The 83,511-nt window shown below is 49.7% G+C and carries 58 protein-coding genes, 1 tRNA gene and 1 pseudogene; 38 read left to right on the top strand and 22 right to left on the bottom strand.

The features are described from left to right. Window positions 1–34: 34 nt before the first annotated feature. Both M975_RS22995 and M975_RS15015 read left to right on the top strand, forming a co-directional pair. The gene (locus M975_RS22995; RefSeq protein ID WP_209438135.1) at window positions 35–8,791 is read left to right on the top strand and encodes an Ig-like domain-containing protein; all 8,757 of its coding nucleotides are present in this window, start codon (window positions 35–37) and stop codon (window positions 8,789–8,791) included. A gap of 71 nt (window positions 8,792–8,862) precedes the next feature. Further along, window positions 8,863–9,213: a hypothetical protein gene (locus M975_RS15015; RefSeq protein ID WP_064513526.1), complete on the top strand. Its 351-nt coding sequence runs from the start codon at window positions 8,863–8,865 to the stop codon at window positions 9,211–9,213. Between the two features lie 233 nt (window positions 9,214–9,446). Here the strand turns inward: M975_RS15015 and lapD are convergent, their stop codons facing one another. The 5 genes from lapD to M975_RS14990 are packed head-to-tail and all read right to left on the bottom strand — an operon-like array spanning window position 9,447 to window position 16,089. Then, a complete protein-coding gene (lapD, locus tag M975_RS15010) occupies window positions 9,447–11,387 on the bottom strand; it encodes a cyclic di-GMP receptor LapD (protein ID WP_064560741.1) in 1,941 nt (646 codons plus the stop codon). Between the two features lie 9 nt (window positions 11,388–11,396). Then, window positions 11,397–12,095, bottom strand: coding sequence for a cysteine protease LapG (lapG, locus tag M975_RS15005; protein ID WP_425339019.1), 699 nt, complete (start codon window positions 12,093–12,095; stop codon window positions 11,397–11,399). A gap of 29 nt (window positions 12,096–12,124) precedes the next feature. Continuing rightward, the gene (locus M975_RS15000) at window positions 12,125–12,985 is read right to left on the bottom strand and encodes a transporter substrate-binding domain-containing protein (protein ID WP_064560745.1); all 861 of its coding nucleotides are present in this window, start codon (window positions 12,983–12,985) and stop codon (window positions 12,125–12,127) included. Between the two features lies 1 nt (window position 12,986). Then, window positions 12,987–13,904, bottom strand: coding sequence for an amino acid ABC transporter substrate-binding protein (locus M975_RS14995; RefSeq protein ID WP_064560740.1), 918 nt, complete (start codon window positions 13,902–13,904; stop codon window positions 12,987–12,989). Next, entirely contained in the window at window positions 13,894–16,089 is a 2,196-nt protein-coding gene (locus tag M975_RS14990) for a putative bifunctional diguanylate cyclase/phosphodiesterase (RefSeq protein WP_064560739.1), read from the bottom strand. The genes M975_RS14995 and M975_RS14990 overlap by 11 nt, the downstream gene beginning before the upstream one ends. A gap of 756 nt (window positions 16,090–16,845) precedes the next feature. Between M975_RS14990 and M975_RS14985 the strand changes: the two genes are divergently transcribed. The 12 genes from M975_RS14985 to M975_RS14930 all read left to right on the top strand — a co-directional run bounded on the left by M975_RS14985 (window position 16,846) and on the right by M975_RS14930 (window position 32,486). Further along, window positions 16,846–19,038, top strand: a complete 2,193-nt coding sequence (locus tag M975_RS14985; RefSeq protein WP_064560738.1) for a sensor domain-containing phosphodiesterase — start codon at window positions 16,846–16,848, stop codon at window positions 19,036–19,038. A 130-nt stretch (window positions 19,039–19,168) separates the two neighbouring features. Further along, window positions 19,169–21,268, top strand: a complete 2,100-nt coding sequence (locus M975_RS14980; RefSeq protein WP_083967902.1) for a methyl-accepting chemotaxis protein — start codon at window positions 19,169–19,171, stop codon at window positions 21,266–21,268. Further along, window positions 21,255–22,322 (top strand): chemotaxis protein CheB, encoded by a 1,068-nt coding sequence (locus M975_RS14975; protein WP_064560737.1) that lies wholly within the window; start codon window positions 21,255–21,257, stop codon window positions 22,320–22,322. The genes M975_RS14980 and M975_RS14975 overlap by 14 nt, the downstream gene beginning before the upstream one ends. Continuing rightward, the gene (locus M975_RS14970; protein WP_064560736.1) at window positions 22,319–23,743 is read left to right on the top strand and encodes a CheR family methyltransferase; all 1,425 of its coding nucleotides are present in this window, start codon (window positions 22,319–22,321) and stop codon (window positions 23,741–23,743) included. Before M975_RS14975 ends, M975_RS14970 begins: the two co-directional genes overlap by 4 nt. A gap of 8 nt (window positions 23,744–23,751) precedes the next feature. After that, on the top strand, window positions 23,752–25,896 hold the full coding sequence (locus tag M975_RS14965) for a hybrid sensor histidine kinase/response regulator (RefSeq protein ID WP_064560735.1): 2,145 nt from the start codon (window positions 23,752–23,754) through the stop codon (window positions 25,894–25,896). A gap of 23 nt (window positions 25,897–25,919) precedes the next feature. Next, entirely contained in the window at window positions 25,920–26,288 is a 369-nt protein-coding gene (locus M975_RS14960; RefSeq protein WP_064560734.1) for a response regulator, read from the top strand. A 33-nt stretch (window positions 26,289–26,321) separates the two neighbouring features. Further along, window positions 26,322–27,980: a diguanylate cyclase gene (locus M975_RS14955; RefSeq protein ID WP_245164445.1), complete on the top strand. Its 1,659-nt coding sequence runs from the start codon at window positions 26,322–26,324 to the stop codon at window positions 27,978–27,980. Further along, complete coding sequence (locus M975_RS14950) at window positions 27,977–28,495, top strand: chemotaxis protein CheW (RefSeq protein ID WP_064560732.1); 519 nt, start codon at window positions 27,977–27,979, stop codon at window positions 28,493–28,495. Before M975_RS14955 ends, M975_RS14950 begins: the two co-directional genes overlap by 4 nt. Continuing rightward, window positions 28,485–28,835 (top strand): hypothetical protein, encoded by a 351-nt coding sequence (locus M975_RS14945; protein WP_064560730.1) that lies wholly within the window; start codon window positions 28,485–28,487, stop codon window positions 28,833–28,835. Before M975_RS14950 ends, M975_RS14945 begins: the two co-directional genes overlap by 11 nt. Window positions 28,836–29,056: 221 nt before the next feature. Beyond that, a complete protein-coding gene (locus M975_RS14940) occupies window positions 29,057–30,076 on the top strand; it encodes a sensor domain-containing diguanylate cyclase (RefSeq protein ID WP_064560729.1) in 1,020 nt (339 codons plus the stop codon). Window positions 30,077–30,213: 137 nt separating this feature from the next. Continuing rightward, window positions 30,214–31,395: an acetyl-CoA C-acetyltransferase gene (locus M975_RS14935; protein ID WP_064560727.1), complete on the top strand. Its 1,182-nt coding sequence runs from the start codon at window positions 30,214–30,216 to the stop codon at window positions 31,393–31,395. A 404-nt stretch (window positions 31,396–31,799) separates the two neighbouring features. After that, window positions 31,800–32,486 carry a porin gene (locus tag M975_RS14930; protein ID WP_064560725.1) on the top strand — a complete coding sequence of 229 codons (687 nt, stop codon included), beginning with the start codon at window positions 31,800–31,802 and terminating at the stop codon, window positions 32,484–32,486. Between the two features lie 163 nt (window positions 32,487–32,649). On the opposite strand, the gene M975_RS14925 is transcribed toward M975_RS14930, so the two are convergent. Beyond that, window positions 32,650–33,825 carry an oligogalacturonate lyase family protein gene (locus M975_RS14925; protein WP_064560723.1) on the bottom strand — a complete coding sequence of 392 codons (1,176 nt, stop codon included), beginning with the start codon at window positions 33,823–33,825 and terminating at the stop codon, window positions 32,650–32,652. A 393-nt stretch (window positions 33,826–34,218) separates the two neighbouring features. Between M975_RS14925 and kduD the strand changes: the two genes are divergently transcribed. Continuing rightward, window positions 34,219–34,980 carry a 2-dehydro-3-deoxy-D-gluconate 5-dehydrogenase KduD gene (gene kduD, locus M975_RS14920; RefSeq protein ID WP_064560722.1) on the top strand — a complete coding sequence of 254 codons (762 nt, stop codon included), beginning with the start codon at window positions 34,219–34,221 and terminating at the stop codon, window positions 34,978–34,980. Between the two features lie 51 nt (window positions 34,981–35,031). Here kduD and M975_RS14915 read toward each other — a convergent pair whose 3' ends face one another. The 5 genes from M975_RS14915 to M975_RS14895 form a co-directional block, all read right to left on the bottom strand. Further along, window positions 35,032–36,162, bottom strand: coding sequence for an oligogalacturonate lyase family protein (locus M975_RS14915; RefSeq protein ID WP_064560720.1), 1,131 nt, complete (start codon window positions 36,160–36,162; stop codon window positions 35,032–35,034). Between the two features lie 83 nt (window positions 36,163–36,245). After that, the gene (locus tag M975_RS14910; protein ID WP_064560718.1) at window positions 36,246–37,535 is read right to left on the bottom strand and encodes an ABC transporter substrate-binding protein; all 1,290 of its coding nucleotides are present in this window, start codon (window positions 37,533–37,535) and stop codon (window positions 36,246–36,248) included. 15 nt (window positions 37,536–37,550) lie between these two features. Further along, window positions 37,551–38,678 (bottom strand): ABC transporter ATP-binding protein, encoded by a 1,128-nt coding sequence (locus M975_RS14905; RefSeq protein ID WP_064560715.1) that lies wholly within the window; start codon window positions 38,676–38,678, stop codon window positions 37,551–37,553. Window positions 38,679–38,691: 13 nt separating this feature from the next. Further along, entirely contained in the window at window positions 38,692–39,606 is a 915-nt protein-coding gene (locus M975_RS14900; protein WP_064560712.1) for a carbohydrate ABC transporter permease, read from the bottom strand. Continuing rightward, window positions 39,599–40,489 (bottom strand): carbohydrate ABC transporter permease, encoded by an 891-nt coding sequence (locus M975_RS14895; RefSeq protein WP_064560709.1) that lies wholly within the window; start codon window positions 40,487–40,489, stop codon window positions 39,599–39,601. The genes M975_RS14900 and M975_RS14895 overlap by 8 nt, the downstream gene beginning before the upstream one ends. A 689-nt stretch (window positions 40,490–41,178) precedes the next feature. On the opposite strand from M975_RS14895, the gene wzz(fepE) reads away from it, so the two are divergent. Then, window positions 41,179–42,294, top strand: a complete 1,116-nt coding sequence (gene wzz(fepE) / locus M975_RS14890; RefSeq protein WP_064560707.1) for an LPS O-antigen length regulator Wzz(fepE) — start codon at window positions 41,179–41,181, stop codon at window positions 42,292–42,294. Window positions 42,295–42,352: 58 nt separating this feature from the next. Here wzz(fepE) and M975_RS14885 read toward each other — a convergent pair whose 3' ends face one another. Further along, window positions 42,353–42,676, bottom strand: coding sequence for a cupin domain-containing protein (locus M975_RS14885; RefSeq protein ID WP_064560704.1), 324 nt, complete (start codon window positions 42,674–42,676; stop codon window positions 42,353–42,355). Between the two features lie 164 nt (window positions 42,677–42,840). Between M975_RS14885 and M975_RS14880 the strand changes: the two genes are divergently transcribed. Both M975_RS14880 and M975_RS14875 read left to right on the top strand, forming a co-directional pair. Then, window positions 42,841–43,536, top strand: coding sequence for an aspartate/glutamate racemase (locus tag M975_RS14880; RefSeq protein WP_064560701.1), 696 nt, complete (start codon window positions 42,841–42,843; stop codon window positions 43,534–43,536). 205 nt (window positions 43,537–43,741) lie between these two features. Beyond that, a complete protein-coding gene (locus M975_RS14875; protein WP_064560698.1) occupies window positions 43,742–44,908 on the top strand; it encodes an MFS transporter in 1,167 nt (388 codons plus the stop codon). A gap of 1 nt (window position 44,909) precedes the next feature. On the opposite strand, the gene M975_RS14870 is transcribed toward M975_RS14875, so the two are convergent. Then, window positions 44,910–45,833, bottom strand: a complete 924-nt coding sequence (locus M975_RS14870) for a LysR family transcriptional regulator (protein ID WP_064560695.1) — start codon at window positions 45,831–45,833, stop codon at window positions 44,910–44,912. 187 nt (window positions 45,834–46,020) lie between these two features. Here M975_RS14870 and lysA point away from each other — a divergent pair, with 187 nt between their 5' ends. Next, window positions 46,021–47,283 (top strand): diaminopimelate decarboxylase, encoded by a 1,263-nt coding sequence (lysA, locus tag M975_RS14865; protein ID WP_064560692.1) that lies wholly within the window; start codon window positions 46,021–46,023, stop codon window positions 47,281–47,283. A gap of 1 nt (window position 47,284) precedes the next feature. On the opposite strand, the gene M975_RS14860 is transcribed toward lysA, so the two are convergent. Beyond that, entirely contained in the window at window positions 47,285–48,298 is a 1,014-nt protein-coding gene (locus tag M975_RS14860; protein WP_064560690.1) for a LacI family DNA-binding transcriptional regulator, read from the bottom strand. A gap of 303 nt (window positions 48,299–48,601) precedes the next feature. Here M975_RS14860 and M975_RS14855 point away from each other — a divergent pair, with 303 nt between their 5' ends. From M975_RS14855 to M975_RS14840, 4 genes are all read left to right on the top strand, one after another. Beyond that, the gene (locus tag M975_RS14855; protein ID WP_064560688.1) at window positions 48,602–49,939 is read left to right on the top strand and encodes a PTS sugar transporter subunit IIC; all 1,338 of its coding nucleotides are present in this window, start codon (window positions 48,602–48,604) and stop codon (window positions 49,937–49,939) included. Window positions 49,940–49,946: 7 nt separating this feature from the next. Continuing rightward, window positions 49,947–51,374, top strand: coding sequence for a glycoside hydrolase family 1 protein (locus tag M975_RS14850; protein WP_064560685.1), 1,428 nt, complete (start codon window positions 49,947–49,949; stop codon window positions 51,372–51,374). Window positions 51,375–51,462: 88 nt separating this feature from the next. Beyond that, window positions 51,463–52,236 (top strand): GntR family transcriptional regulator, encoded by a 774-nt coding sequence (locus tag M975_RS14845; RefSeq protein WP_064560742.1) that lies wholly within the window; start codon window positions 51,463–51,465, stop codon window positions 52,234–52,236. Beyond that, complete coding sequence (locus M975_RS14840) at window positions 52,233–52,682, top strand: GNAT family N-acetyltransferase (protein ID WP_064560682.1); 450 nt, start codon at window positions 52,233–52,235, stop codon at window positions 52,680–52,682. Before M975_RS14845 ends, M975_RS14840 begins: the two co-directional genes overlap by 4 nt. Before the next feature lie 3 nt (window positions 52,683–52,685). Here the strand turns inward: M975_RS14840 and galR are convergent, their stop codons facing one another. Beyond that, entirely contained in the window at window positions 52,686–53,693 is a 1,008-nt protein-coding gene (gene galR, locus M975_RS14835) for an HTH-type transcriptional regulator GalR (protein ID WP_064560679.1), read from the bottom strand. Between the two features lie 691 nt (window positions 53,694–54,384). On the opposite strand from galR, the gene aas reads away from it, so the two are divergent. Then, complete coding sequence (gene aas, locus M975_RS14830; RefSeq protein WP_064560675.1) at window positions 54,385–56,544, top strand: bifunctional acyl-ACP--phospholipid O-acyltransferase/long-chain-fatty-acid--ACP ligase; 2,160 nt, start codon at window positions 54,385–54,387, stop codon at window positions 56,542–56,544. After that, window positions 56,537–57,733, top strand: coding sequence for a lysophospholipid transporter LplT (gene lplT / locus M975_RS14825; protein ID WP_064560672.1), 1,197 nt, complete (start codon window positions 56,537–56,539; stop codon window positions 57,731–57,733). Before aas ends, lplT begins: the two co-directional genes overlap by 8 nt. A 36-nt stretch (window positions 57,734–57,769) precedes the next feature. Here lplT and M975_RS14820 read toward each other — a convergent pair whose 3' ends face one another. The 5 genes and pseudogenes from M975_RS14820 to M975_RS23425 form a co-directional block, all read right to left on the bottom strand. Continuing rightward, window positions 57,770–58,810, bottom strand: a complete 1,041-nt coding sequence (locus M975_RS14820) for an NADP(H)-dependent aldo-keto reductase (protein WP_064560669.1) — start codon at window positions 58,808–58,810, stop codon at window positions 57,770–57,772. Between the two features lie 394 nt (window positions 58,811–59,204). Next, the gene (locus M975_RS14815) at window positions 59,205–59,423 is read right to left on the bottom strand and encodes a YgdI/YgdR family lipoprotein (protein ID WP_064543789.1); all 219 of its coding nucleotides are present in this window, start codon (window positions 59,421–59,423) and stop codon (window positions 59,205–59,207) included. 125 nt (window positions 59,424–59,548) lie between these two features. Then, on the bottom strand, window positions 59,549–60,262 hold the full coding sequence (locus tag M975_RS14810; RefSeq protein WP_064560666.1) for a TerC family protein: 714 nt from the start codon (window positions 60,260–60,262) through the stop codon (window positions 59,549–59,551). Window positions 60,263–60,336: 74 nt separating this feature from the next. Further along, window positions 60,337–61,023 carry a DNA mismatch repair endonuclease MutH gene (mutH, locus tag M975_RS14805; RefSeq protein ID WP_064560663.1) on the bottom strand — a complete coding sequence of 229 codons (687 nt, stop codon included), beginning with the start codon at window positions 61,021–61,023 and terminating at the stop codon, window positions 60,337–60,339. Between the two features lie 158 nt (window positions 61,024–61,181). Then, window positions 61,182–61,268, bottom strand: a pseudogene (locus M975_RS23425) (hypothetical protein); the annotation flags it as partial. A 440-nt stretch (window positions 61,269–61,708) separates the two neighbouring features. Between M975_RS23425 and rppH the strand changes: the two are divergent. The 12 genes from rppH to recD all read left to right on the top strand — a co-directional run bounded on the left by rppH (window position 61,709) and on the right by recD (window position 80,426). Then, the gene (gene rppH / locus M975_RS14800; RefSeq protein WP_064560659.1) at window positions 61,709–62,239 is read left to right on the top strand and encodes an RNA pyrophosphohydrolase; all 531 of its coding nucleotides are present in this window, start codon (window positions 61,709–61,711) and stop codon (window positions 62,237–62,239) included. Window positions 62,240–62,251: 12 nt separating this feature from the next. After that, the gene (gene ptsP / locus M975_RS14795) at window positions 62,252–64,498 is read left to right on the top strand and encodes a phosphoenolpyruvate--protein phosphotransferase (RefSeq protein WP_064560656.1); all 2,247 of its coding nucleotides are present in this window, start codon (window positions 62,252–62,254) and stop codon (window positions 64,496–64,498) included. Between the two features lie 243 nt (window positions 64,499–64,741). Beyond that, on the top strand, window positions 64,742–65,617 hold the full coding sequence (gene lgt, locus M975_RS14790; RefSeq protein ID WP_064560653.1) for a prolipoprotein diacylglyceryl transferase: 876 nt from the start codon (window positions 64,742–64,744) through the stop codon (window positions 65,615–65,617). Window positions 65,618–65,623: 6 nt separating this feature from the next. After that, window positions 65,624–66,418 (top strand): thymidylate synthase, encoded by a 795-nt coding sequence (gene thyA, locus M975_RS14785; protein ID WP_064560649.1) that lies wholly within the window; start codon window positions 65,624–65,626, stop codon window positions 66,416–66,418. Between the two features lie 184 nt (window positions 66,419–66,602). After that, window positions 66,603–67,076, top strand: coding sequence for a prepilin peptidase-dependent protein (locus M975_RS14780; protein ID WP_064560647.1), 474 nt, complete (start codon window positions 66,603–66,605; stop codon window positions 67,074–67,076). Then, complete coding sequence (locus M975_RS14775) at window positions 67,067–67,627, top strand: prepilin peptidase-dependent protein (RefSeq protein WP_064560643.1); 561 nt, start codon at window positions 67,067–67,069, stop codon at window positions 67,625–67,627. Before M975_RS14780 ends, M975_RS14775 begins: the two co-directional genes overlap by 10 nt. Next, window positions 67,624–68,058 (top strand): DUF2509 family protein, encoded by a 435-nt coding sequence (locus M975_RS14770; RefSeq protein WP_064560641.1) that lies wholly within the window; start codon window positions 67,624–67,626, stop codon window positions 68,056–68,058. The genes M975_RS14775 and M975_RS14770 overlap by 4 nt, the downstream gene beginning before the upstream one ends. Further along, entirely contained in the window at window positions 68,040–68,381 is a 342-nt protein-coding gene (locus M975_RS14765; protein WP_064560639.1) for a prepilin-type N-terminal cleavage/methylation domain-containing protein, read from the top strand. Before M975_RS14770 ends, M975_RS14765 begins: the two co-directional genes overlap by 19 nt. 7 nt (window positions 68,382–68,388) lie before the next feature. Beyond that, complete coding sequence (gene recC, locus M975_RS14760; RefSeq protein ID WP_064560637.1) at window positions 68,389–71,763, top strand: exodeoxyribonuclease V subunit gamma; 3,375 nt, start codon at window positions 68,389–68,391, stop codon at window positions 71,761–71,763. 280 nt (window positions 71,764–72,043) lie between these two features. Beyond that, the gene (gene ptrA, locus M975_RS14755; protein ID WP_064560635.1) at window positions 72,044–74,929 is read left to right on the top strand and encodes a pitrilysin; all 2,886 of its coding nucleotides are present in this window, start codon (window positions 72,044–72,046) and stop codon (window positions 74,927–74,929) included. Between the two features lie 122 nt (window positions 74,930–75,051). Further along, window positions 75,052–78,594, top strand: coding sequence for an exodeoxyribonuclease V subunit beta (gene recB, locus M975_RS14750; protein WP_064560633.1), 3,543 nt, complete (start codon window positions 75,052–75,054; stop codon window positions 78,592–78,594). Further along, window positions 78,591–80,426, top strand: a complete 1,836-nt coding sequence (recD, locus tag M975_RS14745) for an exodeoxyribonuclease V subunit alpha (protein WP_064560631.1) — start codon at window positions 78,591–78,593, stop codon at window positions 80,424–80,426. The genes recB and recD overlap by 4 nt, the downstream gene beginning before the upstream one ends. Window positions 80,427–80,448: 22 nt before the next feature. Here recD and argA read toward each other — a convergent pair whose 3' ends face one another. Beyond that, on the bottom strand, window positions 80,449–81,780 hold the full coding sequence (argA, locus tag M975_RS14740; protein WP_064560629.1) for an amino-acid N-acetyltransferase: 1,332 nt from the start codon (window positions 81,778–81,780) through the stop codon (window positions 80,449–80,451). A gap of 234 nt (window positions 81,781–82,014) precedes the next feature. Here argA and amiC point away from each other — a divergent pair, with 234 nt between their 5' ends. Further along, entirely contained in the window at window positions 82,015–83,271 is a 1,257-nt protein-coding gene (gene amiC, locus M975_RS14735; RefSeq protein ID WP_064560626.1) for an N-acetylmuramoyl-L-alanine amidase AmiC, read from the top strand. 119 nt (window positions 83,272–83,390) lie between these two features. Here the strand turns inward: amiC and M975_RS14730 are convergent. Then, window positions 83,391–83,467 (bottom strand) — tRNA-Met (locus M975_RS14730). Between the last annotated feature and the right edge of the window lie 44 nt (window positions 83,468–83,511).

Here is an 83,511-nt window from a genome sequence, read left to right as displayed (position 1 = left end):
GGATGCCAACGGCCAGCTGCGCTATGAAGTGCCGGTGCCGACGGCAGTGCTGAATGAAGGCAACAATGATGTACAGGTGATGGTCACCGGCGTGGATGCGTCCGGTAACACCGCGATTGCGGTTGAGCACCAAAATGTGGTGCTGGATACGCAGGCGCATAACGTTGTCGCTATCGACACAGTGGCAGGTGATAACACCGTCAACGCCAGCGAATCCCGTATGCCAACGTTCATCAGCGGTAATGTGACCGGTGATGCTCAGGCGGGTGACCACGTGGTGGTCAGCGTTAACGGTCATGATTACAACGGCGTGGTGATGGATAATAACGGCCATCTCACCTACGAAGTTCCGCTACCGGACGGTGTGCTGCATGAAGGCAGCAATGACGTGCAGGTGATGGTGACCGGCACGGACAACGCTGGAAATACTGCGATCTCCACAGCTCATCAGATTGTAATGGTGGACACCCAAGCGCAGAACTCTATCACTATTGATACCGTTGCCACCGACAATGTGGTGAATGCCAGCGAATCCCGTATGCCAACGCTCATCAGCGGAGAGGTATCCGGTGATGCGCAGGTGGGTGACCATGTGGTGGTCAGCGTTAACGGGCATGATTTCAACGGCCAGGTTGTGGTCGATGCCAACGGCCAGTTGCGCTATGAAGTGCCGGTGCCGACGGCAGCACTGAATGAAGGCAACAATGACGTACAGGTGATGGTCACCGGTGTGGATGCCTCCGGTAACACCGCGATTGCGGTCGAGCACAAAACCGTGGTGCTGGACACCCAGGCGCATAACGTCGTCACTATCGACACCGTGGCGGGTGACAACACCGTTAACGCCAGCGAATCCCGTATGCCAACGATGATTTCTGGTGTTGTGAGCGGTGATGCGCAGGCGGGCGATCATGTGGTGGTCAGCGTTAATGGCCATGAATATCACGGTGACGTGGTGGCGGATGCCAACGGCCAGCTGCGCTATGAAGTGCCGGTGCCGACGGCAGTGCTGAATGAAGGCAGTAATAATGTACAGGTGATGGTCACCGGCGTGGATGCGTCCGGTAACACCGCGATTGCGGTTGAACACAAAACGGTAGTGCTGGATACGCAGGCGCATAACGCCGTCACTATCGATACCGTGGCGGGTGATAACATTGTCAACGCACATGAAGGTCGCATGCCGACCTTTATCAGCGGTAATGTGAGCGGTGATGCGCAGGCGGGTGACCACGTGGTGGTCAGCGTTAACGGTCATGATTACAACGGCGTGGTGATGGATAATAACGGCCATCTCACCTACGCAGTTCCGCTACCGGACGGTGTGCTGCATGAAGGTAGCAATGACGTGCAGGTGATGGTCACCGGCGTAGATGCGTCTGGTAACACTGCAATCGCAGTGGATCATAAAACCGTCACCGTTGACACCCAGGCAAATAACACCGTCACCATTAATGACGCCACCAGTGACAACATTCTCAACCACACTGAGTTAGGTCACCGTAATCAAACCATCACTGGCGTTGTCGGTGGTGATGCGAAGATTGGCGATGAAGTCACACTCGAGATTAACGGGCACGATTATCGGGGCCGCGTTGTCGATATGGGCGACGGTAAACATACTCTGGGCTATAAAATCCCGGTTCCTTCGACAGAATTCGGTGATAACAACACCATTCTGAATAAAGATGTTTCTGTTAAGGCCACCCTTGTATCTCATGACGCTGCGGGCAATGAAGCTATTGCTGTCAGTGAGCACACCATTCACGTTGATAACCATGCCTACAACGGAGTGACGATTAACACCGTGGCGGGCGACAACGTCGTTAACGCTGGTGAGTCAAAACATGAAACGCTGGTAACAGGAAGAATCACCGGTAAAGACGCGCACATCGGCGATGCGGTGGACGTGACCATTGGCACGACAACCGTCCACGGGACTATTTTTTCTGACCCGCAAGGTCACCTGTATTACGAAGCGAAAATCCCGACCGGTGTACTGAAAGAAGGCAACAATGACGTGACGGTGAAAGTGACCAGTCACGATGCGGCCCATAATGAGGCGGTGGCGACCGAGCACACGACAATCACGCTTGATACTCATGCCGATGCAACAATAGCCATTGATAGTGTCACTAAAGATAACATCCTGAACCACGATGAGCTGAATGCGGCAAAACAGTTCGTTAATGGTGAAGTCGGGGGGGACGCGCGCATTGGCGACAAAGTCTCAATCGAAATTGGTGTGCAGCATTTCGGTGGGCAGGTCATTGATCTGGGTAACGGAAAACTTGGCTACCATATTGCTGTTCCACCATCGGCGTTCAGTGATAATCAAGGCTCGATCCACAAAGATGTCACTTTCACCGCCACCGTGACTTCTCACGATGCAGCCGGTAATGAAGTCAATCAGACGGCGAACGGTCTTGTCCATATTGATAACTTTGCCGAAGCGGGTATCACCATGGATCTGGTGTCCGGTGATAACACCATCAACCAGATGGAATACAAACATCAGCAAACCACTAAAGTGACCGGCACTGTTACCGGTGTTGATGTCCATCAGGGCGATAAAGTTATCGTCACGGTGAATGGTCATCAGTACGAAACGACTGTAGAACCGCAACCACAGTTGAATGGTGCTCTGGGTTATAGCTTAGAGGTTAAAAACAACGATCTGGGTGCCGACGGGACGAAGAGTAACCTGACTGCTCATGTGGTTGGGCATGATAGCGTCGGTAACGAACAGCTCGCCGAAGTGACAACTGTTATAACCGTTGACCGCCATGCTGAAGCGACCATCACAATTGATAAAGTGACGGGCGACAACTGGATCAATGGCAAGGAATCCCAGGGAGAATTTACCAAGGTTACCGGGACCGTAGGCGGTGATGCAAAACAAGGCGATCTGGTTACGCTGCATGTAAACGGCCTTGAATTAACTGGCCGGGTCGATGCTAACCACCATTACAGCATTGATGTCAGCACCTATGACTTGATGAAAGATCCAAATTTAAAGGCAACCATTACCGTTACGGATCAGGCCAATAACGTGGCAAAAGCCGAAGCCGACCAGCATGTCAATGTGGATACTCAGGTTGAGGCAACCATCTCTGTCGATTCAGTCACGCCGGATAACACACTTAACGGTGAAGAACTTAACCATCATTACACCCTCGTAAGCGGTAAAGTCACGGGTGAGATGAATGTAGGTGATCCACTGACGCTGAAGGTTAACGGTCATGAATACCATGGCACAGTTGAAACTCAGGCTGATGGCAGCATGGGTTACAACATTCTGGTAGAAACGACGGATATTCATCAGGATCCGAATATCCATGCCAGCATTGATGTAACTGACACCGCGCTTAACCACACAGTTGCAACCGCTGACCATCATGTACATATTGACGACCATGCAGCAGCTTCACTGACAATCAATATTGTGTCAGGTGACGATATTCTGAATGGGCTGGATCAAACCTCACCTACCACGACGATCAATGGCCGTGTTGGGGGAGAAGTTGAAGCGGGCGATACTGTTGATATTACTGTCGATGGGAAGGTTTACCACGCCACTGTAGGGCCGCAGTCATTCCTCGGTGGTGGCTTGGGTTATAGCCAAGAAGTGCCAACGCAAGGGTTGCTCAATAACCCACATATTACCGCAACTGTCTCTATCGAAGATGGCGCGCATAACACTGTGACAGCAGGTACGACACATGACGTATCAAGCGATGATCATGCAACTGCCACCATCACAATTGATCGCGTTACTGACGACAACACAATTAATAATGCTGAAGCTCACAATCCTCATACAACCATTACCGGCCATGTGACCGGGGATGTGCATGCTGGTGACCAAGTTGATCTCACGGTAAACGGTCAGCATTACTACGGTAGCGTGAGCGATAAAGGGCGCTACAGCATTGATGTCAGCACCAACGATTTGCTTTCTGGCGACAATAAACCCGTCATTCATGCATCGGTAACGGGTTCAGATGCGGCAGGTAATACTGTACTGGCTGAGGGCAATCGTATTGTAAATATTGATACGCGTGCGGAAGCTGGTATCGATATTCATCATTTGGGACTGGATGCTGGAAATGATTTCTGGGTTATAGATGGACATGTCACCGGTGATGCAAAAGAAGGTGACGTGGTGACCATTCATGCCGGAACTAAAACCTTTACGACGAATGTCATAGTCCTTGCGGATGGCAAGTTAGGTTTTAGCAGCCATGATGAGATTAATGGTCACGATTTAGATATTAACGCAAAAGTCACTGTAGAAATCACCTCCACTGACCCGCATGGTAATACCTATACAGCCAGAGCGGATAGCGTCGGACAAGGTGCTCCATGGCCTATTAATACGGGTGACCATACTGGCGGTACCACCACCCCACCACAGGTCAACCCGCCTCACGTCGACATCACTATCAGCCCGATTGCGGGTAATGACGTCATCAATAAAGTCGAGTTAGAAGCGGGCCATACGGTCATTCGCGGTACGGTTCACGGTGATGTTCATCCTGGTGATGAAGTAACGCTGCATATTGGTAAAGATACCTATACCGGTCACGTTGTTGAACTACCGAATCTACCTGGTGAATTTGGCTATGAAATCCCTGTTGATACCACAAGCCTGCTCAACAGTCCGGATATCACGGCACTGGTAACGGGGCATAACGGCGGCGGTAGCCAGGAGTTTACGGTATCTAAAGATCTGACGATTGATACCGATGTTAAGGCCACGATTCAACTTGATAATATTGCCGGCGACAACGTTATCAATATTGCTGAATCGAAAACTGGCACCACTACGGTTACTGGAACAGTGACCGGCGACGGTATTAAAGACGGTAGCAATGTGACAATCATGGTTAACGGTCACGCGGTTACTACGCAGGTACATACAGACTCGAATGGTGACTTGAGATTCAGTAAAGAGGTGAGTATTGACGATCTGCGTCAGTCTCACGATATTACCGTTAGCGTCACCGGTCATGATGACCAGGGGAACTCAATTACGGTTAGCGATGGTAAAACCGTTGCGGTTGATACTGAGATTAAAGCGACGGTCAGTATTGATAAAGTTACCGACGATAACATCCTGAACTTTGATGAGAGCAAGCAGGGAAAAACCGCAATCACAGGTCATGTTACCGGTGATGTAAACCCTGGTGAGCATGTCACTTTGCATGTCAATGGTGTGGAATATAAAGATGTCGAGATTGATAAAAACCTGAATTATACGGTTGATGTTAATACCAGCGACTTGCGGAAAGGCGACACGATTACTGCGGAAGTTACCGGGCATGATGATGCGGGAAACAGCATCGTAGGTACTGCGACTCATCACTATTCAATCGACACCAACGCTGAAGCTTCTATCACCATACACACTGTTTCTGGTGACAATATCCTCTCCGCTAAGGATCTCAGTGCAACGCAAACGGAGATAAGCGGCACCGTAGGTAAAGATGCTGCTCCTGGAGATCAGGTGACGGTTATCCTTAACGGTGTTCCGACCAGCACGACTGTCATTCCTCTACCCGGTATGAATGGTCAGTTGGGCTATTCCTTGAAGGTGCAAACGGCCGATTTAAAAGCCGAATTAGAAGCTGAATCAAAGGCAAACCCAGGTACCGATCCGGCGATTACCGTGACAGTCACCGGGACTGATGATGCGGGTAATGCTTTTAGTCAAAGCGAGAACAAAACTGTCACTATCGACGATCATGCTGATGTGACTTTGACGTTCGATAATGTCACAGCAGATAACGTTATTAACCTGGCCGAAAGCCATAATCCAACCACAGAGATTAGCGGCAGGGTCACAGGTGATGTCAAAGAAAATGACATCGTAACGGTGACAGTTAACGGCAACGACTTGCCTGCAACGCTCCATAAAGATAGTAGTGGTGGATTCACTTTCAAAGTGAACGTCAGTACGTCTGAGCTCCAGCTCCATCATGAAATCACCTATAAAGTGACGGGTACTGATGATGTGGGCAATACCGTGACACGGGTTGAAACCAACACCATCACCGTGGATAAGGATGCGTCAAACACCATTCACCTCGATGCCGTCGCGGGTGACGATAAAGTCAACATCGTGGAATCTCACAGCACCAACACTATTCTGCATGGTGTTGTGACAGGTGATGTCATCGACGGCAAGATTACTGTTGAATTGAACGGTGCTAAGGTCAGTGTTGATGTTGATCTTAAGGACGTTGTAATTTCTGAAAACGCCAACGGTGAGAAGACCTTCGAAATTCCGGTTGCGACAAATCTTCTTCATGAAGGTGCTAACAATGTCGTCATTACCGTAACCGGCCACGATCTGGCAGGTAACCCTGCAACGTCGACCGATACTCACAACATTACCCTCGATACTACGATTGGTGCCCATATCACCCTCAATTCTGTGGCAACGGACGATGTCATCAATGCCGCAGAGTCTGACCATGTTTCTGTCACCGGCACGGTTACTCCTGATGGGGATGCAAAACTGGGTGATGAAGTCTCGGTAATGGTTAATGGCAAGACACCATTCGTCGGAAAAGTGGTAGATCTGGATGGCCAGGGTCATCTGGGGTATGACATTCATGTGGATAAAGGGTTACTGCATGAAGGGAAAAACACCTTTGATGTGAGTATCAAAGTGACGGACGATGCGGGTAACGAAATCACTGTTCACGATGGACACGAAGTGCAGATGGACACCCAGTTGGCTGCCACCATTACCCTTGATCCTGTGGCAACGAACAATGTGGTCAATGCAGCCGCGATAGACCATGTTTCGGTAACCGGCATGGTTGGTACGGATGCAGACGCACATGTCGGCGATAAAGTGACGGTGACGGTTAACGGCACTGAATTCAAAGGTGATGTTGTTGATGTGGATGGTAAGGGCCATCTGGGCTACGACATTCATGTGGATAAAGCGTTACTGCATGAAAATGACAACACCATAAAAGTGAGTGTCGATGCAAAGGATGCAGCCGGTAACACTATCACCGTCGATGAGGAACATATTGTACATGTGGACACTCAGCTCGATGCCACCATCACCCTTGATCCTGTTGCAGCGAACAATGTGGTCAATGCAGCCGCGATAGACCATGTTTCTGTCACCGGCACGGTTGGTACGGATGCAGACGCACATGTAGGCGATAAAGTGACGGTGACGGTTAACGGCACGGAATTCAAAGGTGATGTTATTGATGTGGATGGTAAGGGCCATCTGGGCTACGACATTCATGTGGATAAAGCGTTATTGCATGAAAATGACAACACCATAAAAGTGAGTGTCGATGCGAAGGATGCTGCCGGTAACACTGTCACCGTTCATGAAGAACACATTGTACATGTGGATACTCAGCTCGATGCCACCATCACCCTTGAGCCTGTTGCAGCGAACAATGTTGTCAATGCAGCCGCGATAGACCATGTTTCGGTAACCGGCATGGTTGGTACGGATGCAGACGCACATGTCGGCGATAAAGTGACGGTGACGGTTAACGGCACTGATTTCAAAGGTGATGTTGTTGATGTGGATGGTAAAGGCCAGCTGGGCTACAACATTCATGTGGATAAAGCGTTATTGCATGAAAATGACAACACCATAAAAGTGAGTGTCGATGCGAAGGATGCAGCTGGTAACACTGTCACCGTTCATGAAGAACACCATGTGCTGGTGGATACCCAGGTTCGTGCCGCCATCCATCTCGACAATGTGGCGGGTAACAATGTTATCAATGCCAAAGAAGTTGACCATGTTTCTGTCACCGGCACGGTTGACAGAGATTCGGATGCACAGCTGGGCGATCATGTGACGGTGACGATTAACCACCAGTCGTTTACAGGTGTGGTTAGTGTTATTAACGGCCACCTGGGTTACGACATTCCTGTTGATAAAGGATACCTGCAAGACGGGAAAAACACCTTCGATGTGAGTATTAATGCGACGGATAAAGCGGGTAACGCCATCACCGTTCATGACTCACATGATGTGCTGGTGGATACCCATGCAGATGCCAAAATCACTATCGATAAAGTGACAGGTGATAACCACATCGACTCGCAGGAAGCGCGTCACCATGTGACACATATTACCGGTCAGATCGACAGCGCCGATGTGCATAACAACGAACATATCAATGTCACCGTCAATGACAAACATTATGACGTGGTACTGCACGAAGATAACGGCCATTTGACCTATGATCTTCCGGTTAATACGCATGAGCTTAATGTCGGTAAAAACCATGTGGATGTGTCAGTTACCGCTAATGACGATCATGGCAACACCAACGTTATCCATCAAAATGCTGATTTCACGATGGATGATCCGGCTCATCGCGGTAAGCATGACGTCGACACCGGGGGCAAAGAGCACCATGGGGCACATGGCCACGATAATGGCTTAAGCAACCTGTTTGGCGATAGCCATGACACGCTGTCGTTCGATCTTCGTCCAGATAGCAAAGGCCATCATGGTGATGCGGATCCAAAAGTCTTTACCGGAAAAGATGATAGTCAGCATGAGAAAATTGACCTGACCTCTCTGGCGAAAGAGCTGCACGAGAACCCGGACATTACTCACTACATCAAAGGTGGTGATGAGCACGGGCACGGGAAAGGTCTGGCATCTGCTGCGACACACACGCCAGGTGTTTCGCATCCTGGCGATGCTACAGCGATGCATGACTCAGGTGGTTCTTCGCACTATTCAGTGGATCACTTAATCGCGAAACCAGAACATTACTCACACTAATTGAGCGTCACCGCCCTTAACCGGGCGGTGATTCCCATGCACTCCTGGCAATAAAAGAAAAGGTATCGAAAATGTATTACGTTCAACGTAATGAAGAAGGCCAGCTAACGCGGGTTGAGAACGAGCCGTTTAGCGGTATGACCGGTGAAGTCTTCTCGCAGACACCTGAAATCATCGCCTGGAACAGTGCCCGGGACGTGGTTGACGAGAGTCTGCAACATAAAGAATTGCTGCAACGAAGCGACCTGGAAATGGTCCGTGTTCTGGACGATTTGATTTTCTTGCTGATTCAAAAGGGCGTGATAACGATTACTGACTTGCCGCCAATGGCGCAAGTTAAGCTGATGAATCGTGCGCAGGCGCGCCAGGGATTGGGTGGTCTGGAAGATCTATTAAATAGTGATGATCAGGGCATCTTCTGATCCCCTGATTTTTGTTTTTTAAATTAACGATATACCCTAAATAGTTCGAGTTGCATCAAGGCGGCAAGAGAGCAACAAATTTGTCTGGAACAAATTTGAACGCTGCTTGCAGCGTCCCCAAAGGGGTAAGGCCCATGGATGGGCCGCATAATCCCCAGGAGCTTACTGAAGTAAGTGACTGGGGTTTGTGATTGCAGCCAACGCAGAGGCAGCTTGAAATATGATGGGTATAATTAGAATGGTGCGGGTTCGCCCAACAACTGCCCCATCGCCCCATAAATCCCCACCTCTTGCAGCACTCGCAGTTCACCTTCGGTTTCTACGCGCTCGGCAATCAATGGCAAATCAATGTTGTGGGTTGCGCTGTGCAACACATCAATAAACAAGCGTTTATCGTTTTCAATATCAATATGGCGGATATAGCTGGAGTCGATTTTCAGATAAGCCAGGCCCCATTGTGACAGGTGGCCAATCATATCGAAGCGACTACCGAAGTGTTGCAGACCCAGGCCACAGCCAAACTGGTTGAGCGATTTGATAAACACTTCCATCTGCTCTGGTTCCGGCAACTGGTTTTCATCCAGCTCCACAATTAAACGGTTGGCAAGCTGTGGGCTTTGCTTCAGTGGGCTGAGAAGCTGTTTGATGCTCGTATCATTCGCCAGTGAATTCCCGGACAAGCTGAGCGCCAGATAGCCTGGGTAGCTTTTCAACTGTTTCAGCGTCAGGCTCAACATCACCTGGTCAAGACGTTGGCTCCATCCAAAGCGGTGAATCCATGGCAGGAAGCGGCCGGCGGTAATGCTGTTGCCGTTTTCATCCACGATGCGCGACAACACTTTGTAATGAATAACATTCTGCGTATTTTTACAATCGACAACCGGCTGGAAGAATAACTGGAACTGCTCTTTACTCAACGCGTTTTCAAGGCGAGTAAACCACAGGTGTTGGTCTTCCAGGGCGGCTTCAGTTTGTACCACTGGCAGGAAATTAGTCTGATGCGTGGTATGCGTTTCTGATTCCGTCAGCGCGCGGTCAGCCTGAACAATCAGCGACTGCGCTGAATCGCCGTAGCTAAACGGCACCATTCCGGTATGTGCGACAGGGTTCATGTCAGACATACCGGTGGCATAGAATGCGGCAAGCTGCTGATTGAGCGAGTTCTGCAAATTCAGCATTTCATTATGTGTCACGCCAGGGCAGAGCAGGGCGAATTCACCACCACGGATACGCGCAAGAATACTGTCTGAGCCGGCGTATTGGTTTCTCACCACATTCATCATATCGGCAACATGTTTGAGCAAGTTGTCAGTATGCGGGCCGCCAAAACGTTGGTTCAAGCCGCCCAGATCCTGAATACGCAGTAACAGTAAATATCCTGGTGCGGTTTCTTCGTCGCTTAAACGTGTTTGCATCTGCATATCGAAAGCACGGCGGTTAGCAATACCTGTCTGGCTGTCGATATAGGCTTCATTGTGCAGGCGTTCACTGTGTTCAGCCTGGTCTTCAAACAATGATTTAAGTTTGGTGACCATCAGGTTCATGGCTTCAACCACACGGCGCAGTTCCGGCGTCTTCGGTAAGTCGAGTTGCGTCAGGTATTCGCGGCGTGTAATGGCTTGTGATTGCTTCACCATGTAATTGAGCGGGCGTAACTGGCGGCGTAACAGTGCGGCACCGGCGAGAATACACACCACGCTACACGCAAACATCCACAGCAGGTTTGCCAGAGTGCTTTGCCACAAACGCGTAATCGCAAACACCGGGTTGCTGACCACTTCCACACGTGCGGCCTGTTGCCAGCCACGCATAATGGTGGCTTCTGCGGCTTGCGGGGAGACATTCACCAGCGCGACAAACCAGCGTGGCACATCAGGAATCGTCGTTGACGCAGTGCGTTCGAGAATGATCTTACCGTTGTTCTGGTCAATCACGCGGATTGCATCGTAGTAACCACTATCGAAAATCGAGCTGACCATAAGCTCAATCATCGCCGGATCGTCAACGTGTGGCGTCAGCGACAGGCCCAGGGCCGTTGCGGCATCCTGTGCGTGCGAAAGTAACTGGTTATTGTATTGCTCTCGTGAACTTTCGAGATTAACAATAAAACTGCCGCTGAAGATAATCAGCATAAAAAGAAAGATAGCTATAAGAAGCTGTTTGAAAAGAGACACAGGCTTATCCTATTCATCAATCGGGAAACCCTCTTCCCGCATTTTTTTCAACACATCTTGCCAGCGAGAAAGGTGCTTACTATCCCCGACACGTTTATTATTCTGACTGCCTGGTAACCAAAGCCCGTTATCATTAAAGGAATAAACCGGTAATAAATCGGAGCGTTGTGTTGCGGGCTGAATATTATCCGTCAGACTATCGAGTACGACGGGAATAGCATCGGGTGTTTCATACCAGGTTAATACCATATGGGCTCGATTGAGCCGTATGGCTTTAACGTAGGTAATCCGGAGTTTTTCTCCTGAAACACCTAAATGACGTAATGTGAAATATTTAGCGATTGCGTAATCTTCACAATCCGCTTCCCCTTTTCGCAATGACTCCATTGGTGTTGCCCAGTAATCAATCGAATTCCAGATATCCGTATCTTCGCGATAATGCAGCTTTTGGTTAAAAAAGTGATTTACTACATTTAATTGTTCACGTTCGTTTTTTGTACGCTGCTCGATCAGCAACTGCTGCCAGTCTGCAATGCGTTGTACTGCTTCGGGACTTGCGGGGCCATACAGTTGATCCGTTCGCTGCACAATGGTGGCAAAATCCCATGCTGCGTGTAACGAACTGACCGCCAATAATAACAACAGCACACCAGCAAATATGAGCGGCGTATATAATCTGATGCGTAAAAAGTGCCTGACTGGTTTCAATTACACGTCCGCATAGAGGCGTTTAATGTTTAGTTTTTATGGGTGTTTTTAGCGACCACTTTCTGTGTCAGCCACTTATTGCTCAACTGATCATTAAGTGGTGACTCAAAGATACGGGTTAGCGTTTTATTGACAAAAGCAACAAACACCGGGTCCTGCTTGCGCATCATAATGGCATATTTCATCTTTTCACCCACAACATCCTTCGAAACCGTGAAGTCTTCTGGGTGCTCGCTTTGGTTGATGTAAGGATAAGCCAGAATATCGTCGATAATGAACGCGGCGGTACGGCGCTGAGCCATCATATTGAACGCATCTTCCACAGTATCAGAAGTCACAATGGAGATGCTCAGATGTTTCTCACGGTTCACTCTATTAAATTCTAACAAATCTTTAGAACCCCGTGGAATGCTCACGGTACGCCCTCGTAAATCTTCAAGAGTCTTAATATTATTATTGCGCAGTGAAATGATGCGCATGTTGGCCGTGAAATAGTCTTTTGAAAAAGAGACGCTGCCTTTTCGTTCCGGTGCGTCAGTGTTGACGCTACAGTCCAGGTCTATTTTTCCGCTGTTTAACGAAGCAACACGCTCGGTAAAAATAGTCGGGATATAGTGAATGGACAGGTTCTTTAAACTCAGCATATGGCGCAACTCATCAGCAACCATATTGCATAATGTAATGGTATAGCCGCTGACTTTTCCGTCTTCGCCCTGGAAGGAAAACGGTGCCAGTTGGCGATAACCCATGTTTAGCGTGCCGCTTGATTTGATATGTTCAAGCGTTGCCGACGCGGGTTCTGCTGAAATAAAGTGGGATACCAAAATTAAGGGTAGCAAGGTCAATATTCTGAGCACGCGTAGGTGCTTGTGGATAAATGACTTTTTCATTTTAGTACGCATAAGTAGTAGATGTTGAATTGATGAGCGCTTTGAGCTCCGCCGACATCGGAATATTGAGATTAATTGCTTTCGGAGGGATCGGCATCTCGAACCAACGCTGATACAGCGTCAGGAAGTCTTTGCTCGAGAAGAATGTCAGCATTGTCACATCAAGGAAGTTTTTGAACTCCGGGTCTTCAAGCGAAATTAATAGCCCGGCAGGGACCGGTGGGCTTAACGCTTCATCCGATATTTCAAACTCTTCAGGTTGTGGCGATAAGGCGACCATGCCTTTCAGAATAACGGAGCTTGAAACTAAAGCAGGTAGTTCACCACTGCGAACTTCTTCAAAAGCAGCCCGGTTATTGTTATCCAGTTCTATATTTAAATTCAGGTCGTTTGCTTTGTTAATATTATGGAGCTGATCAACATAGATTGTCCCGCTCTTAACTAACACGCTGTGCCCGGCTAAATCTTCGATGGTATCGGTATGATTATTTCTGCGCGTGATGAAGCGCGTTCTCGAGAAGAAGTAGGGAAGGGAGAATTCAGCTTTCTGGTGCCGTGCTTCGGAATAAAAAGCGGGAATGCACATGATATCGGTGACATGGTTTTTAATAAAAACAAACTGTGATGCCGTGCTGCTTCTTACCCAGCGTACTTTGAGATCTTTTATCTTCAATTTAACTTTAATCGCATCAACGACTTTATTGCAAATGTCGATGGAATATCCGACGGGTTGCGGCCCGTCGGTATATGAAAATGGAAACGCATCGTCCTGGTAGCCCAGGGTAATGGTCTTTGTTTCAGCTATCTTTTCAAGGGTCTTCTTACTGTGTAACCCGTGTGCATGGCACAGCGGGTTGCTCAGTAAGAAAAGCGAGATGGTTATCAATGCTGCCCTTAAAAACATAGGTTTACTCGGCATTACACACTACCCCATCAATGACTTTATTGCCAAAGGTCGGCTCAAGATCTTTCTCTGGTAATGGGCGGCTGTAATAAAAACCTTGCACATTCTGGCAGGAGATACGCCGTAAAATCGTGCGCTGTTGTTTGGTTTCAACACCTTCTGCTGTGACACTCATGCCATATTTCTGAGCAAACTGAATCAGCATCACCACCAGGTATTGGCTGGCGCTCTCTTGTTCCAGTTTCATAATCAGCGTGCGGGCAATCTTAATGCGTGTGAACGGATAAATAAGCAGGTAATCCAATGCCGCATACCCTGTGCCAAGGTCATCCATGGCAATGGAGATCCCCATTTTGCGAATGCTTTGGAATACCGGTAGTGCAATAGACTGATCCAGTTTTTCAGATTCAGTGACTTCAATTTCCAGGCGGTTAGCCGCCAGCCCACTTTGTTTGAGCGCATCAATAATGATATCGATAAGCCCAGGGCTGTGTAATTGGTAGGCTGAGATATTCACCGCAACTTTTATGTAATCCGGCCATTTGGCTGCCGCCATACAGGACTGGCGAATAATCCATTCGCCAAGGCGGATAATCAGGCCAGACTCTTCAGCAATATTGATAAAGTAATCAGGGTATATCAGGCCTTTCGTTGGATGGTTCCAGCGAATCAGCGACTCATAGCCACAAACCGTTTCATCATCCAAATCGATAATCGGCTGGTAGTGCAGCACGAACTCATCGTTATCAATACCGTTGATGATTTCCTGGTTCACAAACACACTGTTGGTGTGCTTCATCATCATGCCATCTTCAAAGAAGTGGTAGCAGCCACGGCCGCTGTGTTTCGAGGCATACAATGCGAGGTCGGCATTTATCATAAGCGTAGTTGCGCTATTGCCCTGCGAAGGTGCCGTGACAATACCCACGCTACAACTGATGGCGAATGAATTTGTCCCGTAGGTAAACGGAATGCTCAGCGCACGGACAATTTTTTGCGACATTGCTGCCGCTTCCTGGCAATTATCTGACTTCACGCTTTGCAGGATCGCGAACTCATCTCCGCCTAAACGTGCGGCAAAATCCATTGGCCCTAACAGTAAAGACAAGCGCTGTGCCACGCCGATAAGCACTTCATCCCCAGCCGAGTGGCCGAAGGTATCATTCACAGGCTTAAAGTTATCGAGGTCAATGAGCAACAGGTTGAACAGCTGGCCATTCTGATTCATTTCCCGGATGCATTTATCCAGCGCCTGGCTGAAGGATGCACGGTTCGGGAAACCGGTCAGTGAATCGTGGTGGGCCATGTATTCCATCTTTTGCGACATGTCCTGCATGCGTTGCAGGTAATCGCGTTCCACCATGGCGACACGGAGTTTTTCAATCGCGGATGCCAGCTTGCCGATTTCATCGTCCTGATCTAAGTACGGTGTGATGAGGTCGGTTTGTTCGTGTGCGATACGGGTCAAAGAGTTGATCAGCAGTGGGACCGGGCGGAACAGGCGGCGCATAAAGAGCGTCACCAGCGCGAGAGTGGCCAGTAAAACCAACGCCAGAATCACGAGGGTTTTCTTCAACATGGCATCATAAGCCGCATACAGCTGGCTTTTGTCACCAATACTACTGATTAAGCTGCCAAGAATTTCGCCGGATGGCGAAAGGATAGGAACCGCACTAACAAAACATTCTTTGCCATTAATCGATGCAAAGCCGATGTAATAGTTAACCAGAACGTCTGTGGCTCGCTGCCCTTTGAAATTGATCTTTGCTTCGGGCGCTTCTGAATTATTGCTAATCCCCTGGAAGCCTTTCTCTGGCGTATAAAGGAAAAGCCATGTTGGATTACGGGTTTGCACTGACGCCAGTGCCAGAACGTCAACAGGGTTGTAGCCAGTCTGGATGACGGAGTCCGGGTCACCCAGTTTGTGTTCGGAGACAATGCGCGTAATTTGCCCGGTTGAACTGGTTCCTACGGCGACATTGGTATAAACGTTACGGACGATATAAGTCATTATCTGCGCATTCGCTTCAGCCTGGTGTACCCATTGCTGGTACGAAAAGCTGTCTATCAGGCCCCAACCCGCACATGCACCTGCACCAAACGCGATAAGAATACCCGCCAGCAAAAACTGGGTGATTTTCCCTGCGATAGAATGGTGCCAACCTTTTACGCGTTTAAGCGAGAAAAAATTTTTAGCCACAGATTGTTTGTTTCCTAAAGAATTCGAATGACTCATGAATTAAAGAGTTGATATTAATTCATTACTATATATTGTCTGGCTGTTGCTTTTATGTGAGTTTTTTATGAAGTGTGTCAGACGTTGCGTCAACAATAATGAACTATTATGTAACATCATTGATGAGAATATATATAAAGGTAAATTGACGCGCCGGGACTATAGATAACACTTGTAGTCAAGTCAATCATAATAAATGTAGATTAAACGATAACGATGATTCGGATTGATTCTCTTTAAGGTTCACACTAAATAAAGACCTTGAAAGTAATAAGGCAACGCCCTCGAATCAACATTATAAAGCATGTTTTTATTAGTACTTTATTATATTAAATTCATTAATTTCAGCTATTTAGGTGTGTTTGTTGTTGTTTTGATGGATATTAAATAACGCCATTAAATGTCCATTTTTACCTATAAATGGCTGTTCTTTTCTGGTCGAAAAATGAATACAATTAAAAATGTTTTGAAAGTGGTCACGAAATTTCGCTTCATTTTTCCACCAAAAATATTAAAAGAATTGTGAGTGCTTGTTAATTACTTGTTTGTGTCCCTGCCGGCTTAAAAAAGTGTCTCTATTCCTTTGTTATCGGCTCAAATGTTAATTAATTGCAGCGTTTGTTTTATTTTATTCGATTTGCTGCAATGTTTTCCCATTTAACAACACGTTCACCACACCACATAAATAGCATCCTGAAGCATACAACACGGGTTAAATACTTGGACTCTATAGCGAGCAATAGCACTGCGTATACCAATAAACGGTGGGGTTTTCCATTAATACTCCCCTGCCTGCTTTATTTACTGGCGCAATTGCTAAGCAGTCATCGTGTGTTTGATGGCCACATACTGGTTATCTACGATCTCAAACTCGCTTCGCTGACCGCATTGCTGGTGTTATTTGGTTACCGGGTCCTGCCCGGTTTTACGCTTCTCGCCGCTTACATTCTGGTATTCCATCCGGAATCTGAAGCGATTGAACTGTTTGGTTATCTGGCTGCAGCCCTTTTCAGCTATTACCTCTACTACCGCAGCACCGGCTGGCGCAGTGCGGCAAGTTTTGGCCGTATACAGCTCACCACCAAAAGAATTATGTGGCTGTGCGCGTGTAATACATTGATAAACAGTGTGTTTAGCGAAGCACTTTGCATCCTGACGAACAGTCACTCCGGTTGGGGGAGTGTCGCCGGGCATGTCTTCAATGCTGAGTCACTGGTCCGAGTGCAGGGTGTAATGAACGGTTGTGTCACCGGCATACCTTTGTTTTATACGGTATTAAGGGTGCTTTGCCGCCCGAAGTATTGGCTCACTTGCGTCAGGGCGATGAAATCGCAGTTTTCAGCAAATGCTCGTTTGTCCCATTTTGCTGTCTGGGCGGGGTTGCTGGTTGGCCTGATGGTCTGCCTGAACATTCCTTATCAGAACAATATCTTGTTCACTTTTTATAGCCTGATTTTGATTTTCCCGCTCATGCTCTGGAGCGCTGTTCGTATTGGGTATGTTTTTACGGCCCCGGTCTGGACAGTCATGATGATTGTCCTGGCGAAGAACAACGCCAACTATATCACTCTGAATGATGATTTCATTCTTCATCAAGTTTTTGTTTCCACAGCCATTTTCATCTTTACGCTCACCATCGTTTTTATGGGCGTTCTGGCCCGATTCAATACGTTACGTTTTGAGCAGTTGCTGCATATTGGTCTGACTGACCCGATGACAAATATGCCTAACCTGCGGGCATTAAAGGCGGATGTAAACGCCTCACCCAATTCTACAATTTGCCTGATTCAGGTCCCGGATCTTGACTTGTTCTCGCGCCGTTACGGTCTGCACTTCCGTGCCCGCTACCAGAAAAAGCTCGCAGAACAGCTGCGTACAAAACTGAATGCCAATGAAAAAATTTACTACCATGCGGGATATGGCCTGTTGCTTAAGCTTGAGCAACCGACCTGGGGACGACTCAGTATCCTGTACCGGTCAGCAAATACCTTCCGTTATTCTCACGATAATCAGCTGCTTGGCTTTAGAAGCGGACTGGGATATAGCCGGGCAACCCAGTTCTCTAACGATGTTTATAGCCTGACAGGCAAACTAGGGATCGTGTCCGGTCTGTCGCTTGTTAACGGTAAACCTGAAAACCTCGAAGCACAGTCCAGCCGCGTAATGGAAAACTACATCGTTGGGCGTACTGAAATTCGCACGGTGTTGCAGAAAACCCTGGATAACGATGCATTCATTTTAATGGCGCAGCCGATTGTCAGCACCCGTGGCGAAGAGCGTTATCACGAAATACTGCTGCGCATGCAGGATGGTGAAGGGCGATTTATTCCCCCGGACAGTTTCCTGCCTGTGGCGACTGAAGCAGGTCTGGCACCTGATATCGATCTGTGGGTGATTAAAAACACTTTAAAAACAATGCAGTTACATCCTGAGCACTGTTTTTCGATAAACCTCGCGCCGGTCACGGTGTGCCGTGCAAGTTTTGTGAATAGCGTTCAGTTGTTGCTTACGCAGTTCGGGGTCGACCCACATCGCATCATCTTTGAAATTACCGAAGCTGATGCGCTTTCGGATACCGAACAATCTCAGAATACCGTTCGTTCGCTGAAAAGCCTGGGTTGCCGGGTGGCTATTGATGACTTCGGTACAGGTTTCTCGAGCCACGCGCGCTTAAGAGATGTTAATGCAGATATTTTGAAAATCGACGGCTCTTTTATCCGTGAAATTGCGGAGAACGAGCTTAGCCACTACATCGTTGAGTCGTTCTGCCATGTGGCAAGAATGAAGAATATGCAGGTCGTCGCTGAATATGTTGAAAACGAAAAGATTCAACGGACCCTTGAAAGAATGAACGTGGACTGGTTGCAGGGATACCACATCGGTAAGCCTGTGCCTTTACTGACGTTGGTATGAAATGTCGGTGAAAAATCACGTCCTTTAGAATGATTTTTCTGGCCCTCACGCTCGCGTGTCCAGTGATTACTGCACGTAGCAAGATATTAATTCGGCATTAATTTCACATTATCTAGATCACTGGAATCTCATGCATAAATTTATAAACATGCAGCAACCTGCGGAAGCTGAAGCCTTAGATACGACGGAAAAATTTCTGACATCATGGCTGCATAAGTTGCAAATCGGTGTCGCCATGAAACTGGGCCTGATGCTGGTTTCATGCATTGCCGTATTGTTGATTGGTGCATCCTTCCTGCTTTCGTCGTATCTGGCGACTCAGTTGCAAAGTAATGCACTGGAAGTTCTGCGTTCTAATACGCGAATTTTCCATAATAACATTACGACTGAATACAAAAGGGTATTGCGGGACGCTGAGCGTTATAGCAACGTTTATATTAACAATTACCAGAATATGTCCCCGGCACCGCTGCGTTCGCTGGATGAAAAATCGCTTAAAGCGTTATTAAGTGATACCAGCATCAATGCTCATTTCACTGAGTTAACCAGCGTATTCGCTTCCACCTTAGTGCGTGAAGGCGATCAGTTTGTACGCGTTTCTTCTACCTTGCAGGGTAAAGAAGGCAAAATTGCCACTTCTACCGTTCTGAGCCATGACAGTCCTGCCTATGCAGCATTACTCAAAAACAAACCATTCTCCGGCGTGGTGGTGATTTACGGAAAACAATTCATTAGTCACTACGAACCGATCGCCGATAAATTCGGCCAGGTTGTCGGTGCGGTGGCAATTGGTTTTGATGTCAAACTTGCCTTGCAGCCGGTGATTAAAGAATTGTTAGCTGTGCATATCGGCGAGGGGGGTTATGCATACGTGCTGGATGCGGGCTTTAGTCCAGGAATGATGGTTGCGCACCCAACTTTAGTGAATCAGCATGTTGAAAACCTGACCGACGCCCATGGTTACAAGCGCTACTCCGATATTCTGGCGCTCAAAAACGGCACAATTTATTACGAAACCGTGAGTGGATATGGCGCAGCACCTCGCAAAAGAGTGGCGGTGTTCGAATATATCGATGGGATTAACTGGATCATTGCCACCACCAGTTATGTTGATGATGTTGCCCGCAGCAGCAACCTGGTACGCAATAGCTTGCTGCTTTTCAGTCTGCTGCTGATGCCGGTGATTTTACTGTTGATTGCCGGAACCAGCCGAATTCTGATTTCCAAGCGCTTGAAGAACGTATTGAAGATTTCACAATCGATTGCTCAAGGCGATCTGACTGTGGATGTTCATATCGATCATAAAGACGAAATTGGTGAGTTACTGGGCGCCAATGAAAAGATGAGAGCATCGTTACATGCGTTGGTCGGTGGGGTTGTTTCTCATGCTCAACATGTACATGAAGCGGCACTAAAAATCACTGAGGCCGTTGATGGCCAGGCTTCGACTAGCGTTCAAACTTCGTCATCTGTTGCAGAAATCACCTCGACGATGGAAGAGTTATCGGCTTCCTCTACGCAGATTGCAGAACATTCTCGCGCAGTGGTAGACATTGCCAATGTGACTCTTGATGACTGTAACAAGGGGTCCGATTCGATGGGTGAGTTGCTGACTCGTATGTCTGATATCGACAGCGACAACCAGCAAAGCATGCGCGAAATTATGATGCTGGGTAACAAGTCTAAAGAGATCAGCCGCGTGATGGTGATCATCAATAACGTTGCCGATCAGACCAAGCTCATCGCCTTCAATGCTGCACTGGAAGCCTCAAGTGCGGGCGAGTCAGGTAAACGTTTCTCGGTGGTTGCGGCAGAAATTCGCCGCCTGGCAGACTCCGTTACCGAGTCGACCTTTGAGATTGAGAACAAAATCAGCGAAATTCAAAACTCGATTAATCGACTGGTTCTCAACGCAGAAAAAGGCAGCAGCAGCATTAAAGCGGGTACCAAAGCCTGCAAAGTCAGCGCCGATCGTTTACACGATCTTGTGGCTACGGCTGAGCAAACCTCCACTGCGGCTATGCAGATTTCTCTGTCAACTCAACAGCAGAAAACGGCCAGCAATCAGGTTGTTATGGCTTTACGTGAAATTGTGGTTGCCAGCAATTATACCTCGCAATCAATTAAAGACATTTTGTCTATCAGCCAGGATATGACTCAGTTATCCGAAGAGTTGAACCAGGCTTCTCAGTCGTTCAAGTTGACGGATAGACCTGATGACCAGGCCTAAAATCCGGGTGCTAATCGTCGATCATGGCAGTGTGTCGCGCAATGATCTGATTAGACAACTTGAGATCGATAAAAACATCGTGGTGGTGGGCCAGGCTGTGCATCGCGAACAAGCGGCGAGCCTGGTTCAAAAGATGACGCCGCAACTTCTGTTGCTGACGTTAGGTGCGCCAGGTCCGGAAAACGTAGAAACCGTTGAAACGATCATGGCGACCTGCGCAATTCCTATCATGGTGATGCGCTATTATTCCGACGCGCAATGGGATGCAGAGTTCATCACGCGTGGTGCGCTGGCAGTGGTGAGCAATCAAGGGGACTCCTTGTCTGCGACCAAAGCCCTGCACCGCCAGGTCGAAATGCTGGTCGGTGTTAAAGTGATTCGCCATATCCAGGGGTTGCGCCACAATCCTGAATTTCAGTCAGATAGCCCCCAGATGCCCGTCTTTGACGAGGTGTATCAACGCAAGTGGCCTTATGTGCTGGCAATTGCCTGCTCAACCGGTGGGCCACAGGCGCTGAGCAAATTACTGCAGGCACTGCCTGCAGATTTTCCGTGTCCGATTATTATCGCTCAGCATATTGCCGATGGTTTTGCCAAAAGCATGGTTGAGTGGCTCGATAGCGTCACCGGACTTAATGTGCAGCTCGCTCAGGAAAATGACGTTTTGTGTGCCGGTCATGTCTATATCCTGCCTCCCGAACACCATCTGGTGGTGAAGAAATACCATCGCTTAGTCGCCATTCCTCGTAAAACGAGTGATGTCTATCATCCGAGTTGTAATTTGCTGCTGGAGTCTGTGGCAGAAGTTTATGGTGACAAAGCCGTCGGACTCATCATGACCGGCATGGGTAGTGATGGGTGCCATGGAATTGAAGCTATCTATAAAAAGGGCGGCAAAACGCTGGCTCAGGATGAAGTCACATCGGTCGTGTTCGGTATGAATAAATTCGCCATCGATAAAAATATCGTCCATAAAATTCTGCCACTGGAAAAGCTTGCCGCGACTTTGCTGTCGATGGCGCGTCTTGGCTCGTCTGAGGGCAAACAGCCATGATCCCAAATATTGCGGCCTTTAAAACACTTATCAAGGATAGAGTGGGTCTGCATTTTTTTAATGGTATGGAAGGATTGCTCAATGCAGCATTGCATCAGCGTATGTCTGAGCGCGGCAAAGAGAGCTTCGAAGAATACTATGACAAACTGAGTGTCTCAACGACCGAGTTCGACAAACTCTTAAGTTTGCTGACTATCAACGAAACGTACTTTTTCCGTGAACAAGACGTGCTGGATATCGTTTGCGACAAGCTGGTGCCGCGTATCCTTGAGCAGCGCAGCGGGCCGGTACGCATCTTAAGTGCAGGCTGTTCATCCGGTGAAGAAGCCTATTCTCTGGCGATTAAACTCCATCAGAAATACCAGGAGAATTTTGCCAGCCGTGTGGAAATTCATGGCTGCGACATTGATACCAAAATTCTTGAGAAGGCGCGTGCAGCAAACTATTCGAGCTACTCCTTTCGTGGCGTTGACCCGTTACTGCAACAAACCTATTTCACGCGCAATGGTAACCAATTCCAGCTACATGATGTGATTCGCAATAAAGTGCAGTTCCAGCGGGCAAATATTGTCAAAGAACAGCTCCAGCCTAATTTCGACATCATTCTGCTGCGCAACGTGTCGATTTACTTTGACGTCGAAACGCGGCGTCTGCTGCATTTTAACTTGCTCACCATGCTGCAACCGGAAGGGGCGTTGTTCTTTGGTAATGCAGAAACGCTGGCCAATAACTTTGGCATCCTGAAACTGAAGCAGGAGTTCGGGCATTTTTACTTCTGCCAGCCTAAATCTGCGCGAGCACCGCAGCCAACCCCGAGCGCACAGCCACGCATTATTACTCCGGTCATTCCCGCTGAAGCACCGTTTGTTGCGGCTCCAGTTCCTTCTTCACAGCAATGTGACCGCTGGATTAAGAAGGCACTCGCGTGTGTGGCCGATAAACGCTTTAACGAGGCGGAAGAGCTGATAGCTCAGGTGCTGGATAGCGATATCCACCATCAGGAAGCTCTGGTTATCAAAGGCGCAATTGCGCTGGAAAAATGTGAGTTCGAGGAAACCGCTCTCAGTGCGAAACATGTGCTGGAACTGGATGAATGGTCTGCGGAAGCGAAAATGTTGCTCGGACTTGCCATGATGTGGCAGCAACATACCCAACAAGCTATAGCCTGGTTTAAAGAGGTTGTTTATCAACAACCGGGTTACTGGCCTGCCCATTACTACCTGGCGGAAATGTACCGACAAAGTGAGTTATACCGCCCGGCCCAGCGGACTTACCGCATTACACTGCAATTACTCAACGCTGAAATGAACAATACCGGCAACGCCACCGCACTGCGGTTGCCACTGTCATTTCCGAGTAATTCGTTTCGTTTTCTTTGTGAACATCAGCTGGCGCAGTTCACCACTCAGGATGGGCAATAGAGAACCGTATGGCTATCGATCTTAAAAAATTTGTGCTGCGCTTTATTGATGAAGCAAACGGCCATTTACATACCGTAAAAGAGGGGGCATTCCTGCTCTCATCCGGTCAAAATACCGACGCACAAATCGGAGAGATGTTCCGTGCGGCACACACCCTGAAAGGGGGCGCGCGTATGCTGAAATTGCAAAGCATCGCCGATGTCACCCATCAGCTTGAAGAGATATTAAGCGAGCTACGAGATAAAAAGCTCGAGCCTAACCAAAACCTTGGAACCTTAGTTCTTCAGGCTTGCGACTACATTTCAAACCAACTGGCGCAACTGTCGGCAAGTGAAGGTAATAATCAGTTACCTCCGGCTGATGTTACCTTATGTGAGCAATTAGCCCGTGCCAGCCGTGGAGAAATGGACACCGCCGCAGATGAAGTCGTCAGCGCCCCGGTAGAAAAACCAGCCACTTTACCCTCGCTTGAGGTCTTAGACGGTGGGCTAAAACAGGCAGGTTCGGTTCGCGTTAAGCTCGAAAAACTCGATGACCTGATTAACATTCTCGGTGAAGTTGTCGCCAGTCATGACCGCCTTGAACAGCAGGTACAGAGTTTAGTTAATCTGGGGCCGCGCATCTCTCACATGGATGTAGAGCAACTGCGCAAGCAGGTCCTGCAATTTAGCCGCAAACTAAAAGAAGATTTCCAGGTTCAGCATCTTCAGATGTACGAACTGTATGACGTTGCCACCACCATTCGTATGCTGCCGGTATCGATGCTGTTTGAGCCGGTTTCTATGCAGGTGCGTGAACTTGCCGCCTCTCTGAATAAGCAGGTGGACTGCCGTATTTTGGGTGGCGAAGTCGAGATCGACAGACAATTAATCGACAGACTCTCTGAGCCATTAAACCACTTGCTGCGAAATGCCGTCGATCATGGTCTTTGCGAGCCCTCCGAGCGCATCGCTGCCGGGAAATCGGCTCGTGGCACCATCACCCTGACGACCCAACAGGATGGGCGCGGTATTTTGCTGCGCGTAGAAGATGATGGCCGTGGCTTAGATTACCCGGCGATTCGCGCCAAAGCGGTTGCGCGTGGATTAGTCGAGGCTGATGTCGTTGATCAGCTTTCAGAGCTTGAGTGCAACGAGCTTATTTTCCATCCGGGTTTTTCAACCAGCAAGATTGTCACCGAGTTATCCGGCCGTGGTGTGGGGCTGGATATCGTGCGCAAAACGATTGTCACGGATTTGCAGGGGACATTGCAGGTTCATAGCCGCCCAGGGCAGGGAACGACGTTCATTATCCGTTTGCCTATCTCTCTGGCGATGATGCGTATTTTGCAGTTTGAACTGCACAACCATCTGTTTGGCCTTGCCGCACAATATGTGGTTGAAGTGGTTAAATATTCTCGTGGTGAGGTTCGTGATATTGCCGGGCGTCCGGCAATTATTCTGCACAATGAATTTATCCCGGTTATCTCCGCGGCCGAATTACTGCGTATCGACGACAGGTCTGTGGGGCAAAACTCATCGGCCTCTCATGCTAACGACCTGCTGCTTATCATCATCCAGAACCAGTTTGGCAAGATGGCGATGCTGGTGGACAACTTGCTCGACGAACGCAGCATGATGATTAAGCCACTACCGAAGCACATGCAGCAGCAGTTGCTTGTTTCCGGCATGGTTCTGAGCCAGGACAACCAACTGGTCAGTATCTTGCAGGTTCCGGTCCTGATGGAGATGGCGCAAAAACAGGGGCAGCCACGGACCGCTGCGCCTAAGCAGCAAGTTCGACAGAACTCATGGCATGTGCTGATCGTTGATGACTCATTAAATACGCGTGAAATTGAGAAAAACGTTCTGGAAGCACACGGTTATCAGGTCACGCTCGCCGAAGATGGATTCTCGGGGTTACAAAAAGCGCGTCTAACGCAGTTTGACGCCGTGTTAACGGATGTAGAAATGCCGGTGATGGATGGATTTTCACTCACCAAAGCATTACGTGCCGAAGACAATTACCAACATATTCCGATTATTATCGTGACGTCACGGGCTAAAGAAGAAGATCGCCGCCGAGGGATCCAGGTGGGTGCGGATGCATATATAGCCAAGGGTGATTTCGAACAGGACAGCCTCATAGAAACATTAAAAATGCTTTTATGCTGAAGGCTTAAAAAGTGAGAAAAGAGATGCGTGTTTTATTAGTTGATGATGATTTGTTTGCCGCTGAATTGGCTTCGGTATTTCTGGAAATGAGTGGTTATGAAGTGATTCTTGCCGAAAGTGCCATGACGGCATTAGCCAATCTTAATTCTGACGATGGTATCGATTTGGTTATCAGCGATTTCCATATGCCAGAAATTACCGGGCTGGATCTATTAGAGCTTTTACGGGCCAACGGCTGGAAAAAACCTTTTATTTTGCTCAGCGCCAGTGAGATGACTGACATCACCATCATCCCGGATTGTTGGGTGAAGAAAGACGAGAACATGGCAGAACGACTGGTGGCTGTAGTGAGTGAATTACTTAAGCAAGACGCAGCGGCTGAGTCATTATAAATCATGATAAAACAAGAATTTATGCAAAAAACAATGAACACTGCTCAAGATAAAATTGCTCGCTTGCGCCAGCGTTTTTTGCAACGTATTCCCGTGATGCTGGGCCAGGCAGATGATCTGCTGGTCAAATTAGTCGCTGAGCCAAATGAAGTGGATAGTAAGCAATTGCACCTTTTGTTGCATAGCATCCACGGAACCAGCGCGTCGTTTGGTTTCACAAAAATTGCCAGCCAGGCTGCTGAAGGTGAGCACCTGTTAGTGAGCCATTCTGTTTCGGATACGAAATACAACAAGCTTGGCGAGATACTGCAGCGGTTATCTGCACTGACCGAAGAGCAGGCTGAAAGCGCGCGCCGTGGGGCCGATTCTTTAGTTAAGTTCCCGATAGCAGCTTCCTCTCAGGAAGAGGTTGCGATTAACCGCACCATTAAGCCTGTTTATCTGTGTGATGATGAATTCGATCAGGCTGAATTACTGGCAACCCAACTGCGCTGTTTTGGCTTTATCTGTTATGTGTTTACCAACACGGCAGATTTTACCAAAGCGGTGTTATCACAGCCTCCATCAGTGGTCATCATGGATGTCAGCTTCCCGGATCACGCCTACGGTGGCCCGCTTGCGATGTCAGATCTGAGAGAGAAAGTCGGCACACCTTTCCCGGTGCTCTATCTTTCCTGTCATAGCCATTTCCATGCCCGAATCAATGCGATAAAAGCCGGGTGTGATGGTTACTATGTGAAACCCGCATCAACTACCGATTTAGTTCAGGAACTGCACCGTTTAACTCAGCCGTCACTGAAAAAACCGTATCAGGTTTTACTGATTGATGATGAGCCCGAAGTCGCGCAATACAATGCCGAAATGCTGCGTTTGGCCGGAATGGAAGTGCATGTTCTTACGCACATTCCTCATCTGTTGAATGTGCTCAATACGCATCCGATAGATATTGTTCTGATGGACTTCCATATGCCGGAATACAGCGGTGAAGAGCTGACAAAACTCATCCGTCAGATCCCGCAGCATATCGGTTTACCTATCGCCTACCTCTCGAGCGAAACCAATAAAAAAACCCAGTTCGGGGCGATGAGTACCGGTGCGGAAGACTTCATTATCAAGCAGGCTGACCCGCAGGAATTAATTAATGCGGTTTCGATTCGTGCTGAAAGAATGCGTACGCTGCGCGCCCGTATGTCTCAGGATAGTTTGACTGGCCTGTATAACCACTCAACGACGACGCATTACCTGGAAAGCGCCATCACAGAGTCCAACTACAGTGGCGTTCCATTTAGCCTGGTCATGGTCGATTTGGACCACTTTAAAAATGTCAATGATACCTACGGCCATGTCGCGGGCGATCAGGTGATTTTAGGTATTTCACAACTGTTCGCCCATCGTTTACGCAGCACCGATATTGTTGGGCGTTATGGCGGGGAAGAGTTTGCGATAATTATGCCCAGCACTACGCAAGAACAGGCAGCAGCAGTGGTGGAAAGATTGCGCCAGGGATTTGAAAAAATTAACTTCTCAGTCAACCAGACCAACTTCAGCAATACCTTTAGTGCGGGAATTGCCTCCTGGCAGCCAGGAGACAAAATAGAAACTATTCGCGAACGCGCAGACCAGGCTTTGTATAGTGCAAAACAGCATGGCCGTAACCGTTACTGCATTGCTGATGATAAGGAAGTCGCATGAGTGAGCCGTTAGAAGAAATACTCAGCCTTTATCAGCACGAGAATCGGGAAATTGCTAACGTTGACGAACCGCAATGCAGCATTGTTTTGTTTAAACAAGCGGACAAAAATTTTGCATTCTACGGTTCACAAATAAAAGAGATTCTTGCCGAGCGCCCTGTCTCATGGGTGCCGGGCTGCCCTCCTTCTCTTGAAGGGGTGATTAATCACCGTGGCCGTGTTGAGTCGATCATTAATATCAACAGCCTGATTGATGCTCCTTCGCAAGAGGTGTCAGCCAAACGTACGATCTTGATTGGCCGCGGCAATAAAATGCAAAGCGGTATTCTGATCGATAAGCTGGTTGATGTGCTGGATGTCGCTGAAAGCCAGATTCAACCGGCAACGGACAATTTACCTGCTTCGATGCAGAAAATTGTGGTGGGTATTGTTCCGGTGGGGCACGAGTATTTTGCGCTGCTGGATTTGGACAGCGTTTTTGAACGATACCTGGAAAGTAGCGGTTATGCCTCTTAGCCTCGCAGCCGTTCGCATCACTTTGGGTGAGCTGCATATTTATATTCCGGCAACCCAGGTTCAGCGTTGCGTGCTGGTGGACTCCGAAACCCACGCAGTCCAGAGCTTTAGCCAATGGCTAGGCTTGCCGGATGAGCCACAGCGCGGCATGCATCTGCATTTGTTCGTTCCTGCGAGCAACGTGACGGAGGGCTGGTCTTTCTGGGGAGAACTGGAAAACGTGGTTCTCAGGCAGAGCGATATCTTCCCGTTGCCAGAATTATTACATCACTGCTGTCAGCTACCTGCTCTGCGCGCGTTTGTGCAAGATGAAAGCCTTAGCCCTTTATTGAGCTGGTAGAATATTTCACTCTCCTGCGCGTAAAAAAGCTGTCACTGTGAAGGTCGGATTAGCGAAGCGACATCCGACAGCCACGAAACCCTTCAAAAGTTGCCCACCGTCTTCCCGGTGATGTCTCTCAAATGCTATATCTGGCAGGGGACGTCATATTGAAAATATGTTAAAAATGAACCCATCTTCAGCTTTACACTTCATGTTTATAGAAAAGGTAATTCTGCTTTATGTCTGACAATCTTATCGAGCGGATTTCAACCGCATTAGAATCTGAATACACGCTCGAAGGACTCGTCCGACAGTTGCTGGAAATGCTCGAACTGGTCACAAACATGGAGTCAACTTACCTGACGCGCATTGAACCTGACGGTAGTTTCCAACATATCCTTTTTGCTCGAAATTCCCGGAGTATGCAGATCCCCGAAGGCCTTTCGGTGCCGTGGGGTGACACGCTTTGCAAGCGCGCACTGGATGAAGGCAAGCGTTATACCTGTGATGTGGCAAATGTCTGGGGCGATTCGCAGGCCGCAAAGGCATTGGGGATCACCACTTATGTCAGCACGCCCGTCACGCTTGCCGATGGCTCTTTATATGGCACGCTTTGCGCGGCCAGTTCTGAGCATCGTATTCTTAGCGAACGTAGCGAGCAGGTGTTGCAGCTCTTTGCACAGTTGATTGCTCAGCAAATTCAAAATGAGCAACTTTTACAACAGTTGCAGCAGGCAAATGCGGCACTCACCACAGCCAGTTATACCGATGAACTGACCGGCCTGCCAAACCGCCGTGCCGTGTTTGAACAATTGCCAAAACTCTTTTCAAAGGCTCGCCAGGATGCGCGCTTCGTGCTGCTGGCTTTTGCTGACCTGGATGATTTTAAACAGATTAATGATGTTTATGGTCACGATGCAGGTGATGATTTCCTGTGTGCTATCGGGCAGCGTTTACAATCAGGGGCTCGCCCTGACGATATTATCGGGCGGGTCGGCGGTGATGAATTTGTCGTGGCCGGTATTGGGCCAAAAGAATCTGGCATGGCACTGCAAGCTGCGCAGGCCTTCAAAATTCGCCTCTCAAACTTGCTGACCGGCGAGTATCAGCTACATTCCAGTGTGATTAATTACGCAGGCCCGAGTATCGGTGTAGTTGCTATTAACCCGGAACTCACCGATCACGACCAGGCGCTGCGCGAAGCTGATGCCGCGATGTATCTCGAAAAAGATCGTCGCCGGGATCATTTACCTCATTAAATTCCCGAAATAACACGAGTTGCATCGCAGTGGCGAGATAACCCATCCTGATGAGCTTACACAAGTCAGTCATTTGGATGGGTGAGTGTTGCCAACAAAGAGGCCACGTGAATTATGACGGGGGAGCGGAGATAACAATGAAAGATGTCGTAATTGTGGGAGCCGCTCGAACACCCATTGGCTGTTTTCAGGGGGCGCTATCCCCGCGCACCGCTTCAGAATTGGGGAGTGCGGTAGTTAAAGCATTGCTCGAACGAAGCGGCGTCAGCGAGCTTGAAGTCGACGAAGTGATCCTCGGGCAGGTGTTAACCGCAGGGGCCGGGCAAAACCCGGCACGCCAGACGGCGCTCAACAGTGGCCTGCCGTGGTCGGTTTCAGCCATCACGATTAACGATGTTTGTGGCTCTGGCTTAAAAGCACTGCACCTGGCAACTCAGGCCATTCAGTGCGGCGAGGCCGATGTCGTGATTGCGGGTGGTCAGGAAAACATGAGCCGTGCACCTCATGTGCTGGCCGACAGCCGCAACGGTGCCGGTTTGGGAAACAGCCAGTTAATCGACAGCCTGGTTCATGATGGGCTGTGGGATGCCTTCAACGATTACCATATGGGCGTGACGGCTGAAAACCTGGCGCGTGAATATGGCATCAGCCGTGAAAGCCAGGATGCCTACGCACTGGCCTCACAACACAAGGCTCGGGCGGCCATTGATTCCGGGCGCTTTAAAGATGAAATCGTGCCGGTCACGGTAGAGCTCAATGCCGGTAAGTCAGTCATTGTTGATACTGATGAACAACCACAGACCGATGCCAGTGCGGAAGCCCTGGCGTTATTGCGGCCGACCTTTGATAGCCTGGGTAGCGTGACTGCCGGAAATGCCTCATCTATTAATGATGGCGCCGCCGCCGTATTAATGATGAGTGCCAGTAAAGCCGAAGAGTTAAATTTGCCGGTGCTTGCGCGTATCCGGGCCTTTGCCAGTGTAGGCGTCGACCCAGCCTATATGGGCATAGCACCCGTCACGGCAACGCAGCGTTGCCTTGAGCGTGCGGGTTGGCGACTGGAAGATTTGGATCTCATTGAAGCAAACGAGGCTTTTGCTGCCCAGGCACTTTCGGTTGGCAAAATGCTGGAATGGGATGAGCGTAAAGTAAACGTGAACGGTGGAGCGCTGGCGCTTGGCCACCCTATTGGCGCGTCTGGCTGCCGAATATTGGTTTCACTGGTTCATGAAATGGTGAAGCGCGATGCTAAAAAAGGGCTGGCCACGTTATGTATTGGTGGCGGGCAGGGTGTTGCGCTGGCAATCGAACGAGATTAACTTTCCGCTTCACAACGCATACTGAGTCATATTAAGCGCCACTTATTCTTAAGTGGCGCTTTTTTTTATTTGGGTCTTACATGAATTAATCACTGACGGGATTATTCTCAATGATCTTAATTTTGAAGGTGATCTGATTTGAGTTAAATGTTTCAAAAGCGAAATGTAAACACCGGATAACCATATTGAAATATCGTTTTGAATGTGTTTTTGGTTTTTTTTATGTGAGTTGAATCTCTTTTTATTGGCAATTTCCCTTTGTTTTATTGAGGCCCATCACGAAGGTGGGCTTGTATTTTTTTGACATAAATATTTACGATCTCGATCACTAAAATAATGTTCATTTAAAAATAAAATCTAGTTTCATAATAATGAAACGATATTTCAATGAAGGGAATGCGATTATGTTGAAGAAAGCTCTGGGTGTTGTTGTTCTGTGTGGCGTAAGTGTTGTTGCTCAAGCGGTAACAGTTGATTTACGTCACGAATATGTAGATGCAGGCTCGAATGGCGACCGCGTAGCAGTATCACACCGTTTCGCTAATGGGCTGGGCTTTGGCGTTGAAGCAAAATGGAAATCTGGTGGTACTAATAAAGACCAGCCATTTAGTGACATCGTTGGCAGCGGCCATGAAGAATCTATTAACTGGCGCTGGAAAGCGACAGATAATATCTCTCTGACTCCTGGTTTAAATATTGACAGTAACGACAGTAAAACAACCTGGAAGCCATATTTGCATGCGCAATACAGCTTCGATAATGGTTTTTATATCGCCGCTCGTTACCGTTTTGAATATACCCGTTACCCAAATGACAATACCAAAAACGCAGATGACAAAGTTAACCGTGGCGATGCCTGGGTTGGTTATGCGTTGGGTGACTGGCGTACTGAGCTGAACTATGTTTACGCGAAGAGCGACCATCAGATCCGTTCTGATAACGACAAAGACTCTGATGAGTACAACGTGAAATTGGCTTACAAGTGGGATAAAAACTGGGCTCCATATGCAGAGGTGGGCAACGTTGCCGGTAGTAAAACGACTGACGAACGCCAGACTCGTTACCGTGTTGGCGTGGCGTACTCGTTCTAATTATTTAAACTGTATCTAATCCCTCATTTCAGGCCTCCGCGTAGTCAGCGGGGGCTTTTTTGTTTTTAAATCTCTCCTTCTCCATACAAGGAGAGGGGATTAACTATAAAAAAGCCCTCCCGGTTTGGGGAGGGCAAGGGCCTACACAGGGCATACAATATTATCAGGCAGAAATTAACTCAGGATTAGCCGGCATCTTCGCAATATACAGCGCAGGCTTGCCGTCTTTATCGGAGCTGAAAAGAATGGCGCTGTCGTCAGGCGTAAATGATGGATGCGGATGCGTAACCTGGCGGCTATTCGCAAATGTCGCCCAGGAAGTATCGTGGCGAGCTACGCGGAAATAAGCTTTTTTCACTACATCGAAGGCATATAAATACGGATCGTTGTCGATGGTGTAACCACTAGTATCTTTAACATCGACCGGAGTACCGGAACCATCACCCACCAGCAGCGAACCATCAAAGTTACTCATCAAATGTGAACATGCTGGCATCTGCATGACTTCTGTATTTTCGCCGTTGTCCGGGTTGTAACTATAAATGGTGCGGCCTTGCTGGCCTTTCAGGTAAGAAACGTACATCAAGGAAGAGCCGTTTGGCACCCAGAATTCGTGTGTGCAGCTTTCGCCTTCGGCGTGCTCTTTTACTTTACGGACGTTGCTGCCATCTTCGTTGACCATCCACATCCGCGCATCGACCAGGTCGTGCGGGCCTTCGTGACAGAACGCGACGGTGTTGTCATCGAACGGGCGGTAGATTGGGTGGCCGAGCCAGTTTTTTTCCTGGTGGATAACGGCACTTTCACCAGTTTGCAGATCAACACGCAGCAAGCGGCAATTTGGGCCTTTGTGGAAGAAGTCATGGAAGATCTTCCAGTCGTTTAACGGTACCCAATCATCTTTGGAGATTTCGATACCCACAAGTTTTGTGCAATCGCTGTTGGCAACCCATGTGCCGTAGCCAACCCAGTCGGCAGGTACGCGGTACACTTCACGCTCAACCAGAGTCTCAAGATTGACTTCCAGCAGGGTGCGTTCGTTTTTCACATAATAGAGGGATTTGTCATCCGGCGAGAGGAAGCCACCAAAAGTATTGTCGCCCGTGCCTTCCGTTAATTGCACGGCTTCGGCAGCGGCGATATCCAGCAGATAATAGTTCCAGTTACCGTCAAACTCGCCAGCAAACAGTAGCTTACTGCCATCCTGAGTGAAGCATTTTTGATAGAAGTAATTGCGATGGCAGGTTACTTCTGGTGGCGTTAAGCGGGTGACTTCGACGCCTGTGTCTGGGTCCTGGCTTACTTCATAAACCAGCTTAACCCGCATACCTTTAGCCATGATGCTCTCCTTTAGATGGCAATTCATTTCTGCCGAAAATTAATGTTCGAACTTCTGGTGTTAATTTATCAAAACATTGTTTCAATATGTGTGATTGCATTCACTAAACGGTGACAACGTCCACAATACTTCCACCAGACAGATGAGTGCAGAAGGGAAAATTCCGATTAAGCGTGATCGGAATATCAAAATTGGAAAGTATCTTCCATAATTTGAAACAACGTTTCATTTATAATTGAAAAGCGGTTTCAACCAGATTACTATCACTCCATCAAAGATTACGGAACAGAGTTTTCACCGTAAGTGATTTATGAGTTGCGCAATTTGCGTGAACAAAATTTTCCCCAAGATGCTTGCGCTTACAGCAGGCCCGTATAAAAAAAGGAAACCTACATGATTCTGGATTCATTCTCCCTACAAGGTAAAGTTGCTGTTGTTACTGGTTGTGATACAGGTCTGGGCCAGGGTATGGCTATCGGTCTTGCTGAAGCAGGTTGTGACATTGTGGGTATCAACATCGTTGAACCGTCTGAAACCATCGAGCGCGTAACCGCTCTGGGTCGCCGCTTCCTGAGCCTGACCGCTGACCTGCGCCAGATTGATGGTATCCCATCTCTACTTGAGCGTGCGGTTGCTGAGTTCGGCCAAATCGACATTCTGGTTAACAACGCAGGTCTGATTCGTCGTGAAGATGCAATCAACTTCAGCGAAAAAGACTGGGACGATGTAATGAACCTGAACATCAAGAGCGTGTTCTTTATGTCTCAGGCTGTGGCTCGCCAGTTTATTGCTCAGGGCAAAGGCGGCAAAATCATTAACATCGCTTCCATGCTTTCTTACCAGGGTGGCATCCGCGTACCGTCTTACACCGCGTCTAAAAGCGCAGTTATGGGTGTGACTCGTCTGCTGGCAAACGAGTGGGCACAACACGGTATCAACGTGAATGCTATCGCACCGGGTTACATGGCGACCAACAACACCCAGCAATTGCGTGCCGATGAAGAGCGTAGTGCGGCGATTCTTGAGCGTATCCCAGCGGGTCGTTGGGGTCTGCCAGAAGATCTGAAAGGTCCAATCGTGTTCCTGGCGTCAACCGCTTCTGATTACATCAACGGTTACACCGTTGCGGTTGATGGCGGCTGGTTAGCGCGTTAATTTAGAATTGATGTAAAAAAAACCTCCTGAAATCAGGAGGTTTTTTTGTATCTACACCCTCGCTAAATACAACGCGGGCATTCCTTCTTCGTCAGATGTGTAAAGCACCCATTGGTTATCCGGGCTAAAGGAAGGATGCGGATGCGTCACCTGGCGGTCACCATCCAGCACTTTCCAGGAAGTATTGTGTTGGCAAACAGCTTTCTGCGTCCCTTTTTTAAGATCAAACACCCAGATGAAGGGATCGTTGAGATCGATATTCCCCGTTTTGTGCGGTGCGCCATCACCAACAACCAGCGAGCCGTCGTGGTTGCTCATCAAATGTGAGCAAGGTGGAATGGTTCGCAGTTGGCGATTCTCAAGCGTTTGTGGATCGGCGCTGCATAAATAGCGGTGAGCATCACCTTCTTTATGGGCGACGTAGTAAAGTGCGGAGCCATCTGGCACCCAGAATTCATGTGTAAAACTTTCACCTTCGCTATGCTGGCGAACGTTACGCACATGACTGCCATCCTGGTTTATCAACCACATACGCGCATCGATTGCATCACGCGGCCCTTCATGACAAAACGCGATGGTATTGTCGTCGAACGGGCGGTAGATCGGGTGACCTAACCAGCGTTTTTCTTGCAAGATGGTTTGCTGTTTGCCAGTGTGCAAATCAACACGGATCAGCCGGCACTCCGGGTTTGTGAAGTAGAAATCACGGAATTTTTGCCAGTCAGTGAGCGGTGACCAGTCACTCTTTTTGATTTCAATCCCCACCAGTTGGCTGCAATCGGAATTCGCCACCCAGGTGCCATAAGCCACCCATTCATCATCGACTTCATAAACCACGTATTCTTCGAGTGAATCCAGATCAACACGGCGCAACTCGCGGGTATTTTTCACATACCACAGCGAACGATCATCAGCAGATAAAAAGCCGCCGAAAGTATTGTCGCCTTCACCTTCGGTGAGTTGTGTTGCAATTTGTTTTTCTAAATCGAGTGAATAGTAATTCCAGTGTCCTTCGAACGCGCCGCCGAAAATCAGCCGCTGCCCATCCTGACTAAAACATTTTTGATAGAAATAATTACGGTGGCAAATGATGTGTGGTGGGGTCAGACGTAAAACTTCAGTCCCGGTTTCCTTGTCGCGTCGGGCGCGGAAGGAAAGTTGGATTTTCTTACCTTTAGCCATAACGAATTTCCTTATTTGTTTAAAAAAATACCCCGCCTCGCAAGCGGGGCAGGGTATCTATCTGCAAATATCAGGCTGATTAATTAGCGCATTGCGCGTTTCAGAATACGGTTACCCTGGCGTTCAAACTCAGCAGCCGTTTCTTCTACAGTTTTCTGGCCATAGTCGATGTACTGCAAAGATGTACCGAACAGGGAAACAATCTGTGGATCGTCAAAATACGGCGATGTAGACAGTTTGTTTGGCAGAGATTGCGCCAGTTTCAGGCCGGCAACCGCTGGATCGTTATCTTTGATCACGCCATCAGCAGTCAGCTGTGTCACAGCTGCTTTGCTCAACGGAACTCCACGCTCAAGGCCCAGAGCTTCCACGCCCGCTTTTTCGTTCAGCAAGAAGTTAATCAGCATGGCTGCTTCTTTCGGATGCTTGGTCGTTTTGCTGATTGAGAACATCTGTGCTGGTTTAAAGAACATACCGGCATCAGTGGCACCTGGCAGCATCGGGTAAGAACCCAGTTCGAGTTTCGCTGGTGGCTTTAGGTTGTCGGAATACTTGTTAATGGTGGAGTTCCACATATAAGTACCGGCCCATTCGCCCTCAATCCACGGTTTCATCTCGTACATATTGCTCTTACCAAATGACGCATAGTATTTGGTGTCAGGCATTACGTGGCTGTCGATAAGCTTTTTGTACATACCAAAGAACTCAACCCACTGTTCTTTGGAGTAGCCGAATTGCTTTTTCGCGGTATCGATTTCAGGAATATTGTATTTCTGCACCATATAAGAGCGCAGCAAAGACAGCGTATCCTGGTGCTCTAACACCACCGGGAAATACTGTTTGCCCAGTTTGCTTTCAAACGTTTTACCCGCCGCCATCAACTCATCCCAGGTTTTCGGGTATTCAACACCCGCTTTTTTCCAGGTTTCATCGTTGAAATAGAACACACGAGCAGTCACGGAGATTGGAATGCCGTTCAGCTTGCCGTCAACGGTGGTGGTTTGCAGCTCTTTCGGGTCAAACTGAGTCAGATCCAGCTCACCTTTCACGGTGTTCAAATCGTAGAAGCCCGTGCCGGTTTTGGAGAAAATTGGCAGCCAGTTCCAGTTAGTCTGCATCACGTCAGGCTCTGTACCGCCCGCAATCTGTGTAGTCAGACGTGAAAGGTGGCCGTCCCAACCGGTGTATTCAGACTTCACCTTAATGTTTGGGTGTTCTTTCTGGAACTCTTCAACTGCTTTCAACGTAACCTGATGGCGTCCGTTGCCGCCCCACCAGGACATACGTAACTCAACATCATCTGCCGCGAACGCCGAGCCGGCAGCCATTCCTAAGGTAGAGGCAATCAGGGTACTTAATAGCACTTTTTTCATTATCATAGACTCCTGTCAGAGAGAGATGTTTTGTTCTGTTTTTGCGTCGAAAATATGACATTTTTCCATGTCAAACTTGAAATACACCTTACGGTGAAGGCCTTTCTCAATCATTGGCTTAGCTTCATCGGAAGGGATGCGGCAGGTCATTTCAAAATCAGCTACTTTCAGGTAGATGAAGAATTCGTGGCCCATATTCTCTACACGCACCATTTCACCGCTGGAATGGCTTTCAGCGAACGGTTCATCAGAGATTGAAATAAACTCAGGACGGATACCGAAGAAGATGTCCTGATTCTTGTACTCCGCGCAGCGCTTCTGCTGGCGCTCGTTCAGCGCCAGGGTGTCATTCCCCACGCTAATTTGCAGACGACCATCTTTCTCGATCAGCTTGCTCGGGCGAATGTTCATTTCTGGGGCACCGATAAAGCCTGCCACGAACATATTTTTCGGGAAGTGATAGAGGTTATCTGGTGTGTCTACCTGCATGATGTGGCCCAGTTTCATCACGCAGATACGGTCGCCCATGGTCATCGCTTCGGTCTGATCGTGCGTCACATAAACGGTGGTCGCAGGCTTGCCGCTTTTCTTCAGTTGCTTATGCAGGTCGGAGATACGAATACGCATCGACGCACGCAGCTTGGCATCAAGGTTGGATAACGGTTCGTCAAACAAGAACACATCGGGTTTTTTCACAATCGCACGGCCAACGGCCACACGCTGTGCCTGGCCGCCTGATAACTGGCGCGGTAGGCGGTCCATCAGCTCATCGAGCTCAAGAATTTTGGCCGCTTCATTCACCTGGGACTCGATTTGCTGTTTTGGCAGTTTGCTGAGTTTCAGGCCAAAGGCCAGGTTTTCACGCACGGTCATGTGTGGATACAGTGCATAGTTCTGGAACACCATCGCGATACCGCGAGATTTAGGTGCCAGGTTGTTCACCACACGGTCGCCGATTCGGACTTCACCGCCGCTGATCGTTTCCAGACCCGCCAGCATACGCAAGGTGGTTGATTTCGCGCAGCCAGATGGGCCGACGATAACCATAAATTCACCGTCTTCAATTTTCAGGTCGATACCATGAACCGCCTGGAAGCCGTTGGAGTAAACTTTTTGCAATTTGTTGAAAATAACTTCAGCCATGATATTCCCTCACTTAACCTTTAATTCCGCTGCTGGTCACGCCTTGTACGAAGTAGCGTTGAGCCAGGAAGAAGATGATGATCGATGGCAGAATGGAGATGCTCGCCATTGCCAGAATTTCGTTCCATGGAGCGCCTTCAGTCACGTCGATAGACATTTTGAGCGCCAGTGCAATTGGGTATTTGTCTACGCTGTACACATAAATCAGCGGCCCGATAAAGTCGTTCATTGACCACATGAACTGGAACAGGGCGACAGAGATAATGGCCGGTTTCAGAATCGGCACTACCACATACCAGAGCACCTGGAAGGAGTTACAGCCATCAATCTGTGCGGCTTCTTCCATATCGCGTGGAACGCCACGCAAGAACTGGATCAACATGAAGACAAAGAACCCCTGGGTTGCGAATGCCATTGGCAGCCACAGTGGCAGGTAGCTATTCAACATGCCCATTTCACGGAACATCAGGTATTGCGGGATTAACAGTACGGTGCTTGGCAGCAACATAGTGGTAATCAACGTCGCGAACCAAAACTTCTTGAACGGGATTTCGAAACGGGCAAAGCCGTAAGCGACAATCGTTGAAGAGATAATGGTTAGCAGTACTTTTGGAATCACATACTGCATTGTGTTCCACATGTAGTGGCCAAAGGTGTACTCCGTACCCGTTTTCCAGCCGTTAACGAAGCCGTCGCTGGTTGGGTTTGACGGCCACAGACCGAGTGTTGTGAAGATCTCATGGTTCGGTTTAAACGCCGCAGAGAACATCCACACCAACGGGTAGAGCATCAACAGACCGACAATAATCAGCACCACATAACGGATGGTGCGGCTGATTTTTTCACGGCGCAACGTACGCGCGATCTCTTCTTCTGCCAGGTCCGTTGCACTTTTAGCCGCTAGCTGGCTTGGTTGGATATCAGCCATTTTTGCCTCCCTTATCTGCGGAGTAGAACACCCAGTATTTCGATGACTTAAAGGCGATGGAGGCAAAGACCGCCACGACCAGGAACAGTACCCACGCCAGTGCCGCGCCATAACCCATATCGAAGTATTTGAAGGCGGTGTCGTAGATGTAGAGCGAGAACAAGTAGGTGTAGTGAGTCGGGCCGCCGCCGGTAATGATGTACGGTGCGGTAAACTCCTGGAACGCCTGCGTGGTCTGCATGATGAAGTTGAAGAAGATAACCGGCGTAATCAAAGGCACAGTCACTTTCATGAACATCTGCCATTTAGACGCGCCGTCGATCATTGCCGCTTCATACTGTGATTGAGGAACGTTTTGCAAAGCAGCAAGGAAGATGACCATCGCTGAGCCGAACTGCCATACACGCAAAAGCGTAACGGACATCAGCGCCAGAGACGGCTCACCCAGCCAGTTCACCGGGTCGAGGCCAAACACACCAATAAAGCTGTTCAGCAGGCCGTCGATGGCAAACAGTGCACGCCACAAAACGGCAATCGCAACGGAGCTACCCAGAATAGATGGGATGTAATATGCCGTACGGAAGAAACCGATGCCGCGTAATTTAAAGTTCAGAACAAATGCGATACCGAGTGCGAAAGCGAGTTTTAACGGAATGGTTAAAAACACATACGCAAAAGTGACGCCCATGGATTTCCAGAAGAGCGAATCTTCGGTCAACATGTAGCGATAGTTCTCAATACCGGTGAATACCGGTGGGTTCATCAGATCGTACTCAGTAAAACTGAGGAAGAAAGATGAAACAAACGGGAAGGCAGTAAAGACCAACAACCCTATTATGTAGGGTGAAATCCATGCCAATCCCAGCATTTTGTTTTCATTCATACATACCTACCTGGCGATCAATGGTTTAAAAATTGTTTTTGAAAAATCGTTCTCGAAACTCATTGCCTCATCCCTGTATTCAAGCGGATGGGTCGCAAAGCTGGGGGCTTACTCGGCATATTCATTCCCTGATAATCGATTGATAATTAAATAATTAGAACACCGTTACCTGTTTGCAATTTGCATGGCTTTGCAGATTTCAGAAACATAAGAACTGTGGTTTCTGATTTGTAAAACAGCGTTTTAAATAATCTTATTACGATTTGTAACTGAGTCATTCGATTCATGACGGAAATGTGATCAAAGTCGAAACGCTGTTTCGATTATGTGAATCAGGCGAGGTTTTGAGCTGCGCAGATAATTAGGTGGGAAATTGGCTAATTTTAAAACTGCAAGAGTTGGGGGTTGTTTTTCAGACAGGTCTTAGGAATAATGAAGTTTCATTTAAGCATTTTACGTTTAGTTACAGAGTTAAGGTGTTGTTATCAGTGCGTTACCCTATGGCATGAATTTGATTCAAAAATGCTTTTTTGAGATCGATAGTGCTATGTACAAGATAAAAACATGTAACCTTTCTGATGGTTTAAAACTATTCAGCTTCTCATTACTGTGCGTTAGCGCTGTCTTCACTTTCCGACACAGGGAAGTAAAGCGAGTCTTTTTCTTGATAAATAAAAAACCGGCCAGTTATGTCTTCTATAGAAATGAAACCTAATCGTTTAGAAAATACGTCTCCTTATCCGCTTATGCCACCACGCCATGAAGAGATCGACTTACTGAGCTTAATCTCTACGCTTTACGCGGCCAAAAAACAGATCATCACGATTACGCTTCTGTTTGCATTGTGCGGTTTGGCAGCCAGTTTCCTGTTACCACAAAAATGGACCAGTGAAGCAGTTGTTACGCCTCCTGAAAATACCAATCTTACTGAGTTACGCCGTGCGATGGTGAATTTGACGGTGCTTGGCGTGGAAACCAATCTTGATGCCGGTCGTCTCTATAATCTATTTTTAAAGAAATTTGACTCGCAGGAGCTGCGTGAGAAATTCCTTGCTCAATCTCCGTATGTACAGACGCTGCTGAAAAATCCGAGTGTGGATAAGAGTGAGTTGTATCGTGCAATCGTCGGTGTGTCGGACAAATTCAAAGCGGCGGACAACAGTAATGCTAAAAAAGGCGAGAATCAGCCTTACACCTCGTGGACTTTGAGTTTTACCGCGCCAGATGCAGATGATGCTCAGCAAGTACTGAGAAACTACATTGATTTTATTAGTGCGGAAGTGAATAAAGACGTGCTTGCGAATGTGAAAAATGCGGTGGAACTCAAAGTCGCATTTGAAAAAAATAAGCTGGGGCTCGACCGCGTTAATCTTGAAAACCAACACAATGTTAACCTGGAGCGCCTGGGCTACTCATTAAAAGTCGCCAATGCTGCGGGTTTGAAAGCGCCGGTATACAGTAATGGGCAGGCAGTAAAAGACGATCCTGATTACTCTGTTTCTCTGGGGGCTAACGGTTTAGCTGAGAAATTGAAGATTGAGGAGTCAATTAAAGATGTTGCTCAGTTGAATGCAGGCATACAAAATCGCGATCACGCGCTGAGTCAATTAGAAGCCATTAACCTTGGCGATGTTAATTTCACGCCGTATCAATTCCAGATGCAGCCTTCATATCCACTGAAAAAAGATGGTCCGGGCAAAGCACTGATTGTTGTGCTCGCGGCATTAGTTGGTTTGATTGTCGCGGCGGGTTTGGTTTTGGTTCGTGGGGCAATGGCATCACGTATGCAGATTGAAGAAATGTAATTTCACATTTCGCTTCACAAAAACGGCTCCTCTGGCAGGAGCCGTTTTTGTTTGTACGCTACTTCAGAAAATCTTCACGTATTGGGGTAAAGGTATCAAGAAGCGTACCCGCTGCCAGGCATACACAACCGTGCATTACGTGCGGCTCTTTATACAGTGTGTCGCCCGCAGTAACGCGATGCGTTTCTTCGCCGATGGTGAATTCAAACTCGCCAGACAGCACATAAGTTAATTGCTCATGCGGATGGTTGTGCATTGGGCCGATTGCACCCTTCTCAAAATTAACCTGCACCGCCATCATTTTACCGCCGTGCGCCAGAATACGGCGGCTCACGCCAGCACCTAAATCTTCCAGTTTGGTATCTTTAATATAAGTGAACATTCGCGATCCTTTTATATGTGAAACAATGTTTCATTTAATTAATCGTATCCTGAAAACTTGGTTTGCGGTAGTTCACGCCAGCGTTTTGTAAGGAAGATCACGCTTTCCTGCCGGGTAATCTCTCTGATATAACCAATGCAATAAAAGCCAACAGGTGAAAAGTCATGAAAACAATGGGTTTGCTGGGCGGAATGAGCTGGGAGTCGACAATTCCTTATTATCGTTTGATCAATGAAGGGGTTAAGGAACGTTTAGGCGGCCTGCACTCGGCAAAGATCGTACTGCATAGCGTTGATTTTCATGAGATTGAAGCCTGCCAGTCAAAGGGCGAGTGGGATCTGGCGGGGGACATGCTGGCACAGGCAGCGCTTGGGCTACAGAAAGCCGGGGCGGAAGGTATCGTGTTATGCACTAACACCATGCACAAAGTGGCTCATCATATTGAATCGCGCTGTGAATTGCCGTTTTTACATATTGCTGATGCAACCGGGCGTGCCATTGCTGCTCAGGGCGCGAAGAAAGTCGCGCTGCTTGGCACCCGTTACACCATGGAGCAAGATTTCTACCGTGGACGTCTAAGTACACAATTCGGTATTGAATCGCTGATCCCTAACGAGCCACAGCGTTTGCATATCAACCAGATTATCTTCGAAGAACTTTGCCTCGGGAAAATCACTGCGCAATCGAAGCAGTATTATCAGCAAGTAATTGAAGAGTTGCAGGGGCAGGGCGCAGAGGGCGTGATTTTTGGTTGTACTGAAATTGGGTTGTTGCTTAACCAGCAAGATTGCTCGCTGCCCGTGTTCGATACCGCTGCGATTCACGCAGCCGATGCGGTGAATTTCATGCTGGCTGAGTAATATTTTTTTATTTCGTATTTCAAATGGTTAATCGGCAAAAAAGAGTATCCTTAGCGTACGCCGGGTCACCCCCGGCGTTTTTTGTGTTATTAATTTGTTAAGCAGCGCACAGTTTTTCAAACAAGCTGCACCTCTTACATCCTCGCAATCTGGCGGCAGAGCTCACTCTCCCGCCTTTTGTTATGTCTAAAACCGGGAGTTTTCCATGCCTGTTTCCTTACTCGCGCTGGCGATGAGTGCGTTTGCCATCGGCACGACGGAGTTCGTTATTATGGGCCTTCTGCCCGATGTGGCTGGGGACCTGACAATCTCCATTCCCACTGCGGGCTGGCTGATTAGCGGCTACGCGCTGGGGGTTGCGATAGGTGCACCGATCATGGCGTTACTGACAGCTCGCCTGCCGCGCAAACTGTCACTGATATTGCTAATGGTGATTTTTATCGTCGGCAATATCTTGTGTGCGTTAGCGCTTAATTACCAATTCCTGATGCTGGCGCGCGTTATTACCGCGCTGTGCCACGGAGCCTTCTTTGGGATTGGCGCGGTTGTGGCGGCAAGCCTTGTGGCACCGAACCGGAAAGCATCTGCAGTGGCACTGATGTTTACTGGCCTGACGTTAGCCAATGTGTTGGGCGTGCCGATTGGTACCTGGTTTGGTCAGTTATACGGCTGGCGTTCGACATTCTGGGGCGTTGCGGTTATCGGCGTGGTCGCCTTTATTGCGCTGATTGTCAGCCTTCCATCGCAGAAAGAAGAAACGCCAACTGACCTAAAACGTGAAGTCAGCGCGCTGGCCAATGGGAAGCTGTGGCTCTCTCTGGCGATGACGGTCTTTTTTGCCGCCGCGATGTTCACCTTATTTAGCTACATTGCCCCAATGTTGTTACAGGTGACGGGCGTGACGCATCAGGGCGTAAGCTGGACTCTGTTCCTGATTGGTGCGGGTTTAACGGTGGGGAATATTCTTGGTGGACGTCTGGCTGACTGGAAAGTTTCTTTTAGCCTGATACTGAGTTTTAGCCTGATTGCTATCTTCTCGCTGCTATTTCGCTGGACTAGTCACGGTATGTGGCTTGCGGAGATCACCTTATTCCTGTGGGCAATGGCGGCTTTTGCTACGGTCCCTGCACTGCAAATTAACGTTGTGCTGCACGGTAAAGATGCGCCAAATCTGGTTTCTACGCTGAATATCGCGGCCTTTAACGTTGGTAACGCATTAGGAGCTTGGGTGGGCGGCACCGTGATTGCGCGTGGCTTTGGCCTGACTGCGGTTCCCGTTGCCGCGGCAGGGCTTGCGGCTATCGGGCTTATCCTTTGCCTGATTAACTTTAGCGCCGGCACCGGCCACAGCCAGCCGGTGGCCGAGCATTAATTCAGGCGTCGAGCAGCTGATTCAGCGGCTCGATGTATATCTGCATACTGCTTTGCAGGTGTTCGCTGAAAGCCGTGACTAACGCGGAAGCAGGGCGGTGAAGTGGGCGAATCAGGCTCACGGTAAATGGCACCGCCACGCTGAAACGGCGGGCAACGACGCCACTTGAAGCGTAATCCAGAGCGGTCAATGGATTGACCACCGACACGCCAACACCTGCCCGTACCATCGCACACACCGATGCCGCACTGTGCGTTTCCATCACCATTCGCCGCTTAACGTCATGCTCCTGAAATAGCGAGTCCAGGAGCTGGCGATAACTGTCGGTACGCGACAGGCTAATGTAATTCTCTCCGGCAAAATCTTGCGGTGTCAGTACCTTTTTATCAGCAAGGCGATGCCCGGCAGGCAACACACACACTTCGTTGAGCGTCAGCAATGTCTGGCGGTCGGTTCCGGCAGGCGTTACGGTGTTTTCGGTTAGCCCTAAATCGTGGCGTTGCGCGGATAGCCACTCCTCCAGCAACGGTGATTCCTGCGGCACAATATTCAGGCTCAGTTCCGGGTAGCGTGCCAGAAACGGCTGCACTAAAACCGGCAGGAATGATTGTGAGAATACCGGCAGGCAGGCAATCGACAGCTCTCCCTGGCGGAATTCGCGCAGGCTGTCTGCGGCACTCAGTATTCTGTCCAGCCCATACCAGGATCGTTGTACTTCCTCAAATAACCGCAGCCCCTGAACGGTAGGGTGCAGGCGCCCACGGCTGCGTTCGAATAATTGCAGGCCAATTAATTTCTCAAGTCTTGCCAGTTCGCGACTGACTGTCGGCTGCGAAGTGTGTAATAACCCAGCGGCCTCGGTGAGGTTTCCGGCAGTCATCACAGCATGGAATATTTCGATGTGGCGTAGGGTTATTGAGGGCATGTTTTGGCCTTTCTGTTTTGGGTATACGAGTCACGCCCTCACCCTAACGCTCTCCCTTTGGAAGAGGGCTGGGGTGAGGGTCGGTTTATCCATATCAGTTTTGCATAGACTTAAGAGAAAACGATATTTTTTCTTCATCTCGCGCTGTGGCGTAATACAAAAAAATGAATTGCTGCCGGAGCCAACCATGCCACGCCCACTGAATAACACCGACACTGCTTTGAATGCGCAGAACTTGCTGGCGCTACCTGCTGAATTTGGCTGCCCGGTCTGGGTCTACGACGCGGAGATTATCCGCCAGCAAATCAGCCAACTGCGCCAGTTTGATGTGATCCGCTTTGCACAAAAAGCCTGCTCCAACATTCATATTTTGCGCCTGATGCGTGAGCAGGGTGTGAAGGTGGATTCCGTTTCTCAGGGCGAAATTGAGCGTGCGCTGGCTGCGGGTTATAAGCCGCTAGAAAATCACGACGATATTGTTTTTACCGCCGACATGATTGACCAGCCGACGCTGCAACTGGTGGCTGAGCAGCAAATTCCGGTGAACGCGGGTTCTGTCGACATGCTGCAACAGCTTGGTGAGGTGTCACCAGGCCATCGCGTCTGGTTACGTGTCAACCCAGGCTTCGGCCACGGCCACAGCCAGAAAACCAATACCGGTGGCGAAAACAGTAAACATGGCATCTGGCACGCAGATTTACCGCAGGCGCTGGACGTTATTCAACGCTACAAACTGCGTTTAGTGGGCATCCATATGCACATCGGTTCGGGTGTTGATTACGGCCACCTCGAGCGAGTGTGTGGTGCGATGGTGCAGCAGGTCATTGATTTTGGACAGGATTTGGAAGCTATTTCCGCAGGCGGTGGTTTGTCTATTCCGTATCGTGAAGGTGAAGAAACTATCGACACCAGCCACTATTACGGCTTGTGGAATGCCGCCCGTGAAAAAATTGCCCGGCGTTTGGGCCACCCGGTAAAACTGGAGATTGAACCAGGCCGTTTCCTGGTGGCGGAATCCGGTGTGCTGGTGGCTCAGGTACGTTCTGTGAAAAACATGGGATCGCGCCACTTTGTGTTGATCGACGCCGGGTTTAACGACCTGATGCGTCCGTCAATGTACGGCAGTTATCACCATATTTCTGCTCTGGCGGGCGATGGGCGTGAGCTGAGTGCACAGCCGTTGGTAGAAACTGTGGTCGCCGGGCCGCTTTGCGAATCGGGTGATGTGTTTACCCAGCAAGAAGGTGGCAAAGTGGAAACCCGCGCACTGCCGCCGGTTCAGGTCGGTGATTATCTGGTGCTGCACGATACCGGCGCGTATGGCGCGTCGATGTCGTCCAACTACAACAGCCGCCCGTTGTTACCAGAAGTGCTGTTCGATAACGGACAGGCACGACTGATTCGCCGCCGCCAGACTATTCAGGAGCTGTTAGCTTTAGAGCTGTTTTGACTTACGAAAGACTAAACGGCCCCGGAGCGACTGAATCACGTAATACCAGTTCACCAACAAACGGTGGGATCGCTTTAAGCGACTCGCCGTTTGCCAGTTTTATTGCCTGGTCGATTGCCGTAGTAATCATGCTTTCAATAGGCAAAGAGACACTGGATAAAGCAGGCTCCAGCCACTGTGCGCTTGGCGCGTCATCAAAGCCGAATAGCGAAATATCCTGCGGAATACGCACTCCGGCTTGATGCAGCGCTTTGGACGCACCCAGCGCCATATCATCGTTACAGGCAAACAGTGCGGTAAACGGCACACGGCTTGCCAGCAATTCCTGGCACAGTTGATGACCGAGCGCCATGCTTGAATCGCCGTACTTAACTTTATCTTCGCTAAAAGCAATGCCATGTTTTTGCAGCGCTTTTCGATAACCCATCAGGCGTGCCTGGCCGGTAGGGGTCGAGATTGGCACTGTGATACAGGCAATATCGCGATGCCCCTGCTGAATCAAATAGTCGGTTGCTTTAAATGCGGCATCTTGCTGCTCAAAGAATACGCAGCGATCGCGAGCCTGACTGACGTCGCGGTTAATCACGACCAGCGGCACTTTGATGCTATTCATCAGCGAGAGTAATGTGCGCTCGTTCATAAAGCGGGTGTAAAGCACGATCGCATCGCAATGGCGGTCTACCAGCATTTGTACGGCTTCGAGCTCTTTTTGCGGGGTATCGTGCCCGTCAGTCACAATCAGCTGTTTTCCCCATGCTTCTGTCTGCCGGGAAGCCTGCTGTAACAGGCGACCAAAGTAGAACCCGTCGAAAGTTGAAACCACTAACCCCACGCTATTACTGCTTCGATTCGCAAGCGATCGCGCCAAAAAGTTAGGCCGATAGCCTAACTCTTCCATGGCGTGAAAAACCTGTTCGCGAGTGCTCTCTTTGACTTGACCAATCCCGTTAAGCACACGTGATACCGTGGCTTTGGAAACGCCTGCGCGCAGTGCGACATCCAGCATTGTTACCATCATTCATTCCTGATTTAGAGCTTGCTGCGTGGTCGCATAATTTCGCTAGTTTATCACGCTGTGGTGATGAAACATGGCGCTAGCAGCAATTGTCGTGCCGGATCACGCTTTTGAATGATTCAGGCAATTTATATTTATTTGGTATACCAAAATAAGAAAATTGGTTGATATTGGGATTCCAATATAACGATGTGGGACATTTGTCACGGAAATGTTGAGCAGTTGATTCTATTTTTGGCATACCAAAACGTTCGTTAAACATCACCCTACATAATAAAAAACGACAACACTGAGGTATACCCTATGGCTTTGCAGGAAAAGTTAATCGACTCTCTGGGAAGTTTCGCCACTAAATTCAATAGCTACCGCTATATTATGGCGATCAAAGCTTCCTTTATTACCCTGATGCCGGTGATCATCGTTGGGGCGTTTTCGGTCCTGATTTCGAACATGGTACTGGACCCGAAGAACGGTCTTGCCAGCTTCTCCGCTCTGTCATTCCTGGCACAGCTTAAGCCGATTACCGCGGCCATTAACTATGCCACGCTTAACTTTTTGAACATTGGCGCGGTGTTCCTGATTGGTATCGAACTGGGCAGGATCAACGGTATCAAAAATCTGTTTCCGGGCTTGTTGGCGGTGATCTGCTTTATCTGTGTGACGCCGACGACAATCGAGATGATGGTCGACGGGCAAATGCACATGGTTAAAGATATTCTCGCACGCCAGTTCTCTGATACCCGCAGCCTGTTCCTCGGCATGTTTATCGCTATTTTGTCGGTCGAAATTTACTGCTGGCTGGAAAAGCGCGAAGGGCTGAAGATCAAAATGCCTGATACCGTTCCGCCAAACGTTTCGGCCTCTTTCTCAGCACTCATCCCCTCCATCATTACCGTCACGGCTATCGCGACCTTTGGTTTTATCTTCCATCAGACTACCGGCATGTTTTTGTATGATGCGGTGTATCAGGTAGTGCAGCAACCGCTCGAAAAAGTGGTGCAAAGCCTGCCGGGTATTTTGTTGCTGATGTTTGTCGCGCAGCTTTTCTGGGTTATCGGGATCCACGGTAACCAGATGATCAAGCCTATCCGCGAACCGCTGCTGCTGGGGGCGATAACCGTCAACATGAGTGCGTTTGAGCAAGGCAAAGAGATCCCCAACATCATCACCATGCCGTTCTGGGATGTGTATATGAGTATTGGCGGGTCTGGTTTAACCATCGGCCTGCTGATTGCGGTCATGATTGCGACGAAGCGCAAAGAGATGAAAGAAATCGCCAAACTCTCTTTCGGCCCTGGCATTTTTAATATTAACGAGCCGGTGATTTTTGGTATGCCGATTATGCTCAACCCTATTCTGGCGATTCCTTTCATTATTACCCCGCTGGTGACAGGCACCATTGGCTACTTCGCAACCGCCATGGGCTTTGCCGGTAAAGCCGTGGTGATGGTGCCGTGGACCACGCCGCCACTGATCAACGCCTGGCTTTCCACCGCCGGTTCGATGGGGGCGGTGGTGACCCAACTTGGCTGCATTCTGGTTTCCATTCTGATTTACCTGCCGTTTGTGAAAATTGCCTCTCGCCGTGCTGAACAAGCGCAGTTACAGGCCGAACGGCAACAACTTGCCAAAAGCGTGTGAGGAAGGCATGAGCAACGTAAAAATCACTATCCCAAAAGATTTCATACTCGGTGCTGCGGCATCGGCCTGGCAAACCGAAGGCTGGAGCGGTAAGAAAGAAGGGCAGGACTCCTGGCTGGACGCCTGGTACAAAAATGACAGACATGTCTGGCACGAAGGCTACGGCCCGTCGGTCGCCACAGATTTTATTAATCGTTACCGCGAAGATGTGGCGTTAATGAAACAGGCGGGTTTGACGCATTATCGCACCTCAATCAACTGGTCGCGCTTTTTCACTGACTATGAAAATGGCGTGGTTGATGAGGAGTATGCGCAGTACTACGACAATCTTTTCGATGAAATGCGCAGCACCGGCATAGAGCCGATGATCTGCCTCGAGCATTACGAACTTCCTGCGACGTTATTTGAAACTTACGGCGGCTGGGCCTCGAAGAAAGTGGTCGAGCTCTTTGTGTTGTATGCGGAAAAAGTCTTTGCCCGTTATGCCCACAAAGTGAATCGTTGGTTCACTTTTAATGAGCCGATTGTGGTGCAAACCCGCGTTTATCTTGATGCGCTGCGCTGGCCGTATGAGCAAAATACCCATAAATGGATGCAGTGGAATCACCACAAAAACCTCGCGACAGCGAAAGTCGTCAAACTGTTCCGTGAGAAAGGTTACAGCGGGAGCGTGGGCTGCATTCTCAATCCGGAAGTCACTTACGCACGTTCGAGCGCGCCCCATGACCAGCAAGCCGCGCAGATTTACGACCTGTTCTACAACCGCGTGTTTTTAGACCCTATGGTGCAGGGTGAATATCCGCCGCAGCTAATTGAGCTGCTGGCAAAGCATGATGTGCAGTGGGATTACACGGAAGAAGAACTGGTGATTATTCGCGAAAATACAGTTGATGAGCTGGGCATCAACTTGTACTACCCGCACCGAGTTAAAGCGCCGTCGCGCGCCTGGAACCCGCAAACACCATTCCACCCGGCATTTTATTATGAGCCGTTTGAATTACCTGGCCGGCGAATGAACAAGTCGCGGGGTTGGGAAATCTACCCGCGCATTGTTTATGACATGGCGATGCGTATTAAAACCGAATATCGCAATATTCCGTGGTTTGTCGCGGAGAGCGGAATGGGTACCGAAAATGAAGCGCAGTTCCGCAATGCCGACGGTGTGATTGAAGATGATTATCGCATTGCGTTTATCAGCGAGCATTTGTACCAGACGCTGCGTGCCCGTGAAGATGGTGCTAACTGCCAGGGCTACATGTTGTGGGCGTTTACCGACAACGTGTCGCCGATGAACGCATTCAAAAACCGTTACGGTTTGATTGAAATTAACCTGCAAAAAAACCGTGAGCGACGAGCGAAAAAATCAGCACATTGGTATCGGGCATTGGGTGAAACTCGCACCTTACAGCTCAATATTGACGATGAATGGAAATAATCATTCAGCGGATTAATTTGATAAGCTAACGGGTATTAATCAGCGGTAGAACACTGTGCCGCTGAGAATCAACAATGCGGGTGATATCGTGGACAAGGTAGTGCTTTCGCCAGAAAAAAAACAATACCAGGAAATTGGTGAGGATCTGCGCGCGCAAATAATGCAGGGGTTGTATCCGGTCGGTTCTCGTTTACCGCCTGAACGTAATATTGCCGAGACTTACGGTGTAAGCCGCACCATTGTTCGTGAAGCATTGCTGATGCTTGAACTGCAAGGCACGGTCGATATTCGCCAGGGGTCGGGTGTTTATGTCACTCGCGTTCCCGCAGAAAATGAAGCGGAAGAAGAAGCGTTTTTCAGTAGCGATATTGGCCCGTTTGAAATGCTTCAGGCGCGCCAGTTGCTGGAAAGCAACATTGCAGCCTTCGCTGCCAAAATGGCGACCAAAGCGGATATCGACAACCTCAAACGTATTCTTGAACAAGAACAGCGCGCGATTGCGATTAACGACCTGAGCCAGGATAACTGCAAAATGTTTCATCTGGTGCTGGCGGGTGCCTCGCAAAACCAGATGCTACTGTCGACGGTTGAGAGCATCTGGCGTCATCTTGATAGCAGCCCGATGTGGCAGCAACTGCGGGCGCACATTGACACGCGCAGCTATCGCCTGAAATGGCTGGGTGACTTACAAACAATCCTGGCCGCCCTTCGCCGCCGGGACGTGATGGGGTCTTGGCAGGCAATGTGGCAGCATCTTGAGAACGTCAAAAACAGTCTGCTTGAACAGTCTGATTCTGACGCCCCCGATTTTGATGGTTATTTGTTCGAGTCCGTTCCTATCTTCCAGGGAAAACTGATGTGAAAATTGAGCCACTTTACGTCGTGCCACAACATGAACAGCAAGTCACCGACTGGCTGTGGCAGGCGTTTGGCACTCCCAATAGCCGGGACTTTTTCGCCTCGATTGTGGCAACCAGCCAACGAGAAGGGGAGATGCCGCTGACTTTTGTCGCCGTAGAGGGGGCGAAATTAGTGGGGACAGTCGGGTTGTGGCGCTGCGATTTAATTAGCCGCCAGGATCTCTTTCCGTGGCTGGCCGCGTTATATATCGATGAAAAGCAGCGTGGTCGTGGGTTAGGGGCAAAGTTGCAACAACACGTTATTGAACACGCCCGCGAACTCGGTTACCCACAGCTTCATCTCTATTCGGCCTGCAAAGATTACTATGAGCGATTTGGCTGGCAGTATATCGGCGATGGGCTGGATTATCCGAACAAGCCCGTTCACCTATACCGTTTTACGCTTTAAAACTTACTCGCCCGCATAAGCGATGACCGAGTGGCGGCGCACCAGTGTCGGGCTAAACATATGCGTGATTTCGGGTAGCTCACGTTTTTCAGCCAGCGCTAAAGCCAGTTCTGCGGCCTGTTCTGCCATAGTGATGATTGGGTAACGAACCGTTGTCAGGCGCGGGCGAACGTAACGCGAGATAAGCACATCATCAAAGCCAATCAGTGAAATCTCTTTCGGGACATCAATTCCATTATCGTTCAACACGCCCATCGCACCCGCTGCCATAGAATCGTTATAACAGGCCACGGCGCTGAAATGTTTCCCTCGCCCTAATAACTCAGTCATGGCCTGTTCGCCGCCGCTTTCGTCAGGTTCGCCGTAAGTCACTAACCGATCGTTAACCGACAAACCGTGCTCGGTCAGTGCGTCGTAATAACCCTGCAAACGATCGTCGGCATCGGAGATCTGGTGGTTGGAACACAGATAGCCAATTTTGGTGTGGCCTTGTTGGATCAGGTGGCGTGTCGCAAGCCATGCGCCGTAGCGGTCGTCGAGTGCTACGCAGCGCTGCTCAAACCCCGGCAGAATGCGGTTAATAACCACCATGCCTGGCATTTGTTTCATCAGGGAAATCAATTCGCTATCGGGGATTTTTTTTGCGTGGACAACCAGTGCTGCACAGCGGTGGCGAATAAGTTGTTCAATCGCCTGGCGTTCTTTTTGTTCATTGTGATAACCGTTACCAATCAACAAAAAGTTGCCTGTGCGGTAGGCGACCTGCTCGACGGCTTTAACCATCGCGCCAAAGAACGGGTCGGAAACATCCCCGACTATCAGGCCAATTGTCTCAGTGGTTTGCTGAGCTAAAGCGCGTGCATTGGCGTTGGGATGGTAATTCAGTTCTTCCATCGCACTGGTTACTGCCAGGCGGGAAGCTTCGCTGGCTTTCGGAGAATCATTAATGACTCGAGATACCGTGGCGACAGAAACGCCTGCCAGTTTTGCTACATCCTTAATTGTCGCCATCGAGAGTATTCCTGAGTGGGTAAGCGTTTACACAGGTTTAAGTGTTACGGAAAAGCCGCACTACTTCAAGGGTGCAACTGTAGGTGCTGTCGCAAACTTACCTAAAATGAAGCCAATATTAGTGTAAACGTTACATTTCCCGGCTGCTGAAATTCAAGCGCAGCGGCAACGGGAAGCATGTTCTGGATTTTTAAAGATTTCAGGCTAAATCTTTGCTTACAGTTTGCATTGCGCTGTTGCTATTTCGCCGTGGCGAAAAGCCACCAGCCACTGCTACATTTGTAGTCCCAGAGGTATTGATAGGTGATGTCAGCATCTAATGCTGATCACATGAATTACACCAACCTGCGCGGATGCGCAGGTTTTTTTTGCCCAAAATTCGCCTGCCTGTAACAAGACGCAATGTTTTAAACACCTGGTTGCACTTTCCGCTAACTCTCTTGCTTTTTCTCACTGGTGACACTGACCAGACTGCGCCACAATTCAGATCCCAGAGGTATTGATTGGTGAGAATTCTAGTTACGTTGTTAAGTACAATTCTTTTGCACCAACCTGCGCAGATGCGCAGGTTTTTTTTGCCTTTTTTTCATACCCCGCACACATCCAAACTATCGCTCCTTTGAAGTTACTCATGTAATCTGCCACGACTACACTTAAGTGCTTGCGTCGATTAATGACAAAGGGAGTTGCTATGCTATTTGGTTTTTTCCGAACGCTGTTTCGTATTCTGTTCAGAGTACGTCTGTATGGCGATCAACAGGTTCTCTCCCAGTCACGTGTCTTGATTGTCCCTAATCACGTTTCCTTTATTGACGGTATTTTACTGGCATTGTTTTTACCGGGGCGCCCGGTATTTGCGGTGTACTCCTCTATTAGCCAGCAGTGGTATATGCGCTGGCTGAAATCGATGATTGATTTTGTGCCGCTTGACCCGACAAAGCCGATGTCGATTAAGCATCTGGTCCGCCTGGTTGAACAGGGCCGCCCGGTGGTTATCTTCCCGGAAGGGCGCATCTCGGTTACTGGCTCATTGATGAAAATCTATGAAGGCGCCGGGTTTGTTGCCGCGAAAGCGAATGCGACGGTTATCCCCATTCGGATTGATGGGGCTGAGTTATCGTTCTTTAGCCGCCTGAAAGGTTTGGTCAAGCGCCGCTTATTCCCGCGCATTAGCCTGCACATTCTGCCACCCACTTCCGTTGCGATGCCTGATGCGCCGCGTGCCCGCGACCGCCGCAAAATGGCCGGGGAGATGCTGCACCAGATAATGATGGAAGCACGTATGGCGGTGCGCCCTCGTGAGACATTGTTCGAAGCGTTGCTTTCTGCGCAGTACCGCTATGGTGACCGTAAAAACTGTATCGAAGACATTAATTTCAAACCTGATACTTATCGTAGCCTGCTGACTAAAACGCTGTTTGTTGGGCGCATCCTGAATAAATACAGTGCGCCGGGCGAAACTATCGGTTTGATGTTGCCGAACGCGGCAATTACCGCGGCGGTCATTTTTGGTGCTTCATCGCGTGGGCGAATCCCCGCAATGATGAACTACACCGCAGGTGTGAAAGGGTTGACCAGCGCGATTACGGCGGCTCAACTCAAAACGATTTTCACCTCGCGCCAGTTCCTCGACAAAGGCAAGTTATGGCACTTGCCGGAGCAACTTACGCAGGTGCGCTGGGTATTCCTGGAAGATCTTAAAGCCGATGTCACGCTCAGCGACAAACTGTGGATATTTGGCCATCTATTCGTGCCGCATCTCGCACAGGTCAAACAGCAGCCAGAAGATGCCGCGATGGTGCTGTTCACTTCTGGTTCGGAAGGGAACCCAAAAGGTGTGGTGCATAGCCATAAAAGCCTGCTGGCTAACGTTGAGCAAATTCGCACTATTGCCGATTTCACCGCCAATGACCGCTTTATGTCGGCATTGCCGCTGTTTCACTCGTTTGGTCTGACGGTCGGTTTGTTCACGCCCCTGCTGACCGGTGCGGAAGTGTTCCTTTACCCAAGCCCGCTGCATTATCGCATCGTGCCGGAACTGGTTTATGACCGTAACTGCACCGTGTTATTTGGCACCTCTACTTTCCTTGGCAACTATGCTCGTTTTGCCAATCCGTATGATTTCTTCCGCTTGCGTTATGTGGTGGCGGGGGCCGAAAAACTTCAGGAAAGCACCAAACAGATTTGGCAGGACAAATTTGGCCTGCGGATTCTCGAAGGATACGGCGTGACCGAGTGTGCGCCAGTGGTTTCCATCAACGTCCCAATGGCGGCGAAAGTGGGCACGGTTGGGCGCATTCTCCCGGCGATGGATGCCCGGCTGATGGCGGTTCCGGGTATTGAAGAAGGTGGGCGGCTGCAACTGAAAGGGCCAAACATCATGAAAGGCTATCTTCGCGTCGAAAACCCTGGCGTGCTTGAAGCGCCGAGTGCTGAAAATGCGCTGGGTGAAGTGGAGCAAGGCTGGTATGACACCGGTGATATTGTCAGCTTTGACGAACAGGGTTTTTGCGTGATCCAAGGGCGAGCCAAACGCTTTGCCAAAATTGCCGGTGAAATGGTTTCGCTGGAAATGGTCGAGCAACTGGCGCTCGGCGTTTCCCCGGAGAAAATGCACGCAACGGTTATCAAAACTGATGCGGCAAAAGGTGAAGCACTGGTGATGTTCACTACCGATAACGAACTGAGCCGTGAAAAATTGCTGCAATATGCTCGCGCAAATGGCGTGCCTGAGCTGGCTGTGCCGCGTGATATCCGCTTTATGAAACAGTTGCCTGTTCTGGGTAGCGGTAAACCTGATTTTGTCAGCCTGAAAGCGCAGGTAGACCAACCGGAGACAGAGAATGCATGACAATGCCGTGAACAATACCTCCATTTGGTCCAGAGGTATGATGGCCGTAACCTGCGCACAGTTTTTATCAGCGTTTGGAGATAATGCGCTGCTCTTTGCCACACTTGCGGTACTGAAACAGCAGTTCTACCCCGACTGGAGCCAGCCTGTTTTACAGATGGTTTTTGTTGGCGCGTACATTCTGTTTGCTCCGTTTGTCGGCCAGGTCGCTGACAGCTTTGCCAAGGGCCGGGTGATGATGTTTGCTAACGGTCTTAAGCTGATGGGTGCTGCGGTGATCTGCTTTGGCTTCAACCCGTTTATCGGTTATACGCTGGTGGGTGTGGGGGCTGCGGCTTACTCACCGGCAAAATATGGCATTCTCGGCGAGTTAACGACTGGCGACCGCCTGGTGAAGGCCAATGGGTTGATGGAATCCTCAACGATTGCCGCAATTCTGCTGGGGTCGATGGCGGGTGGTGTGCTGGCCGACTGGCATATTGTGGCGGCGCTGAGTGTCTGCGTTCTGGTGTATGCGGGGGCGGTAGTTGCCAACATCTTTATACCTAAACTTGCCCCAGCCAGGCCTGGTCAATCATGGCGCTTCACGCCAATGACACGCAGTTTCTTCAGTGCCTGCCGTAACTTATGGCACAATGGTGAAACCCGCTTTTCGCTCGTCGGCACCAGCTTGTTCTGGGGGGCTGGTGTGACGCTGCGCTTTTTACTGGTGCTGTGGGTGCCGGTTGCATTGGGGATTACCGATAACGCCACGCCAACGTATCTGAATGCCATGGTCGCGGTAGGGATTGTGGTGGGTGCGGGGGCAGCGGCAAAACTGGTGACGCTGAAAACCGTAGCGCGCTGTATGCCCGCCGGTATTTTGATTGGCGTTGGTGTGTTGTTCTTCGCTATGCAAACCGCGTTGCTGCCGTCTTATATGTTGTTGGTGCTGATTGGTATTCTGGGTGGTTTCTTCGTGGTTCCTCTCAATGCGTTGCTTCAGGAACGTGGGAAACATTCAGTTGGTGCAGGCAATGCGATTGCGGTGCAGAACCTGGGTGAAAATACCGCGATGCTGTTGATGCTGGGGCTTTACTCACTGGCAGTCAAAACAGGTGCACCGATTGTCGGCATCGGCATTGGCTTTGGCGCGGTATTCGCGCTGGCGATTGGCTGGTTGTGGATTTGGCAGATTCGCCAGAAGTAGTTTTTCTCCTCCCCTGATGGGGAGGAGATTTTCATATCACGGTGCCGGGTAGGTATAAACCCGGTTAACCGCTTCCAGCTCAGCAATCACATCTTCGCTCAAATCCAGGTGCAGGCTCTCAAGGTTGGTCTTCAACTGCTCGAGTGTCGTTGCGCCTAACAGCGTGCTGGCAACAAACGGCTGGCGGCGTACAAATGCCAGTGCCATCTGTGCCGGGTCAAGATTATGCCGTTTGGCTACGTCAACATAAGCTGCAACCGCAAGCTGCGTTTGCTCGCCGCTGTAACGTGTAAAACGGCTAAACAGCGTGTTGCGAGCGCTAGCCGGTTTTGCACCGTTCAAATATTTACCCGTCAACGTACCGAACGCCAGGCAAGAATAGGCCAGCAGTTCCACGCCTTCGCGCTGCGTAATTTCCGCCAGGCCTACTTCAAAGCTGCGGTTTACCAGACTGTATGGGTTCTGGATGGTGACAATGCGCGGCAAATCATGCTTTTCAGCCAGTTGCAGGTAGCGCATCACGCCCCATGGTGTTTCATTGGAAACACCGATATAGCGGATTTTCCCTGCACGCTGGAATTCAGTCAGCGCTTCTAAGGTTTCAAGCAGCGTGACTGGCACGGCGTTATCGGTCCACGTGTATCCCAGTTTGCCAAAGCAGTTGGTGGCGCGTTGTGGCCAGTGAACCTGATAGAGATCGATATAGTCGGTTTGCAAGCGCTTCAGGCTGGCATCTAACGCATCGCGAATATTTCTGCGATCGAGCATCTGATTTGGACGAATGCCGGCATCGTTGTTGCGACTTGGACCGCTGACTTTCGTGGCGATAATCAGCTTCTCGCGATTAGCGCGTTGCTTTAACCAGTTGCCAACATAGGTTTCTGTTAACCCTTGTGTCTCAGGGCGCGGAGGTACCGGGTACATTTCTGCGACATCAATCAGGTTAACGCCCTGACTGACTGCGTAATCAAGCTGTTCATGAGCGTCGGCTTCGCTGTTTTGCTCACCAAACGTCATGGTTCCCAGCCCTAGCGTACTTATCTCAAGAGAGCTGTGGGGGATACGGTGATAGTGCATAGCCGCTTTCCTTATTCTTCTGTCTTATCGGTCAGGCAAGCCCCTGACAAAAATGGACTAATACCCAAAATAATTCTCGCTGCATCGCGGCGGCAAGTGAATGAATCCCGATGAGCTTACATAAGTAAGTGATTCGGGTGAATAAACGTAGCCAACAATGATGTAGCTTGAAGTATGACGGGTATAAACATGGCAGAGGGGAGACAAAAGCGGAAGGGGGTAAGTGCAGAAAAAGTGTTACAGGTCAGCGAGGCGCTGATCATCTGATGATCCCCAAAATATTTCAAGCTGCAGGAAGGCGGCAAACGAGAAAATCCCGATGAGCTTACTCTAGTAAGTGATTCGGGTGAGCGAGAGCAGCCAACGCATCTGCAACTTGAAAGATGAAGGGGAATTAGCGTTCAATAATCTGCGAAACATCATCACGGTTAATCTGCATCTCATTGCCTTGCTGATCGCGATAGCTTACCAGACCGGTATCGTCATCGACTTTAGGTTTTCCGTCAGTCAGGATCATACGGCCATCTTTGGTTGCCATCACGTAATCGCTGCTACAACCTGAAACCGCAAATGCCAGACCGACAGCGGAAATTAGAACTGCCCATTTTTTCATTGTTTTTCGCCTCTTGTGGTATGGAATGACATATACATTCTAGTAATAACTCGGCTAACAAGAAAAAGTAAGTAGTAAATTCTTAAAAGAAACAGCGGGGAAGCGCGAAGGCTTCCCCTGGCATGCTAAAGCGGGTTCTTTTTATTGCGGATAAGATTCAGCGTTTCTACTGCGATTGAGAAAAACATCGCAAAGTAGATGTAACCTTTCGGCACATGAATATCGAAGCCTTCCAGAATCAACGTAAAGCCGACCAGCAACAAGAATGAGAGTGCCAGCATTTTCACCGAAGGGTGGCGTTCGACAAAATCACCAATCGATTTTGCAGCAAACATCATCACCATCACCGCAATCACAACCGCTGCCATCATAATAAACAGATGATCGGACAGGCCAACGGCGGTAATGACTGAATCGAGGCTGAAAATGATATCCAGCAGCATAATCTGCACGATTGCGCCAAAGAAGGAGTGAACGTTGGTTTTTATCCCTTCCTCTTCACCTTCAATGGACTCGTGAATCTCTTTGCTCGCTTTCCAGATTAAGAACACGCCACCTAATGTCAAAATGAGATCTCGTGCCGAGAACTCATGGCCCATCACGGAAAACAGCGGGTGAATCAGGTGCGTCATCCAGGCGATAGACGCCAGTAACACCAGACGCATAATCATCGCAGCACCCAGTCCCAGGCGGCGGGCTTTGGCTTGTTGTGCTTTCGGCAGCTTAGCCACGACAAGCGAAAGGAAGATGATATTGTCGATACCCAGAACGATCTCCAGAATCGTCAGGGTGCCTAGCGCCATCCACGCGTTAGGATCGGTAATCCATGCAAACAACATTAAAAAATCCTGCCTGAAAATATAAAACGCCAATTATAAACGCCAGCTTGGATCTGGGTGCAAGTTAAATGAATCTACAACGAGAAATGATTAGCCAGTAAAGCGGCGGTGAAGTTCTTTTTCAGGTAAAAGCCGCGCGGGAGCGTAAGAATGGGCGCGCCATCAGCACCAATTGCATTGGTTAGCGCTTTACTGTTCGCGGCTTTAGGGCGCAATTGCAGCACTTCTCCGTGGCGTGCAGTGATGCGTTCGACCTGGCCGAGCACAATCAAATCCATTAACTCTTCCCAGTCCTGGCGCAACTGCTGCTCTTCCTCTTCGCAAGGAGCCCACAATAAAGGTGTACCAATATGCCGTTCAGCAAGAGGGATTTGCCGTTCCCCTTCAACCGGAACCCACAGCACTCGTTTTAATTTGTGACGTACATGGCTGGTTTCCCAGGTTACACCCGTGTTGCCGGTGAGAGGGGCTACGCAAACGAAAGTGGTTTCCAAAGGGCGGCCAAACCTGTCGACAGGAATGGTTTTCAGCTCAATACCTAACGCGGCGAAATCTTGCTCAGGCTTGCTTCCGGCGCTGGCACCCAGCCATAACTCCAGCAAAACACCGATCCAGCCTTTATCGCGTTTGAGATCCGCCGGGATCGGTAAATTAGCTAACGCCGCCAGTTCTCCCAGCGTATAGCCTGCCAGTTGTAGGGCTTGAGCCAGCAAAATCTGTTCATTTTCTGGAGGGTTAAGTAAAGGGCTAAGTGCTTGCATGGTGCCTTACTGCTGATCGGTTAAAAAGTAAGCGCGGTTTACCCACAACGTAGAAATAGTTTAGCGTGTCGAGGATAAGAATGACAATGCACTGATTTTGCATCATTTTTATCGCCTAAAATTTTCACATCTCAATTGTTCAAAAACCTTTTACCATTCTGGTCACTGGCAATGAACAGGATCTTACACCGGGTTATCCACAGAAAAATGGGATAAGTGGTAAAAAAGCTCACTACTGGTTCGATTTACAGCCTTGACTGGGGGTGAAACCCATTTTTTCGACAGATTGTGACTAACTTGTTGGCACAATCTGTGGATAAAAACGTCATTGGTTGATCTTTCAGCAGTGGGAGATCTTCATATGTGATGATCATCACACTACTGTGCAATAAGTTATTCATTTTCTCTTTATTGCATTGAATATATTGGTTATTTTATTTCTGAATTTTAACGAGATTCAGGAGTTATCCTAAGTTGTCCCGAGTGTATAAGGTAGTTCTTCACAGTTATATCCACAGAAAAAGTGAATAAACCGCGGGGCACATCTGCACTAATGTTTATAACTCGGTCATATTTTGTGAGTTATTCAAATGTTATTCCTTCTGAGAACCGTTACACAGTGGTTTACCGTCTAGCGCTTGTATGAAACAATCGGCCTAATCTAAGTTTGTTTTGAGGTAGTCCGGTGATCGATGATGATGGCTACCGCCCGAATGTTGGTATTGTAATTTGTAATCGGCAGGGTCAAGTGATGTGGGCCAGGCGTTTTGGTCAACATTCCTGGCAGTTTCCGCAAGGTGGCATCAATCCTGGCGAATCCCCGGAACAGGCAATGTATCGGGAACTTTTCGAGGAAGTGGGTCTACAGCGAAAAGATGTCCGAATACTCGCCTCGACCCGAAACTGGTTACGTTACAAGTTACCGAAACGTTTGGTGCGTTGGGACACAAAGCCGGTTTGTATCGGCCAGAAACAAAAATGGTTTCTCTTGCAATTGATCAGCAGTGACAACGATATCAATATGCAAACCAGCAGCACCCCAGAATTTGATGGCTGGCGCTGGGTGAGTTACTGGTATCCGGTTCGTCAGGTTGTCTCCTTTAAACGCGATGTCTATCGTCGGGTGATGAAAGAGTTTGCAAGCGTCGTAATGCCGCTACAGGAAGTTGCGCCACCACGTAATAACGCGCCTGTATGGCGACGTAAAAGAGGTTAAGTCACGCGAAAAATGCTCACCCGTTTGCGAGAAATAGTCGAGAAGGTTGCCAGCGCTCCGCGCCTCAATGAGGCGCTGGATATTCTGGTTACAGACATCTGCCTTGCGATGGACACCGAGGTATGCTCGGTTTATCTCGCAGATCATGACCGACGCTGCTTTTACCTGATGGCGACGCGTGGCCTTAAAAAGCCGCGCGGGCGCACTATTACACTTGCATTTGATGAAGGCATTGTTGGGCTGGTAGGGCGCCTTGCTGAGCCAATAAACCTTGCAGATGCGCAGAAACACCCCAGCTTTAAATATGTTCCCGCAGTAAAAGAAGAGCGTTTCCGCGCCTTCCTCGGTGTTCCCATCATTCAGCGGCGCCAATTGCTGGGTGTGCTGGTGGTGCAACAACGTGAGCACCGGCAATATGATGAAAGCGAGGAGTCCTTCCTCGTCACTCTCGCTACACAAATGGCCGCCATTCTTTCCCAGTCCCAGCTTACCGCTTTATTTGGTCAATACCGCCAGACGCGTATTCGGGCATTGCCTGCGTCCCCGGGCGTGGCCATTGCTGAAGGCTGGATGGACTCAACGGTGCCATTAATGGAACAGGTGTCTGAGGCCTCGACACTTGATACCACACTTGAGCGCGAGCGCCTTACCGCCGCACTCGAAGAAGCATCCAATGAGTTTCGCCGTTACAGCAAACGCTTTGCGGCCGGGGCCCAGAAAGAAACGGCTGCCATCTTTGACCTCTATTCGCACCTGTTAACCGATGCCCGCCTTCGACGTGAATTATTTGAAGAAGTGGATAAAGGCTCGGTTGCCGAGTGGGCGGTTAAAAAAGTCATCGAAAAATTTGCGGAGCAATTCGCAAGCCTGACAGACGGTTACTTAAAAGAACGAGCCGGTGATCTTCGAACACTTGGTCAACGCCTGTTGTTCCATCTCGATGACACCATTCAGAGCCCGAATACATGGCCTGAACGTTTTGTTTTAGTCGCCGATGAATTATCTGCAACCACGCTTGCCGAGTTGCCGCAAAACCGCCTCGTCGGTGTTGTGGTGCGCGATGGTGCGGCGAACTCCCATGCCGCTATCATGGTGCGTGCGTTGGGTATCCCAACTGTTATGGGGGCGGACATTCAGCCTTCGGTGTTGCACCGCCGTACATTGGTGGTCGATGGCTACCGTGGTGAACTGCTGGTTGACCCTGAAACCGTGCTGTTGCAGGAATACCAGCGGCTCATCACCGAAGAAAACGAACTCACCCGCCTGGTTGAAGACGATGTTGACCAGCCCGCGGCATTGAAAAGCGGCGAACGCGTTCAGGTAATGTTGAATGCGGGTCTTAGCCCGGAACATGAACAACTGCTTGGTAGCCGTATCGATGGTATCGGGCTTTATCGCACCGAAATTCCCTTCATGCTACAAAGCGGCTTCCCATCGGAAGAAGAGCAGGTCGCCCAGTATCAGGGCATGTTGCAGATGTTTAACGAAAAGCCGGTCACGCTACGTACGCTTGATGTCGGTGCCGATAAACAACTGCCGTATATGCCAATCAGTGAAGAAAACCCGTGTCTGGGCTGGCGAGGTATTCGTATCACGCTTGACCAACCTGAGATTTTCCTCGTGCAGGTGCGAGCCATGCTACGTGCTAACGCAGCAACGGGTAACCTGAGCATTCTGCTGCCGATGATCACCAGCATCGACGAGATTGATGAAGCACGCCGCCTGATTGATCGTGCCGGGCGCGAAGTGGAAGAAGTGTTGGGTTATGAGTTACCCAAACCGCGTATTGGCATCATGGTTGAAGTTCCTTCAATGGTCTTCATGATGGGGCACCTTGCCAGCCGCGTTGATTTTATCTCTGTCGGCACCAACGACCTGACGCAATATTTGCTGGCCGTTGATCGCAACAATACTCGTGTGGCGAGCCTGTATGACAGCCTGCATCCGGCAATGATCCGTGCCTTGAGCCATATTGCGAAAGAGGCCGAACGCAATGGTATTGACCTGTGTTTATGCGGTGAAATGGCCGGTGACCCGATGTGTGTAGCGCTGCTTGTGGGCATGGGCTATCGCCATTTGTCGATGAACGGCCGCTCTGTGGCACGCGTCAAATACCTGTTGCGCCACATCAGCCTTGAAGAAGTGCAACTGCTTGCGCAGCGTAGCCTTGAGGCTCAATTGGCAACAGAAGTCCGTCACCAGGTCGCTTCGTTCATGGAACGCCGGGGGATGGGCGGGTTGATTCGCGGCGGGCGCTAATTTTTTTCGTCGCTCTTCTTTCTCATACCTAATTCATGCCGAAATAATTCGAGTTGCAGCCAACACAGCTGCGGCTCGAAGTATGAAGGGCATTACATATCTTTTACAACTTCACCAGCTTAACGGACTTAACCCTTGAGCCCTTTGTGCTATGATCCGCTGCTTTCGGAGCGCATCTGCACAGATGCGTACTTGCAACCCGTCGTCGACTTTCGATGGGGTAACAATGGTTTGTGGTGACAGATGAATAGTGGCTATCTGCATTTCCCTGAATTTGACCCGGTGATTTTTTCCGTCGGGCCAGTCTCATTGCACTGGTACGGAGTGATGTACCTGGTTGGTTTCGTGTTTGCTATGTGGCTTGCGGGTCGTCGCGCGAATAAGCCTGGTAGCGGTTGGACGAAAGACGAAGTCGAAAACCTGCTGTATGCCGGCTTCCTGGGGGTATTCCTCGGCGGGCGCCTTGGTTATGTCTTCTTCTACAACCTGCCATCTTTCCTTGCTGACCCACTGTATCTGTTTAAAGTCTGGGATGGCGGTATGTCCTTCCATGGCGGACTGGTTGGTGTTATCTGCGTGATGATTTGGTTTGCGCGCCGTACTCGCCGCTCATTCTTCCAGGTTGCTGATTTCATTGCACCTCTGATTCCATTTGGCCTGGGCGCAGGTCGCCTGGGTAACTTCATCAATGGCGAATTGTGGGGCCGTGTCGACCCTAACTTCCAGTGGGCAATGCTGTTCCCGGGCTCCCGCAGCGAAGATATTGGCCTGCTGGCGACTCATCCTGAATGGCAGTCGTTGTTTAATGCCTACGGTGTATTACCGCGCCATCCTTCCCAGCTTTACGAAATGGTTCTGGAAGGCATCGTTCTGTTTATCATCCTTAACGTGTTTATCCGTAAACCGCGCCCAATGGGGGCTGTATCTGGCCTGTTCCTGATTGGCTATGGTGTATTCCGTATCATCGTTGAATTCTTCCGCCAGCCGGATGCTCAGTTTACCGGTGAGTGGGTTCAGTACATCAGCATGGGGCAAATCCTCTCGATTCCGATGATTGTCGTGGGTGTGGTAATGATGGTTTGGGCGTATCGTCGTCGCCCGCAGCAACAGCTTTCGTGAGGAAACATGCAACAGTATCTTGATTTGATGAAACATGTGCTGGAAAACGGCACACCAAAAGATGACCGCACTGGCACGGGTACGCTATCGATTTTCGGTCATCAGATGCGCTTCAATTTACAAGATGGTTTCCCGCTGGTTACGACGAAACGCTGCCATCTACGCTCCATTATTCATGAACTGTTATGGTTCCTGAAAGGTGACACTAACGTTGCTTATCTGCATGAAAATAATGTCTCTATCTGGGACGAATGGGCAGATGAAAATGGCGATCTTGGCCCTGTGTATGGTAAGCAGTGGCGCTCTTGGGCAACGCCTGATGGCAGCCATATTGACCAGTTAACGACCGTAATTAACCAGCTTAAAAACGACCCGGACTCGCGCCGTATTATCGTTTCGGCGTGGAATGTGGGTGAGCTGGATAAAATGGCCCTGGCTCCATGCCATGCGTTCTTCCAGTTCTATGTTGCTGACGGCAAGCTTTCCTGCCAGCTCTACCAGCGTTCATGCGACATCTTCCTTGGTCTGCCGTTTAATATCGCCAGCTATGCGTTGCTCGTGCATATGATGGCGCAGCAGTGCGACCTGGAAGTGGGGGACTTTGTCTGGACCGGTGGTGATACCCACTTGTACAGCAACCACCTCGAACAAACTCGTTTGCAGCTAACGCGTGAGCCACGTGCTCTGCCTAAACTGGTTATCAAACGTAAGCCTGAATCGTTGTTCGACTACAATTTCGATGATTTCGAAATCGAAGGCTACGATCCGCACCCAGCGATCAAAGCACCTGTCGCTATCTAACTGCTGACAGCCTGCCATAACCGGTGCCACTTGTGCGCCGGTTTTTTTTGTCTGCATTTCGGCTTTGCGAGCCTCCTTCCAGCGTCACTGCAATCCAAAGCAACTCTAAATCTATCTTTCGAGGCGCCTCGAGAAGCCCGTTTTTGCCTGTAGCCTGGATTTTTGCAACTGGCACACTGCCGGCATGAAAACAAAACAGCGTGGCTTTAGCCTGATTGAAATGATGGTGGTGATGGTCATTGTTGCGATGCTAAGTGCCGGTGGTTTGTTTGGCTGGCAGCAGTGGCAACAGCAGCAAAGATTACGGATAACCACCCAACAGATTCGCAATTTGTTTGAACAACTGCGAAGTGATGCCAATTGGCACAATCGCGACCACCTCATCTCGGTGAAATACACCGGGAAAACATGGTGTCTTTCCAGCAAATTGGTTGAGGAAAACCAATGCCATTCAGATGGACGCTGGCGGTTGTCGCAATATTTTTCTGACGTAGATATTACCGGCATAACGGCAGGGTTAGGATTTTATGGCCTGAAAAATACGGCATGGCCTGGTCATATCACACTGCAAAGCCCTGCGGGGAAATGGCGTGTGGTGCTCTCTGCGCAAGGGCGAATCCGTGTCTGTGAAATGAGTGGGAGTGATAAATGCAGTTAAACCAGCAGGGATTCACCCTATTTGAAACGCTTATCGCCATGGCTATCAGCAGCATTGTACTGCTTGGAGCAGGTCGCTTGTTTCCGATCCTCCAGCGAGCGGTCCTGGAGCAATATCAGAAAGAAACCCTCCAGGAATCCCTCTGGCAACTGGCGTTCAGTTTAGGCAAACAGTTGCAGCGTGCAGGTTATTGCCACGGGAGTTGCCAGGGCGAGGGGCTTATTCTGCGCAATAAGGGCGAATGCATATTGCTGCAATGGGACAGCAATAGTAATGGGCGCTGGGAGCCCGCCAGTCATTCGGAAACGGAACAAGCCGGTTTCCGTCTCAATAATCACCACCTGGAAACGTTACGGGGAGCAACCCAATGTGAGGGGAGCGGCTGGGAGAAGCTCTCAGACCCGGCCACAATGGTTATTCAGACATTTTCCGTCACACGTCTGGATCGCCAGTCAATGCCACCACTGCTGGCTATAGAGTTGTCTGCGACATTTAAAAATGGCCAAAACCCACTGTCTCTGCGCCATACCGTCGTGGGGTATAACTTATGAACAGGCCGCTCGAGCAGGGAAACGCCACCCTCGGGTTTGTACTGCTCCTGTTTGCTTTAGGCACATTGTTGCTAAGCGGATTACAGCAACAGCTCAGTCACCAGCGCCATCTGGTCGCAAGTGAAGTAGGGTTTCTTAAACAGTATGTGCAGGCACTCTCAGCTCAGTCCTGGGGGAGTCAACTACGCTGGAATCCTCAGCAAACCTGGCAGTGCCAGGAACAGCCAAAAGATGGCTGGAAAGTTTGTGTGCTAGCCGTAGAAAAAAATGTAGCGTTGATGGCTGCTTATGGGCGCGTTTCCGGGCAACAAACACCCATGATTCTATGGCAATGGGGAATGATTGAGAACGCTGACTGGATATCAACGCCGCACGGTTGGCTCGACTTCTGCCCATTTTCGGAGGTAGCAAAATGTCAGTTACCGCAATAAAACCATTACAGCGGGGTTTTACCCTGATTGAGGTGCTTTGCGCTATGGCTTTGTTTTCAGTCATTATGCTGGCACTGCTCGGTTACCAGCGTGCCTTACAACAGGGTTTTCAGTCGCAATGGCAGGTCCGCCAGTTGTGGCGATTAGCCTTAGAAATGGGTGAACCGGAAACACCGCTGCCGCCGGATGAATGGAAAGTCAGTCGCCAGCAGACATCGGCATCTGGATGTGTCAGCATCAATGTTACTATTACCAGCCCTGCCGGGCGTTCTGGGCAGTTGTCGCGGTTACATTGTTCACAGAAAGTGAAAAGTCAGGAGTAGCGATTCTATGTTGCGAGTTTACCATTCCAACCGGCTGGATGTGCTGGAAGCAATTATGGAATTTATCGTGGAAAGGCAGCCTCTGGCTGACCCTTTTAAGCCCGAGGTCGTGCTGGTGCAAAGTACCGGTATGGCACAATGGCTACAAATGACATTGGCACAAAAATTTGGCATCGCGGCAAACATCAGTTTCCCGCTTCCGGCGAGTTTCATCTGGGATATGTTTGTGCGTGTATTACCGAACATTCCGGAGCAGAGCGCTTTCAACAAACAAAGCATGAGCTGGAAGTTAATGACGCTCATTCCCTCGATGCTGAAAGAGCCAGAATTTGAATTGCTTAATCAGTACCTTGAAGAAGACGAAAATGGTCGAAAACTCGCCCAGTTAGCGTCAAGAATCGCTGACCTTTATGACCAGTATTTAGTCTATCGCCCAGGCTGGCTCAGCCGTTGGGAAAAAGGTGAACTTGTCGACAATGTGGGCGAAGCCCAATTGTGGCAAGCGCCGTTATGGGCCGCCCTGGTTCGCCATACACAAGAGCTTGGGCAGCCAGAATGGCACCGTGCAAACCTCTACCAGCGTTTCATTGATGCCCTGGAATCGAGCAACGAATGCCCGCCAGGTTTACCCTCTCGCGTCTTTATTTGCGGGATTTCGGCTTTGCCACCCATTTACCTTCAGGCGCTGCAGGCATTAGGTAAACACATTGATGTGCATTTGCTGTTTACCAACCCCTGCCGCTATTACTGGGGTGACATCAAAGACCCGGCATATCTCGCACGTTTAATCAGCCGTCGGCGCCGAAGACACGCTCAGGAAGAGATAACCCTGCCGCTTTTCAAAGACAGTGAGACGGCCTCTGCTTTATTCAATGATGATGGTCAGCAAGACATTGGTAACCCGTTGCTTGCCTCGTGGGGGAAGTTAGGGCGCGATTACACCTTTTTATTGGCTGAGCTACAGCGCTTTGAAGAAATAGACGTATTCGTCGATATCAACCCTGGCAGCGTGCTGCGTAATTTGCAGTTCGACTTACTTGAGCTGCAGAACAATGCTGTCACCGGGTTGACTGAAGAAGAGTTTGAACACAGCCACCAGAAACGAGTTCTTTCACTGGAAGATCATTCGGTCACGTTCCATGAATGCCATAGCCCTCAGCGTGAAGTTGAAGTGCTGCACGATCAGCTATTGGCGATGTTAGATGCCGATCCGGCATTAACACCGCGCGACATCATCGTGATGGTGGCTGATATCGATAGTTACAGCCCGTTTATTCAGGCGGTATTCGGAAATGCTACAGGTGAACGCCGTTTGCCATTTGCGATTTCTGACCGCCGGGCAAGGCAAGCCCACCCTGCGTTACAAGCTTTTATCTCGCTACTTTCACTGCCCGATAGCCGCTTTGCCGCACAGGATGTCCTGGCGTTGCTTGAAGTACCCGCGCTGGCTGCTCGTTTCTCAATTAACGAAGAGGGGCTACGTTATTTACGCCAGTGGGTGAATGAGTCAGGCATTCGCTGGGGAATTGATGACGACAACGTTCGAGAATTGGATCTCCCGGCAACCGGGCAGCATACCTGGCGTTTTGGTTTGACGCGTATGTTGTTGGGTTATGCAATGGATAGTCAGGCTGGTGAGTGGCAGTCAATTCTTCCTTACGATGAATCAAGCGGCCTGATTGCTGAACTGGTTGGGCAACTGGCTGAGCTGTTAATGCAGCTAAATATTTGGCGTCGTGAACTCACCGTAGCCAGACCATTAGCTGAGTGGACGACAGTATGCCGTGACATGCTGGCCAGTTTCTTCTTACCTGATACGGAAACAGAAGGGGCTCTGGCGCTGATTGAGCAACAGTGGCAAGAGATCATTAAATATGGCCTTGAGTCGCGCTATCAGGAAAATATCTCGCTGACTTTATTACGAGATGAGCTGGCACAACGTCTGGATCAGGAACGCATCAGCCAGCGCTTCCTGGCCGGGCCGATAAACTTCTGTACCCTGATGCCAATGCGTTCAATCCCGTTCAAAGTGGTGTGCTTGCTTGGCATGAACGACGGCGTGTATCCACGCACGCTCGCCCCACTGGGTTTTGATTTGATGAGTCAGAAACCACAGCGAGGTGACCGTAGCCGCCGTGATGATGACCGCTACTTATTCCTGGAAGCACTCAACTCCGCACAAATGCGTTTTTACATCAGCTATATCGGGCGTTCTATTCAAGACAACAGCCAGCGCTATCCTTCGGTATTGGTCGATGAACTCCTGGACTACATTGCACAAAGCCACTGTTTGCCGCAAGACACAGAACAAACCTGTGATGAAAGCAGTGAACGGGTGAAAAAACACCTCGTCCAGCGCCACAACCGTACACCGTTTGAGGCCGGGAACTTTGTACCGGGAGCATCAGCACAGAGCTATGCCAATGAATGGCTGCCCGCAGCAAGTGAACAGGGCCAACCCCAGAAGCCGTTTATTCAGCCGTTGCAGGAACAGCCTCAAGAAATTATCACACTTGAGCAATTACAACGTTTCTGGCGTCACCCTGTGCGAGCCTTCTTCCAGATGCGGTTGGGGATCCATTTCCGACTTGAAGAAACCGAACTTCCTGACGCTGAGCCTTTCACTCTGGACAGCCTCGAACGTTTCCAGATGAACCAGGAACTACTTAATACTCTGGTGCAGGAAGATGACACGCAGCAGTTATTCCGTCGTTATCGCGCGGCAGGTACTTTGCCGTATGGGGCTTTTGGTGAAATTTTATGGGAAAACCAGTTAGCAGAAATGGGTGAACTGGCTCAAAAAGTGAGAAGCGAGCGGCAAAATGGCAACAGCCTGGAAGTCTCACTGCAATTAGACGGAACAACTCTGGAAGGTTGGTTGTCGGATGTGCAGGCTGATGGTCTGCTGCGTTGGCGGCCATCAATCCTTAATCCGGCGCATGGTCTGCAACTGTGGATTGAGCATTTAGTCTGGTGTGCAATGGGTGGAAGTGGTGAAAGTCGTTTGTATGGGCGCGATTCTACAGAATGGAAATTCCCGGCACTTGAAGTGGATCAGGCAAAAAACTACCTCCAGCAACTCATTGATGGTTATTGGAAAGGTTTAACAGAGCCACTTTTGTTACTCCCAATAAGTGGGGGAGCATGGATAAAAGCCTGTTACGAACCCGCAAATGATGCCATTTTATGGGATGAGCAAACGCAACAGAAAGCCAAAAACAAGCTATTGGCGGCCTGGGAAGGGAATCAGCGAGTCGACGGTGAAGGGGCGGACATGTGGTTGCAACGGCTGTACCGAACGCTGGATCCAGAATACTACGAGGCGATTATAAGTGAGGCAGAGCACTATTTATTGCCGCTTTTTCGTTTCAATAAAGCCTAAAAGAGCTGTGTAAAAATTGCACAACCCGGCAGGTTCATCTATGATGCGCTACTTGCTCAGGATTGGCGAAAAAAGAAACAACTAAAATAGCAGATTGTTTTTAAAAGTTGTTAATGATGAATAAGTTATACCCTTTAGACTTCGAAATGCAGGTCGGCAGCAAGGGAGCCAATCACCAGTAGCCTACTAAAGTAAGTGACTGGGGTTATGAATGTAGCCAGCACTCCTGCAGCTTGAAAGATAACGGGTATAGGAAGTTTCGTGATTATGAGGTTCATGAATGCCTATATGTAGCACCTGGTTAAAACCGCTTTTCTTGTTAGTCGCTCTTTGGGCACCATTAAGTCAGGCAGACACGGGTTGGAACCCCATCCAGGAAACTATCCATAAAAGTGAGAAAGACAATCGTCAATATCAGGCAATTCGTCTTGATAATGGCATGACAGTTCTGCTGGTTTCTGATCCACAAGCAGTTAAGTCATTGTCTGCATTGGTTGTTCCTGTAGGATCTCTGGAAGATCCCAATGACCACCTTGGCCTTGCTCACTATCTTGAACATATGACGCTGATGGGCTCCAAAAAGTATCCTGAGCCGGATAGCTTGTCAGAATTCCTCAAAAAGCACGGTGGCAGCCATAACGCCAGCACCGCGACTTACCGCACTGCATTTTACCTTGAAGTGGAAAACGATGCGCTCGAAGGCGCAGTTGACCGCCTGTCCGATGCTATTGCCGAGCCAAATCTCGCCCCTGAATATGCCGAACGCGAGCGTAATGCCGTGAATGCCGAGCTAACTTTAGCCCGTGCTCGTGATGGTATGCGTATGGCGCAAGTCAGTGCTGAAACCATCAACCCGGCACATCCAGGCTCGCGTTTTTCCGGTGGTAATCTGGAAACGTTACGCGATAAACCGGGTAGCAAATTGCTGGATGCGCTGGTGGCTTTCCGTGATAAATACTATTCCGCGAACCTGATGAAGGCGGTTATTTACAGCAATAAACCCTTGCCGGAACTGGCAAAAATGGCTGTAGATACCTATGGTCGGGTGCCAAATAAAAATATCGAAAAGCCAGTGATTGATGTGCCGGTTGTGACCGATGCGCAAAAAGGCATTGTCATTCACTACGTGCCGGCATTGCCACGCAAAGTTGTGCGTGTCGAATTCCGAATCGACAATAACAGCGATAAATTCCGCAGCAAAACTGATGAATTAATTGGTTATTTAATTGGTAATCGTAGTAACAACACTCTTTCTGACTGGCTGCAAAAACAGGGCCTTGCAGACAGCATCCGCGCTGATTCTGACCCGTTAGTTAACGGCAACAGCGGTGTGTTTGCTATTTCGGTATCGTTAACCGATAAGGGTCTTGCCCAGCGTGATGAAGTGGTTGCGGCGATTTTCAGTTACTTAAATAAACTGCGAGAGAATGGCGTCGATAAAAGCTATTTCGACGAACTTGCCCATGTTCTTGACCTCGACTTCCGTTATCCGTCCATTACCCGGGATATGGATTACGTTGAATGGTTAGCGGACACCATGCTGCGCGTGCCCGTCGCGCACACGCTTGATGCCGTTAACATTGCCGATCAATATGATCCTGCCGCCATTAAATCCCGACTGGATATGATGACACCGCAAAATGCGCGCGTCTGGTATATCAGCCCGCAAGAGCCACATAACAAAACGGCTTATTTTGTCGAAGCCCCTTATCAGGTCGATAAAATTACACCGCAAGTGTTCGATACCTGGCAGCAAAAAGCAGCAGCTATCAAGCTGGAATTGCCTCAGTTGAACCCGTACATTCCTGACGATTTTACGTTGGTTAAACCTGACAAAACCTATGCTCACCCAGAATTACTGGTGAAAGAACCCGGTCTGCGTGTGTTGTATATGCCAAGCCACTATTTTGCCAGCGAACCGAAAGCTGACGTGACGATGGTGCTGCGTAACCCGCAGGCAATGGATAGCGCCAAAAACCAGGTTTTGTTTGCTCTTAATGACTACCTGGCAGGCATCGCGCTCGATGAGTTAAGTAATCAGGCTTCCATTGGTGGTATTGGTTTCTCGACTAACGCCAATAGCGGTTTGATGGTCAATGCCAACGGCTACACGCAACGTTTGCCGCAGCTTTTTGAAGCGCTGCTAAAAGGTTATTTCTCCTATACGCCGACTCAAGAGCAGTTAGATCAGGCAAAGTCATGGTATGCCCAGATGATGGACTCGGCAGACAAAGGTAAAGCTTACGATCAGGCGATTATGCCGGTGCAAATGGTGTCGCAGGTGCCGTATTTCCAGCGTGAAACGCGTCGTGCACTGCTGCCGGAATTGACCTTAAAAGACGTGCTTGATTACCGTGAAGTGTTAAAAACGAATGCCAAACCTGAGTTTTTAGTCCTGGGGAATATGTCTCCTGATCAGGCAAAGGATCTTGCGCATAACGTACAAACTCAGCTCTCCACCAAAGGTAATGAGTGGTGTCGCAATAAAGACGTGCTTGTTGATAGCAAACATTTGGCTATGTTTGAAAAAGCAGGAAGCAGCACGGACTCAGCACTTGCTGCCGTTTATGTCCCAAAAGGCTTTGATGAAACGGTGAGTACGGCTTATAGCTCAATGTTGGGGCAAATCATTCAGCCGTGGTTCTACAATCAGTTGCGTACTCAGGAGCAACTGGGCTATGCGGTGTTTGCTTTCCCGATGTCGGTCGGCCGCCAGTGGGGAATTGGCTTCTTGTTGCAAAGCAACGATAAGCAACCGGCTTATTTGTATCAACGGTTTAAGGCGTTTTACCCAACGGCTGAAAAGAAACTGCGCGAGATGAGTCCTGAAGACTTCGCTCAAATGCAGCAGGGCATGATCAGCCAAATTATGCAGGCACCGCAAACTTTGTCTCAGGAAGCCTCACAACTGAGCAAAGATTTCGATCGTGGAAACCTGGACTTTGATTCGCGTGATAAAGTAGTCGCCGAAATCAAAAAGCTCACACCGCAAAAACTGGCTGATTTCTTCCATCAGGCCGTGATTGAACCACAAGGCGTGGCTGTTCTGTCGCAAGTCTCTGGTAGCCACAATGGTAAAGCAGATTATGCCGCACCAGATGGCTGGAAAACCTGGAAAGAGGTTAGCGGTCTGCAGCAATCATTGCCGCTAGTGGACGCTAAATGATGACCGCTAACGCACCTGCAACCTGGATATAACGGGCTTATACCTGGTGGATTTCAGGTTGCAGACAGGCGGCAAGAGAACGTAGCCAACCTATCTGCAACTTGAAAGACAAAGGGTAAATAATGACCGGAACCACTCAACCGCTTGACCCCCTAAGTTTACCTCTGACGGGGGAGCGGCTGATTGAAGCCTCTGCCGGTACCGGAAAGACATTTACCATTGCGGCACTCTATTTGCGTTTGCTGCTTGGCCTGGGTGGGAAAAATGCCCATCCTCGTCCACTCTCAGTTGAAGAATTATTGGTCGTAACCTTTACTCAGGCGGCGACTGAAGAACTCCGTGGCCGTATTCGCGCCAATATTCATGAACTGCGTATCGCCTGCGTACGTAACCGCACTGACAATCCCTTGTTCCAAAAACTGCTCACAGAAATCCCTGACCTTCACCAGGCCGCTCAGGTATTGCGCCTTGCTGAACAGCAGATGGATGAAGCTGCTATTTTCACCATCCACGGCTTCTGCCAAAGGATGTTAAGCCTGAATGCTTTTGAATCAGGCATGCTGTTTGAGCAACAACTCATTGAAGATGAATCGCAACTGCGCCGCCATGCTTGCGCAGATTTTTGGCGTCGCCATTGCTACCCGCTGCCTAAACCTGTAGCACAAGTGATGGCAGAGCAGTGGGCTGGGCCAGATGAACTGCTCAGGGATATCAACAGCTGGCTGCAAGGTGAACAGCCCGTTCTGAAACAGCCGCCAGCCGATGATGAAACGCTGATCGCCCGCCATCAAAAGATCATTACCGCCATTGAGGATGTGAAAGCGCAATGGTGCGCCTGCGCGGATGAAATTGCGCAGATCCTCAGTGTAGCGAAGATAGACCGCCGCAGTTACAGCAGTAAAAACTTACCTAACTGGCTGAATATTGTCGGCACTTGGGCGCAATCAGAAACCACAACCTACAAATTGCCTGACCAACTGGAACGCTTCTCTCAGTCGATGCTGGATGAGAAAACCAAAGAGGGGCAGCCGCCACAGCATCCTGTTTTCCGAGCGATTAACGATTTGTTGGGGGAGCCACTGACGCTGCGTGATTTAGTTATCGCCCGGGCAATGGCAGAAATACGTTATACCGTGCAGCAAGAAAAACGTCGTCGCGGTGAGCTGGGGTTCGACGATATGTTGACCCGGCTGGATGAAGCTCTGCATAAGCCGGGTGGCGACGCCCTGGCTGCCGCCATTCGTGGGCGTTTCCCGGCGGCCATGATTGATGAATTTCAGGATACCGATCCTCAGCAATATCGCATCTTCAGGCGGCTGTACATCAACCAGCCGGGCACTGCGCTGTTGCTTATCGGTGACCCGAAACAGGCGATTTATGCGTTCCGCGGGGCGGATATTTTTACCTACATGAAAGCTCGTCATGAGGTAAGTGCCCACTACACGCTGGACACCAACTGGCGCTCATCCCCTGCAATGATAAACAGCGTAAATACTCTGTTTCAGCAACTGAGTAACCCTTTCTTATTCCAGCAAATCCCATTCTTAGCGGTCAAAGCGGCTGAGAAAAACAGTGGACTGCGTTTTACCTTCAAAGGGAAGAACCAGGCGGCAATGTCATTTTGGGCACAGTCGGGTGATGGTTGTGGAGTAAATGATTACCAACAAACCATGGCGATGCAGTGCGCGCAGCAGATTCGTGACTGGCTGACTGCCGGGCAGCGCGGTGAGGCCTTGCTGTGGAAAGGTGAAGAATCGCGACCGGTGCAGTCGTCCGACATTACGATTCTGGTGCGTAGCCGTGGCGAGGCGTCCATTGTGCGCGAAGCCCTGGCCAGCCTGAACATCCCGTCCGTCTATCTTTCAAACCGCGATTCGGTGTTTGCAACACCAGAAGCCCGTGAAATTTTGTGGATACTTCAGGCTGTTCTGGCCCCCGAAATTGAAACCGCGCTGCGTAGTGCGGTTGCGACCAGCATGCTCGGCCTTGATGCGCAAATGATTGAAGCGCTGAATGAAGACGAAAACGCCTGGGACCAGTTGGTTGAAGAGTTTTCTGAATATCGCCAAACCTGGCTGCGCCGGGGCGTCATGCCGATGCTGCGTGCGCTGATTGCTCGTCGGCAGGTGGCCGAAAACCTGCTGGCTACCCCCGGTGGTGAGCGGCGGTTGACCGATATTTTGCACATCAGCGAATTGCTGCAAGCAGAAGCGGCACAGACGGACAGCGAACATGCCCTGGTCCGTTGGCTCGCGCAGCAGGTCGCTGAACCTGATAGCAACGCCTACAGCCAACAATTACGCCTTGAAAGCGACAGGCATTTGGTTCAGGTCGTCACGATCCATAAATCAAAAGGGCTTGAGTACCCGTTGGTTTGGTTGCCATTCATCGCCAACTATCGGGCGCAAAACAGCGGCTTGTACCATGACCGTTCAACATTCTCGCCGTTGCTGGATTTAAGCGACGATGAAGAAAGCCTGAGCCTTGCGGAAGAAGAGCGCCTGGCAGAGGATTTACGTTTGCTGTACGTGGCACTGACTCGTTCAATTTGGCATTGCAGCCTGGGTGTCGCCCCGTTATTTAAAGGGAACCGAGCCAAAAAAGGGGCCAGCGATCTGCATCTGGGCGCGTTGGGGTATCTGCTGCAAAAAGGTGAGGCGAAAGATGCCGCCGGTTTACAGGCCTGTTTGCAGGAACTGGCAAGCGAGTCGATTAGTGTTGAAGAATCTGTGTCTGAAGACTACACCCCGTGGCAGCCAGTGAGTGTCGCACTCCCGGAACTCAGCGCCAGAGTGATGAAAAGACAGGTTGCAGATAACTGGCGGGTGACCAGTTATTCCGGTCTACAGCAGCATGGTAGCAGCCAGGCGCTGGATTTATTGCCTCGCTTAGATGTGGACGCCGCAGGTGTTGTACCAGTACAAAGTGAGCCATCACTAACTCCGCATACCTTCCCACGCGGGGCGGGGCCGGGCACATTTTTGCATAGCTTATTCGAAGGCATTGATTTTACTCAGCCTCTGGACGATGTGTGGATTGCTGAGCAACTGGCAGCACAAGGTTTTGGTGACGAGTGGCTACCCGTGTTAACGCAGTGGTTACAGGCCATTTTGCAGGCTCCGCTCAATGATTCGGGCGTGTCGCTTAACCAGTTAACGCCTCAGGAAAAACAGGTCGAGCTGGAATTTTATCTGCCAATTGAAAGCGATTTGCAGGCTGCGCATCTGGATAAGCTGGTGCGGGAATACGATCCGCTCTCTGCGGGCTGCCCACCGCTGAATTTCAAACAAGTGCGTGGCATGTTGAAAGGGTTTATTGATCTGGTTTTCCGCTGGGAAGGGCGTTATTACCTGCTGGATTACAAGTCTAACTGGTTAGGTGAAGACAGTAGCGCCTATACCCAGCAGGCGATGGCAGCGGCGATGCAATCTCATCGTTATGATCTGCAATATCAATTGTATACGCTAGCTTTGCACCGTTACCTGCGCCACCGCATTCCTGATTACGATTACCAGACTCATTTTGGCGGCGTTATCTATCTGTTCCTGCGTGGCATCGAAAGCAACGGTTCGACACAAGGGATTTTCTCGACGCTGCCAGATGCTCAACTGATTGCGAAAATGGACGCGCTTTTTGCCGCGCAAACGGATGAGGTCATGCCATGAAAATGTCAGTGCTATTACAACAGGCGGTTGAGCAAAAACTGCTGCGGGCACTGGATGCGCAGTTTGCCATGATGATTGCCAGTGACGAACAACCGGCGGTGATGCTGGCGGCGGCTTTAGTCAGCCACGATGCGGGTGAAGGGCATGTGTGTATCCCACTTTCACGCTTATCGACGGAATTTTGTTTTACCGGGCGGCAACCGGATTTTGCGGACGAACTCTTTGCTCAAGCCGACGTTAAAGATGGCTGGCAAAATGTGCTATTGGCCTCACCCGCGGTGAGCGAGCATGATGGTGCCACGCCGCTGAAACTGATTGGCGAGCGTTTGTATCTCAACCGTATGTGGCAAAACGAGCTGGCGGTGGCACGGTTTTTTGGTGAAGAGAACCGGGCTATTCCACTTGATGAAACGCAAATTGCTCATGTTCTCAATCAGCTTTTTGAGCCTATGGCCGAAACTGACTGGCAGAAAGTTGCGGCAGCGGTCGCATTAACCCGGCGTATCTCGGTGATATCTGGCGGGCCAGGCACGGGGAAGACCACTACGGTGGCGAAATTGCTCGCCGCCCTGGTTCAGCTATCTGATGCCAAACCGTTACGCATACAGCTGGCGGCCCCCACAGGCAAAGCGGCTGCACGTTTAACCGAATCTCTGGGGTCGGCATTACGCCGCTTGCCGCTGGATGATGTGCAAAAAGCCTCGTTACCGAGCGATGCTTGCACTTTGCACCGCTTGCTGGGGGCGCAACCGAATAGCCAGCGCCTGCGTTACCACGCGGGGAACCCGTTGCATCTTGATGTGCTGGTGGTTGATGAAGCCTCGATGGTGGACTTGCCGATGATGGCGAAGCTGATTAACGCACTGCCTGCACATGCGCGGGTTATTTTCCTCGGCGACCGTGATCAACTGGCATCGGTTGAAGCGGGGGCGGTACTCGGAGATATTTGCCACTATGTCACGCACGGATATTCGCCAGCCAGAGCCGCCGAACTAAGCCGGCTTACCGGATATTCCCTTGTTGCAGGGGAAGGGAACCAGGCGAGCGTGTTGCGTGACGGGCTTTGCCTGCTGCAAAAAAGCTACCGTTTTGATAGTCAATCAGGCATCGGGCAACTGGCTTTCGCGGTCAACGCCAGCGATGTAAAACGCGCCAAAATGGTATTTGCCAGTGGCTTTGGTGACATCACTAAACAGCCGCTGCGAGAGACAGAAGATTATGCGCTGATGATTGCCGATGCAGTCGAAGGCTATCGAGCATACCTGGAGTTAGTGCGTAATGACGCCGACCCTGCGGCTATTCTCAGTGCTTTCGGTCGCTATCAATTATTGTGCGCGTTACGCGACGGGCCTTTTGGCGTCAGCGGTTTGAATAACCGCATCGAGCTGGGATTGATTCAAAAACGATTGATCGAGCGACCAAACCAGGCGACATCGCGTTGGTATAATGGCAGGCCGATCATGATTTCTCGTAACGACAGTTCTTTGGGGTTATTTAACGGGGACATTGGGATCGCGCTGGATAAAGGCGAGGGGCTGCGAGTCTGGTTCCCGATGCCTGATGGCACCATCAAATCTGTCCAACCAAGCCGCTTACCGGGGCATGACACCGCTTACGCCATGACGGTTCATAAATCGCAGGGTTCGGAGTTTGACCATGCTGCACTGGTGCTGCCAAACCAATACACCGCGGTGGTGACGCGCGAGCTGGTTTATACCGCGATTACGCGCGCGCGTAACAAGTTGTCGCTGTATGCCGATGACCGAGTGTTGGATAAGGCTATTGTGACGAAGACTGAACGGCGTAGCGGGTTGATGGCGAGTTTTAGCTAGCCCAGAAGGGCTAGCTTTTTAATTACGCTAAATCCGCCATCAGCACTTTCGAACGGCGCTGATAGTTGTACATCTCTTTCTTACTCTCTGGCAGCAGCTCGACATCCACCGGCATAAAACCCCGTTCCTGGAACCAGTGAATGCTGCGGGTGGTCAGCACGAACAGTTTGCTCAGCCCCATCTGGCGGGCTTGCGTGGCAATACGTTGCAGCAGCACTTCACCGCGTGATGAACTGCGATAGTCAGGGTGAACCGCAACACAGGCCATTTCACCAATCCCTTCTTCCTGGAATGGATACAGCGCAGCGCAAGCGATGGTCAGGTTATCGCGCTGAATAATGGTGAACTTGTCGATCTCCATTTCCAGTTGCTCACGCGAGCGGCGTACCAGAATCCCTTGCTGCTCCAGCGGGCGAATCAGTTCCAGAATGCCACCGATATCGTTAATGGTGGCGCGGCGAATTTGCTCCGCACTCTCCATCACAATTTGTGTACCGATACCGTCGCGGGAGAAAAGCTCCTGCAACAGTGCGCCATCTTCCTGGTAACTGATTAAATGGCTGCGACGTACACCGCTACGGCAGGCTTTCAAAGCACCCCGTAAGAAACGCACGGTGCCGGAGTGGTAATCACCGGCTTCTTCCAGTTCTTCAATACGGTTTTGCGCATCGTTAGGGAACAGTTCGGAGACAATATTGCCTTCGTCGTCGATAACGCCCTGAGAAGAGCAGAAGCCAATCATTTTTTCGGCTTTCAGTTTGACTGCCAACTGGGTGGCAATCTCTTCTGAAGTGAGGTTGAAACTTTCACCCGTGACCGATACCGCAACCGGGCCCATCAGCACGATTGCGCCGTTATCAAGCTGGCGGTGAATTGCTTCTTCGTCGATACGACGGACGCGCCCGCTGTGGCAGTAATCCACGCCATCATCCACGCCCAATGGCTGCGCGATAATAAAGTTACCGCTGACCACGTTGATATGTGCGCCCTGCAAAGGCGTGTTGCCAAGGCTCATGGACAAACGCGCGGTAATATCCAGCTGCAATAAACCGGCTGCTTGCTTAACAAGCTCCAGCGTTTTTGCATCCGTAACACGCGTATGTTTATGATAGATAGGCTCATGATTATGCGAAGCCAGATTGGCATCAATCTGTGGGCGTGCGCCGTACACCACTACCAGACGAATCCCAAGGCTGTGCAACAGCCCAATATCGTTGACGATACTGGAAAAGTTCTCGTGTTCAATGGCTTCGCCGCCAAGCATAATGACAAACGTTTTTCCCCGATGGGCATTTATATAGGGAACAGTATGGCGAAATCCCTGTACCAGTTCGGTTCTACGTTCCTTCACCACGGCTAGACCTCATTGCATGATTATTCGTAATTTCTGTATTTTTATTCTTTTATTGCCTTCGGTGCAAGCGGCAATTTCCACAAAGCGAAAATTTCTGCATTCAGCCTGCCAGGTGCTTGATTGCGAATGTTTACCCTTTAATGAGTGACAGCCCGGGCCTGTTTCGTTAAAGTTTTCGGCTCAAAAAATAAAATTGATTATTCGATTCCCGGAAATACACCGCTCAGGAGAGCTATGTCAGATTCCAGTCCATTAATAACTCGGCGCCGGTTGCTCCAGGGAGCAGGTGCTATGTGGCTTTTGAGTGTCAGCCAGGTCGGTCTTGCAGCTTCAAGCCTGGTCGTTGCGGTGCGTGTCTGGCCCGCTTCGTCTTACACTCGTGTCACGCTGGAATCGAACAAGGAGCTTAAATATAAGCAGTTCGCATTGAGCAACCCGGATCGCGTCGTTGTCGACATCGAAGGTGTGAATTTAAATTCAGTATTGAAAGGCATTGGTGGCCAGATTCGTGCTGACGATCCCTTCATCAAATCTGCGCGTGTCGGGCAGTTTGACCCGCAAACCGTGCGCATGGTTTTTGAACTCAAACAGAACGTCACACCACATCTGTTTGGACTGGCCCCGGTAGCTGAATTTAAAGAGCGCCTGGTGATGGATTTGTATCCGGCGAATATGAATAGCGAGCAAGATCCGCTGTTGGCATTGCTGGAAGATTACAACAACGGCAAGCTGGATAAAGACAAGCCGCCGTCGCCAGAACAAGGGCCACAGCCGGGTAAAGCTGGGCGTGACCGGCCAATTGTTATCATGCTTGATCCCGGCCACGGTGGGGAAGATCCCGGTGCGATTGGGCCGAACAAAACGCGCGAAAAAGATATCGTGCTGCAGATTGCTCGCCGCCTGAAAGCGCTGATTGATAAAGAAGCAAATATGAAAGCCTACATGACCCGCAATGAGGATGTGTTTATCCCGTTAAAAGTCAGGGTAGCGAAGGCACAGAAGCAGCGTGCCGATCTGTTTGTTTCTATTCATGCCGATGCGTTTACCACGGGGGCTGCTCGCGGATCCTCCGTTTTTGCGCTCTCAACCAAAGGCGCGACCAGTACCGCCGCTAAATTCCTCGCCCAAACGCAGAACGCCGCCGACTTAATCGGTGGCGTCAGTAAGAGCGGCGATCGTTATCTCGACCATACGATGTTCGATATGGTGCAGTCGTTGACTATCAACGATAGCCTTAAGTTCGGCAAAGAAGTGCTGGCCCGGTTAGGGAAGGTGAACAAACTGCATAAAAACAGCGTCGATCAGGCGGGGTTTGCGGTTCTGAAAGCACCGGATATTCCATCCATTCTGGTGGAAACTGCATTTTTGAGTAATGTTGAAGAAGAGCGCAAGTTGCGAACCGCGACTTTCCAGCAGGAAGTGGCCGAGTCTATTCTGGCAGGCATAAAGGCTTATTTTGCGGATAGTGCGCGATTAGCGCGGCTCGGCTAATCCCCGTCATACTTCGAGCCGCAGCTGTGTTGGCTGCGCTCGAATAATTTAGGGGATAGTAGAACTGTGTGAGCGAATTGCAGATACAAAAAAAGCACTCCTGAGAGTGCTTTTAATATTGGTTGCGGGGGCCAGATTTGAACTGACGACCTTCGGGTTATGAGCCCGACGAGCTACCAGGCTGCTCCACCCCGCGTCCGTAAACTTCTTTAGTACCCAAATGACTTTCATCATTGCGCG

It is taken from the genome of Buttiauxella brennerae ATCC 51605 (assembly GCF_001654925.1).
Lineage (GTDB): Bacteria > Pseudomonadota > Gammaproteobacteria > Enterobacterales > Enterobacteriaceae > Buttiauxella > Buttiauxella brennerae.
This window is presented reverse-complemented; position numbering and strand designations above follow the sequence as displayed.

Excerpts from the sequence above, each read along its gene's own strand:
- M975_RS15015 (WP_064513526.1), top strand. The coding sequence starts at position 8,863 with ATGTATTACGTTCAACGTAATGAAGAAGGCCAGCTAACGCGGGTTGAG.
- M975_RS15000 (WP_064560745.1), bottom strand. The coding sequence starts at position 12,985 with ATGAAAAAGTCATTTATCCACAAGCACCTACGCGTGCTCAGAATATTG.
- M975_RS14995 (WP_064560740.1), bottom strand. The coding sequence starts at position 13,904 with ATGCCGAGTAAACCTATGTTTTTAAGGGCAGCATTGATAACCATCTCG.
- M975_RS14980 (WP_083967902.1), top strand. The coding sequence starts at position 19,169 with ATGCATAAATTTATAAACATGCAGCAACCTGCGGAAGCTGAAGCCTTA.
- M975_RS14975 (WP_064560737.1), top strand. The coding sequence starts at position 21,255 with ATGACCAGGCCTAAAATCCGGGTGCTAATCGTCGATCATGGCAGTGTG.
- M975_RS14970 (WP_064560736.1), top strand. The coding sequence starts at position 22,319 with ATGATCCCAAATATTGCGGCCTTTAAAACACTTATCAAGGATAGAGTG.
- M975_RS14965 (WP_064560735.1), top strand. The coding sequence starts at position 23,752 with ATGGCTATCGATCTTAAAAAATTTGTGCTGCGCTTTATTGATGAAGCA.
- M975_RS14960 (WP_064560734.1), top strand. The coding sequence starts at position 25,920 with ATGCGTGTTTTATTAGTTGATGATGATTTGTTTGCCGCTGAATTGGCT.
- M975_RS14955 (WP_245164445.1), top strand. The coding sequence starts at position 26,322 with ATGAACACTGCTCAAGATAAAATTGCTCGCTTGCGCCAGCGTTTTTTG.
- M975_RS14950 (WP_064560732.1), top strand. The coding sequence starts at position 27,977 with ATGAGTGAGCCGTTAGAAGAAATACTCAGCCTTTATCAGCACGAGAAT.
- M975_RS14945 (WP_064560730.1), top strand. The coding sequence starts at position 28,485 with ATGCCTCTTAGCCTCGCAGCCGTTCGCATCACTTTGGGTGAGCTGCAT.
- M975_RS14940 (WP_064560729.1), top strand. The coding sequence starts at position 29,057 with ATGTCTGACAATCTTATCGAGCGGATTTCAACCGCATTAGAATCTGAA.
- M975_RS14935 (WP_064560727.1), top strand. The coding sequence starts at position 30,214 with ATGAAAGATGTCGTAATTGTGGGAGCCGCTCGAACACCCATTGGCTGT.
- M975_RS14930 (WP_064560725.1), top strand. The coding sequence starts at position 31,800 with ATGTTGAAGAAAGCTCTGGGTGTTGTTGTTCTGTGTGGCGTAAGTGTT.
- M975_RS14925 (WP_064560723.1), bottom strand. The coding sequence starts at position 33,825 with ATGGCTAAAGGTATGCGGGTTAAGCTGGTTTATGAAGTAAGCCAGGAC.
- kduD (WP_064560722.1), top strand. The coding sequence starts at position 34,219 with ATGATTCTGGATTCATTCTCCCTACAAGGTAAAGTTGCTGTTGTTACT.
- M975_RS14915 (WP_064560720.1), bottom strand. The coding sequence starts at position 36,162 with ATGGCTAAAGGTAAGAAAATCCAACTTTCCTTCCGCGCCCGACGCGAC.
- M975_RS14910 (WP_064560718.1), bottom strand. The coding sequence starts at position 37,535 with ATGAAAAAAGTGCTATTAAGTACCCTGATTGCCTCTACCTTAGGAATG.
- M975_RS14905 (WP_064560715.1), bottom strand. The coding sequence starts at position 38,678 with ATGGCTGAAGTTATTTTCAACAAATTGCAAAAAGTTTACTCCAACGGC.
- M975_RS14900 (WP_064560712.1), bottom strand. The coding sequence starts at position 39,606 with ATGGCTGATATCCAACCAAGCCAGCTAGCGGCTAAAAGTGCAACGGAC.
- M975_RS14895 (WP_064560709.1), bottom strand. The coding sequence starts at position 40,489 with ATGAATGAAAACAAAATGCTGGGATTGGCATGGATTTCACCCTACATA.
- M975_RS14885 (WP_064560704.1), bottom strand. The coding sequence starts at position 42,676 with ATGTTCACTTATATTAAAGATACCAAACTGGAAGATTTAGGTGCTGGC.
- M975_RS14880 (WP_064560701.1), top strand. The coding sequence starts at position 42,841 with ATGAAAACAATGGGTTTGCTGGGCGGAATGAGCTGGGAGTCGACAATT.
- M975_RS14875 (WP_064560698.1), top strand. The coding sequence starts at position 43,742 with ATGCCTGTTTCCTTACTCGCGCTGGCGATGAGTGCGTTTGCCATCGGC.
- M975_RS14870 (WP_064560695.1), bottom strand. The coding sequence starts at position 45,833 with ATGCCCTCAATAACCCTACGCCACATCGAAATATTCCATGCTGTGATG.
- lysA (WP_064560692.1), top strand. The coding sequence starts at position 46,021 with ATGCCACGCCCACTGAATAACACCGACACTGCTTTGAATGCGCAGAAC.
- M975_RS14860 (WP_064560690.1), bottom strand. The coding sequence starts at position 48,298 with ATGGTAACAATGCTGGATGTCGCACTGCGCGCAGGCGTTTCCAAAGCC.
- M975_RS14855 (WP_064560688.1), top strand. The coding sequence starts at position 48,602 with ATGGCTTTGCAGGAAAAGTTAATCGACTCTCTGGGAAGTTTCGCCACT.
- M975_RS14850 (WP_064560685.1), top strand. The coding sequence starts at position 49,947 with ATGAGCAACGTAAAAATCACTATCCCAAAAGATTTCATACTCGGTGCT.
- galR (WP_064560679.1), bottom strand. The coding sequence starts at position 53,693 with ATGGCGACAATTAAGGATGTAGCAAAACTGGCAGGCGTTTCTGTCGCC.
- aas (WP_064560675.1), top strand. The coding sequence starts at position 54,385 with ATGCTATTTGGTTTTTTCCGAACGCTGTTTCGTATTCTGTTCAGAGTA.
- lplT (WP_064560672.1), top strand. The coding sequence starts at position 56,537 with ATGCATGACAATGCCGTGAACAATACCTCCATTTGGTCCAGAGGTATG.
- M975_RS14820 (WP_064560669.1), bottom strand. The coding sequence starts at position 58,810 with ATGCACTATCACCGTATCCCCCACAGCTCTCTTGAGATAAGTACGCTA.
- M975_RS14815 (WP_064543789.1), bottom strand. The coding sequence starts at position 59,423 with ATGAAAAAATGGGCAGTTCTAATTTCCGCTGTCGGTCTGGCATTTGCG.
- M975_RS14810 (WP_064560666.1), bottom strand. The coding sequence starts at position 60,262 with ATGTTGTTTGCATGGATTACCGATCCTAACGCGTGGATGGCGCTAGGC.
- mutH (WP_064560663.1), bottom strand. The coding sequence starts at position 61,023 with ATGCAAGCACTTAGCCCTTTACTTAACCCTCCAGAAAATGAACAGATT.
- ptsP (WP_064560656.1), top strand. The coding sequence starts at position 62,252 with ATGCTCACCCGTTTGCGAGAAATAGTCGAGAAGGTTGCCAGCGCTCCG.
- lgt (WP_064560653.1), top strand. The coding sequence starts at position 64,742 with ATGAATAGTGGCTATCTGCATTTCCCTGAATTTGACCCGGTGATTTTT.
- thyA (WP_064560649.1), top strand. The coding sequence starts at position 65,624 with ATGCAACAGTATCTTGATTTGATGAAACATGTGCTGGAAAACGGCACA.
- M975_RS14780 (WP_064560647.1), top strand. The coding sequence starts at position 66,603 with ATGAAAACAAAACAGCGTGGCTTTAGCCTGATTGAAATGATGGTGGTG.
- M975_RS14775 (WP_064560643.1), top strand. The coding sequence starts at position 67,067 with ATGCAGTTAAACCAGCAGGGATTCACCCTATTTGAAACGCTTATCGCC.
- M975_RS14770 (WP_064560641.1), top strand. The coding sequence starts at position 67,624 with ATGAACAGGCCGCTCGAGCAGGGAAACGCCACCCTCGGGTTTGTACTG.
- M975_RS14765 (WP_064560639.1), top strand. The coding sequence starts at position 68,040 with ATGTCAGTTACCGCAATAAAACCATTACAGCGGGGTTTTACCCTGATT.
- recC (WP_064560637.1), top strand. The coding sequence starts at position 68,389 with ATGTTGCGAGTTTACCATTCCAACCGGCTGGATGTGCTGGAAGCAATT.
- ptrA (WP_064560635.1), top strand. The coding sequence starts at position 72,044 with ATGCCTATATGTAGCACCTGGTTAAAACCGCTTTTCTTGTTAGTCGCT.
- recB (WP_064560633.1), top strand. The coding sequence starts at position 75,052 with ATGACCGGAACCACTCAACCGCTTGACCCCCTAAGTTTACCTCTGACG.
- recD (WP_064560631.1), top strand. The coding sequence starts at position 78,591 with ATGAAAATGTCAGTGCTATTACAACAGGCGGTTGAGCAAAAACTGCTG.
- amiC (WP_064560626.1), top strand. The coding sequence starts at position 82,015 with ATGTCAGATTCCAGTCCATTAATAACTCGGCGCCGGTTGCTCCAGGGA.